The 115,343-nt window shown below is 38.9% G+C and carries 99 protein-coding genes, 15 tRNA genes and 2 pseudogenes (2 of these 116 running past the window's edge); 36 read left to right on the top strand and 80 right to left on the bottom strand.

Annotated features, from left to right (window positions below; all coding sequences use genetic code 11):
• From yajC to E2H97_RS06210, 4 genes are all read right to left on the bottom strand, one after another.
• Positions 1 to 34, bottom strand: partial view of a preprotein translocase subunit YajC gene (gene yajC, locus E2H97_RS06225; RefSeq protein WP_133406335.1) — the start only. Its footprint begins 299 nt before the window's first position; the window shows 34 of its 333 coding nt (coding positions 1-34); it begins with the start codon at positions 32 to 34; its stop codon lies off the left edge, out of view.
• Between the two features lie 99 nt (positions 35 to 133).
• The gene (gene tgt / locus E2H97_RS06220) at positions 134 to 1,258 is read right to left on the bottom strand and encodes a tRNA guanosine(34) transglycosylase Tgt (protein ID WP_121838867.1); all 1,125 of its coding nucleotides are present in this window, start codon (positions 1,256 to 1,258) and stop codon (positions 134 to 136) included.
• Positions 1,259 to 1,453: 195 nt separating this feature from the next.
• Positions 1,454 to 2,491, bottom strand: a complete 1,038-nt coding sequence (gene queA / locus E2H97_RS06215; protein WP_133406334.1) for a tRNA preQ1(34) S-adenosylmethionine ribosyltransferase-isomerase QueA — start codon at positions 2,489 to 2,491, stop codon at positions 1,454 to 1,456.
• A gap of 109 nt (positions 2,492 to 2,600) precedes the next feature.
• The gene (locus E2H97_RS06210) at positions 2,601 to 2,783 is read right to left on the bottom strand and encodes a hypothetical protein (protein WP_133406333.1); all 183 of its coding nucleotides are present in this window, start codon (positions 2,781 to 2,783) and stop codon (positions 2,601 to 2,603) included.
• A 187-nt stretch (positions 2,784 to 2,970) separates the two neighbouring features.
• Between E2H97_RS06210 and E2H97_RS06205 the strand changes: the two genes are divergently transcribed.
• Positions 2,971 to 3,495 (top strand): protein disulfide oxidoreductase, encoded by a 525-nt coding sequence (locus tag E2H97_RS06205; RefSeq protein WP_133406332.1) that lies wholly within the window; start codon positions 2,971 to 2,973, stop codon positions 3,493 to 3,495.
• On the opposite strand, the gene E2H97_RS06200 is transcribed toward E2H97_RS06205, so the two are convergent.
• The 6 genes from E2H97_RS06200 to E2H97_RS06175 all read right to left on the bottom strand — a co-directional run bounded on the left by E2H97_RS06200 (position 3,470) and on the right by E2H97_RS06175 (position 12,123).
• On the bottom strand, positions 3,470 to 4,681 hold the full coding sequence (locus E2H97_RS06200) for a sensor histidine kinase (protein ID WP_133406331.1): 1,212 nt from the start codon (positions 4,679 to 4,681) through the stop codon (positions 3,470 to 3,472). The genes E2H97_RS06205 and E2H97_RS06200 overlap by 26 nt on opposite strands.
• Complete coding sequence (locus E2H97_RS06195) at positions 4,678 to 5,997, bottom strand: sigma-54-dependent transcriptional regulator (protein ID WP_133406330.1); 1,320 nt, start codon at positions 5,995 to 5,997, stop codon at positions 4,678 to 4,680. Before E2H97_RS06195 ends, E2H97_RS06200 begins: the two co-directional genes overlap by 4 nt.
• A 204-nt stretch (positions 5,998 to 6,201) precedes the next feature.
• Positions 6,202 to 8,664 carry an ABC transporter permease gene (locus E2H97_RS06190; RefSeq protein ID WP_133406329.1) on the bottom strand — a complete coding sequence of 821 codons (2,463 nt, stop codon included), beginning with the start codon at positions 8,662 to 8,664 and terminating at the stop codon, positions 6,202 to 6,204.
• A complete protein-coding gene (locus E2H97_RS06185) occupies positions 8,661 to 9,353 on the bottom strand; it encodes an ABC transporter ATP-binding protein (protein WP_133406328.1) in 693 nt (230 codons plus the stop codon). The genes E2H97_RS06190 and E2H97_RS06185 overlap by 4 nt, the downstream gene beginning before the upstream one ends.
• Positions 9,354 to 9,365: 12 nt before the next feature.
• Positions 9,366 to 10,613, bottom strand: coding sequence for an efflux RND transporter periplasmic adaptor subunit (locus E2H97_RS06180; RefSeq protein WP_133406327.1), 1,248 nt, complete (start codon positions 10,611 to 10,613; stop codon positions 9,366 to 9,368).
• A 217-nt stretch (positions 10,614 to 10,830) separates the two neighbouring features.
• Positions 10,831 to 12,123, bottom strand: a complete 1,293-nt coding sequence (locus E2H97_RS06175; RefSeq protein ID WP_133406326.1) for an ankyrin repeat domain-containing protein — start codon at positions 12,121 to 12,123, stop codon at positions 10,831 to 10,833.
• A 169-nt stretch (positions 12,124 to 12,292) separates the two neighbouring features.
• Between E2H97_RS06175 and E2H97_RS06170 the strand changes: the two genes are divergently transcribed.
• Both E2H97_RS06170 and E2H97_RS06165 read left to right on the top strand, forming a co-directional pair.
• Positions 12,293 to 12,946, top strand: coding sequence for an RluA family pseudouridine synthase (locus E2H97_RS06170; protein WP_133406325.1), 654 nt, complete (start codon positions 12,293 to 12,295; stop codon positions 12,944 to 12,946).
• A gap of 57 nt (positions 12,947 to 13,003) precedes the next feature.
• Positions 13,004 to 13,672: a glutathione S-transferase family protein gene (locus E2H97_RS06165; protein WP_133406324.1), complete on the top strand. Its 669-nt coding sequence runs from the start codon at positions 13,004 to 13,006 to the stop codon at positions 13,670 to 13,672.
• A 22-nt stretch (positions 13,673 to 13,694) separates the two neighbouring features.
• Here E2H97_RS06165 and E2H97_RS06160 read toward each other — a convergent pair whose 3' ends face one another.
• Positions 13,695 to 14,303: a glutathione S-transferase family protein gene (locus E2H97_RS06160; RefSeq protein WP_133406323.1), complete on the bottom strand. Its 609-nt coding sequence runs from the start codon at positions 14,301 to 14,303 to the stop codon at positions 13,695 to 13,697.
• Between the two features lie 16 nt (positions 14,304 to 14,319).
• Positions 14,320 to 15,012, bottom strand: coding sequence for a type 1 glutamine amidotransferase domain-containing protein (locus tag E2H97_RS06155; protein WP_133406322.1), 693 nt, complete (start codon positions 15,010 to 15,012; stop codon positions 14,320 to 14,322).
• A gap of 125 nt (positions 15,013 to 15,137) precedes the next feature.
• Between E2H97_RS06155 and E2H97_RS06150 the strand changes: the two genes are divergently transcribed.
• On the top strand, positions 15,138 to 16,037 hold the full coding sequence (locus tag E2H97_RS06150) for a LysR family transcriptional regulator (RefSeq protein ID WP_133406321.1): 900 nt from the start codon (positions 15,138 to 15,140) through the stop codon (positions 16,035 to 16,037).
• A gap of 29 nt (positions 16,038 to 16,066) precedes the next feature.
• Here the strand turns inward: E2H97_RS06150 and E2H97_RS06145 are convergent, their stop codons facing one another.
• Positions 16,067 to 16,777, bottom strand: a complete 711-nt coding sequence (locus tag E2H97_RS06145) for a PepSY domain-containing protein (protein WP_133406320.1) — start codon at positions 16,775 to 16,777, stop codon at positions 16,067 to 16,069.
• The gene (locus E2H97_RS06140) at positions 16,774 to 17,487 is read right to left on the bottom strand and encodes a PepSY domain-containing protein (RefSeq protein ID WP_133406319.1); all 714 of its coding nucleotides are present in this window, start codon (positions 17,485 to 17,487) and stop codon (positions 16,774 to 16,776) included. The genes E2H97_RS06145 and E2H97_RS06140 overlap by 4 nt, the downstream gene beginning before the upstream one ends.
• Before the next feature lie 460 nt (positions 17,488 to 17,947).
• Between E2H97_RS06140 and E2H97_RS06135 the strand changes: the two genes are divergently transcribed.
• The 4 genes from E2H97_RS06135 (at position 17,948) to E2H97_RS06120 (ending at position 22,980) form a co-directional block, all read left to right on the top strand.
• Positions 17,948 to 19,333, top strand: coding sequence for an alanine/glycine:cation symporter family protein (locus E2H97_RS06135; protein ID WP_246029062.1), 1,386 nt, complete (start codon positions 17,948 to 17,950; stop codon positions 19,331 to 19,333).
• A 72-nt stretch (positions 19,334 to 19,405) separates the two neighbouring features.
• Positions 19,406 to 20,716 (top strand): RsmB/NOP family class I SAM-dependent RNA methyltransferase, encoded by a 1,311-nt coding sequence (locus tag E2H97_RS06130; protein ID WP_133406318.1) that lies wholly within the window; start codon positions 19,406 to 19,408, stop codon positions 20,714 to 20,716.
• Between the two features lie 133 nt (positions 20,717 to 20,849).
• Positions 20,850 to 22,436, top strand: coding sequence for a PKD domain-containing protein (locus E2H97_RS06125; RefSeq protein WP_170308253.1), 1,587 nt, complete (start codon positions 20,850 to 20,852; stop codon positions 22,434 to 22,436).
• A gap of 58 nt (positions 22,437 to 22,494) precedes the next feature.
• Positions 22,495 to 22,980, top strand: a complete 486-nt coding sequence (locus E2H97_RS06120; protein WP_133406316.1) for a glutathione peroxidase — start codon at positions 22,495 to 22,497, stop codon at positions 22,978 to 22,980.
• Between the two features lie 254 nt (positions 22,981 to 23,234).
• Here E2H97_RS06120 and E2H97_RS06115 read toward each other — a convergent pair whose 3' ends face one another.
• The 4 genes from E2H97_RS06115 to E2H97_RS06100 form a co-directional block, all read right to left on the bottom strand.
• Positions 23,235 to 24,203: a PstS family phosphate ABC transporter substrate-binding protein gene (locus tag E2H97_RS06115; RefSeq protein ID WP_133406315.1), complete on the bottom strand. Its 969-nt coding sequence runs from the start codon at positions 24,201 to 24,203 to the stop codon at positions 23,235 to 23,237.
• A 107-nt stretch (positions 24,204 to 24,310) separates the two neighbouring features.
• The gene (gene phoR, locus E2H97_RS06110) at positions 24,311 to 25,609 is read right to left on the bottom strand and encodes a phosphate regulon sensor histidine kinase PhoR (protein WP_133406314.1); all 1,299 of its coding nucleotides are present in this window, start codon (positions 25,607 to 25,609) and stop codon (positions 24,311 to 24,313) included.
• A gap of 140 nt (positions 25,610 to 25,749) precedes the next feature.
• Positions 25,750 to 26,439 (bottom strand): phosphate regulon transcriptional regulator PhoB, encoded by a 690-nt coding sequence (gene phoB, locus E2H97_RS06105; RefSeq protein ID WP_133406313.1) that lies wholly within the window; start codon positions 26,437 to 26,439, stop codon positions 25,750 to 25,752.
• 269 nt (positions 26,440 to 26,708) lie between these two features.
• Positions 26,709 to 27,674, bottom strand: coding sequence for a porin (locus tag E2H97_RS06100; protein WP_133406312.1), 966 nt, complete (start codon positions 27,672 to 27,674; stop codon positions 26,709 to 26,711).
• 271 nt (positions 27,675 to 27,945) lie between these two features.
• Here E2H97_RS06100 and rdgC point away from each other — a divergent pair, with 271 nt between their 5' ends.
• The 5 genes from rdgC (at position 27,946) to E2H97_RS06075 (ending at position 32,907) form a co-directional block, all read left to right on the top strand.
• Entirely contained in the window at positions 27,946 to 28,857 is a 912-nt protein-coding gene (rdgC, locus tag E2H97_RS06095; RefSeq protein ID WP_133406311.1) for a recombination-associated protein RdgC, read from the top strand.
• Positions 28,858 to 29,024: 167 nt separating this feature from the next.
• Positions 29,025 to 29,741, top strand: coding sequence for a hypothetical protein (locus tag E2H97_RS06090; RefSeq protein WP_133406310.1), 717 nt, complete (start codon positions 29,025 to 29,027; stop codon positions 29,739 to 29,741).
• A 134-nt stretch (positions 29,742 to 29,875) separates the two neighbouring features.
• Positions 29,876 to 30,364 (top strand): 5-(carboxyamino)imidazole ribonucleotide mutase, encoded by a 489-nt coding sequence (gene purE / locus E2H97_RS06085; protein WP_133406309.1) that lies wholly within the window; start codon positions 29,876 to 29,878, stop codon positions 30,362 to 30,364.
• A gap of 2 nt (positions 30,365 to 30,366) precedes the next feature.
• Positions 30,367 to 31,452 carry a 5-(carboxyamino)imidazole ribonucleotide synthase gene (purK, locus tag E2H97_RS06080; protein ID WP_133406308.1) on the top strand — a complete coding sequence of 362 codons (1,086 nt, stop codon included), beginning with the start codon at positions 30,367 to 30,369 and terminating at the stop codon, positions 31,450 to 31,452.
• A 225-nt stretch (positions 31,453 to 31,677) separates the two neighbouring features.
• Positions 31,678 to 32,907 carry a sensor domain-containing diguanylate cyclase gene (locus E2H97_RS06075; protein WP_133406307.1) on the top strand — a complete coding sequence of 410 codons (1,230 nt, stop codon included), beginning with the start codon at positions 31,678 to 31,680 and terminating at the stop codon, positions 32,905 to 32,907.
• On the opposite strand, the gene E2H97_RS06070 is transcribed toward E2H97_RS06075, so the two are convergent.
• From E2H97_RS06070 to gshA, 3 genes are all read right to left on the bottom strand, one after another.
• On the bottom strand, positions 32,904 to 33,515 hold the full coding sequence (locus E2H97_RS06070; RefSeq protein ID WP_133408581.1) for a transglycosylase SLT domain-containing protein: 612 nt from the start codon (positions 33,513 to 33,515) through the stop codon (positions 32,904 to 32,906). The genes E2H97_RS06075 and E2H97_RS06070 overlap by 4 nt on opposite strands.
• A complete protein-coding gene (locus E2H97_RS06065; RefSeq protein WP_133406306.1) occupies positions 33,508 to 33,816 on the bottom strand; it encodes a hypothetical protein in 309 nt (102 codons plus the stop codon). Before E2H97_RS06065 ends, E2H97_RS06070 begins: the two co-directional genes overlap by 8 nt.
• A 127-nt stretch (positions 33,817 to 33,943) precedes the next feature.
• Positions 33,944 to 35,521 (bottom strand): glutamate--cysteine ligase, encoded by a 1,578-nt coding sequence (gene gshA, locus E2H97_RS06060; protein WP_425466807.1) that lies wholly within the window; start codon positions 35,519 to 35,521, stop codon positions 33,944 to 33,946.
• A 336-nt stretch (positions 35,522 to 35,857) separates the two neighbouring features.
• Here gshA and E2H97_RS06055 point away from each other — a divergent pair, with 336 nt between their 5' ends.
• Both E2H97_RS06055 and E2H97_RS06050 read left to right on the top strand, forming a co-directional pair.
• On the top strand, positions 35,858 to 37,117 hold the full coding sequence (locus E2H97_RS06055; RefSeq protein WP_133406304.1) for a dicarboxylate/amino acid:cation symporter: 1,260 nt from the start codon (positions 35,858 to 35,860) through the stop codon (positions 37,115 to 37,117).
• 230 nt (positions 37,118 to 37,347) lie between these two features.
• Positions 37,348 to 38,154, top strand: coding sequence for a hypothetical protein (locus E2H97_RS06050; protein WP_133406303.1), 807 nt, complete (start codon positions 37,348 to 37,350; stop codon positions 38,152 to 38,154).
• A 65-nt stretch (positions 38,155 to 38,219) separates the two neighbouring features.
• Here the strand turns inward: E2H97_RS06050 and maiA are convergent, their stop codons facing one another.
• From maiA to phhA, 5 genes are all read right to left on the bottom strand, one after another.
• Positions 38,220 to 38,879, bottom strand: coding sequence for a maleylacetoacetate isomerase (maiA, locus tag E2H97_RS06045; protein ID WP_133406302.1), 660 nt, complete (start codon positions 38,877 to 38,879; stop codon positions 38,220 to 38,222).
• A 59-nt stretch (positions 38,880 to 38,938) separates the two neighbouring features.
• Positions 38,939 to 39,925: a fumarylacetoacetate hydrolase family protein gene (locus E2H97_RS06040; protein WP_133406301.1), complete on the bottom strand. Its 987-nt coding sequence runs from the start codon at positions 39,923 to 39,925 to the stop codon at positions 38,939 to 38,941.
• Between the two features lie 201 nt (positions 39,926 to 40,126).
• Complete coding sequence (gene tyrR, locus E2H97_RS06035; protein WP_133406300.1) at positions 40,127 to 41,674, bottom strand: transcriptional regulator TyrR; 1,548 nt, start codon at positions 41,672 to 41,674, stop codon at positions 40,127 to 40,129.
• 221 nt (positions 41,675 to 41,895) lie between these two features.
• Positions 41,896 to 42,234 carry a 4a-hydroxytetrahydrobiopterin dehydratase gene (locus E2H97_RS06030; RefSeq protein ID WP_133406299.1) on the bottom strand — a complete coding sequence of 113 codons (339 nt, stop codon included), beginning with the start codon at positions 42,232 to 42,234 and terminating at the stop codon, positions 41,896 to 41,898.
• 21 nt (positions 42,235 to 42,255) lie between these two features.
• A complete protein-coding gene (gene phhA / locus E2H97_RS06025) occupies positions 42,256 to 43,053 on the bottom strand; it encodes a phenylalanine 4-monooxygenase (RefSeq protein ID WP_133406298.1) in 798 nt (265 codons plus the stop codon).
• 204 nt (positions 43,054 to 43,257) lie between these two features.
• Between phhA and napF the strand changes: the two genes are divergently transcribed.
• The gene (gene napF, locus E2H97_RS06020; protein ID WP_133406297.1) at positions 43,258 to 43,740 is read left to right on the top strand and encodes a ferredoxin-type protein NapF; all 483 of its coding nucleotides are present in this window, start codon (positions 43,258 to 43,260) and stop codon (positions 43,738 to 43,740) included.
• Between the two features lie 114 nt (positions 43,741 to 43,854).
• Positions 43,855 to 44,241: a bactofilin family protein gene (locus E2H97_RS06015; protein WP_133406296.1), complete on the top strand. Its 387-nt coding sequence runs from the start codon at positions 43,855 to 43,857 to the stop codon at positions 44,239 to 44,241.
• A 9-nt stretch (positions 44,242 to 44,250) separates the two neighbouring features.
• Here E2H97_RS06015 and E2H97_RS06010 read toward each other — a convergent pair whose 3' ends face one another.
• The 7 genes from E2H97_RS06010 to rfbB all read right to left on the bottom strand — a co-directional run bounded on the left by E2H97_RS06010 (position 44,251) and on the right by rfbB (position 50,927).
• Positions 44,251 to 44,904: a DUF2982 domain-containing protein gene (locus tag E2H97_RS06010; protein WP_133406295.1), complete on the bottom strand. Its 654-nt coding sequence runs from the start codon at positions 44,902 to 44,904 to the stop codon at positions 44,251 to 44,253.
• 214 nt (positions 44,905 to 45,118) lie between these two features.
• Entirely contained in the window at positions 45,119 to 46,474 is a 1,356-nt protein-coding gene (glmM, locus tag E2H97_RS06005; RefSeq protein ID WP_133406294.1) for a phosphoglucosamine mutase, read from the bottom strand.
• Positions 46,475 to 46,522: 48 nt separating this feature from the next.
• The gene (galU, locus tag E2H97_RS06000; protein ID WP_133406293.1) at positions 46,523 to 47,407 is read right to left on the bottom strand and encodes a UTP--glucose-1-phosphate uridylyltransferase GalU; all 885 of its coding nucleotides are present in this window, start codon (positions 47,405 to 47,407) and stop codon (positions 46,523 to 46,525) included.
• A gap of 128 nt (positions 47,408 to 47,535) precedes the next feature.
• Entirely contained in the window at positions 47,536 to 48,087 is a 552-nt protein-coding gene (gene rfbC / locus E2H97_RS05995) for a dTDP-4-dehydrorhamnose 3,5-epimerase (protein ID WP_133406292.1), read from the bottom strand.
• Positions 48,074 to 48,976, bottom strand: a complete 903-nt coding sequence (rfbD, locus tag E2H97_RS05990; RefSeq protein ID WP_133406291.1) for a dTDP-4-dehydrorhamnose reductase — start codon at positions 48,974 to 48,976, stop codon at positions 48,074 to 48,076. Before rfbD ends, rfbC begins: the two co-directional genes overlap by 14 nt.
• The gene (gene rfbA / locus E2H97_RS05985) at positions 48,973 to 49,839 is read right to left on the bottom strand and encodes a glucose-1-phosphate thymidylyltransferase RfbA (RefSeq protein WP_133406290.1); all 867 of its coding nucleotides are present in this window, start codon (positions 49,837 to 49,839) and stop codon (positions 48,973 to 48,975) included. Before rfbA ends, rfbD begins: the two co-directional genes overlap by 4 nt.
• On the bottom strand, positions 49,836 to 50,927 hold the full coding sequence (gene rfbB / locus E2H97_RS05980; RefSeq protein WP_133406289.1) for a dTDP-glucose 4,6-dehydratase: 1,092 nt from the start codon (positions 50,925 to 50,927) through the stop codon (positions 49,836 to 49,838). Before rfbB ends, rfbA begins: the two co-directional genes overlap by 4 nt.
• Positions 50,928 to 51,279: 352 nt before the next feature.
• Here rfbB and E2H97_RS05975 point away from each other — a divergent pair, with 352 nt between their 5' ends.
• Complete coding sequence (locus tag E2H97_RS05975; protein WP_133406288.1) at positions 51,280 to 51,546, top strand: hypothetical protein; 267 nt, start codon at positions 51,280 to 51,282, stop codon at positions 51,544 to 51,546.
• Positions 51,547 to 51,629: 83 nt separating this feature from the next.
• Here the strand turns inward: E2H97_RS05975 and E2H97_RS05970 are convergent, their stop codons facing one another.
• Positions 51,630 to 52,334: a S1 family peptidase gene (locus E2H97_RS05970; protein ID WP_133406287.1), complete on the bottom strand. Its 705-nt coding sequence runs from the start codon at positions 52,332 to 52,334 to the stop codon at positions 51,630 to 51,632.
• Between the two features lie 448 nt (positions 52,335 to 52,782).
• Here E2H97_RS05970 and E2H97_RS05965 point away from each other — a divergent pair.
• The 6 genes from E2H97_RS05965 to E2H97_RS05940 all read left to right on the top strand — a co-directional run bounded on the left by E2H97_RS05965 (position 52,783) and on the right by E2H97_RS05940 (position 53,433).
• A tRNA-Val gene (locus tag E2H97_RS05965) sits at positions 52,783 to 52,858 on the top strand.
• A gap of 39 nt (positions 52,859 to 52,897) precedes the next feature.
• Positions 52,898 to 52,973 (top strand) — tRNA-Val (locus E2H97_RS05960).
• Positions 52,974 to 53,012: 39 nt separating this feature from the next.
• A tRNA-Val gene (locus tag E2H97_RS05955) sits at positions 53,013 to 53,088 on the top strand.
• A gap of 39 nt (positions 53,089 to 53,127) precedes the next feature.
• A tRNA-Val gene (locus E2H97_RS05950) sits at positions 53,128 to 53,203 on the top strand.
• Positions 53,204 to 53,242: 39 nt separating this feature from the next.
• Positions 53,243 to 53,318, top strand: a tRNA-Val gene (locus E2H97_RS05945).
• A gap of 39 nt (positions 53,319 to 53,357) precedes the next feature.
• Positions 53,358 to 53,433: transfer RNA gene (locus tag E2H97_RS05940), tRNA-Val, on the top strand.
• 1 nt (position 53,434) lies between these two features.
• On the opposite strand, the gene E2H97_RS05935 is transcribed toward E2H97_RS05940, so the two are convergent.
• The 3 genes from E2H97_RS05935 to E2H97_RS05925 all read right to left on the bottom strand — a co-directional run bounded on the left by E2H97_RS05935 (position 53,435) and on the right by E2H97_RS05925 (position 60,517).
• Positions 53,435 to 55,969 carry an immune inhibitor A domain-containing protein gene (locus E2H97_RS05935; RefSeq protein ID WP_133406286.1) on the bottom strand — a complete coding sequence of 845 codons (2,535 nt, stop codon included), beginning with the start codon at positions 55,967 to 55,969 and terminating at the stop codon, positions 53,435 to 53,437.
• 192 nt (positions 55,970 to 56,161) lie between these two features.
• A complete protein-coding gene (locus tag E2H97_RS05930) occupies positions 56,162 to 59,314 on the bottom strand; it encodes an efflux RND transporter permease subunit (protein WP_133406285.1) in 3,153 nt (1,050 codons plus the stop codon).
• Positions 59,315 to 59,329: 15 nt separating this feature from the next.
• Entirely contained in the window at positions 59,330 to 60,517 is a 1,188-nt protein-coding gene (locus E2H97_RS05925) for an efflux RND transporter periplasmic adaptor subunit (protein WP_133406284.1), read from the bottom strand.
• Between the two features lie 532 nt (positions 60,518 to 61,049).
• Here E2H97_RS05925 and E2H97_RS05920 point away from each other — a divergent pair.
• Positions 61,050 to 62,252: an MFS transporter gene (locus E2H97_RS05920; protein ID WP_133406283.1), complete on the top strand. Its 1,203-nt coding sequence runs from the start codon at positions 61,050 to 61,052 to the stop codon at positions 62,250 to 62,252.
• A 55-nt stretch (positions 62,253 to 62,307) separates the two neighbouring features.
• Here the strand turns inward: E2H97_RS05920 and E2H97_RS05915 are convergent, their stop codons facing one another.
• The 22 genes from E2H97_RS05915 to E2H97_RS05810 all read right to left on the bottom strand — a co-directional run bounded on the left by E2H97_RS05915 (position 62,308) and on the right by E2H97_RS05810 (position 76,386).
• Entirely contained in the window at positions 62,308 to 62,835 is a 528-nt protein-coding gene (locus tag E2H97_RS05915) for a fused DSP-PTPase phosphatase/NAD kinase-like protein (protein ID WP_170308252.1), read from the bottom strand.
• A 317-nt stretch (positions 62,836 to 63,152) separates the two neighbouring features.
• Positions 63,153 to 63,713 (bottom strand): hypothetical protein, encoded by a 561-nt coding sequence (locus E2H97_RS05910; protein WP_133406281.1) that lies wholly within the window; start codon positions 63,711 to 63,713, stop codon positions 63,153 to 63,155.
• 193 nt (positions 63,714 to 63,906) lie between these two features.
• Positions 63,907 to 63,982: transfer RNA gene (locus tag E2H97_RS05905), tRNA-Ala, on the bottom strand.
• Between the two features lie 181 nt (positions 63,983 to 64,163).
• Positions 64,164 to 64,239 (bottom strand) — tRNA-Glu (locus tag E2H97_RS05900).
• Positions 64,240 to 64,303: 64 nt separating this feature from the next.
• Positions 64,304 to 64,379: transfer RNA gene (locus E2H97_RS05895), tRNA-Glu, on the bottom strand.
• Between the two features lie 63 nt (positions 64,380 to 64,442).
• Positions 64,443 to 64,518: transfer RNA gene (locus tag E2H97_RS05890), tRNA-Glu, on the bottom strand.
• A 63-nt stretch (positions 64,519 to 64,581) separates the two neighbouring features.
• Positions 64,582 to 64,657 (bottom strand) — tRNA-Glu (locus E2H97_RS05885).
• Between the two features lie 63 nt (positions 64,658 to 64,720).
• A tRNA-Glu gene (locus E2H97_RS05880) sits at positions 64,721 to 64,796 on the bottom strand.
• A gap of 63 nt (positions 64,797 to 64,859) precedes the next feature.
• Positions 64,860 to 64,935: transfer RNA gene (locus tag E2H97_RS05875), tRNA-Glu, on the bottom strand.
• Positions 64,936 to 64,998: 63 nt separating this feature from the next.
• Positions 64,999 to 65,074, bottom strand: a tRNA-Glu gene (locus E2H97_RS05870).
• Between the two features lie 55 nt (positions 65,075 to 65,129).
• Positions 65,130 to 65,205 (bottom strand) — tRNA-Ala (locus tag E2H97_RS05865).
• 102 nt (positions 65,206 to 65,307) lie between these two features.
• Positions 65,308 to 66,717: a glutamate--tRNA ligase gene (gene gltX / locus E2H97_RS05860; RefSeq protein WP_133406280.1), complete on the bottom strand. Its 1,410-nt coding sequence runs from the start codon at positions 66,715 to 66,717 to the stop codon at positions 65,308 to 65,310.
• A 229-nt stretch (positions 66,718 to 66,946) separates the two neighbouring features.
• Positions 66,947 to 67,948 (bottom strand): NAD-dependent epimerase, encoded by a 1,002-nt coding sequence (locus tag E2H97_RS05855; protein ID WP_133406279.1) that lies wholly within the window; start codon positions 67,946 to 67,948, stop codon positions 66,947 to 66,949.
• A 158-nt stretch (positions 67,949 to 68,106) separates the two neighbouring features.
• Positions 68,107 to 69,273 carry a nucleotide sugar dehydrogenase gene (locus E2H97_RS05850; RefSeq protein WP_133406278.1) on the bottom strand — a complete coding sequence of 389 codons (1,167 nt, stop codon included), beginning with the start codon at positions 69,271 to 69,273 and terminating at the stop codon, positions 68,107 to 68,109.
• A gap of 74 nt (positions 69,274 to 69,347) precedes the next feature.
• The gene (locus E2H97_RS05845) at positions 69,348 to 69,665 is read right to left on the bottom strand and encodes a hypothetical protein (protein WP_133406277.1); all 318 of its coding nucleotides are present in this window, start codon (positions 69,663 to 69,665) and stop codon (positions 69,348 to 69,350) included.
• Between the two features lie 306 nt (positions 69,666 to 69,971).
• Positions 69,972 to 72,125 carry a YjbH domain-containing protein gene (locus E2H97_RS05840; protein ID WP_133406276.1) on the bottom strand — a complete coding sequence of 718 codons (2,154 nt, stop codon included), beginning with the start codon at positions 72,123 to 72,125 and terminating at the stop codon, positions 69,972 to 69,974.
• A gap of 44 nt (positions 72,126 to 72,169) precedes the next feature.
• Positions 72,170 to 72,913 (bottom strand): capsule biosynthesis GfcC family protein, encoded by a 744-nt coding sequence (locus E2H97_RS05835; RefSeq protein ID WP_133406275.1) that lies wholly within the window; start codon positions 72,911 to 72,913, stop codon positions 72,170 to 72,172.
• Between the two features lie 4 nt (positions 72,914 to 72,917).
• Complete coding sequence (locus tag E2H97_RS05830; protein WP_133406274.1) at positions 72,918 to 73,589, bottom strand: YjbF family lipoprotein; 672 nt, start codon at positions 73,587 to 73,589, stop codon at positions 72,918 to 72,920.
• A gap of 307 nt (positions 73,590 to 73,896) precedes the next feature.
• Positions 73,897 to 74,103: a type II toxin-antitoxin system RelE/ParE family toxin gene (locus E2H97_RS05825; protein WP_246029061.1), complete on the bottom strand. Its 207-nt coding sequence runs from the start codon at positions 74,101 to 74,103 to the stop codon at positions 73,897 to 73,899.
• A gap of 77 nt (positions 74,104 to 74,180) precedes the next feature.
• Entirely contained in the window at positions 74,181 to 74,402 is a 222-nt protein-coding gene (locus tag E2H97_RS05820; protein WP_133406272.1) for a TA system antitoxin ParD family protein, read from the bottom strand.
• Positions 74,403 to 75,793: 1,391 nt separating this feature from the next.
• Positions 75,794 to 76,135 (bottom strand): type II toxin-antitoxin system ChpB family toxin, encoded by a 342-nt coding sequence (locus E2H97_RS05815; protein ID WP_133406271.1) that lies wholly within the window; start codon positions 76,133 to 76,135, stop codon positions 75,794 to 75,796.
• The gene (locus tag E2H97_RS05810; protein WP_133406270.1) at positions 76,135 to 76,386 is read right to left on the bottom strand and encodes an AbrB/MazE/SpoVT family DNA-binding domain-containing protein; all 252 of its coding nucleotides are present in this window, start codon (positions 76,384 to 76,386) and stop codon (positions 76,135 to 76,137) included. Before E2H97_RS05810 ends, E2H97_RS05815 begins: the two co-directional genes overlap by 1 nt.
• Before the next feature lie 1,186 nt (positions 76,387 to 77,572).
• Between E2H97_RS05810 and E2H97_RS05805 the strand changes: the two genes are divergently transcribed.
• The 6 genes from E2H97_RS05805 (at position 77,573) to E2H97_RS05780 (ending at position 84,520) form a co-directional block, all read left to right on the top strand.
• A complete protein-coding gene (locus E2H97_RS05805) occupies positions 77,573 to 78,028 on the top strand; it encodes a hypothetical protein (RefSeq protein ID WP_133406269.1) in 456 nt (151 codons plus the stop codon).
• Positions 78,029 to 78,458: 430 nt separating this feature from the next.
• Complete coding sequence (locus E2H97_RS05800) at positions 78,459 to 78,944, top strand: hypothetical protein (RefSeq protein ID WP_133406268.1); 486 nt, start codon at positions 78,459 to 78,461, stop codon at positions 78,942 to 78,944.
• Between the two features lie 3 nt (positions 78,945 to 78,947).
• Positions 78,948 to 79,487: a hypothetical protein gene (locus E2H97_RS05795; RefSeq protein WP_133406267.1), complete on the top strand. Its 540-nt coding sequence runs from the start codon at positions 78,948 to 78,950 to the stop codon at positions 79,485 to 79,487.
• 169 nt (positions 79,488 to 79,656) lie between these two features.
• Complete coding sequence (locus tag E2H97_RS05790) at positions 79,657 to 80,112, top strand: hypothetical protein (protein ID WP_133406266.1); 456 nt, start codon at positions 79,657 to 79,659, stop codon at positions 80,110 to 80,112.
• Between the two features lie 15 nt (positions 80,113 to 80,127).
• Positions 80,128 to 81,711, top strand: coding sequence for a hypothetical protein (locus tag E2H97_RS05785; RefSeq protein WP_133406265.1), 1,584 nt, complete (start codon positions 80,128 to 80,130; stop codon positions 81,709 to 81,711).
• The gene (locus E2H97_RS05780; RefSeq protein ID WP_133406264.1) at positions 81,704 to 84,520 is read left to right on the top strand and encodes a site-specific integrase; all 2,817 of its coding nucleotides are present in this window, start codon (positions 81,704 to 81,706) and stop codon (positions 84,518 to 84,520) included. The genes E2H97_RS05785 and E2H97_RS05780 overlap by 8 nt, the downstream gene beginning before the upstream one ends.
• Before the next feature lie 319 nt (positions 84,521 to 84,839).
• Here E2H97_RS05780 and E2H97_RS05775 read toward each other — a convergent pair whose 3' ends face one another.
• A complete protein-coding gene (locus E2H97_RS05775; RefSeq protein ID WP_133406263.1) occupies positions 84,840 to 86,177 on the bottom strand; it encodes an AAA family ATPase in 1,338 nt (445 codons plus the stop codon).
• Positions 86,178 to 86,640: 463 nt separating this feature from the next.
• Between E2H97_RS05775 and E2H97_RS05770 the strand changes: the two genes are divergently transcribed.
• The 4 genes from E2H97_RS05770 (at position 86,641) to E2H97_RS05755 (ending at position 91,798) form a co-directional block, all read left to right on the top strand.
• Positions 86,641 to 87,945, top strand: coding sequence for a hypothetical protein (locus tag E2H97_RS05770; protein WP_133406262.1), 1,305 nt, complete (start codon positions 86,641 to 86,643; stop codon positions 87,943 to 87,945).
• Between the two features lie 494 nt (positions 87,946 to 88,439).
• The gene (locus E2H97_RS05765) at positions 88,440 to 89,621 is read left to right on the top strand and encodes an Arm DNA-binding domain-containing protein (RefSeq protein ID WP_246029060.1); all 1,182 of its coding nucleotides are present in this window, start codon (positions 88,440 to 88,442) and stop codon (positions 89,619 to 89,621) included.
• 174 nt (positions 89,622 to 89,795) lie between these two features.
• A complete protein-coding gene (locus tag E2H97_RS05760) occupies positions 89,796 to 90,545 on the top strand; it encodes an IS5 family transposase (RefSeq protein WP_133406261.1) in 750 nt (249 codons plus the stop codon).
• Between the two features lie 164 nt (positions 90,546 to 90,709).
• Positions 90,710 to 91,798, top strand: coding sequence for a GIY-YIG nuclease family protein (locus E2H97_RS05755; RefSeq protein WP_170308251.1), 1,089 nt, complete (start codon positions 90,710 to 90,712; stop codon positions 91,796 to 91,798).
• Positions 91,799 to 92,164: 366 nt separating this feature from the next.
• On the opposite strand, the pseudogene E2H97_RS05750 reads toward E2H97_RS05755, so the two are convergent.
• The 3 genes and pseudogenes from E2H97_RS05750 to E2H97_RS05740 form a co-directional block, all read right to left on the bottom strand.
• Positions 92,165 to 93,295: pseudogene (locus E2H97_RS05750) on the bottom strand (ISAs1 family transposase).
• A gap of 195 nt (positions 93,296 to 93,490) precedes the next feature.
• Positions 93,491 to 93,796, bottom strand: a complete 306-nt coding sequence (locus E2H97_RS05745; RefSeq protein ID WP_133406259.1) for a nucleotidyltransferase family protein — start codon at positions 93,794 to 93,796, stop codon at positions 93,491 to 93,493.
• A complete protein-coding gene (locus tag E2H97_RS05740; RefSeq protein WP_133406258.1) occupies positions 93,793 to 94,155 on the bottom strand; it encodes an HI0074 family nucleotidyltransferase substrate-binding subunit in 363 nt (120 codons plus the stop codon). Before E2H97_RS05740 ends, E2H97_RS05745 begins: the two co-directional genes overlap by 4 nt.
• Positions 94,156 to 94,195: 40 nt before the next feature.
• On the opposite strand from E2H97_RS05740, the pseudogene E2H97_RS05735 reads away from it, so the two are divergent.
• Positions 94,196 to 94,440: pseudogene (locus E2H97_RS05735) on the top strand (DUF6444 domain-containing protein); the annotation flags it as partial.
• 2 nt (positions 94,441 to 94,442) lie between these two features.
• Here E2H97_RS05735 and E2H97_RS05730 read toward each other — a convergent pair.
• The 17 genes from E2H97_RS05730 to E2H97_RS05650 form a co-directional block, all read right to left on the bottom strand.
• The gene (locus tag E2H97_RS05730; protein ID WP_133406257.1) at positions 94,443 to 95,573 is read right to left on the bottom strand and encodes an ISAs1 family transposase; all 1,131 of its coding nucleotides are present in this window, start codon (positions 95,571 to 95,573) and stop codon (positions 94,443 to 94,445) included.
• A gap of 188 nt (positions 95,574 to 95,761) precedes the next feature.
• Positions 95,762 to 96,640 carry a UTP--glucose-1-phosphate uridylyltransferase GalU gene (gene galU / locus E2H97_RS05725; RefSeq protein WP_133406256.1) on the bottom strand — a complete coding sequence of 293 codons (879 nt, stop codon included), beginning with the start codon at positions 96,638 to 96,640 and terminating at the stop codon, positions 95,762 to 95,764.
• Between the two features lie 184 nt (positions 96,641 to 96,824).
• Positions 96,825 to 98,744 carry a polysaccharide biosynthesis protein gene (locus E2H97_RS05720; RefSeq protein WP_133406255.1) on the bottom strand — a complete coding sequence of 640 codons (1,920 nt, stop codon included), beginning with the start codon at positions 98,742 to 98,744 and terminating at the stop codon, positions 96,825 to 96,827.
• Positions 98,745 to 98,889: 145 nt separating this feature from the next.
• Positions 98,890 to 99,897 carry an NAD-dependent epimerase gene (locus tag E2H97_RS05715; protein ID WP_133406254.1) on the bottom strand — a complete coding sequence of 336 codons (1,008 nt, stop codon included), beginning with the start codon at positions 99,895 to 99,897 and terminating at the stop codon, positions 98,890 to 98,892.
• Between the two features lie 278 nt (positions 99,898 to 100,175).
• Entirely contained in the window at positions 100,176 to 101,342 is a 1,167-nt protein-coding gene (locus E2H97_RS05710) for a nucleotide sugar dehydrogenase (protein WP_133406253.1), read from the bottom strand.
• 4 nt (positions 101,343 to 101,346) lie between these two features.
• Complete coding sequence (locus E2H97_RS05705; protein ID WP_133406252.1) at positions 101,347 to 101,940, bottom strand: sugar transferase; 594 nt, start codon at positions 101,938 to 101,940, stop codon at positions 101,347 to 101,349.
• Positions 101,933 to 103,096 carry a DegT/DnrJ/EryC1/StrS family aminotransferase gene (locus E2H97_RS05700; RefSeq protein WP_133406251.1) on the bottom strand — a complete coding sequence of 388 codons (1,164 nt, stop codon included), beginning with the start codon at positions 103,094 to 103,096 and terminating at the stop codon, positions 101,933 to 101,935. Before E2H97_RS05700 ends, E2H97_RS05705 begins: the two co-directional genes overlap by 8 nt.
• Positions 103,093 to 104,244: a glycosyltransferase family 4 protein gene (locus E2H97_RS05695; protein ID WP_133406250.1), complete on the bottom strand. Its 1,152-nt coding sequence runs from the start codon at positions 104,242 to 104,244 to the stop codon at positions 103,093 to 103,095. Before E2H97_RS05695 ends, E2H97_RS05700 begins: the two co-directional genes overlap by 4 nt.
• Before the next feature lie 16 nt (positions 104,245 to 104,260).
• The gene (gene asnB, locus E2H97_RS05690) at positions 104,261 to 106,195 is read right to left on the bottom strand and encodes an asparagine synthase (glutamine-hydrolyzing) (protein ID WP_133406249.1); all 1,935 of its coding nucleotides are present in this window, start codon (positions 106,193 to 106,195) and stop codon (positions 104,261 to 104,263) included.
• Positions 106,196 to 106,210: 15 nt separating this feature from the next.
• Positions 106,211 to 107,305 (bottom strand): glycosyltransferase, encoded by a 1,095-nt coding sequence (locus E2H97_RS05685; RefSeq protein ID WP_133406248.1) that lies wholly within the window; start codon positions 107,303 to 107,305, stop codon positions 106,211 to 106,213.
• Positions 107,306 to 107,311: 6 nt separating this feature from the next.
• Positions 107,312 to 108,403 carry a glycosyltransferase family 4 protein gene (locus E2H97_RS05680; protein WP_133406247.1) on the bottom strand — a complete coding sequence of 364 codons (1,092 nt, stop codon included), beginning with the start codon at positions 108,401 to 108,403 and terminating at the stop codon, positions 107,312 to 107,314.
• Positions 108,400 to 109,698 (bottom strand): O-antigen polysaccharide polymerase Wzy, encoded by a 1,299-nt coding sequence (wzy, locus tag E2H97_RS05675; RefSeq protein WP_133406246.1) that lies wholly within the window; start codon positions 109,696 to 109,698, stop codon positions 108,400 to 108,402. The genes E2H97_RS05680 and wzy overlap by 4 nt, the downstream gene beginning before the upstream one ends.
• Positions 109,699 to 109,707: 9 nt before the next feature.
• Positions 109,708 to 110,805 carry a non-hydrolyzing UDP-N-acetylglucosamine 2-epimerase gene (wecB, locus tag E2H97_RS05670; RefSeq protein ID WP_133406245.1) on the bottom strand — a complete coding sequence of 366 codons (1,098 nt, stop codon included), beginning with the start codon at positions 110,803 to 110,805 and terminating at the stop codon, positions 109,708 to 109,710.
• Positions 110,806 to 110,825: 20 nt separating this feature from the next.
• A complete protein-coding gene (locus E2H97_RS05665) occupies positions 110,826 to 112,619 on the bottom strand; it encodes an HAD-IIIC family phosphatase (RefSeq protein ID WP_133406244.1) in 1,794 nt (597 codons plus the stop codon).
• Entirely contained in the window at positions 112,616 to 113,878 is a 1,263-nt protein-coding gene (locus tag E2H97_RS05660; RefSeq protein ID WP_133406243.1) for a lipopolysaccharide biosynthesis protein, read from the bottom strand. Before E2H97_RS05660 ends, E2H97_RS05665 begins: the two co-directional genes overlap by 4 nt.
• Positions 113,875 to 114,957: a DegT/DnrJ/EryC1/StrS family aminotransferase gene (locus E2H97_RS05655; protein WP_133406242.1), complete on the bottom strand. Its 1,083-nt coding sequence runs from the start codon at positions 114,955 to 114,957 to the stop codon at positions 113,875 to 113,877. The genes E2H97_RS05660 and E2H97_RS05655 overlap by 4 nt, the downstream gene beginning before the upstream one ends.
• 3 nt (positions 114,958 to 114,960) lie before the next feature.
• Positions 114,961 to 115,343, bottom strand: partial view of an acyltransferase gene (locus E2H97_RS05650; protein WP_133406241.1) — the 3' portion only. The gene runs 199 nt beyond the window's last position; only the last 383 of its 582 coding nucleotides appear in the window; its start codon lies beyond the right edge, outside the window; its stop codon occupies positions 114,961 to 114,963.

Here is a 115,343-nt window from a genome sequence, read left to right as displayed (position 1 = left end):
GAGCACCAGCTGCATATGCATTTGAAATAAACATAGTTCTCTCTTTTAGTTATTTAATTAATTGCTAAAACAATAGCTTGCTAAATTTCGCCATATCTATCGCGATAAACATGGCGCTTAGCTCTATTTAATCTCAGTCTTTCAGCTCAGGCACTTCTTTGCCTTGAGCGGTATAGAACTCGTGAACGAAGTCATCTAATGTACCCGCATCAATAGCATCACGCAAACCTTCCATTAACATTTGATAGTAACGTAGGTTGTGAATGGTGTTTAAACGAGCACCTAGGATTTCTCCACACTTATCTAAATGATATAGATATGCCCTAGAATAATTTTTACAAGTGTAACAGTCACATTTTTCATCTAATGGCGACGTATCCTCACGATGTTTCGCGTTACGGATCTTAATTACACCCGTACTGGTGAACAAATGACCGTTACGTGCATTACGAGTTGGCATTACACAGTCGAACATATCTACACCACGACGAACACCTTCCACCAAATCTTCTGGCTTACCAACGCCCATTAGGTAACGTGGCTTGTCTTCTGGGATTTGTGGACAAACATGCTCAAGAATGCGGTGCATATCTGGCTTTGGCTCACCAACAGCTAGACCACCAATCGCGTAACCATCAAAACCAATATCGACTAAGCCTTTTAATGACTCATCACGCAGGTCTTCGTACACACTACCTTGAATGATACCAAATAAGTTATTTGGGTTTTCTAGACGGTCAAACTCATCACGTGAACGCTGCGCCCAACGCAGAGACATCTGCATCGACTTACGCGCTTCATCATGAGTGGCTGGATACGGCGTACATTCGTCAAAAATCATTACTACGTCAGAACCCAATGAATATTGGATCTGCATCGATTTTTCAGCATCCATAAAGATCTTGCTGCCATCGATAGGAGAACGGAAATGTACGCCCTCTTCAGTGATTTTACGAATATCACCCAAACTGAATACTTGGAAACCGCCTGAATCGGTAAGAATTGGACGCTGCCAGTTCATAAAGTCATGCAAGTCACCATGCTTACGCATGATTTCTTCACCCGGACGTAACCAAAGGTGGAAAGTATTACCTAGAAGAATATCCGCACCTGTCGCACGCACTTCTTCAGGTGTCATCCCTTTAACCGTACCGTAAGTACCTACTGGCATGAACGCTGGCGTTTCGACCGTACCACGTTCAAATTTCAAACGACCGCGACGTGCGCGACCAACTGTTTTATCTAATTCAAATTTCATTATTACCTCATGCCAGAAAAACAGTCTGGCGGTTTTAATTTGATAACTGCCTAATGCAGTTATCTGTTAATTCTTTTACAGCAAAACTTCTTCGAAGTTTAAAAAGTCGTGGTATGGCATACCACACCGCCAAAAGAGAAACGAAGTAACGACAGTTTTGTATGTCGGTCAGACCTTCAGCTTCCTCCGGCAAACCTATTTATTTTTTCTCGTAATAAACATCGCATCACCATAGCTAAAGAAGCGGTATTTTTCTTCGATGGCGTGTTGGTATGCGTTCATTACTGATTGTTTACCCGCAAACGCGCTGATCAACATGATTAATGTTGACTCAGGTAAGTGAAAGTTGGTGACCATAGCATCAACTACAGAGAACTCATATCCCGGATAGATGAAAATGTCGGTATCGGCACTAAATGGTGCAATTTCGCCACCATTGGCTTTTGCCGCGCTCTCAAGTGAACGAACCGATGTTGTACCAACTGCAATTACACGCTTGCCAGCGGCTTTGGTTTGCTTAATTTGTTCAACCACATCAGCAGGCACATTTGCCCACTCTGAATGCATCACATGATCTTCAATATCATCAACACGTACAGGCTGAAAGGTGCCTGCGCCAACATGCAAGGTCACAAATGCCGTATTTACGCCTTTGGCTTTTAGTTTTGCGAGAGTGTCATCATCGAAATGCAAACCCGCTGTCGGCGCTGCAACTGCACCCGGATTTTCGTTGTAAACTGTTTGATAGCGCTCTTTGTCTGAGTCTTCATCAGGTCTATCAATGTAAGGAGGAAGCGGCATGTGACCGATTTCTTCCAACACTTCTAACACAGTGCGATCAGACAAAAGCTCTAACTCAAATAAAGCATCGTGTCTTGCCAGCATTTTCATTTGATAATCGTTATCTAAATGAATAATGGCGTCCACTTTTGGAGACTTAGAACTACGAACATGAGCTAAGATTCGTTTGTTATCCAACATACGCTCAACCAAGATTTCTAGCTTGCCACCGGTAGCCTTTTGACCAAACAAACGCGCAGGGATAACTCGAGTATTGTTAAATACCATCAAGTCACCTGCTTCAATGAAGTCAATCAGATCAGTAAAGCATTTATCATGTACTTCACCTGAATTACCATCTAAGGTAAGCAGCCTAGAAGCAGTACGCTCTTTGGTTGGATAACGAGCAATCAGCTCATCTGGAAGATCAAAAGAAAAATCAGCTACACGCATCAAACAGCCTCTATAAAGCCAAGCCAAATAAGGGCGCGTATTATACGCTAACTGTGGTTAGAACTGAAACATCTATAGAAAATTTACATTAAGAAGATATAGTGTTTTTCTATTTCTTCTTACATTGATCATAGGGCTTTTGAATATGATCGCGAAAATTAGGGTTCACATTTAATTGAGAGTAATCAAAAGGCGCAAGTTTGATCTCTTCAATAGGGATTTCAACATACATTTTGATGCGTTCAGGCTGCTTTTCTTTCTTTTTAAATAGACGGGTAAACCAATTAAACATCTTACAAATCCCTTTTATTTTATTATTATGGGTCTACTGAGACAGCCAAAATCAGTAGATTATATTTAAGGTCGCTATGATACCGTCACATCACAATAATGCAACAATTTAGCAATGTAAATTTTGTTGAAAGAACCGTTACAATTAGCAGGTCTTTTAACCATTAACCAAATTTCCATAAATTGTTATGAATCTTAAACGCATTTCTTTGATATTCGCCCGTTCATTTTCTTGGAAGAAAGCCATTCGAGATGTTTTATTGTTATCAGCTGTACTCATTGGAGTCAGTTACTACTTACATTCAGATATGGCTTCAGGTGAAGCGCCTATACTCTCAGGTATCACCACTCAAGGAAAAACCATTGCATTACCCAATAAACCTAAAGAACCAACACTGGTTTATTTTTGGGGAACTTGGTGTGGCTACTGCTCTTTCACCTCTCCTATGGTTGAAAGTGTTGCCAAAAATCATCCTGTAATCTCTATCGCCATAGCATCTGGCACTAATTCTGAAATTAATCAACATATGCAAAATAAGGAGTTAGAATTTCCAGTAATCAATGATTCCACAAGTCGTATTAGCAACCGATGGGGAGTATCCGGTGTCCCTGCTATTTTTATCATTGATAGCCAAGGCAATATTGCAGCAAAAACCACAGGACCAACGTCAGAGTGGGGGCTAAGGCTCAGATTGTGGTGGGCAGGGTTATAGTCACTTTTGCTCCATTAGTAGAATTCGAAAAATCAAGCTTTCCATTATGAAGTTCAATAACTTGTCGACAAAAAAACAGTCCTAATCCTTGGCCATCTTTTTTAGTTGTATACAGAGGGACGCTTAAATTATCTATATTGCTAAAGCCGATACCATCATCAGCTAATTCGATTACCTGCAAAGCACCTTGGTTCAGAATGTTAATTCGGATCTTTTGAGCTTGAGCCTGTTTCGCGTTTTTTATCAGATTCTCTAACACTTGCTCAAGTAAAATTGGATCGGCAAAAATACTGGTGCTTCCAGCTACATTAGATTCAATCCCCTGCTCTATTGATAATTGCTGACAAACTTTCTGAAAATCAAACCAAGAGGGATTGATCCGCTGAGTTTTATTTAAACGAGTGTAAGTGCCTATAAAGTCTAATAAACTCTCGCTTCTACTTTTAATTCTTTGCAATACCTCTCTCGCAAGAGATTCAGTAAATGAATCACTACTCAGCAAAGTGTCAGCCATTGAAGCCATTGGTGTCAGCGAATTATTAAGTTCATGGGATAAGATTCGAATGGTGTCTATTTGAGTTTTAAGCTTTTGATTTTTTAATGACAGTTCAATATCGTGAAATAGAATCAAATTTTGTTGCTTTAAACACACGTTTTGCAGTGACCAATTATCTGTCAATTGCTCATTGATGTACTGGCCTTGAAGCTTATCAAAACTCAAGTCACTGATATTCATTCCTATCAGTATTGGAGTAGAAAATAACTGTAATAATGCCTGATTAAAAAAAACGATTTTTTCCTGTTTATCAACCATCAGCACAGGATATTGCCATTCACTCAGAATACTTTGTAAAACATCTCCTTCTGGCGTTTGAGAAGAACAAAGATCTTGTTGCAATAACTGAGAAACTTCAGAGAAAGGCGAATTTGGATTATCAAAATTCAGAGTAATATTGTGTTTTTCTTGTTTTCTCAATTGAATAAATGACTTCAATTGCTCGAAAGGTACAATGTGTTTCTGATAAAGGTGAAAGCTCAAATAGGCACAAACAAAGCTTGCCGCCATTGCGGTTGTTAAGGTCAGCAATAAATCTTGTTTGAGTAAGTAAATCGACCAACAAAGTAGCCCTGTTGTCAAAGATGAGATTAACAATAGCCCCAACTTCCACTGTTGCTGATACTTCATTCTATTCCCGCCAAGTCATGCTTTTCTAAACGGCGATATAACGCGTTTCTGGAGATCCCCAATGATTTGGCTGCCACAGAGATTTGACCTTGATGCTGATCTAGCGCATCAATGATCCTCCGTTTTTCTAGTTCATCAAGAGATAAATTAGGGACTTCTTCTGTACTTTGCTTCCTAACTTTAACTAGTTGCAAATGTTCAGGGGTAATATCAGCCTCCATTGATAACAATAGTGCTCTTTCCATTGCATGGCTTAACTCCCTCACATTGCCTTGCCAATCATGTTCGAGCAGTGTTCGTTTGGCTGAAGGAGAAAGCAAAGGTACTTCTTTTTGATACTTTTTTGCAAATTTAACTAACAGGCTATTCGCCAAAGGTAATATATCGGCTTTTCTGTCTCTTAAGGGTGGGATCGTAATGGTGAAGGTATTAATTCGATAATACAGATCTTGTCTAAACAGTCCTTGCTCTATAGCTTCCGCTAAATCTTGATTAGTGGCTGATATCAAGCGAACATTCGCTTGTAAGTTTTGCTCTGCGCCTAATGGTGAGAAGCTGCCATCTTCTAGAACCCGCAACAGCTTAGGTTGTAAATGAAAAGGTAGAGTACCAATTTCATCTAGAAACAAAGTGCCCTTTTCTGCGCGTAAAAAAGCCCCTTTTCTATCTTGTTTTGCGTCGGTAAACGCCCCTTTTACATGTCCGAAAAGCTCACTTTCAAATAAGGTTTCTGGGATTGCTGCCATATTTAAAGCTTCAAAAGTTTGGGTATTTCTTTGGCTTTGCATATGTATTCGTTTCGCTAGTAATGACTTACCTGTTCCGTTTTCCCCAAGAATTAAAATATTAGCGTCAGTCATTGCTAAGTTTTGAATAAGGTGCTCGATATGTTGCATTGACTCCGATTCTGCAACCCAATCTAACGATTGCGAATTATCGGACTGAACAGAAATATGCTGATTGATCTTGCTAAGTAATCCAGCTTTTTTCCAAGGCTTCTCGATAAAATTCAGCGCTCCAGCTTGTAATCCTTGAACCACCAGCTCAGTATTCGCCCAAGCAGTCATTAATATCACTTTTTGACCAAGTGGAATTAACTGCTTGAGTAAAGCAATGCCTTCTTTACCCGAAGTAGTGTCTTGAGTGAAATTTAGATCGAGCAAAATTAAATCTGGACTAATACGCTCAAGTAACTGTAAGCATTGTTTTGGCGACTCAGCTTCAAAAACTTGATAATCCTCTTGTGAAAGTAATAGTGATAATGCAAATCGAATATCAGCATCATCATCAACAATTAATATTTTCTTTTGCGTCATGCGATAAACCACTCTTGTCGTATTACTACGCCAATAACTTCCTAGTTTTTATAAATAATTAGATGAAGGTTCATTAGCCATAGCGGAACAATGGTGTGATAAGACAACCGTCCGTGACAGGACGTCACGGTCGTAAGCACATGGATGTGCGCTTCTGTTGTCGTTCATATCATTGTTCCGAGCAACCTCAAAACTTATGGTGACTTACAATTCCCTTAATGCCTGCATAGGCTCAGCGTTAACAACACGCCAAACAACCCAGCATACGGCAGTCATCACAATACTAACTAAAATCATTGAAAAGAACACTAAGGCATCCCAAGAAAACTCTGGCAATACATTCACTTGTTGTTGGATCAGAAAATAAATCAACGCAGAAACAATAATGGAAAATGAGAATGTCACAATAAGTAAGCCACTGAACTGTGAAAGTGTCTTTTGAAGTAAGCTCTTTCTAGTTGCTCCCGTCGCCATCCGTATTGCCAACTCAAATCGTTTGATTTCGGCAAAGCTGAACGCCATACCAGAGCTGCCAAATGCAGCTAACGCCAGAGTTAAACAAGATAGTGCAATAATGAAATAATATTGGAGACGCTTATCTAGTGTTGCCTTGTAATATTCTTGTTGAACATCAAAAGACTTAACTTTCTCAATATCCGGATGACCATTTTTGATGATTTTTTCGAGTTCAGATACATCAAATGTTTTTCCCTGTGGCAACCTCATAACAAAACTAATATTTGTATGTTCAAATTGGTTAACTGAGTACAGAACCCCAAATTCACCATTAGGTGCATCTCTGGAATAAGTGTTAGCCACCACACCAACGACGATATTACTATTCACTCTGCGACCTAATACCGAATCTAAAGGTTTGCCCTTAGCCAATAATCTTGCAGCCGTTTCATTGATAATTGCAGCGTTCGCTTGGGTATTATATTCATCTTCGGTAATGCTTCGCCCAGCCAAAAGAGGTATCTTAAAATCATTAAAATATGTATCAGAAAAATCCAACCGTTTAAAAGAGTGACTTTGGTTCGACTCTCTATCCATTGAAATTACATACGAATAACTTTGAAAACTATAAGGTGTACTATTAGTTTTTAAGACTTTAATCTCTGGGTATTTTGCATGAACTTGATTAGATAGTTCTCGCCAAATCTGACGATTTTCCTCTACATAATTTTTAACATTTTCATAGTTGTTAATTTCAGGCACTACTCTACTGCTATCATGGAACGTAGCACGTACTATTAATACATTTCCGGCTTCAAAACCTAAATCTCGATACAAATCTTGGTAAGCCGCTTTAGCCAACATGGCCGATGCCGTAAGCACGATTGCCGCTGAGGCTAACTGTAAGACAAAGCTCGCTTTATTTAGCCAAGTTAATTTTGCAGCAGCGACACCTTTATTGCCTGATTTTAAATATTCATAAAAGTTCTTTGCCTTGAAGTGGCTAATCGAAATAACAGAAAACACGAAATTGATAGCCAGAACACTTATCACTGCAACTACAATTGTTTGCCAGTCAATATGAATAAGATGCAGCATTTCAATATTGTTACCACTTATATCTGGCAATAATCGAATTAGCCAAGCAGCACTGATTAAACCAATAATTGCAGAAAGCAAAAAGAGTGGAGTATTTTCACAAAATGCCATTGCCATCAGTTTTACTTTGCTGCTTCCAAGGCTAACTTGAGTCGCCAACTCTTGAGTTCGCTGTTGGTAATGACTAACAAACAGATTCAATAAATTCAAACTAGCCATAAACAGTAAAATTATTACTGTAGCCAACAAAAACAACAGCATATTTTTTTGTTCAAGTAACAGAGTGTTACGGTAATTATCAATACCCTGCACTCGTTGCATTGTCTTGATCATTGCCTCAGGAAAAGTAGTTTCTTCATTTTGCTTTCTAACCTTAAAATACTCATCCCAAAAGGCATTCATATCTGCATCAGTGAACATCTTATTTTGCTTTACAAATAAGGTCTTCCATTCATTCATAAAAGAATTATCTTCAACTCGATGAATGTGATCGGCTAGATGAAAGAATTGCCATACCTGTTGCTGGTGCCTTTTATGTTGTTTAAAGCTAGAAAAATTACTGATCACACCTTTAATCAAAAATGATTGTTTGTCTTTCCCTAGCTTTATACTCTCTCCAATAACACTTTTGCGCCCGTTCAATACGCCCTGCCATAAGCGCTGCGAGATCCATACACCATCAGCACTATTATCTTTATTCGGCAGTTCGCCAAGCAATAATTGCCCACCAACATCTGTGATGAAGTTATCTGTGGCTTCAAGATGAGTCACAGGATAATCAGTGCCTAATACACTGACATTCGAATCTTCTGCTTTAAAGGAGGCAAAGCTACCGTAGCTTTGATATTTCTCAGCCAAATTAGCAAAAGCCACATTACTCATAAAATTAAGTGAAAACCCTGCATTCGCTTTTAATCGAAAATGTAATTTGTACGTGTCTTTTTCATTATGAAGATCGGGCAGCGGTTTAAATATCAAGTTAGTACTTATCGCTACCACAGTTAGCATTGCCGCCAAGGTAAGACTTAATGTAAGTAGCACTGGCAGAGTTAATCTTGGCATGCTAAATAATCTCATCACACCAAGACGCATAGCTCTTAGGTAAAAACTCATGCTACCGCCTCCTGATGTTCGACAATGATTTCACCATCGAATAAACGGACTTGGCGTTTTGCCATACGGCTGTAGCGTTCGTCGTGAGTCACCATCACAATAGTGACACCTTGGTTATTCAGTTCAATTAACTCCTGCATTACCAAATCGCCGTTGTGACTATCTAAGTTTCCTGTTGGTTCGTCGACGAGTAATAACTGTGGTTCACCCACTAAAGCACGAGCAATGGCAACTCTTTGCTGTTGCCCACCAGATAATTGGTTCGGTTTGTGATGCATGTAGTTGTGCATATTGACCGCTGTAAGTTGCTTTTCAACCTCAGCCTTAATGTTTTTGGCTGAAGTCCCTCTATGCTCTAAAGGCAACGCCACATTTTCAAATACGGTAAGGTGATCGATAAGATTAAATGACTGAAAAACATAGCCCACATATTGATTACGAACTTTAGATCGTTGATCAACGTTTAAACTACCAGCATCAATATTCGCTAGTTGATAATGACCTGAAGTTGGCGCATCAAGTAACCCCAATATACTCAAAAGCGTCGATTTACCACAGCCTGATGGACCTGAAATAGAAACGAACTCTCCCTCGTTGATCTTCAAATCGATATTTTTAAGTGCATGAGTTTGAATTTGACCTTGAGTATGGGTTTTGTTTAATTCCCTTAATTCAACTAATGTTTTCATCTTTTATCCTTTTTATTTGATGATTATTTTAGAAAATTCTTGCGCTTGAGATAAGTCGTTAATGGCAATTCGATCACCTTTTTTTACGCCTGATTTGATGATCAATTGATTTTTTGAAAGCTCCCCAAAATGAATCTTGCTTTTTATTAACTCTGACTGTTTGTCACCCATAAAAAACATAGATTGAGTACTAAGTGGGATCATTCCAGGCTGCTGCTTTACAAAAAGTACATTAGATAGCTTTTCAACAAACACATAGCCATCTACGGCTTGTGCGGGACGAATGTTATTAGGTAATGAGGAAGTGATTATGGCTTCGGCTTCAATAAAGCCATTTTTAACAATGGCGCTCAGCTGGCTAATTTCAGCTTTGATTAACTCTGATGAATGACGCATTTCAACGCCAGCACCTAAGTTTACTTTTCCAGATAATCGTTGTGGGATTTTAAGGCTCACCATCAATTCTTTATTCGAACCCACTTTAGCAATGTTTTCACTTTGAGTAAGTTGCTGTCCCAGTTCGATATACAAATGCTGTAATTTGCCTGATATTCCAGCTTTAATTTGTAATTGATTAATTTTATCTTTCAGTAGAGAAATATTTTGTTGCTGTAATTTCACTAGAGCTAATTTTTGTTCAAGCTCCTTTTTATTAATTTCTCTTTGTTTATTCACTCGATAAATATGAAACTGCTTTTGATTCAACAGTTGCTCATGTTTAAGCTGACTTTTTTCTAAATCAATTTTTGCAACAATGCCATGTTGAGCGAGACGATTGTTAGCACTGAGTTCAAGCTCAGCCGCCTTTATCTGATTTTCAATTTCAGATAATCGGGCTTCATTTTCTAATTGTTTATTTTGCTGATTGAGGTCGAAAATTTGATATTCCGATTGAACACGCTGTAAATCAGATTCGGATTGAAGTAACTCTTGTTGTAAATCTGGATTTTCTAATCGGGCAATGACGCTGTTAGGCTCAACATCAGCTCCAGCTTTCAGCAACACTTCAACGACTTTACCACTCGAAGGCGCACTGATAAGTCTTTCATAACGAGAAACAAACTCTCCATGAATCGGCACCATTAATTGGACATCACCTTTCTCAACTTTAACCGTCTTTAATTCTTGCTGTGGAATTGAGGCTTGAGGTTGGTAAACCAACAACAATAAAACGGCTAATAAAGCGAAAGCAAGAACTGTTGTTTGTTTCCAATAACGTTTTAGAAAAAAGGGTTTTGATGATTCAACGTCGATTTTCATGGCTTCTCAATTTTTTAACTTTGAAGCCATATAGAAAGAAGTATGCCAAAAGATAAAATAAAACCATATCAGCCACTTACATCAACACCAAAGAAAACTATATATGATTCCATTCAAATCCGAACAATGGTTGTTCGATTTTGAAACTGAATGAACCAAAAGGAATCATATAAAAAAGCCCAGCTTTTATTACTGGGCTTTGTACTCGCCTTAGGAATTACAGATCATCATCATTAATTCCAAAGTTTCCACAAACTACAACGTCACCTTCTTTTTCACCTTCTAGCTGTTGTTCTATCCCTTTTTTAATTTGTTTGACAGTATTCTTATTAGGGCCTCTTCTTTCAGCTCTAAGTTCTTCAAGCTCTTGTCTCTTTCTTTCAAGCTCTTCTTCTGCTTTTCTAGCTTTCTCTTCCGCTCTTTCAGCATCTTGCATTGATAAGGCAAGCTCATTGGCATCCGGCTCTTGGATATCTTCTAAAATTTGCGAGAAACCTATTTTTACTTCCGACCTTAATTCTTCAACTGTCGGAGGGTTATCCAGTAATGACTTAATAAAATCATTGTTAGGTGTATTATCTAAAAAGCTCTTTATTGAATACCAGCGAGCAAAAGGCCCAACTCCCCATGGGATTTCTATTTTTGGATTTGCACCATATTGAAGTAGTAAATCACATATCTCAACAAACCCTTTTCTAGCTGCTAGGTATAGCGGTAATTTATTAGAGCCCCAATTAGCATTCGGATTTGCACCGTGATTTAATAACGACTCGACCAAGGCTTTATTACCATGCATACAAGCAAGACTTAAAGGAGTATGGTTATCTTTACCTTTGGTATTTATCGCATCCTTTCGGGCTTGCAAAGTTGATTCAGAGTAAACCGCCGCTCCAATACATCGTATAGTAGCATCCAACATTTGCAGGGCGAGTTCTGTTCGATTAGAACGACAAGCACAAGATAATGCTGAATCTCCTTGTTTGTTAACAATAAAGGGATTTGCACTATGGCGTCGCATCATTGTTTTCAAATATTGCTCTTTTATTTTATTTCCTTTTACCGCAAGGCTAAATACAGTATCCCCATTTTTATCTTGCCACGTGAGATCTATGCCTTGCTCAACAAGCATCTCTAGTTGTTCCTGTTGACCTTTTAACGCTGGTGTAAATGCTTGCTTCGTTCGTTGATATCCATAATCTATTGATTTGGTTAATGCTTGCACCCACTCATATCCTGCTGTATGAGGACTTGGCGCTTTCATTAAATCTTCTTTGGGATTATCCTCACTCAAAAACTCTTGAGTTTTATGTTCTTGCGACACCTTAAGCATATACTCAAGTGCTTTAGGCACTTCCCCCTCTTTGGTGGGAGGAATAAAAGTCACAATCACACACTGTCCATTAGTATCATGCAACCTAGAAAGAGTAGAAGTATTAATATCTCCGGCTTTTAAATCAATCCGTTCTATTGTCCCTACTTCTATTTCTACAGGGCCCATTGCAGCAGCCATAACGTGCTCCAGATATAAAAAATCAATTAGTTAAAGGTTAGACCAGCTGGATACTAAATATCGCATACATGGAAAACCTTTAATTTATTGATAATGTTTGAAGAATATTTATTGGTTTTTACACTCAAGATTCAATACACTGCGCACGATTCAACTCTAGAGAAGCTTTATGAAGATTTTCACCTACCAACCACCAGCCGTTCCTTGGCTGGATATTCGCTATCAAGATAATTCGATTGTAGTCATTAACAAACCGTCAGGTTTATTATCTAACCCCGGAAAGGCTACGCATACTTTTGATAGTGCGATTACTCGTCTTCAACAGCTCTTTCCAAGTGCGATTTTGGTTCATCGACTGGATTGTGATACTTCCGGAGTCATGGTCTTTGCTTTAACTAAGCAAGCTGAATCTCATTTGAAAACTCAATTTCAAAATAAAACCACAGAAAAAGAATATATTGCTGAAATTACTGGAAAGTTGACAAAAAAATCAGGCGTTATTGATGCAAAATTAGTTGCTGATAAAAGCAACCCACCTTATCAAAAAATCAGTAAGGACGGTAAAACTGCGGTTACTCACTATGAAATTTTATTTGAACAAGGAAGGTCTTCTTTGATCAAACTGAAACCCGAAACAGGACGAACCCATCAACTGAGAGTTCATATGCTGGCAATCGGTCACCCTATTTTAGGCGACGAATTTTATGCTGACGATAAAGTAAAATCTGAAAGAAACCGTTTAAGCCTACATGCTCAGCGGTTAACCTTTACTCACCCTGTTTCAAATAAAGTGATGAGCTTTTACAGTAAACATCCGTTCTAGGAACTTATGTTTGTATCGCTCGGAACGGGTCATCTTTTATAAAAAGGTCACTATAACATGATAGATCTATACACAGCTGCAACACCAAACGGTTTTAAAATTTCTATTGCTTTAGAGGAAATGGGCTTAGATTATCAGGTACATCACCTTGATTTAATGGCTAACGAACAAAAGCAACCTGAGTTTTTAGCGATTAACCCTAATGGACGGATCCCTGCCATTATTGACCGAGATAATGATAATTTTACGGTATTTGAATCAGGCGCAATCTTAATTTACCTAGCCGAAAAGACGGGTAAGTTTTACCCTGAAGATCCTAAAAGGCGTTCTCAAGTATTACAGTGGCTAATGTTTCAAATGGGCGGAGTGGGACCAATGATGGGACAAGCCAATGTGTTCCACCGTTACTTCCCTGAAAAAATTCCAGCCGCTATTGAGCGCTATCAAAACGAAGGTCGACGTTTATTTGAAGTCATGAATACTCAACTGGCAACCAATCAATATCTAGCTGGTGATGAATATACCATTGCAGATATAGCAACCTGGCCTTGGGTTCGTATTCATGAGTGGAGTGGTGTACAAATCGAAGGCTTGAAACATTTACAACGCTGGGTTGACGAGTTAGCGGAGCGACCAGCTTGCCAAAAAGGGATTGTCACTCCTCCGCCATCAGAGCTTTCAGATGAAGAGCGAGCCAAGCAAATCCAAAAGATGGTAACAAAATAGCGACCATCTTTTGTTGATTTACCTAACCTGCTTGTAGCGCTTTGATATAAGCAGGTCGACTTTGAACCCTTTCTAAATAAGCCAGTGTGTGTGACTTGTCACTTAAAAGCCCAATTTTCTTAGCGACACTTAAAACAAAAGTCATCATTATGTCTGCCGCAGTGAATTCATTACCCGCAAAGTAAGGTGAAGCTTTTAATGTATCTTCGATATAAGAAAAATCTAACCCTACTTCTTTGGCAATATAACCATCCATTGGCTGATTTCCATCACGTGTTTCCATTTGCATAAATAGCGTCGAAATTACAGGTAAACTCAACGAGCCTTCTGCAAAATGCAACCATTCCAGATAACGATAGTATTCGCAGAATCCAGTCGCTGGACGAAGCCTATCCTCTACATCCTTATTTAAAATGTACTCCATGATCGCTCCTGATTCACATAGCGTGATATCACCGTCGATAATAACTGGAGCTTTAGCAAGAGGATGAACTTTTTTCAGGCTTTCTGGTGCCAATCGGGTTTGTGGATCACGCTGATGCTTAACTAACTCATAAGGCATATTGAGTTCTTCTAATAACCAAATAACTCGGCTAGAGCGAGATTCGTTAAGGTGATGAACAGTAATCATAATTGTATTTCCCTAACTACTCTGAAATATGCTTTATTAATTTTTGAGCAACAAGCTCTGAACTCGCTGGGTTTTGGCCAGATATAATCAAACCATCTTGGACAGCCAAAGGATGCCAGTCGTCCACTTTTTGATAGTCTGCACCACGCTTAACAAGTTCATCTTCTAATAAAAAAGGTACAATTTCAGTTAATTGTACTGCTGCTTCTTCTGTATTGGTGAAACCTGATACCGCCTTACCTGTAATGATATATTCACCAGAAGAATCTTTTACGTTTAACAGTGCTGCGGTTGCATGGCATACTGCTGCCACAGGCTTGTTGCCACTTAAAAACTGCTCGATTAATACAATGGAATCTGTATTTTCAGTTAAATCCCATAAAGGACCATGGCCTCCCGGATAAAACACAGCGTCAAAATCCGCTGCTTTTATTTCATTCAACTTACAGGTGTTGGCAACGGCTTGCTTAGCAAGGTCATCTTTTTCAAAGCGACGTGTTGAATCTGTTTGAAAATCCTCGAGCTCACTTTTGGGATCAATTGGGGATTGTCCACCTTTTGGAGACGCTAAAACCACATCGAAACCAGCGTCGAGAAATTGATAATATGGTGCTGCAAACTCCTCTACCCAGAACCCTGTTTTTTCTCCTGACTTTCCTAACTTAGAATGAGAAGTTAAGACCATTAGAATACGTTTAGTGTTGACCATTGTTAGATACCGTTAAGTGGTTTACAAAATCGAATAACAACGAGTTTATATCAACATATTGAATTGCATAATGCAGAGTTATTGAGTTACTTTGTATCAAAAATTAATACAATGGCAGATAAACCATGAACGTTTCATTTGAGCAATTAAAAAGTATGGTGGTTTTTGCTCAGGTGGTTGAGCAAGGTACATTAAGTGCCGCCGCTAAACAGTTGGGACTATCTAGAGCGGTAGTGAGTTACCATATAAAAAAGCTGGAATCGCATTTAGGGCTGAAATTACTTAACCGTTCTACACGCACCATTTCCCAGACTGACGCGGGTAAAGAATATTTTCAGCATTGCAAAATCATTTCTACTCAAGCATCGACTGCCAACCAGCATATGGAAAACCTAAAGCAAGAACCTATTGGCCTGATAAAAATCACCTGCCCCGTCAATATCGGGCTTCAAGTCATTGTTCCGGCTTTGAGTCAATTTAGAAATTTATATCCTAAGATTGAATTGGATGTAAGGCTATCAGATAAAGTAGAAAATATTATCAAGGAAGGGTTTGATTTAGCCATCAGAGGAGCGCCTCTGATTGACTCATCTTTGCAAGCAACAAAACTTTCCACATTAGAAACCTGTTTATGTGCATCGCCTGAATATCTATCGAAGCATAGTAAGCCTAGCCACCCAACCGAATTAAACCAACATCAATGGGTTATATATAATCAGAGTTCGAATACGTTAGAAATATCTAAAGGCAGTCGCTCCTATAGTATTCAAATAAAAGGAAGTATTCAGACCAACAATGCTTCAGCCAGAACAGCATTTGTAGAAGGTGGGCACGGGCTTGCTAAAATTCCTATCTATGACGCTAAAGAAAAGATAGCCAATGGCACCTTAGTACAAGTATTAGACGACTATAAAATGAAACCGATACATGTTTATGGAGTATTCCCTCCTGGGAATGCGAATGCTAAAAAACTCAGGTTATTAATTGATTTTTTAAAGCGTTACTTTGCAAATCATGTCAGGTAGCTCGATTGCCTATAATTGGTTGAACGTATTTATAAGAACTTCCTCTTTCTCACAATATCACTCAGCCAAATAGCACCAGTGAACGAAAATAGTAGGACAGTGAGTCCGAAAAGTATGATCAGCCAATGGTTAAAACCTCCAGAATTGGCATAATCCATAAAGTGCAACTTAAACATTAGATCTCTTAAGCGTCGATCATCATTAACATGTGCGATGACTTGCCCTGTCACTGAGTTCACATACACATTGGTACTATTCGGGTCATTTAACTGAACTTGCCATACAGAATTTTGTTGTTTAGGTAATTCAGAAATGGGTGGTTTAAGAAGCTCTGAATGTTGAATCGCAACTTGTCCCTGATAGGACTTTAACGCTATCACTCTGACCTTTGCTTCAGACAGTGTATAAGGCTTACCTGTTTTCGCATTAAGCAGTGATAGACGCTGCTTTTGATAAGCGTGTGGTTGGCTATGATGAACAATTAAATAATAAGGCTGCTGCAAAATTCCTATCAATTTTATGGTTTCTGCATCTTTTATTTTTAACTTGGAAATCGGAAATAGTTTTTGTTCTTTTATAGAGAAACCTTGTTGCACTTGCTGACGATGTTCATTTCCACTGGCTTTAGTTGAGTCCATCAGATTGAAATATAAACCTGTACCCAACCAGATGATCAGCTGTAAACCAACGACTAAAGATAGCCATTTATGCCACTTTTTACTTAAACGGCTTAAATTCATAATCTTACCTTTTTGGATTTAAGCAGCCTATGATATGTCAATACTGCTCCCGTCAAAGCAGCTAACATACCTAAAGTCGTCACCAATAACAGAAACCAATTACTGACATTCCCACCATCGTCATAGTCCATGATGTGAAAGCGCCACATCCAATCAAATATACGCCAGTAACTATGACGCTTAGTCACGATTTTTCCTGTTTGTTGGCTAATATAAAAGGTCGGTGATGAAAAATGATCAAATTTAATTTGCCAAACGGGAAGGTACCGAGGTGAAAGTTCAGAAGGAATTTGTGAACGCTCTGATAGTAATTTAACGTCTTTTATAGGATGAGAATACCGATAGGCCGATTCAGCAATATTGATTGCTTGTTGCTGATCAACTTTGGATAGTATCTTTCCAGTTTCGGCGTCAACTAAAATACTATGTCTAGTTGGTGCCAATAAGGTTAACTGATAGACGAGCTTTCCTAGTACAGGGCGTAATTCTATTTCTTTAGCTTTTGGATATTGGCGTAAAAGATCGTTGATGGAATATCTAACATCTTGAGTTTGAATGTCATAGGGCTCAGTTTCTTGTAATGATTCCCCATGAATATAATGAATATCCAAACTCACCATATACACGCCTGTAATTGACCATATCACAAATTGAATACCAACCAGTATCATTAACCATTTATGGTAGCGCCGAGCTATTTTTGTTTTCATTCCTTATTCTCGTCAAAGTATAAATGCATCTAACTTTCAACCACACCTACTTTCCTTTTGCAATAAAGCTCCTAAATGCTCTCCTTGCTTCATCGTTATTGTCAAGGGTGTAATAGCTAAACCCTAAAAAGCTATACCTGTAAACAAAAGGATCTTCAAAGTTTGAATACGTCGTCCTTACTTTTCCCTTGGTAACGTTAAGAGAATGAGTGTCAGACCGGTTAAGAGCACCGATAAAGTCTCTTAACTGTCCCTGAGAAGGATTAAGATTCACGCTCACTATTTATACTCCTACATTGTTGTCTAAATACTCTATTATGCTTACATAACCCACTCCAATTTGTATATTTTTATTCTATTTTTTTAGGCTTTTATTCAGAAATGGAACGCTATATGATTATCTTACGAGGCAGAGTATCTCAGAACGGAATATGTAACTAATAAAATACGGAACAATATAGTGCTACTCATAGAAGAATTATTAAAACGTTTTAGCTCATTCATGTGGGGAACGCCCCTTCTTACCCTACTTTTAGGTGGCGGCCTTTTCTTTATGATCTACTCAAGATTTCTGCCTTATCGACTATTCCCTCATGCCATTAGTATATTGCTAGGAAAGTACGATAAGCCTGATGATAAAGGAGAAATAAACCACTATGAAGCACTTTCGTCTTCTATTGCAGCAACAGTAGGTATGGGCAATATTGGTGGCGTCGCTATTGCTATTGCTACCGGAGGGCCCGGCGCCATCTTCTGGATGTGGGTTTGTGCTTTCCTCGGAATTGCCACCAAGTTTTTTACCTGCACGCTCTCTGTAATGTATAGGCGTACCCTTCCCAATGGGCATGTTGAGGGTGGCCCCATGTATATCATTACTGAAGGGCTAGGGAAAAAATGGAAACCGCTAGCTTTACTATTTGCGGTAGCTGGGCTTATGGGTACTTGGCCAATTTATCAATCTAATCAGCTAACTCAATTAATTAGAGACTTGGTGATTTTACCCAACGGCTCCTTTGCTCAGGATGAATTGCTGTATATCAACTTAGGCATTGGCTTGATGATAGCCACAATGGCTGCAACAGTGATTTTGGGTGGACTGGAAAGAATCGCCAAAGTTGCTGGCAAGCTGGTTCCGTTTATGGTCTTGCTTTACCTCTGCTTGGGCCTGATGGTATTGATTGAAAACTACAACTTAGTTGGCAGTACATTTTCTTTGATTTTCAAAGATGCCTTCGATGCTGAGGCGGTATTGGGTGGATCTCTTGGAGCGATTATCATTATCGGTGCTCAACGAGCGGCGTTTTCTAATGAAGCAGGTATAGGAACAGCACCAATGATGCATGGCGATGCAAAAACCAATGAGCCTCTCCAAGAAGGTTTAGTGGCTATGATTGGGCCGTTTATTGATACTATCGTCATTTGCACTATTACTGCACTCATCATAATTATCACTGGAGTTTGGTCAGAATCTTCTGCTAACGGTGTGACATTAACGGCGCATGCCTTTAATAAAGCTTTTCCAGTTATGGGTTCAGCTGCCCTTATTATTTGTGTTTTGGTATTTTCCCTGTCGACTATTTTCACTTTTTCCTATTATGGCACTAAATGTTTTGCTTTTATTTTTGGTGATAAATATAAACACTATTACAACTACTTTTACCTTGTGGCGATTGTCTTAGGTTCGGTATTTTCATTGGGAGCTGTTATTAATCTTATTGATGGTTCATATGCACTAATGGCTATTCCTACCATTATTTCATCAGTATTATTAGCACCAAAAGTTAAAGCTCACATGCTGGATTATTATCATAGGTACAAATCAGGTGAGATAAAGAAACATACATGATCTCCTTGATTGTAGAACGGGCGGCTTGTTTGTTAGAATCCGCCCTCCAATTATATTGACCTGTGACTTGCTATGACCTCCTCTGCTCTAATTGCTGACTCTGGTATTCAAAAACGTGCCTTAAGTTATGCTATGACCATCCACCGACTGTTTTTTGAAGTCATGGAAAGCAAGCAACCTGCTGATAATATTCTTGCCAACTATTTTCGCGAACATAAAAAGCATGGCTCTAAAGATCGCCGTATCATTCGCGAGACATTTTTTGGGCTGTTTCGTTGGTGGGGTTGGATAAATCAACTGCAACCGACCTCTCAACAAGAGGTTGATTCTGATTGGCTAAAAGCATTAGTGCAAACAGCATCATTTGAACAACATACTTGGCTACCTATTATTAATGCTTGGACTGAAATGGCAGGCATTCCTGAATCAATGCTAGAAAAAGCTCGAGCACAAGATTCAGCATTAAACTGTGCTCGTATTTTTGAGCCCCAAATAACATTAAGCTTAACTCAGCTGCTTCCAGAATCATTTTGGCAGAACCTTAAGGGCAATGCCGACCAAAGTGAATTATTGGCGGAGGTGATGCAAACACGACCTCCGATTTGGGCTCGTTCTCAGGGTATTAACCACCAGCAAGTTGTTGATTCACTTATTGCTGAAAACGTGGATGTTGTTGATAGTCAATACTTTGCGAGTGCACTTAGTTTGGGAGAGAAAAGCCTTAACTTAAGCCAGTTAACATTATATAAACAAGGAAAGCTTGAAATCCAAGATCTTGCCTCTCAAGTGATCGGAGAGGTTTGTCAACCTAAGCCCAACGAACAATGGTGGGATGCATGCTCAGGCGCTGGCGGTAAGGCACTTCAATTACAATCACTTCGTAACGATCAAGGTCAATTAATCGCTTCTGATATTCGCTTAAATGCTCTTTCAGAATTAAGAAAGCGTGCAACTAAAGCTAAGTTCAAAAACATAAAAGTTAAGCCTTGGGTAAGTGAAACTTTACCGGTTTCAGTACAAACGTTTGATGGTGTGCTCGTTGATGCTCCATGTTCTTGTACGGGTACTTGGCGCCGTAACCCAGATATGCGTTGGACGGATGATTTATCAAATTTAAAGACGATTAGCAGTCTGCAATTGGATATCCTTACTCGCAGCGCAGAAGCCGTAAAGATAGGTGGAAAACTAGTATATGCAACGTGTTCATTGCTTCCTCAAGAAAATGAACAAGTAGTAAGAGCCTTCCTTGAACAAAGCCCTGAATTTGAACTTACTCCTATCGTTCATCCATTTACTCAGGTTCAACAAGATATGCTGACAATCATGCCTTACGAAGCCAACTCTGACGGAATGTTTGTCGCGGTAATGAAACGCCCTAAATAAAGCGTGATCAATGTCACGCTAAACTTCCCTCTAACCTTTATGCTTAAACAGCAATAATCAAAACTAAGGGAAAAACAAACTTAACATGATGTGAGTGATTATACAGACCAGTCAAAATTAGAGGGGAATGTATATGATTTCGATGGGCAAAAAAAACCTTGCCAAGCTTCTTATTTCGCTTGGCTTTTTATCAGCATCAGCTTGGGCAAGCTCAAGCACTCTACAATCAGACATAATTCAATCTGGGGATGGATATCAACTTAAGTCCATTACCTTTGAAGCACCTTTTCAAAGCCAAGCTCAAACCAACGAGTATTACTTTATCACTTCACCCCAAGGTGCTTTAAACGCAAGCAATGACGCTGGGCTACCAGCCAAAGAACGGGATGAAGTGATACAGGAATTGAAGCAAGGAGCATTAGCACTGTGCAATGCTAAACAGAACTGCCAATCACAAACAAAAGATGCTTACCCACTCATTGTTATTGATAAAGGGTTAGCTCAATTTGATGATAATGCGTCCAACCAGCAAATTAATCAGTATTTACAACAACGAGGGTTACTCCAATTCCGCCAGCAAGCTTTGGCCATTGGTGGAGATCAATATAGTTGCAATCATACAACCCATGATCATAAATCCTTTGGTAAGCACTTGTACTTTCCTATCAGTCATTCAGATTCAATAAACAAAGGCCCCTTCACTTTTGGCTACAACATTGACGGTAATGCGGATGTAAATGCATCAGCTACAGTGGGTTATGACTTTAAAAGCAAGCTCTGCGTCCCTTACAAGGTAGAAATCACCAACCTTGATGCCAACGCTGACTTTTTAGTCAACGGGAATATTCAATTAATTGGACAAGCTGGAGGCTCAATTCCAAGCCGAGATATAACCCTTTTTGATGGTTCTATCGCCAATGGAGTGTTTGCAGTGGGCCCTATCCCTGTTCAATATGACTTTCATCTACCTTTTACCGCAGGCACTGGAGATATTAATTACAACTTAACTGGAAAAGTCAGCTTTAAAAAAGACCTCAACATTACTGGCAGTTACGAATTTACATGTACCAATTCATCCTGCAAAAAAATTAAAGGTGAATTTTCTGACAACGGTACATTCACGTCTAACAGTATTGCCTACGAGTTAAAAGCCACTGCAAGCGCTGAACCTAATTTAGCAATATCGGTAAAAGCAGGCGTTTATGCTGATGCTATTTGGGCAAAAGTCGGGGCTAAAGGAAAAACACCTTTAGGGTTTGAGGGATATATAGGCAACAATTGCGGTAAAGATGCTAACTCTAATTTTGCCCATAAACTTGGTGACTCACAATTGACTAAGCTCGCAATCATAGATGCAAAAGCCAAAGCTAGCGCTTATGCTGAAGGTCATGGGTTTAACCATATGGATTGGTCACTACTTGATACTCCCACTCATTACATCGACTTGTTAAACCCTAGCAATGCATTTTCACCATTACTAACGGTAACGTCATCATCTAAAGACGCAACGGTTGATGTAGGCATTCGCTCATGTGTTTCTGATATTGACAGTACTTATCAGAACTTCACTTATAACTGGGGCGATGGCACAACGGGCAATATCAGTAACGTGCAACAAGGTGAAATGATCAAACATACATACGATCAACCGGGAACCTACACGGTAACAGTTACCCATCAAAATGGCGCAGCAAGCAGTTCTCAGATAGACATTAAGTAATCGTATTTTGTTATCACAGCGTATAAACTAGCCCTAAATACATTCAAAGGGCTAGTTTATGAAACCTTCCATTTATCAATTTTCAGCGTTAGATATCACAGGTAAAGAGGTTGCTCTTTCTGACTACTCAGAACAAGTTGTATTGATTGTAAATACTGCGAGTAAATGTGGATTCACTCCCCAATATAAGGGTTTGGAAGCATTGTACAACAGTTATAAAGAGCAAGGTTTTACAGTCCTTGGTTTCCCTTGCAATCAATTTGGACAACAAGAAAAAGGTTCTGAATCTGAAATTGCAGAATTTTGTGAACTCAACTTTGGCGTGACTTTTCCACTGTTTTCAAAAATTGATGTCAATGGTGATAACACTCACCCTCTCTATCAATTTCTGAAGAAAGAGGCCAAAGGGGTGCTTGGTACACAGAAAATCAAATGGAATTTCACTAAATTTTTAGTCAATAAAAAAGGGCAAGTTGTTCAACGTTATAGCCCTACAACTAAACCAGAACAGATTGAGAATGACATCAAAAAGTTATTAAGCTGAAGAAATTTGAAAAATTTTTTATTTTTTTAAATTTTTTGGGAACCTTTTTAAAAAGGTCCGGTCTTATCTAGTGAACAGATTATTTATACTGGTTAAATGCATTGTTTGTTCATCATCATTCTCCCTTTATTGATATGTATTATCAAAATCCAAATTTGGATAGGCGACCTAAATAGGTCGCTTTTTTTATGCTTAAAAAAGACAATAAAAAGCCTCACAAGGAGGCTTTTCAGAATCAGTAAAAAGTGTCTAATTTACTTAATACCTAACTTCTTGAAATCTTGCATAACAACAGCATTTGGTACAGAAACATATCCGTCTTTATCAACCACTTTCTGACCTTGCTTCGAAAGAATGTAACGTAAGAATTCACGCTGCATTGGCTCTAATGGCTTGTTAGGATGCTTGTTCACGTAAAGGTATAGGTAACGTGATAGTGGGTAAGTACCATTACCAGCATTTTCAGAAGTCGCTGCAACATAACGCTTGCCACGCTTAGAAATCGCTACAGCTTTTACGCCAGCAGTCTTATAGCCTATGCCAGAATAACCCACAGCATTTAGTGATTGTGAGACAGACTGAACAACAGAAGCAGAACCAGGTTGCTCGTTCACGTTTGGCTTAAAGTCACCACGGCACAATGCTTTCTTCTTAAAGTAGCCGTAGGTACCTGATACTGAGTTACGACCGTATAACTGGATGTCTTTACCAGCCCACGAACCTTTTAATCCTAAGTCGCCCCAACGTTTAACATCAGAGCCACCACAACGGTGTGTACTAGAAAAAATGCCGTCAAGCTGCTCGATACTCAAACCCTTAATTGGGTTATCTTTATGAACAAATACCGCTAGAGCATCAATTGCAACACGAACAGGGGTTGGTTTGTAACCGTATTTTTTCTCGAATGATTCTTCTTCATTCGGACGCATCTTACGACTCATTGGTCCAAACTGTGAAGTACCTTCTGTTAATGCTGGTGGTGCCGTTGAAGAACCTGCAGCCTGAATTTGAATATTTACATTAGGATATAAATCTTGGAACTCTTCAGCCCACAATGTCATCATGTTGGCCAATGTGTCAGAACCAACTGAAGATAGGTTGCCTGATACACCACTGGTTTTTTCATACTTAGGTAGCTTTGGATCTACCGCTGCGGTAGCCGCTACAGAGAATAGTCCAGCGGCGGTTAAAGTCATTGCGCCGACAAGCCTTGTCAGTTTCATGTTATGCTCCAATTGTAATCTAGCTTGTTGTTGAAAACAGTGTCAGTATCTGCTGAAAGCATGACAAATATATTACCCATTTGTTACAGCCGCATGACAATCTTACATTATTGTTTCACGTCAATAAGATGTTGAGGGATCACAAAACTAAATCGACTCCCCTTTCCTTTTTCACTTTCAATTTTCAACTCACTGTGGTGATGACTTAAGGCATGTTTTACAATCGACAACCCTAGTCCTGTTCCACCGGTATTTCTTGAGCGAGCATCATCTACGCGATAAAAACGTTCTGTTAGCCGCGCGATATGTTGTGGTTCGATACCGAATCCTGTATCCGTAACGCTGAATTCAGCACCTGTCGGAACTTTCTTCCAGCTAACATGCACTCGACCACCAGGCTCAGTGTATCTAATGGCATTTGAAATCAAGTTTGTGCAAGCGCTTCTGAGTTGCAGTTCATTACCATGAGGTTCAACGTTGTGATCACTGTCAAAAGTAACTAGGTACTCACCTCTAGCAAGTGCTTTTGCCTCTTCTTCTAGCGTGGTCATCAAGCCTTTTATATTCACAGTTTTTTGTAAATCTATGTCTGTCGCATCTTCTATTTTAGATAACACTAATAACTGCTCAACCATAGACTTCATACGTTCTGACTGTTGTCTCATCAAGCCCAAACTTCGCTGATTAAAGTCATCATTAGGCATGGTTTCTTGCATCATTTCTAAGTAGCCTTGAATAACAGTGAGCGGTGTTTTTAATTCATGTGAGACATTGGCAACAAACTCTTTTCTCATGCCTTCTAGGTTTCTGATCCGAGTGATATCTCGAGCAATTAACAGTAATTGCCTATCTCCGTAGCTTATCAATCGTATTTCGAGTAATCGTTGTTCAGATACGGGTGATGCCAACTCAAGTGGCTCATCGAAATTAGCTTTTTGTAAATAAGCAATAAAATCGGGGTGACGGATCAAGTTATCGATGCGTTGACCGTTATCTTGTGGCCATACTAGCCCTAAGTTAAGCTGAGCTAACTTATTACACCAAAGAATACTGAGCTCAGAATCGAGTACAACTGCCGCATCAGGTAATGCCTCAGCTCCTTGTCTGAACCTTGCTAACAGAGCAGCCAGTTGCCCTACTCGACGGCGGTTTTTCCCCTGTAAACGATAAATACCATTAAATACCCCCTCCCAAGTTCCACTTCCTTGAGGAGGCGTCAATCTACGATCTATCCAGAGCCAATAATTCAATCGGCTGAGTTGACGGTAATTCCAGACAATGATGCCGACAGCACCAATAAATAAGAAAATGATGATCTCTTGGAATAATACTCCAATGAGCGCAAAAATAAGAAAATAGACAATTAAGCGGGTTAATAACCGATATCCTGAATAAGACTCGTACATTCCTTCATCCGTTTATTGTTTTTTTATACACAAAAAAGCTGTTTCCTTGACCGCTAAATCATAGAAAACAGCTTTGGTACACCTGACTATTCAGGTTTTTGACCACTTTATACTCGAATTAAACTCGAGTCACTAGAATTTTACATTCTCGCAGAAAAACGATATCCCGCACCGCGAACCGTTTGGATAAGTCTATCGTGCCCTGAAGGTTCTACGGCTTTTCTTAAACGTCGAATATGCACATCAACGGTTCTGTCCTCAACATAGACGTTAGTGCCCCAAACGTTATCAAGTAGTTGCTCACGACTGTATACTCGCTCTGGGTGAGTCATAAAGAAATGCAGTAGACGAAACTCTGTTGGCCCCATATCTAACACCTGCTCACCAACCGTCACACGGTGGCTGATTGGGTCTAAAGACAAACCTTGAACATCAATGGTTTCTTCAAGTCGAGTAGGAGCTGTTCTTCTTAATACGGCTTTAATACGAGCTGTTAACTCTTTAGGTGAAAAGGGCTTGGTCATATAGTCATCAGCACCAACTTCAAGGCCTTTAACCATATCTTCTTCTTCACCGCGAGCCGTAAGCATAATAATGGGGATTTGACGAGTAAACTCATCTTGTCTCATATGCTTGGCAAATTGAATACCGTTTCCACCTGGGAACATCCAATCGAGCAATACGAGATCTGGGAAAGGCTCTTGTAACGCAGACACTGCAGAGTCATAGTCGGCTGCTGACACTGTACTGAACCCATGTTGCTCAAGTACAAAGGTCAACATTTCCCTGATGGCCAATTCATCTTCTACGATCAAAATCCTTGCTGTCATAACCGAATCTCTATTTTGTAGTGTGCTGTCCTCTTACTCACAGAAATGTAGGATTTCAGAGGTTTAGAGTAGAGGTACTAAATATGTGGCTATATTAAATGTAATTTATATTACAGAATTATGAACAATGCATACAAGCGTGTTGTAAATGATAATTTTATCTGATGAACAGTACTGTTAATCCTATTTTTCTGCTCCTCTCAAAACAAAGAACTCCGACACCATTTCTGGTATCGGAGCTATAGATATGAAACTCGTTTTACTGTGGTTTAGAACTTGTGTTCAAGCCCAAGACCAACATACTGATCGTCATGCTTTAAAGAATCAAATTTACGACTTGTAAAGAAAGCAAAGACTTTAGTCGGTTTTGCTAACTTATAATCCGCACCCGCTGACCAAGATTTACCTTTTTTATCCATATCTTGAGCTTGTGCTTTAAGAGTAATGGCATCCATAGAGTATGCAGCACTCACTAAATAACCATTTGTACTCTTACTGCCTTGGTCAGTAGATTCTTGTTGTTGGTACATACCACCAACTTTTAAATTCCCAAATTTAGTTTGAGCGGAAACACGAAGCACGTCATAACCCGCTACGTCTTTGTCATAAGCGACTGCAGCATAGAAATTTGATTTCTTCAGTTTGGCATCGCCATACATGGCCGCTAAAGAAACGCCATTTTTGTCAACTTGTTTATCGGCAGCCTCTGCAACATAGGTGGCACCGAATGTAAATCCTGAAAGCGATGGTGAAACATAGCTTACCGTTTGAGAAGGACGGTTATCGCCTTTGAAAAGGTTTTTAATATCACCATCTAAATCGTTGAATAGGTCAACTTTACCCTGTGATTTCTTCGTAATAGTGTCGTTACGACCTATCGCAACCGAACCAAAACCACCACGAATACCTAAAAACTGATTGCGGGCAGTAAAGGTATCTTTGTCATCTGAATCGATGTTTGCTTGATACTCAAGGGTATAAAACGCTTCTAAACCATTATCTAACTTAAAAGTACCTTTAACACCTAAACGAGAAGCGTTACTTTTAACTTTAGTTTCATCAGTATTATTGATTGCATTACCTTGCTTAGTCGCAAAGTCACTTTTTTGTACAGAAAGATTAACCTTACCGTATATCTTTAAAGCATCACCAACAAGAGCTGTGTCGGCAAAAGCAGTGCCCGTTGTTGCAGCAAGAATAGTGGTAGCCAAAAGTGTCTTATTGAGCATCTTCATTTTATTTTCCTAGTGATGAATGGGTCATCGGGGTTAATCAGAATCGCGGCAAATTGTGACAATATTATATTTCACTTTTATTTCAATTCAGAAATATATTTGCCTTAAAATTGCAATACAGCGTTCAACAAATTGAAATAATCATGTAGTTCATAAAATTACAGCTATATCTCCTCAATGAAGTAAGCAGAACAAATAAACGTTAATCAATGAACCCGTTTTACGTTACACTGAGCCAACTCTATTTTATACCTACAAAGGTTCAGCTTTTATGTGGTTTAAAAACCTTACTCTTTATCGATTTAACAAACCTTTTTCCATTGACACAGAGCAACTTGAACAAGCTCTTTCTTCTTTTTCATTTACGCCTTGTTCAAGCCAAGATGTCAGTAAACTTGGATTTTCAAAAGCTCTAGGAAAGCTTGGGCAAACCTTAGTTCACAGTGCCAATGGCATTCACTTAATTAGCATGACAAAAGAAGAAAAGCTTTTGCCAGCTCAAGTGGTAAAAGAAGCGGTAGATGAAAAGGTTTCAGTAATTGAAGATCAAGAAAACCGTAAAGTTACTAAAAAAGAAAAAGATGCCTTTAAAGAAGATGTCATCGCGACCCTTTTACCACGAGCATTTTCACGCCGAAGCCAAATTAAAGCTTTAATTATGCCTGAGCAGCAACTGGTTGTTGTAGATAGCTCAAGCGCAACAAAAGCAGAAGAAATGTTGTCGCTGTTAAGAAAAGCTATCGGCAGTTTGCCAATTGTTCCCGTTAGCTTTTCTGCACCAATTGAAAACACGCTTACCGCTTGGCTTGAAACCAGTGAAATCCCTGCAAGCTTTGAAGTTCAAGATGAAGCTGAACTTAAGTCTGTTTCAGAAGAAGGCGGTATTGTTCGTTTTAAGCAACAAGAATTATTTGAAGAAGAAGTACTAGCGCATATTGCCAGTGGCAAGCAAGTTCATAAGTTAGCCTTACACTTCGGACAATCGATTGCTTTTGTTGTGCAATCTGATGCTAGCTTAAAGCGCTTAAAGTTCTCTGAAGAATTTAGGGCGATTAATGATGAGGTAGGTAATGAAGATCCTATGGCAAGAATGGATGCGGATTACGCTCTAATGTGTGGTGAACTAAAAGCACTGTTTGAGTCGCTATTCAAAGCACTTGGTGGGCTAGAGTCTGAAAATTAAGACTGACTCTGTCAGCAACAGAACAGCCTTGATCAGTTAGCATATTTAAAAATTCTGATTGTGAAAGGCTATTGAAAAAAGCTTCTGCGACTCATTCTCCTCAAACAAGCTACCAGACAAAATCTAGTAATACCCACCTTCCTCCCTTAGTTATTAAAGGGCGATCAGTGGCATTTAACGAAGTTAAATTTGCAACAAAAACCCTATCTGAAACAAGGCAGGCCAACATCCATAAGCTATTTTTTTCAGCGATAAACTCTAAAAATGCATCGCACTTACAAGGTAAAGTCGATGAGTTTAATGCTGCATTAAAAGTAAAAATGGTACGATTAGTTAAACTCACCCATTTAAATGAAAAAAGGGAGCTAAGGACTTGCATACACATTTTTCATCCGGGTCAAAGCTGTAGTCAATGTTTGTGTTCATTACCTATCGAACGCCATGCCACAGCGGAAATGAGCACTGACACGTTCGATCTGACGCCTCATCAAATAGAAGCTGCAACACAAACTGAACACGTAAAAGTACATAATAGAAGCATAGCCACCGATACTGTTACCTATGTTGACGCTGCGGTTCAAACTGAGGCGCCGCCCCCTTGTTTGCCTGAACCACCAATCATAAATTCACCATTAGAAATCAGTTTGCCCTCACCTTCTTGTGGAAGTCCTGATTTTCAAGAAGGTAAACTTCCACCAATCAGAGTACGAACTCAACCTGTAGCACTAAATTATATACCTAATAAGAGTTCTAATTTACGGGAAAAATTGCACCTTAAATCTGGCAGTATACCTGCATATAGAAGCTTTTCATCAGCTAAATTACCACCGTTAAAAACGGTATCTCAATTTAAGGTCATAACCAAAAAAGATCCTCTGTCATGAGTATGAATCGCTGAATTCAGTTTTCAAATAATGAAATTGATTTCAGACTGCTGAACCAACACAAACATGTTATGATCGCAGTGTGACAGAGTTCACAATTTTACCCTACAAAAATAAGTCGTTAAGGAGTCTCAATGCAAGCGCAAGTTGCTGTCGTTATGGGATCTAAAAGTGATTGGCCGACGATGGAAGCGGCTACCGAAATCATGGATCTGTTACAAGTTCCGTATCATGTTGAAGTGGTTTCCGCTCACAGAACCCCAGATAAATTAATGCAGTTTGCCGAAACCGCGGCAGATAAAGGTTTTCAGATTATTATAGGTGGCGCAGGTGGTGCAGCTCATCTACCAGGCATGATTGCTTCTAAAACTCGTTTACCTGTGCTTGGTGTTCCTGTTCAAAGTAAAGCACTTTCAGGAATGGACAGCTTGCTATCCATTGTTCAAATGCCAAAAGGTGTAGCTGTTGGAACTCTAGCCATTGGAACTGCTGGAGCATTTAACGCGGGACTCTTAGCTTGTCAAATACTAGCAAATCACGACAAAGCACTTGCCCAGAGATTAGAAGCATTTCGCCATAAACAAACGTCAACTGTTTTAGAGAATTCCGATCCTAGGGACTAAATATGAAAAGTAGACCAAAATTATGGGTGCTTGGAAATGGTCAGCTTGGTGCTATGTTACAACAAGCGGCCAACCCGTTAGCCGTCAATGTTGAAACCATTGACATCGTTAACCCAAGTAACGAACTACTTCCCATCGAAGCAAATGACATCATTACAGCTGAAAGAGAAATGTGGCCCATTTCCAAAACCAGCAAACAGCTAAGCGACCATCCCAACTTTATCAATCATGATATTTTTGCATTACTGGCGGATCGCTACCCGCAAAAAAGTATCTTAGATCGCTTAAACATTGCTACAGCGCCATGGCAATTAGTTACTGATGAAACCACCGAAGCCGAATTGCAGCAATCATTAGGCGATAATGTTTTGCTTAAACGCAGAACAGGCGGTTATGACGGTAAAGGCCAGCACTGGTTGAGAGCAAACGAAAACCCTCAAATTCCTGATGATTGGAGTAATGAAGCCATTGCAGAACAAGGAATTCCATTCGATGAGGAAGTCTCCTTAGTCGGTGCCCGTTTAAAAGATGGTCGCTGTGTATTTTACCCTCTGACTTTAAACCTTCATCAAAATGGTATTTTGATGGCATCGGTATCCCCCTTATCTAGACTTGAGCATCTTCAATCACAAGCTGAAGAGATGCTTTCTGCCATAATGAATGATCTTGATTATGTTGGGGTCATGGCTATGGAGTGTTTCCGAGTTGGAGATAAGCTATTGGTAAATGAACTTGCCCCGCGAGTGCATAATTCAGGACATTGGACTCAAGCTGGTAGTACCATTAGTCAATTTGAATTACACGTTCGTGCAATGCTGGGATTACCCGTACCTAGGCTAAATGTTAATTTCAAAACCGCTATGGTTAATCTCATTGGTGTTGAATACGACGATAGCTGGTTGCAAGCCGCTAATGCCGAATTATATTGGTACCGTAAGGAAGTAAGAGCTGGTCGTAAAGTCGGGCATATTAACCTTTCAGTAACTGATACTTCGCTATGCACTCAGTCTCTTGAACAGTTAAAAACGCTATTACCCGAACATTATCAAGCTCCTATTGACTGGTTAACGGCTGAAATTAATACATAGCACACTCTTTTCTAACGCTAAAAATATCGATTTAATTAGAAAAATAGATAAAATGCGCTCTTTGACGTGGATCATAAAGAGCGCAGCATTTCAGGCTCTGCTATAGAGCTTTAGCTCACTTCCAAGTAAAATTCGAATATAATCGTTTTTAAAAACGAATTGTGATTTCATATTCCGGTGTAGGATACAAGTATCGTTTGAGATACTGACCATGGATACTCAGTAGTGAAGCAAAAAGATAATCTAAAATCTAAACAAATTGACCGTATCGATATTCGGTACCACATCTTACTTTTAGTTTGCCCGTTACTATTAATTATTTTTTGCTTTCAACTATTGAATCCTTTAGGCACCAATAACTTTCTGAGCATTACTTTTATTTATCTTATCTATGCACTTGGCTATAGCCTAAGTTATTACCTACACCAAAGCCGATTACATCGATTATGGCAACATCTAGAACATGTAGTGACGATTAACGAAACGACTTACGATCTCGTTAAACTGTCGAACCAATACCATGAGCAACATGATTTTTTAAATGCTCTTCTAAAAAAATCTATCAGCGCTATCAATGGAGCTGAAATGGGGAGTATCGTGGTACTCGATCACATCAATAACAAACTCACTTATGAGTCCGTTATAGGTGTGGATCATACCAAGCTCAACCGGGTTGATTTCTTTTTAGAAGATTCCTTTCAATATCAACTGACACAAGGTAAATGCGACCGCGTTGTGGTTATCAATGACATTAATGAAATTGGAACTAACAAAGAGTTATCATTACAAGCTCAAACCATTTTTAAAGAAGCTTGCTCACAGCCCATTCGCTCTACACTTTCAACACCAATTTATATCGATGATAAGCTATTTGGCATGCTGAACTTAGACAGTAGTCAGTACGAAGCCTTTAACGACTATGACAGTAATTTGGTTAGTATTTTGACTCAAGAGGCCTGTAACGCTCTAAGTCTTTATCAAAAAAATCAACAGATCCATAAGCTAGCCAACTTTGATCCTTTGACACAATTATTCAATCGACAGGCTTTTGAGCAAAAATTAAAAGCTTGGAATCTCAAACCTCACCTAGGAAGTTTTTTGATCATTATCGACATGGATAATTTGAAGCAATTCAATGACAATCTTGGTCATCAAGTTGGAGACACTGCCATCAAGTCGTTATCTGATGTATTAAGGCAAAACTGGTCAGAAGACGCTTTATTAGGTCGATTTGGTGGCGATGAATTTATCGTCGTAACTCACGGTCCTTTAAGTCTATTGAAGCAGAAAATAGAAAAGATACAACAGCAATTAATGCATCAATCAGGGATCGAGTTTAGCTATGGCATCGCTAAATATGACAATGGATGGCAAAAGTCGTTTAAGAAGGCTGACTCAGAGATGTATTTACAAAAGCGGGCGAAAAAGAACACCCGCAGACAAGATGCAAGTTAGCCGAAAAACAAACGCCATAACCAAGAACGATCTAAGTCTTTTTTACAAGAGCGATACTGTTTCGCGTATTTTAGAGAACGACTATTGACCTTATTGGCGACTCGTAATAACCATTTCTTTTTATTGTGAGAACCGCGGCGATAACCACCCCACCCTTCATGGTAATTGAGGTATTGGCGTTTCGCATCCCACTTAGAAACACCATTTATTTTATGGGTTTTATAAATAAACCACCCCATAAAATCCATAGCGTCATCAAAATTACTTCGATCCGACCAAGAGTTCCCAGTTTCTTTAACATAGTCATCCCACGTCATGGTCTTGGCTTGTGCGTAACCATAGGCGGAACTAGCTCTTCCTATAGGGATAAAGCCCAAGAAATACTCCATAGGAGGCGCGGCATTATGTCGAAATGAACTTTCTTGGTACATCATTGCAATTGGAACATGCACCGGAACGCCCCATTTATCTCGGGTATCTTTAGCGGCATCATACCAACTACGATGTTCTTTAAAGATTTCACAAATATTATCAGGATTCTGTGGTGGCGGCGTGGCACATCCACCTAAGACAAGTAAACCAACAGATACAAGGATTCCATTAGCCAGACGTTTTGTTGTTTTTTCCCTGTTGTTCACACGAAACCTCTTGTTTTTTCCATGATACGACTTGCCAATAATCTGTATTCAACACAGGCTGAGGCAATGGTTGTTTTATTTTAGCCGCTAAATGATAACGATAACCGGGTTTAAAGGACAGCATACGCGTTTTTGGAGTGCGATATTTGAGGGCAACATCAAGCTCAGGGGCATGAATAAGTGCAGCAACCTTAATTGTGTGTGTTCCCGCTGGTAATTCATAAACGGGCTGAGGAGGTACGGGGATACCATCTATGTCAAGGATCATCACTGAGTACAATCCTTGATTGGGATCTGGCACTAAATAGCTTGAAACTTGGCTACAATTTTGTGGGATTCGACTCGTGCAGCCCAAAAGTGTAAATGTTAAAATTGCTACTAGTGCCAACCTCACCAAATTAATCCCTCAAATAATGAAAATAATCTTGTAGATAGTCATCAAAAAGTTGAACTGACTCGATCTCCAATTGTTGCTGCTGTTTCAAAGAAACCTCAGCTTGTTGTCGATAATCCGCAACTTCATCATCAGATAATTGAGTTTGAGACAACTCTTGCTGATATTGGTGAGCAAGAGACATTACCCAAGGCCCATGATCTTCATTATTACTGACAAACTCATTCAGTACCTTGCCAGATAACGTTGAATCAGGATCGTCAATGCCTTTTTGCCATAAAGCTAAAGCTTCATGGTAACTAGCTGTTTTTTCATCGTCCATTAAATCAGCAATTGGCTTTAATTGTTCAAAAATGTCTGACAACCACTGAGTGACCTCTATCGTTTCACCATGGTGACTTAGCTGTAGATTAGGCTGACGACCTTGCAAAATGATTTTTTCCAAGTTATCAGACATTTCTTTTTCATCTTCATCAGAGATGTGTTTCGATGGTGTCAGCAAACAATATAGTAAAAACAAGTCTAAAAATCGTACCTGATCTTCACTGATGCCGAATGGAGAGTATGGGTTAACATCTAATGCCCTTACTTCTATATATTCAACACCACCACGCGCTAAAGCATCAGAAGGTTTTTCACCCGCTTGCGCAACACGTTTAGGACGAATAGGAGCATAAAATTCATTTTCAATCTGCAGAATATTGGCATTTAACTGGCGATAATCATCACCCACTTTCACACCAATATCTGCAAATTTTGCAGAGGGAAGACGGATAGCGCGCTTCATACCTTCAAGATATTCAGCTAATGAATTATAGCTGATGCCTAAGGTATCTTGTTCTTTATTGGTATAACCTAGATCACTCATTCGCAAAGACGTAGCATAAGGTAAATATAAAGTACCTAAACCTGACTTTTTAAAAGGTAGATCGGTATCCAAACCTTTTAAGAATGAACCGCAAAGCGCAGGCGAAGCACCAAATAAATACGGCAATATCCACATTTGTCTGCGATAGTTACGGATCAAACCAAAGTAAGACTCTGAAATAAACTCTTCAAGAGTTAAATCAGAATTGGATTGTTTATACAAGAGTTCCCATAACTCTTGGCTCACCGAGAAGTTAAAATGCACGCCAGATATAATTTGCATTTGAGCGCCATAACGATGAGTTAAACCTACTCGGTACAAGGTCTTTAGCTGACCAACATTTGATGTACCATATTGAGCAACTGGGATCTTGTTCGGTTCTTTGACAAAGCATGGCATGCTCACAGGCCATAAGACCTCAGAATCAATATTGTTTATGGCATAAACATGCGTTTTTTTAAGATCATTGAATAAGCTAGGAATATCATCAAAAACTGGGGTAATGAACTCTAGTAACGATTCACTATAATCAGTTGTAATTCGAGAGTGGGTCAGTGCAGAACCAAGCGCTTTAGAGTGAGGTTTTGATGAAAGTTGTCCATCACTTTTTACTCTTAACGCTTCACGTTCTATACCTCTACGAATACCGCTTAACGCTCTTTTGCCACTTGGGTTATCTAAAGCGGCGAGGTTTTGACCAAATGTCTTCAAAATAGACTTCTCTCGTTAACTAATACAGAGTCAAAGATGGGGATTATACTCTCTGACTTCAAGACCACAATATAGCTCATTGATAAATTACAATATCATAAGTACCTAACCATAAGTTTCAAAGAACTGATCGAACTGCTACGTAATGTAGTTAATCGACTGCTTAAAATAACAACAAAGAATAAAAAAGTTAATTTTATTACTATATGTTATATAAAAATGGCATTTGTCATTATATTCATACTCCAGCTAGAATGGGTGAAAATAATTAAAAGTTAGAGATCTAGCTGTACCGCTCGCTTTCTTTTTATAGTCTTGCAATTAAATCTTGGACAATTCATGTTTCTACAAAAACTAAAACAGATCCCTTTCTGGCAAAAAGTGATTGCTGGTTTCATTCTTGGAGCTACTGTTGGCCTCATTCTTGGGGAGCAAGCTACAGCACTAAAACCATTAGGCGACTTATTTATCAGTGCCATCAAAATGCTAGTAGCACCACTGATTTTTTGCGCTATCGTTACCAGCATCACCTCACATAATTCATCAGATGGTAGCTTAAAGTGGTTAACCGCGAAAACACTTACCATGTTTATGGTCACAGGTGCTTTAGCCTCTTTAATCGGATTAACCATTGGAAGCGTAATTGACATGGGCGGTACAATGCAGCTCGCTACATCTGAGGTTCGCGAGCGTAACATCCCGGGCTTTGCTCAAGTCTTGTTAGACATGATCCCTGTTAACCCATTTGCAGCACTAGCTGAAGGTAAAGTGCTTCAAATTATCGTCTTTGCTGCATTAATTGGCATTTCAATTAATAAAGTTGGTGAAAAAGCTCAGCCTTTAAAACAAGCGATTGATGCTGGCGCTGAGGTTATGTACAGCTTAACTAGCTTAGTACTTAAACTGACTCCAATTGGTGTATTTGGCTTAATGGCTTGGGTTGTGGGTAAATATGGCCTATCAACCATGTTGCCTTTAGCTAAGTTTATTGGCGCCATCTATCTAGCAGCATTCATTCATATCATTTTTGTTTACGGTGGATTTGTCACCTTTATTGCTAAGCTAAACCCAATTCAGTTTTTCCGTAAAGCACTGCCTGCGCAACTGGTGGCTTTTACAACTGCCTCTAGCTTCGGAACTCTACCAGCTAGTACTCGCAGTACAGAATCAATGGGAGTATCTAAAGGTTACCGCTCATTTGTACTACCACTGGGTGCGACTATGAATATGGATGGGTGTGGTGGTATTTATCCTGCGATTGCAGCCATCTTTATCGCCCAAATTTTTGGTGTTCCACTGGAAGCTAAAGATTATCTACTGATTGCAGCTACTGCAACCATTGCGTCTATCGGAACAGCAGGTGTTCCTGGTAGTGCTATGGTAATGCTGACGGTTACTTTAGGCGTTGTTGGGTTACCACTTGAAGGTATCGCATTTATTGCAGCCATAGATCGAGTTATTGATATGATCCGCACCGCTACAAATGTAACAGGAGATATGATGACAGCCGTTGTTGTCGGTAAGTCTGAAGGACAACTGGATGAAGAGCAGTTCTATTCAAACGAACCATTACCTGAAGATCATAAGCAAGTCGCTTAAATCAAATTGGGGGCTGGATAGAGGTATCTAGCCCTGTTTATTGTTCATTTTTTTCGAGAATTCTACCTATTAACCCTCTGAAATCACCTGTTATTCAGCCTTTATTAGGTTAACAAAGTTTAAGCTGCATTTTAGACCCTCAACGATATACTTTAACGTATGTAAGCCATGGGTTCATTCATAACCTATATACTTCTCATGGCTAATCACTCTAATTTCAAGGTGGTGTTATGGCAGCTCCAGCAGGCTCTACTCAACGACTCGATACAAGTATTGCTCCAGAAGTCAGTGCAACTACAACGGTAAGCATCTATTCTCGAGGTCAAGAATCCGTTTTTGAACAATTTATTGGTATCTTAAATAGTCAACCTCAAGAACGTTGCTATCCAGATACTCGCAGTGATGACGCTACGCTCGCTATACGGCATGTGATTCAAGGTTCAAACCACAGAAGTATATTTGAAGCTTTGAGCTTCATGGCAGCATTGAGTGCAACAATTGATACTCCAACAACTCCAGATACTCCGGCAGCGACAGAGACTAAACCTCAATGGGTTATCAATAAGCCTAAAAATCAGACCAATGCAGATCCTAGTTCTCAGACTGTTGTCTTCGGATACCAGTTTTCAGACGGTACTTATGCCGATTTAAACCGTTTGGACAATGTGCCTGAAAGTGAATTAACAGCATTTCAAACAAAACATAACTTCAAAACGTTAGAGTACTCTGATGATGACGAAGTTATTTTTCGTGACGGCTTTGATGGTTCCTTACGTGGAGCAGAAAACCCAATTCAACACCAAGAATACGCCCTACTTCCTTTACCAGCACTTGCAGGAGATACTTTAAAGGTCAATGATACAAAGGGTGAAGATGTTGGTAAGCAATCAGAAGCGGCAGCCCAACAGCTGAAGAAAGAATTAGATAGTGCTGAGCAATCTTTTGAGACTGTTAGGCAATCAACCGATAACCAGTTGGCTGACAGTAAAAAAGCCTCAAGTGAGCATCAGCGAAAAGCTGAAGAACAAAAGCAGTAGTTAAAGCTGGTCGTTAAAAACAATAAAGGGCAAACATATGGTTTGCCCTTTTTGTTTTCGATTTATTAAACTACAGCATCATCTTGATTCTCAGGTAATGCTTTTTCAAAAGCGGCTAACTTATGGCAATTATCCCAAATTCGAATGATATTAGGATAGCTATCTAACGGCACGTTAAATCGCTTAGCGTTATACACTTGCGGAATCAAACATACATCAGCCAAGGTTACAGAGTCCCCAAAGCAATACTCACCACAGTGCTGCTCTAATAATACCTCTAACGCTTTAAACCCTTTATGGATCCAATGGTGATACCAAGCCGATTTTTGCTCGTCAGTCACTTCAAGATCATTAGATAAGTATTGTAAGATACCAAGGTTATTAAGCGGATGGACATCGCAAGCCACTAGCAACGCCATACTATTTACAATTGCACGTTCAGCGGCAGATTCAGGCAGTAATTTAACTGACTTAGACGTTTGCTCAAGATAATCAATAATCGCAAGTGATTGAGTAAGCTTTAGATCAGTTCCTGAAGCCGCATCTTTAACTACCAATGTTGGTACTAACTCTTGGGGATTAAGGTCAATATATTCAGGCTTATGTTGCTGACCACCGTCTTTAACAAGGTGAACTGAAATATGTTCTGCTTCCAACCCTTTAAGGTTCAGAGCAATTCGAACACGATATGCGGCACTTGAGCGCCAATAACCATATAGTTTCATAGTATATTCGTCCTAACGTAAAACGGGGCGTAAAGCCCCGTTTAAGTGTCTAATGAAGGTTAAGCTTTATACTCAACCACTTTTTGGTCTATCGAGCCAAAAATGTTGTTGCCTTGATCATCAAACATTTCAATACGAACGCGATCACCAAACTTCATAAACGAAGTGCTTGGCTTACCATCGGCAATAGTCTCAAGCATACGCTTTTCAGCTAAACAACTCGAACCAGCGCTGCGGTCATAGTTAGAGATAGTCCCTGAACCGACAATAGCACCTGCACCCATTGGGCGAGTTTTAGCAACGTGAGAAACTAATGTTGCAAAGTCAAACGTCATGTCTACACCCGCATTTGGACGACCAAATAACTCATCATTCAAGTGAGTGACTAGAGGTAAGTGAACCTTGCTTTCTTGCCACTTATCGCCTAACTCGTCAGGCGTAATGGCAACTGGAGAAAAGCTGCTTGATGGCTTTGACTGGAAGAAACCAAAACCTTTAGCAAGCTCAGCAGGGATCAAACCACGTAAAGAGACATCATTAACTAACATAAGTAGCTTGATATGATCTGCTGCATTCTCAGCAGAAATACCCATTGGTACATCGTCAGTCACAACCGCAATTTCAGATTCAAAATCAATGCCCCACTCTTCACTGCCTAGCTCAATGTTTGCTCTAGGAGCAATAAAACAATCTGAACCACCTTGATAAACTAATGGGTCAGTCCAAAACGTTTCTGGCATTTCAGCATTACGAGCCTTACGAACTAATTCAACATGGTTTACGTATGCACTACCATCAGCCCACTGATAAGCACGAGGGAAAGGAGAAAGGCATTGGCTTTCATCAAAATCAACTGTGTTATCTAATTGGCCATCATTTAATGCGTCATATAACTCTTTTAACTGAGGTTCTAACAAATCCCAAGAGTCCATTAACTGCTGCATAGTATGAGCAATAGCAGGTACTGCAACAGCTTTAGTTAGATCTCGACTTACCAGCATTAATTGACCATCACGACGGCCATTATTGTATGTAGCTAATTTCATGAATACTCCTAAGTAGGGTCGCTGAAGCCTGATTTTTCAGAGGGAGTCTGAAAGGCTCTAGCTTTATTTAAATTATTTGGTCTATATGAATACAGTAATTTTTAATAAAAGAAAACAGCGTGAACTAAATCACACTGTTTTTTTTATCAAACTGCTTTAAACGTAAATAACGAGAACGTTTACAGTAATTTTTTTGTACAATTACTTCTTCTTTGAAATTTGATAATCTCTCAGTTTGTTTGCAATCGCTGTATGAGAAACACCCAGCTTTTTTGCTAGTTGTCGCGTACTTGGGTAAGCCGGATACAAACGTCTTAGTAAACTGGCCTCAAATTGCTTCATTGCTTCGTCTAAGCTGCCTTCAAAATCATTATCGAAATAGCCAAAACCTTCTGCATAAGACGGCAATTTCAATTGTTCAGGCGTCAGCTCGACTCCTCCACTGTGCATGGATACTGCTCTAAAGATGGCATTTTTCAATTGGCGAACATTGCCCGGCCACGCGTAATTCAATAATAAGTCTTTACAAGCCCCAGAGATTCGACGAGTAGGACTTGAAAGTTGCTGGCTATAATGCTCTAAAAACATTTCAGTAAGAGGAATAATGTCTTGCTTACGTTCTCTAAGTGCAGGAATGTGGTAACTCAAAACATTAATTCGATAATAGAGCGCTTCTCTAAATTGGCCAAGTTGACATAATTCCGCCAAATTTTTCTGTGTAGAGCAAATGATACGAACGTCAGCACGAATTTCAGTAGTACCGCCCACTCGACGATATGACCCATCTTGTAATAGACGCAGTAATTTAGCCTGAGCTCCTGAGCACATTTCAGCAACTTCATCGAAGAAAATGGTTCCGCCTTTGGCTTCATCCACCAAACCACGTTTCACCACTTCACCATCTTCGAAGACACCGAATAAAGACTCTTCCGCAATGCTGTCTGGCAAAGCGGCACAGTTAATGGCAATAAAGGGCTTTTCACGACGTAAACTGGCTTCATGGCTGGCTTTAGCCATCAACTCTTTACCTGTGCCTGTTTCGCCTGTAATAAGCAATGGAGCATCGAGCTGGGACATCCGTGTTGCCGTCGTTAGTACTTTTTTCATCTGCTCACTAACGGCTAATACAGTTTCAAAACCCACTATTTGACGTTGCAAGGCATTAAATTGCTTACCTACTCGAGCTGGGGATTTAAGTGAAACCACAGCACCAACAAGTACAGGCTCACTATTGTCTTCTGCTTCGTCAGGTAAATAGATGGGGAGAACTTCTGCTAAATACTCATTTGAGCCAATATGAACTCTGCTCGCTTGTGATAAACTTTCTGGCTCCGTTAACCAACGGCTAAAGCTAAATCCATTAATCCACAAGCTTAAAGGTTGCCCGATAACTTGTTCTTCTTCGAGCTCTAATGCAAGTAAAGCCGATTCATTAACAATTCGAACATTTGATTTGATATCGATTGAGAATACTAAATCAGGAAGCGTTTTTAAAAGTGTTTTTAATGCGTAATGCTTTTGCTCTGAAGGCATGAAAGAAACGGTTCGAACATCTGTAACGCTTTCAATTTTTCTTAATTGCGGCATTAACTCACTGAGAGTATCAAAACCGATTTCTGCGAATTGTAAGTATATGAATCCAAAATTACTGGCATCGATTGCCAACAAGTTAATGCCATACTGCTCTAGCACTTCTAAAATATCTTTTGCCAAACCAACACGATCATGACAGCTAATTTCCAGGCGCATAATACACTATATCCTTTGTCGCTTCTGGGCCACATCGTCCACAACTTGGTCACTTATACTTATGAAAAGTCTGTGGAGAAAAAGTGGCTATAAGTTATTAGGTTATTACGCTTCTGGCAAGTCTTGTTTACACGTTTTTTATAAAACATAAAAAAATCAGCATGCTATGGAGTTAACATGCTGATTACATTTTTGGCTTTATTTCAATTTGACGTTAACGACTAACTTAGTAGTTTGTCCGTTTTTGCAGCCATAATAAAATCATTTTTATGAAGGCCTTTAATGGAATGAGACCACCAAGTAACGGTCACTTTGCCCCACTCTGTAAGAATACCTGGGTGATGAAAATCTTCTTCTGCAAGTTCACCCAATTTATTGGTAAAAGCTAGTGCTTCTTTAAAGTTTTTAAACTTAAAAACACGCTCCAGCTGCATAATGCCTTCGCGTACTTCTACACACCAATCAGGAACCATACGAACCAACTCAGCTAATTCTTCATCAGTAACTTTTGGGGCATCACCATGACACGACACACACTTCATTTGTGATAATTCACTCATTATTCTTCTCCTAAGTAGCGTTTAACTCGCTTTAGCTTTTGGTTCAAATTTTGGTTCAAATAATCCAAGTTGACGGGCTTGTTTTACCGCCCCCATGATATCCATTTTTACAATTTCATCTAAGTAATCCATGCTCTCTATTAAGTAATAGATCGGCTGCATGATATCAATGCGATATGGCGTTCTTAGAACACTTAATAAATCGAAGGGCTGCAATTCTGGCTCTGACCCTGTTGCATACATGGTTTCACCCGGAGAGCTTAATATCCCACCACCATAGATACTTAAATCTCCTGAGTTAGACTTCATCAAGCCAAACTCAACAGTAAACCAATACAGTCTTGCTAAAAATACACGCTCTTCTTTTGTCGCCGCCAAGCCTAGCTTCCCGTAAGTATGAGAGAAATTAGCAAAAGACGGGTTAGTCAATAACGGACAGTGACCGAAAATTTCGTGAAAGATGTCTGGTTCTTGCAAATAATCAAATTCATCTTTGCTGCGAATAAACGTCGCAACAGGGAATTGCTTAGTGGCTAATAATTCAAAAAAACGCCCAAAAGAAATCAATGCTGGAACTGGAGCCGTTTTCCATCCAGTAGTTTCTTGCAACACCTTATCAATTTCTGACAACTGAGGAATTCGATCTTTAGGCATTTTCAGTTTTTCAATGCCTTCTAGATATTCTTTACAAGCTCGACCTGGTAAGTTGACTTCCTGACGCGCATAAAGCTGCTTCCAAGTGTCATGTTCATCATCGCTGTAATGGATAAAACCGTTTTCATCTGGCTCTTTGGCCAAATACTTCGTTCCTTTACTCATGCTTTTATATCTTTTTATATTGAACTCTTACTTACATAGTGTTCTAAAGGACTTATTTTGTTAACCAGATCAAGTGTAAAATTGACAGCGATCAAGGTTTCATTTGTAAAGAGAAGATTACAATAACCATTAAGCTTATGATTTGAAGCCAAATATCCATGGTAACTTTTTGGATACCTAAAACATAAAAATAAGTGCATAAATATGACTAGCAGAGTAAATCTGGGCCGTAGACGATTATTTAGCCGCAAAAAAAGTGATGCTATCCGTCCACCTTGGGTAAAACAGGGTATTGAATTCACGGATCTTTGTAGTCGCTGTGATGCTTGTATTGATGTTTGCGAAACTCACATTATCTTTAGAGGCGATGGTGGATTCCCTGAAGTTGATTTCAACAAAGGTGAATGTACCTTCTGTGAAAAGTGTGTCAGCGCCTGCAATGAACCCATATTCGATAGAACGCAATCACAACCTTGGAGTATCAAGGCACAGATTCAGCAAACTTGCCTTGCATTAAATGGCGTATGGTGTCAGAGCTGCCAAGATATGTGCGAACCTGAAGCGATACGTTTTGAATACCGTCTAAACCAAACGCCCTCACCGATTATAGATACAGAAGCCTGCACGGGTTGTGGTGCTTGCGTAGAACCCTGCCCTAGCAATGCAATAAAAATCTCAAAGCTTTAACCAACTTACAATCAACTCGCTTCATTTAGCTCATAAAGTGTCAACTTTTTGGCTTGAACATTCTTTTTCGGCAAGATACCATCATCATGACTTGAATAAAAAGAGTGCAATCTTATGTTAAGTAAAAAACAAAAAACTTCAGGCTTAACCTATATTGCCAGCGACACTCAGATAACCGGAGATACTGAGTTTTCTGGTGATGCACTAATTGGTGGACATTTGAATGGCTCCATTAGTTCTCAATCCAGTGTCACTATTGAGCAGGGGGGAACCGTTGAAGGCGAGCTAACATGTAAAGAAGTCAGTATTTCTGGAAACTTTAAAGGCAAGTTAGTTTGCGACCGTTTAGTGATCACCTCCTCAGGACATTTTGATGGTGAAGTAACAAGCGACAGTATTGAAATTTATGAAGGAGGCCAATTTATTGGTTCTCGATTCTCAAACGCGGCTGTTGATGTTCAAGAATCCAACAATGTCACTCCCATTGAGCAAGCACAATAATATTCTGTATTACGGCTGCTGATGTTCATGCTGTTGTTCGCGCAGCAGCTGAACAAAATCTGGTAAGTCTCTATCTAATGTATCAGCAGGTATATACAAATGGTACCCAAGATGCTCGCCAAGCATTAAACATCGCCTGCCAAACATAGCCAACACTCCACGGTATCTTTCCTCATTTACAGTTAAAGGCATGAACTCGTGGTTTAAATAAACCTCTAAACTTTCATCACCTGCTTCAGCCCCAGCTGTCATTAATAATGGTCTTTGCTCAGTCAATAATCCTGTAGCTAATCGAGGGGAAATAGAATCTAAAATGCCGTTGATGCATTTCACTTTAATGCCGATGTAAGGCAGCTGAACATGCCCCATACCTTTATAAACACTAGGTATATCGAAACGCTGCACGTTATCCCATGAAACTGTAACCTGCCCTCTTACATGGTGATACGTTAATCCTTCCTCAGTGAATTTAATGGTGACTAGAGGCTGGCGAAGCTTAGCAATACCTAATATGGTACAAATTGCTCCTGTAGCAAAAGCGATGAGAGCAAAAGCAAACCAAGTACTGATGGTGAACAATACGAGCCCAGAAAATAATCCTAGCGCTCCGATAAAAGTTAAACTAACACCATTTCGTTTGGAACTAGGACTTATCTCTGTCATTTAATCTCACATTTTTTATCATTTCCAAGATGCGCTAAAGGGAAGGCATCACTTGGGCATTAAAACTTATATAACCAGTAAATTACCATAAACTTCATCAAGTATGGCGGGTTGGCATCGGACGATAAATTATTTCGCGGACTCAGAAAAATAGAGTGTGGAATAGAAAGCACCACATCATAGACTTGGGTGGTGCTTATTAAAAATAAACAGCTTATGCAGCCTGCTCTACAGCACTCGCAATAAATTCTGCTTGAGACTGGGTCAGGTTAAAATTAGTCGATTCCACCATCACTCGGATCAAAGGCTCAGTACCTGATTTTCTCAGTAATACTCGACCTTCATCACCCAAGGTAGCTTCGGCTTGCTCAACAGCCGCTCGCACAGCATCAGATGCCATCACTTCATTAGCGTTATCAGCTTTAAGTCGAACATTAATGAGCACTTGAGGCAGTTTAGTCATGCCAGATTTCAATTCGGCTAGTGTTTTATTTGCTAACATCATGGCTTCAAGTACTTGAAGCGAAGCCACAATACCATCGCCAGTCGTCGTTTCTTCAAGGCAAAGAATATGACCAGAACCTTCACCACCAAGTCCCCAGCCTGTTTCTTTTAATTGCTCAACAACATAACGGTCACCAACTTTAGCGCGTCTAAATGGAATACCCATCTCTTTTAAGGCTAACTCTAAACCCAGGTTTGACATTAATGTGCCAACGACACCACCATCTAAAGTACCATTCTGATGAGCCGCTTGCGCAAGAATAAACAGGATTTCGTCACCATCGACCACTTCACCTTGATGATCGACAAACATGACTCGGTCAGCATCACCATCAAGAGCAATACCAACATCAGCTTCATGTTCCAATACCGCTTTTTGTAAGCTATCTAGATGGGTAGCGCCGCACTTTTCATTAATATTGAAACCATCAGGTTGGTCATTAATGCTAAACACATTAGCCCCAAGCTCTGCATACACTTTATGAGCGATTTGATAAGCTGCACCGTTAGCTGAATCAACAACAACTTTAAGCCCATTTAACGACAGATGTTTTGGGAATGTGCCCTTACAAAATTCAATATAACGGCCTGCAGCATCACTGATCCGGCGCACTTTTCCGATTTGATTGGCCTCAGCACATGGCATTTCACCACGTTCAATTGCTTGCTCTAATAAGGCTTCGATTTCTAACTCTTGCTCATCGGTTAACTTGATTCCGGCATTAGAGAAGAATTTGATACCGTTATCATAAAAAGGGTTGTGAGAAGCACTGATCACCACGCCAGCGTCGGCACGGAATGTAGAAGCTAAGTAAGCCACTGCTGGTGTTGGCATGGGGCCAACTAATGCCACGTTTATACCCGCTGCCGTAAAACCTGCTTCCATTGCAGATTCCAGCATATAACCACTGATCCGCGTGTCTTTACCCACTAATACCTCTTTAGTACCGCTTGAAGCCAATACAGTGCCTGCCGCCCATCCTAGCTGCATGGCAAATGTTGGGGTAATTGGAAAGCTACCAACACGACCTCTAACGCCGTCGGTACCAAAATATTTACGAGACATTGTGTATCCTTAACTGTCTAAAACGAATCGCAAAGTCTAACATAAACTTTATTGCTCAAGTAAGCGCTTAAGCTCTGATTTGAAGGCTGGACCTAACTTTGCGTCATTTAATGTATATTCAACAAAGGCGGTTACGTATCCCAGTTTATCACCACAATCATGGGATTTTCCTGACATGTGAAAGGCTTCGACGCTTTCTTGTTCAATGAGCATATCAATGGCATCTGTCAGCTGAATTTCATCGCCTGCACCCACTGGCGTTTTTTCAAGTAGAGGCCAAATTTTTTGCGACAGCACATAACGGCCGACTACAGCGAGATTTGAAGGCGCTTGCTCAACTTCAGGTTTTTCGACCATATTTACAATTTTTGTGGATTCAGATGAACTCAATGACACACCTGCACAATCAGCAATACCGTATTTACTCACATCTTCATTGGGAACTGGCGCTACCATAATTTGACTCGCACCTGACTCTTTGAACCTAGCTTTCATCGCCGCTAAATTTTCGATTTTTTGATCTGCAGAATACTCATCTAAAATAACATCAGGCAAAGCCACCATAAATGGGTTATCACCGATACAAGGCTTGGCACATAAAATGGCATGCCCCAAACCTTTAGCTTCACCTTGACGAACCTGCATGATGGTCACATCTTTCGGACAAATAGATTGGATCTCTTCTAATAACTGTCGCTTTACTCGTTTTTCTAGCGTGGATTCCAGTTCATAAGATTTGTCAAAGTGGTTTTCGATTGCATTTTTACTGGCATGAGTAACCAAAACAATCTCCGTCACTCCAGCCGCAACACATTCATTTACTATGTATTGAATTAACGGTTTATCCACCAATGGCAACATTTCTTTTGGGATAGCTTTAGTAGCTGGCAGCATACGAGTGCCTAAACCAGCAACGGGGATCACTGCTTTCATTTATCTTCCTAGATTTACAGATAGCTTAATTTTGCAATAGCTTTGCAGTATATAAGCCTCTGATTATAATTTCTTTACATTGAGCAGATTATAACGCAAGCGTATATGCTTTACATCGCTCAATATTATCAAAAACTACCGTTGCACCATTCCTCAAAAGATAACCCTTGTTGGTCTTTATCAGACAAAATAGGCGGCCTAACTAAAGGCCAATCAATCGCTAGCTGAGGATCATCCCATTTTAAGGTTACTTCAGTTTCTGGGTGATAATAATCAGTACATTTGTAGGCAAACTCTGCGGTTTCACTCAATACATAAAAACCATGAGCAAAGCCTTCAGGAATCCAAATTTGGCGACGGTTTTCTGCAGTAATGATTGTACCAACCCACTTACCAAAGGTTTTAGAATCCGGTCTAACATCAACGGCAACATCAAAAATTTTCCCTTTAAGTACCCTAATCAGCTTTCCTTGACTATAAGGAGACTGAAAGTGAAGCCCTCGCAATGTCCCCTGTACCGATTTTGAGTGATTATCTTGAACAAAAGTCGTCGATGTACCAGTAACCATCTCTTCAAACTTCTGTTGCTGCCAAGTTTCCATAAAGAAACCGCGTTCATCAGAAAATATTCGAGGCTCAATGAGCTTCACATCTGGAATATCGGTTTCAATAACCTTCATTTGATATCTTTTCCTTTGGGGATAACACTGAATCCAATCCCGCTTGCCAATCTCTCGATAAACTGCTCTTTTCAGTAAAGAACCTTGATGTTTGCAAACATGAGTTTTTAGGGCGTCTCGCTGCAGATGAATAGTCTTCACTGGCTATTGGTACGACTTCAGGCAATTGGTGAATTAAATCTAATTGTTCACTTTTTTCAAATATGACTTTTGCAAATTCAAACCAACTAACAAAAGGCTGACCACAAAAATGATAGATACCAAAATGGAACTTTGGAGCTAAAAAACTCACTTCAGCAATGTTAATAATTGCCTCAGCCAAATGCTTTGCATAAGTTGGGGCCCCCATTTGATCATCGACTATAGACAGCCTCTTACGTGACTTCGATAGCCGAAGCATAGTGGCTACAAAATTATTATCCGATTCGCAAAATACCCAAGAAGTTCGTATCAAAATTGGTTTACGGGCTTTTTCAAGAAGGATCTGTTCACCTTGCCATTTTGTTGTGCCGTAAATATTTAACGGATTCTGCTGTGACAGCTCTTGATAAGGCTGCGAACTTTTCCCATCAAATACATAATCAGTCGATATATGAATCAATATTGCATCAACCGCATTTGCCACTTCGGATAGATACTCGACTGCTTGTGCATTTATGCAGTAAGCGAGTTCAGGTTCTTCCTCTGCCTTATCTACCTGCGTATAAGCGGCAGCATTAATGATAATATTTGGCCGAAAGGATTCGGTTTGTTCAAACACATCATTACGCTCAGTAATATTCAGATCATTCCTAGAAAGTGCTAAGACATTAATGTTCGTCTCTTGAATACAGGCTTCCACAAGGTGACGTCCAACTTGTCCATTGGCACCACAAATCATCAGTTTCATTTCGACACCAATCGAAGTAAATACTGACCATAATCGTTGTTATCCATTAAGCTTCCTTTTTCAAACAAATCATGGTCACTTAACCAGCCATTTCTCCATGCGATTTCTTCTAAACAAGCCACTTTTAGACCTTGGATACTTTCTATGGTTTTTACATATGAAGAGGCTTGATGAAGGCTATCGTGGGTACCGGTATCTAGCCAAGCAAATCCTCTTCCAAGGATTTGCACTTTTAGTTGTTGTGCTTGTAAGTAGGACTGATTGATATCGGTGATTTCCAGTTCGCCCCTTTGGGATGGTTTTAATGCTTTAGCAAATTCGAGAACTTGGTTATCGTAAAAATACAAACCTGTGATTGCGTATTCAGATTTAGGGACCGTTGGTTTTTCTTCTATGGAGATAGCATTTCCTGCCTTATCAAGCTCCAGCACACCAAACCGCTGTGGATCTTTTACCTGATATCCAAAAACAGTTGCGCCTTCCCTTCTTGAAGCTGCTTGCCTTAATATTTGAGTGAATGACTGACCGTAAAAAATGTTATCTCCTAGCACAAGACAAACGCCATCATTGCCGATAAAAGGTTCGGCGATCAAAAATGCCTGTGCGATTCCTTCTGGTTGATGTTGAACGGCATAACTCAGGTTAATACCAAAATCAGTACCATCCCCTAAAAGTCGCTGAAACAAAAACTGCTCTTCAGGAGTGGTAATGATCAGAATATCTTTTATCCCTGCCAGCATCAGTGTAGAAAGCGGATAATAAATCATCGGCTTGTCATAAACCGGAAGTAACTGCTTAGATACTCCTCGTGTAATGGGGTAAAGCCGTGTTCCAGAGCCCCCAGCTAGTACGATCCCTTTCATTCTTTTCTCTGGGCTTCTAGTGGAATGATATCTTCACTAATTTGATACTCTCTATAACTCCCTTCAGCAACATGTTGACACCATGTTTGATTCGCCAAATACCAACGAATCGTTTTCTTGAGCCCACTAGAAAAGGTTTCAGAAGGTTGCCAATTAAGCTGATTTGAAATTTTGCTCGCATTGATTGCATAACGCACATCATGCCCAGGCCTATCCTCAACAAAAGTGATCAACCCTTCAAACCCCGTTAATCCATTTAGATGTTGTGGACATTCTTGATTTAAGTAATCGCAGATAGCCGTTACTACCTCAATATTTGCTTTCTCGTTGTTACCACCAATAAGGTAGGTTTCTCCAATTTGCCCAGCCTCAAGAACACGCAATAATGCCTTAATATGATCATCTACATACAACCAATCTCGGATTTGTTGGCCATCTCCATATATAGGAATGGCTTTTCCCGATAAAGCATTCTGGATAGTCAATGGAATGAGTTTTTCAGGAAATTGAAATGGACCATAATTATTAGAGCAATTGGTAATCAATACAGGTAACCCATAAGTCCGACACCAAGCTCGAACTAAGTGGTCACTTGCCGCTTTAGAAGCAGAATATGGGCTACTCGGTGAATAAGCAGTGCTTTCATCAAAAGCAGCATCTGTTGATGCTAAATCACCAAAGACTTCATCGGTGGATACATGTAAAAACCTAAACATAGCTTTGTGCTGTTCTGATAATTGCATCCAGTAACGCTTAGCCGTTTCCAATAAAGAATATGTACCAAGAATATTCGTATCGATAAAATCGGATGAGGAGTGAATAGAACGATCAACATGACTTTCAGCCGCCAAATGGATTACGGCATCAGGTTGAAATTGTGAAAATAATGATTGCATGCCTGCCGAATCATTAATGTCTACTTTGGCAAATTGATAATTTGGTTGATTTTCGATACTGGCTAATGATTCAAGGTTTCCAGCATAGGTCAACTTGTCAACATTTAATACTTGATGTTCAGTGTGGGTCAGTAAGTAACGTACTAACGCGGAGCCAATGAACCCTGCCCCACCTGTCACTAGGATTTTCAATTAACCATTTCCTCTTATTTATTTTTTCAATGTAGTATTTTAACTACACCAATACCTCGCTTACTATCAGCCTACTAAAGTCACCCAGAGAATAATAAAACTTCGGTTGGTGCAGGGGCATCTGTCGGTAAGAAAGGAGAGTCCTCAGTGATAAAAAACACTCATCGTGTACCTGAATAATACTTATTGCTTACAATTATGAGCAATTGCTCATCAAACTTATGAAATTTTTACTTTTATCACACTTTCGTATTGCTTTATATTGGATAATCTATATTATTTTGTTTTGTTGACTATACTGTTTTTTTAAATAGTATATCGCGAAGGAATCCTTTTTTTAATGGAGTTTACAATGAAAAAATCTGCTATTGCTGTAATTGCTGCTATGACTTTTAGTGGTGCTGCGTTAGCTACTGGTGGTGCTACTACCGCTGGAACAACTACAACTACAACAACAGCAGGTACTGCTGCTGGTAGCGCTGCTGCGACAACTACTGCTGTTGGCACAATCTCAGCTACGTCTATCGCTGTAGGTGCTGCTGTTGTTGCTGGTGTTGCTGTTGCTGCTAACAACTCTGATTCAAGCACTTCTACTTCTACTTCTACGACTTCTAACTAAGAGTCACAGAAATATAAGTATGCTTGAAATAAAAACAACCGCATTTGCGGTTGTTTTTTTTGTATTTTAAAAAATCTTCACTGTCAATTAGCAGTATTAGTTTGTGCTTCCAACCAAGGGTGATCTTTCTGATATTTCTGCAGCTTTTTTAGCATCCAGTCATGCACAAACATAATTGGAACAAATAGGCTTACTCGCTTGTATGGGAGTCGTTCACCATTTTCAATTTTACTTTTTTTATCTGCGATTGCGGCAATAATACCAATTAGCTCACCTTTTTCGTTCAATACTGCACCACCGCTCATACCACCTTGAATAGGAGCATCAGTAATGCTTGCTGGACATTTATCGAAATACCGACTGCCTACAAATTTTACGTCTTGATGATAAACACCTTCACTCTTCATGGTCTTACCTAAGATATCTCGACCATATGTTACCGTTTTCTCTCCAGGGTAAATTAGCCCAAGATCAAAATTTGTAAAACGTTTGTTTTTGGTACGAATTATAGCGAAATCGCAATGTGGGTGAATGGCAACTACACGTGCATAATTTTGTTTAGCTACATGAGCAGCTGTAAGGCTTAATCTGGAACTTATAGGTACACTAGAACCGTGACCTTGGAGTAATAAAGGTACTCCGATAAACTCAAAGTTAATTCTTGGATGACCTTTGGCTCTCGTCACCTTACCATTATTATGAGCACACCCTGTCACACCTATGGCAAGTAATGTGACAATTGCACATAACTGCATTACTTTTTTCAAACCATCCTTGGTAAATAGCATGTTTACCTCCTGATCCAACACCTTAATAGATCTAACCTGCCACTCGTGAGCATTTTGCCCCTAAATCACAAATCACAAAATTCTTTGCACAATTAGCAATTGGGCTAAACACTTTTAGCGCCATTACTAAGCCGTATTTCTGCATTTAAGCTAACAAGCAATTAACCTAGTTAGATTTTCTCAAACGAGATATACAGTATAGATACGGTCTATATTAGGCTTAGTTATGCAAAGCTGAAATTAAGTATAGTCAGGAATTAAATTTTTGTTCGAACTTGTTCTTAATATGTACTTTACACGATAAAACCATACATAAATGTCCAAATCAGCCAACTCTGAACAATTTTAAAGCGGACAATTATTTTTTTAATAAAAACCGTTGACTCTGATTTCCCCCTCCCTATAATACGCTCCACACAACGACGACGGTTGTCGAGTTGTTATCCCAGGTCGCTTAGCTCAGCTGGGAGAGCACCTCCCTTACAAGGAGGGGGTCACTGGTTCGAGCCCAGTAGCGACCACCATTCTTCTACTAAAGAATTAAAACATTAGTAATTATCCCAGGTCGCTTAGCTCAGCTGGGAGAGCACCTCCCTTACAAGGAGGGGGTCACTGGTTCGAGCCCAGTAGCGACCACCATTCTTCTACTAAAGAATTAAAACATTAGTAATTATCCCAGGTCGCTTAGCTCAGCTGGGAGAGCACCTCCCTTACAAGGAGGGGGTCACTGGTTCGAGCCCAGTAGCGACCACCATTCTTCTACTAAAGAATTAAAACATTAGTAATTATCCCAGGTCGCTTAGCTCAGCTGGGAGAGCACCTCCCTTACAAGGAGGGGGTCACTGGTTCGAGCCCAGTAGCGACCACCATTCTTCTACTAAAGAATTAAAACATTAGTAATTATCCCAGGTCGCTTAGCTCAGCTGGGAGAGCACCTCCCTTACAAGGAGGGGGTCACTGGTTCGAGCCCAGTAGCGACCACCATTCTTCTACTAAAGAATTAAAATATTAGTAGTTATCCCAGGTCGCTTAGCTCAGCTGGGAGAGCACCTCCCTTACAAGGAGGGGGTCACTGGTTCGAGCCCAGTAGCGACCACCATCTATTTATATAATTTCACTCTTCTAAATAAAGCCAATACAAGCAATAACCAAGCTACGCCCAAACTTCCTGATTTCTCTTCTTCATCACCAGGGATACTGATCGAGACGCGTTTTTTAGCAATAGCCGTTGTTCCATCACTATCTTTTACCGTCAGGCTAACATTATAAACTCCAGACTTTGTGTAAGTATGAAGTGGCGATTGTTCTTCACTACTCTTTCCATTACCAAAATCCCATGAATGACTATAGTCACCACTTCCACCACTGATACTCGATGAAAACGAAACCTGCCCTTGACTGACTTGGGTATTAATACCCACTGATAATCCATTAACACTTCCGTTGTCAATTCTGCTCAATCTTAATGAGGCCGTTTGGCTATTTTCATCTTGCTGTGTTATATCAATCCTCAATCCAATCTTAGGTAAAACTATACCACTTTCAGGTTGATTAGGTGCAGAGTAGTCATCAGCATCACTAAAATTAGAATTTGAGATTAAATGGTTATCACCACTGTATGAGGATTGATCAAATAAGCTAAAGGCAGCATCTCGGATCTGAACATTGGTATTTCTACTACCTATCATGACTTGATCGGCATCCACAACACCAATCAAACTAGCACCTGGATGCTCCTTTACTCTGTTGTTACTTTGGTTTTCATTGTGCAACCAAATCAACACTCCAGGATCATAACCCTCATCTTCTAAACCTTGATCAATGCCTTGATGACTACGTAACTGGATCAAATAACGCATATCCTTACCTGGTACAGAATTCGTGATACGTGTAAAACCATCCAAATCGACTTTATTTGGCGCTTCAACATCATCACTATAAATTAAGTTGTCGTCTTCTAAAATTCTGATGTCATCCAATACAAAACCATAGCCATAAGTAGAAGAATCCGTTGTATAAAGAAATTCAAAATTAGCCTGTTTACCTGCAAAGAAACTAATATCAAACTCTAACTCAACCCAAGCATCAGGGCCTTCCGCGCCTGATATTTCTGAAGAACGCCCTGTAATAATATTGGTAGCCTGATTGGTAGAATTATTTTCTACAGTATGATTACCTGGTATTGAGAGGCCATTAATACCAAACTGGACATAATCATAGTTTTGTTCAATATTCCAATGTGCTTTTGCCCTTAGTGTAAGATTTGACGCTGGAGGTAAGTTGAGACTAAACGACAATTTATTCTGTAAATTATTCCCTTCACCTGAATAATATTGATATTGTCCAGAATACGCAGATTTAAATGAAATCGGGGCGTTCGGAATTAATATCGACAGTTGATTAACTTCATCGTGATTGACTGCCTCATGTAACAAAGCATCAATTTGGTTACCCGTTATTTGTTGTAAACTAATATCTTTTTGCTTAACCCAATTACCACCAAACTTTTCTTGTAAATATGAACGAGCGTAAGGACTAAAGCCACTTGGCTGAGAACCTGGTAACCCACCAGCCCAAGAACCTGAAGCCATTATTGACCAAAAACCAACAGGCGAACCAGGAAGATTACTGCCGGTATCATACTCATCGGGTAACCCGAGATCATGACCAAATTCATGGGCAGTAACCCCTAGTGCGGCATCAATGGGCTGCACTGTGTAACCATACAGTTTCTTATTTGTTCCTGGTAATTTGTAACCGCGTGTTGATTGATCGACGACAAAGCGATGAGACCAAATTGCATTGGCCCCCAATACACCTCCCCCAGCCTCTTCACCAATGCTAGAGTGAAATACCATCACATGATCAATCACTCCATCAGGTTCATCAAAATTGTTGTCGTTATCTATATCATTGGGATCTTCTATGTCGTATTCAGCTAACTCTGCAGCAGACATAGTGGCAACCGCATCTGACACAGCCTCTTTTATCAACTCTGGAGCATTAGCGTCATTGCCACTACTACCAGTGTTTTGACCATAATATGCCGCATTTTGATTGGCGGTATACCAACCTTTAACTTCACCAGTAAAGAAGAAGGTTCCACCTGATACAGCTTGGTAGTATTGATGAACTGAACGCAGGGTTTGACCACTTGGTCCTGGGTAACCAGTGGTGCTAAAGAGTAGACCCGTATAATGAGATACTGGGTAACTGGAGTAATACATGGCAGTATCGCCACGACTTAAGCGGTTATTGTTATAGGGCAAATCTGGGAAATCAATTAATACAGCTAACACCTTAACCGTTTTATTGCTCCCTGCTCCTTGGATTTTTTGTATGCCTTTAAGTGACTTTCTATATTCACGGCGTTTTTTCTCAGACTCAAGCTCTAACTCTGAAAAAGGAGAATGGTTGTGATGAAGAGACTTAGAAATAAAACGTTTTAACGCAGCCTGCTTTTCTTCTTTTGTAGACTGAACGGATAGCTCACCTCTTTTTTCTAGCCAATAAAGAATTTGAGCTTCATTGATAATACCGGCATCGGATAATGCGGGTTCCAACGGCTTTGATAAAACCTGTGAAGATAACAGTACGGATAGGCCAATTAAGCCCCTAACAACATCCTTGTTCATAATAAGCACTCTTTCAATCAGAACTTCAACCTGTCATCCATGACAAGCAACTGACGTATTCGAAATCCTTTAGCTAAAAAGTAAGCTACAACATTTTCTTACTCAAGATTTCGAAATAGCTTATTAACTATAGTCACAACAAAAAGGGGAAGCAAAGCTTCCCCGATAGATAAACTGGATATCACCTATTCATTAACTCACTTGTAGTGAATCAATGCCTCGACGAACTAATCCTTTAATATCCTCAATAAACAAATAAATACAAGGTACAAGCACTAGAGTAACAACAGTAGCAAATAACACCCCATAGCCTAGTGATACCGCCATAGGGATCACCATTTTAGCCTGCATACTACTCGCGCTCATTATTGGTAATAGACCAATGAAAGTCGTTAATGAGGTAAGCAAAATAGGTCTGAAACGCTTTTTACCTGCATTCATTACCGCTTCCCGCATAGGTATGCCCTGCTGCCTCGTTTTGTTGATGTAATCAACCATAACTAAGGAGTCATTCACAACTACACCAGCCGCAGCGATAATACCAAACAAGGATAAAGCACTTAAATCAATCCCCATGATCATATGCCCAAGCACAGAACCAATGATCCCAAACGGAATAACCGACATGATCATAAATGGCTGAACATAAGATTTTAGCGGTATTGCAAGCAAGGTATAAATTACTAACAGAGATATCGCAAAATCACGAAGCTGAGTATTAGTACTGTCTATTTGTTCTTGAATATTACCAGCAAGCTCACTTTTAACACCTGGATATTTTTTTAGTAAGTTCGGTAAGAAGTTGTCACGAATATCCTTTGCAACTTTAAACGGTTCAACCACATCAGCATTAACAGCAGCCCATACACTTAGCGTACGGTTACCATTCTCGCGTCGAATACGGTTAACGCCATCCACCAGCTTAATTTCAGCGACTTCTGAAAGTGGTACTTCAGCACCTACAGGTGTTTTGATCAGAGTATCACCGACTTGAGCAATCGAATTACGTTGCTCTTCTGGATAGCGAATCATCACCTTGATCTCTTGCCCATTACGCAAGATACGTTGAGCTTCAAAGCCATAAAAACTGTAGCCAACTTGAGACGCAATCTCTCTCAAGGTCAACCCTAAAGCATAAGCTTGTGGTTTGAGTTCGAACTGGATTTCACGTGTACCTGATTGAGCACTGTCACCAACGTCACCTACACCTTCTAAACTGCGAAGTTTATCTGAAAGTTCATTAGCAGCCGCTCGTAACTGAGCTTCATCTTTTCCTTCTAGTCGGAAAGACACATCACCATCATCTCGACCTCCACCAAACAGGCTATCTCGAACTTTAAGTTCATCGACACTCGGAAGAACAGGGAAAGCATTACGCCATAAATCCGCTAACTCAAATGTGTCAATTGGACGCAACTCAGGGTCAACTAACTTAGCCATGATTCGAGCCTCAGTACGACCATTAAGTCTTACCTGAATATCTGAAATCATGCCTTGTCCATATTTGGCAACTAAATCACGTTCTACCTTCATTACCGCATCTTGAATCTTAAATGCGCCATCTAAAGTCGCTCTGTCTGATGCATCTTCATTCAGCTCTAAAGTGATTTCAGGGAAATCATGTGGCACTTTAGGTGTACCAATAAATCGAACAAATCCACCTTGAAACAAGCCAGCACAAATAATCATTACGCCTACGAAGCCAATAATGACACTATAACGATATTTTAGTGCGACTTTTAAACTTGGTTGATACACAGTACCAATGAACCATTTAAGGCCTGTGTTCACTTTATTTTGTAAGTAACCAATAATGTTACGTAACCAGTCAAGCGGATTTTTAGAGCCTGGCTGAACAACTTTAGGCGGTTTCATACCCGCTAAGTGAGCAGGCAAAATCAGCTTAGATTCCACCAAAGAGAACAACAAACACAGAATAACGACAAAGCCTATCGCTTGTCCGAAAGCGGAAGACGGCCCGTCATCAAGTGTAATCGGTAAAAAGGCGGCAATAGTCGTTAATACACCAAAGGTTGCAGGCATTGCTACGCGTTTTACACCACGAATAACGTTATCAAGTGACTGCCCTTTATCTTCACACTCTGCGTGCGCACTTTCACCCATTACAATGGCATCATCAACAACAATACCCAGCACCAGAATAAAGGCGAACAAACTAATAATATTAATAGTCACATCTATCATGCCCAATGGCATGAATAGTAATGTACCGAGGAAACAGACCGGCAAGCCCATCATTACCCAAAACGCTAACCGCACACGCAAAAATAATGCAAGGAGAAGGAATACTAAAATTGCCCCGCTTTTCATACTATCGAGCATGAGATTTAAGCGGCCTTCTAAGTAATAGGTCATATCAACCCAAGGTTCGAACTTCACTCCTTGAGGTAAGGATTTTTGCTTGTTATCAATGTACTGGTTAACGACTTTCGCTACATCTGTAATGGATTGATCACGCGAGGCTTTGATCCCAAAGGTAACGGCGTTTTCACCATTAAATTTGTTGTATTGAATGCCCTCTTGAAAGCCATCTATCACAGTAGCAACATCACCAAGTCTAATGTTGGTTCCATCAGCAAGCGTGATTAGTGGAATCTTCTCAAACTCATAACCCACATAGGCCTGATTTTCTACCCTTAAATTAATGTAACCATTAGATGTACGGATTTGACCCGCTGACATATTACGTGAATAGTTACGAATCGCATTTCCTACTTTTTCGAAGCTTAAGCCATATTCACGTAATTTATCTTTACTGACTTCAATCGAAACTTCATAACCAAGACCACTATGAAAATTAGCAATATTCACCAAAGGCAATGCCAATAGTTCATCATGGATCTTCTCACCTACTTCTTTGAGTTGACGGTGAGATAAGTCACCATACAAACTAATGTACATGACTTCTTGGGTGTATTTTTCACGGCTAATTTGTGGCTTTTCCATTGTTGCAGGAAAGCTAGAAATGGAATCTACTGCAGATTTTACTTCCTCAAGAACTTGCTGAGGATCGTAATCTTCTTCAAGCTGAATCCAGCCATTTGAACCACCACGACGTGAGTAGGTAATTACTCGCTTTAACCCTTGAACTGTCTCCAAAGCCTCTTCGACTTTAATGGTTATCCCCTCTTCTACTTCTTGAGGGGCAGCACCTGGATATGAGGCATTAAATGAGATCCAGTTACTTTCAACAGCTGGGAAAAACTGCTTACGAATGGTTCCTGCTGTTAGCAGGCCACCAATCAAAATAATGATCATCAGCAGATTTGCAGCCACACTATTTCGGGCAAACCAAGCAATGATGCCCTTATTGGTATCTATCATTGTGTATCCCTACCTTTATTGTTTTTCTGCTAATTGTGTATCTAATTCCAAGTCTTCATCTTGGCTTTTATTTTGATTGTCTTCAGGTAGTGCTAATTCCATACCTTCAAGTGGATACTCTAGTGACGAAGTAATTAATTTATCACCTGCATTCAAGCCTGTTGAAATAATGGCATTAGATCCAGACTCTCTTAATATCGTCACAGGAGCCAGCTTGAGTAGGCGGTTTTCACCTAATAATGCGACCTTACCTTCATCCACTAAATGGCGAGGTATAATGCTGACTTGACCGGCATTATCTCCAACGATATTGGCCGTTACATAAGAACCAAATTTTAGGGGAGCTTGTTGCGAGTTCAATCCGTAAGGATCGATAATTTGAGCAACCAAATAAGTCATGCGACTGTTTTTGTCTACCACACCTTCTGAGCGAATAATTTTTCCCTGCCAACTACGTGTTTCTCCAGCCAGCTGAGTATTAATTTGTACTTCAGCGTTTTGGCCTTGATTACTTAAAAAACGCAGCTCTTTATCTGCTACAGGTAAGCGAATTTCAGCGGTTTCGACGCTGATAATTTTACCTAGTGGTGTTCCTGAATTAACAAATGAACCTAAACCAATATTGCGCCCTTCAATTAAAGCGTCATATGGCGCACGAATAACCGTTCTTTCGAAGTTACGCTTTGCACGCTTCAATTTAGCTTGGGCTGACTTTAATCTTGCTAGCTCTTGGGCTAATTGTGGCTTACGCAAACTCAGCTCTGTTGGTGTGCCATTGGTAATACGTGCCCACTCACGCTCTGCTACTTTTCCTTGGGCTTTTTCTTGGATCAATGCAGACTGAGCATTAGCCACAGAAGCTTGAGCTTCAATGAGTGAAGCCTCGTAATCAATAGGATCAACTTTAGCCAGTACGTCACCTTTACGAACAAAACCACCACGTACAAAAGCATCTGATATATACAAAACCTCACCAGAAACTTGAGCGACTAGTTCAGTTTCATACTTTCCAGTTACCACACCATACGAGTTTACGTTATGGGTATAACTTACAGGCTCAATGACTTCGATAGCGACAATTGGTCGTGTATCAATTTCTTCTTTTTCTTTCGGTGGTTTTTTCATTGCGGAAAAACCAACGGCCGCAGCAACAGCGCCGACTAATACGACAATAGGTAAAATAATTTGTTTTGGGCTCGCCACTCTACAATCCTCTCACAATTAGTCCTTCTTATCTCATTGAGCAATCACTTGCCTTAATGAGCCTGAATTTCCCTAACTTAATACTGATATACTCGTGATACTTGAAGATGCAACTTTCAGGGCTTGTTCAGCGTTGCATTATTCTAGGCGTGAAAGTGCAGAACTAGCGGGCTAATTTAAGCTTTCACAACAAAGAAGAATCAATGCTGAAAAGCCCACGTAGTGCGAGCTTACTTGCCATTTATACTGCGTTACTTCCCCTTGTAATAGAATAACTATTACTACAAGTAAGTGCCTTGCCTAAATGGCAATTAATTCTCGCTGAAATCCTGCATCTTCAAGTATCACGAGTATAGTTTTTATTATGGACATTATAATAAGCAATAAAGTACTACATGAGTGTGATAAAGTGTTACGACCTGTTTCAAGTATTACAAATACTACCCCTTAATTAATAAACAATTTAATTTACATATTTACACTTCCGTGCCATAGTACGTTTCCTCATCAATTCTATATTCATAAAGTATCAATGGACAAAGAACTACAAGCCAAATCTATTTTAGGTGTGACATTATTCGTTACTCTACTTAGTGTGTCGGGTATTGCCTTGCCTTACCCTGTCCTTGCTCCCCTGTTTAATGAAGGCACAAGTCCATTAACACACTTTATGTCGCTTCCAAAAGAAATCTTATTTGGAGTCGTAATCGGCATTTATCCTCTTGGTGTCATTATTGGCTCCAGCGTTATCGGTGCCTATTCAGATAGATATGGTCGCAAGAAAGTGTTAACCCTCACTATGCTTGGCTGTAGCCTTAGTTATATGCTCACAGCTATAGCAGCGATATCTGGAAGTTTTGTACTGTTTGCTTTATCAAGGCTTCTCACGGGTTTATTTGAAGGCAATATCGCTATTGCACGAGCTATTGCCATTGATTTGCACCCAACGATAAACAAAACCAAAAGCTTGTCTTGGATAAGTGCAATGGGATTTGGAGGCTATTTAATTGGTCCACTAGCTGGAGGGCATTTAGCGCCATTTGGTATCGATGTATTGTTTCTTATCGCAGGGCTAGTTTGTTTTATTGCAACACTCTGCTGTCAATTACTACTGCCTAACTCTACCAATCAAGCGGTTGAACAAGAAGATAAAGGTTCAAGTTTAGTACTTTTAAAAGACAGTTCTTTACGTCAATTTTTTATTTTATATCTGTTCTTGATGCTTGGAATTAATATTTATTACGAGTTTTATCCTCTTTGGTTAGTAGAAAAATTTGCTTACAACCCAGCTCAGATTGGCTGGGCCACGGTATTAATTACCAGCTGCATGATCTTCAGCAGCACAATGTTGAATAGTCGAATCGAAAAGCGCATGACAACGGCTCAAGCTGGATTGATAGGTATGCTTTTAGTTACTACAGCTCTATTTTTAGTTCCTGTTACTTCTCAACAAAGCTATTGGATCACGTTCGCGTTAGTTGGCTTTGGTGTGGGAATTTATAACGGATTTTTGACCAGTTATATTTCTACAGCCTATGAACATAAGGCTCAGGGACAATTGATGGGAATGCTAGTTACTATTTTTTGCGTCGGTAACTTAATTGCGGCTGGAATAGGAAGCGTGATCTCATTAATTCAAGTTAGCTATTCAATATGGGCCGCAGCATTCTGCATAGGTGCGGCATCACTACTTTTCTTTAGAGGTCACTTTAAGCTGTCGCTTTGGGAAAAGTAACGAAACAGCCACTAGCTTATCCAACCCTAAACTAGTGGCTTTATGTTTTAAAAAGTTATTTATTCATTGTTGAAAACTTACTTCTTACCAAAGGTTCTAATCGAGTTAATCCCCATTGCTTTCCTTTTGAAATAGCCGCCTCAGAGTTATGACCATTACTTTGGTATGACTCTATGGCTTTTAAAGCTCCAACACGGTTACCAGAAGCACAATGGACATACACGCCTTTACTAGATAGTTTTAATAGCTTTTGAGATAACTCTTGAGCTTTCTCTACCGAGATATCTTTAGCGCCCGCAACAGGGATTGAAATATAATTCAAACCGATAGACTCTACAAACTGCTTTTCATCCCAGCTTTGTTCTGAGATAGGTCGTAAATTAATGATATTCATTATACCTGCCGCTTTTAAGCCTTTTAACTGAGCCTTAGTCGGTTGGCCTCCGGTATATATTTTTTCTTGAGGATGTTTCAGCTTTTTTAAACCTAATTGTGCAACATTGGCATTATTGATATTTGCACTACACGCTGTAGTAAGAACAACAAAAAAGAGTGCCAATGTTTTTATGCAAGCTTTAATCATATTAAGCGTCCTTTTTAAATTAGATTTTACTAATATAAACTGTCTAAATAGAAAATAGCAGCTAATAATCAAATTAAAATTCGATTTGGGTGCCTGAGATATTGGACAGCTTAGGGGCCACTTAACCATGCCCTTGTGAAGTTACCTTTCCATCAATGTTCACCAATTCCACCTCTTCGTATTTACAAAAAGCCCGTACCTAGTTGCGTCTCAAGACTTTTTTAATTCAGGAATGCGCATAAAAAGCTGTATTAGGCTAAAACAGTTAAATTCAATTACAGTTTAAAACGAATTTTCAACATACTGTTCTATCGCAACTAAAAACGGCGATCTTCGACTAAGTTCCACTTAGGAGCATAATGACGAAGGTATTCATTGGTTCGGCCTCTAATTTTAGCCGATGAAAAATCAGGATTGCCAAGTTCTGAGAACCCTTCGTTATTTGCCTGAAAATCCAACTTGTTTAATTCACCTGTGTATTTTTGTAAAAACTGCTGAAACAATTCACAGACTAATTCTTGACTGAGTACATTTTCAATTGCCTGTTCAGTTTTTTTATTTCTAGATAGGCAATACCGCCCCCTAACTTGTAATTTATAACCCGACATGGGATCACCATCAGTTTCATAAGCTACTTTATCTGCATAAAAATACTGATATTCAGGTGTATCATTTGCACCATTGATAGAATTGCACTTGAGCGTCACTCGAAAAGGTATGTTTCTTACCTCAATTAAGCATACCGATTTAGGGTCTTGGTAGTCTTTAGCACAACTTAAATACTTAACTGTCGATACCGCATCTTCCGCTGCGGTTGGACTTGATAAAAAGCAACAAACCGCAGGTTCCAAGTAACCATATTCAATAACAGTACTCATAATCCAAAAACACTTTCAAAAAATATTGAATCTAACAATTACAGTGAGTTAGCTGGAATTTCAAACTTATTTTTGTTTTTGTCAGTTTTGTTAAAGATGTAAATTGAAATTTTATGTTCGACCCAATAAAAGACTGGGCTGATAAATGTGTTATTAAATTCAGATACAAAAAAACCACCTTAATGGTGGTTATTGGTGGAGCTAGACGGGATCGAACCGTCGACCTCTTGCATGCCATGCAAGCGCTCTCCCAGCTGAGCTATAGCCCCATATAAGAGAAGCAATAATACTTAACTTGGCGAGTAATAACAACAACTTGCTATTATCATAGACTCATTTGGAATTTTCCAAATAAATTGATATCTGTTTCCAGATTTTAACTTATAATCTCACGATTATAGGAATGGGTATCTGTTCCAGATTCCATTTTACAACCAGAGTTATAAAAGGTGGTATCCCATAGGGGATTCGAACCCCTGTTACCGCCGTGAAAGGGCGGTGTCCTAGGCCTCTAGACGAATGGGACACAATAGGACTTAATAATTTTATTTAAACTCAAGATCATCAAATGAGCATCTAATTAAAGATAGTGGTATCCCATAGGGGATTCGAACCCCTGTTACCGCCGTGAAAGGGCGGTGTCCTAGGCCTCTAGACGAATGGGACACAATAGGACTAATAATTTTATTTAAACTCAAAATCATCAAATGAGCATCTAATTAAAGATAGTGGTATCCCATAGGGGATTCGAACCCCTGTTACCGCCGTGAAAGGGCGGTGTCCTAGGCCTCTAGACGAATGGGACACAATAGGACTAATAATTTTATTTAAACTCAAAACCATTAAATGAGCATCTAATTAAAGATAGTGGTATCCCATAGGGGATTCGAACCCCTGTTACCGCCGTGAAAGGGCGGTGTCCTAGGCCTCTAGACGAATGGGACACAATAGGACTAATAATTTTATTTAAACTCAAAATCATCAAATGAGCATCTAATTAAAGATAGTGGTATCCCATAGGGGATTCGAACCCCTGTTACCGCCGTGAAAGGGCGGTGTCCTAGGCCTCTAGACGAATGGGACACAATAGGACTAATAATTTTATTTAAACTCAAAACCATTAAATGAGCATCTAATTAAAGATAGTGGTATCCCATAGGGGATTCGAACCCCTGTTACCGCCGTGAAAGGGCGGTGTCCTAGGCCTCTAGACGAATGGGACACAATAGGACTAATAATTTTATTTAAACTCAAAACCATTAAATGAGCATCTAGTTAAAGATAGTGGTATCCCATAGGGGATTCGAACCCCTGTTACCGCCGTGAAAGGGCGGTGTCCTAGGCCTCTAGACGAATGGGACACAATAGGACTTTGCTTTTGTCGTTCATGCTAGGCATTAGGACAAGATTAAGAATTGGTGGAGCTAGACGGGATCGAACCGTCGACCTCTTGCATGCCATGCAAGCGCTCTCCCAGCTGAGCTATAGCCCCGAAATCCTTAATTACATTTAAGTACACTGCGACTTAGGTCACCCTGTGTCTCAACTGCGAGGCGCATTCTATGCAGCGTACCCAAATGTGTCAACACGTTTTTTAGGAATTAAGCCTGTTTGCTATAAATTCAACCGCTTTATCGATTCGTTGACCACAACGCTCTTGACCAATCAGGTATAAAGTAACGTCTAATGATGGGGACTGCCCCGCTCCGGTCACGGCTACACGCAATGGCATCCCTACTTTGCCCATACCCACTTCTAGCTCTGCTGCCGTATCTTGAATGGCTTGGTGAATCGCTTCTGGCGTCCATTCAGTTAAAGCTGCTACTTTTTCTTTCACAAGCTTTAGTGGCTCAAGTGCAACACCACGTAAATGTTTCTTCGCCGCAGCTTCATCAAAGCTTTCATAATCTTCGTAAAAATAACGGCTAGACTCAGCAAGCTCTTTTAATGTCTTTGCACGTTCAGATAAAGCGGTAACCACTTTAGACAGCTCAGGACCATTCGACATATCAATGTTTTGATCCATCATGTGCCAAGTAAGGTGCTCAGCCACATATTCAGGCGCTAAGGACTTGATGTAGTGTTGGTTCAACCACTGAAGCTTTTCAGTGTTAAATGCCGAAGCCGCTTTATTAATGGCGTCTAAAGAGAACAACTCTTTCATTTCATCAATAGAGAACACTTCTTGATCACCATGAGACCAACCTAAACGAACTAGGTAATTCAGTAGCGCTTCAGGCAAGTAACCGTCATCACGATATTGCATTACGCTAACCGCACCATGACGCTTTGAAAGCTTGGCACCATCATCACCAAGAATCATTGCAACGTGTGCATACTCAGGAATGGGCGCATTTAGCGCTTTTAATACGTTAATTTGCTTAGGTGTGTTGTTGATGTGATCTTCACCACGTACAACACAAGTGATCCCCATATCCCAATCATCGACAACAACACAGAAGTTATAAGTTGGTGTGCCATCACTACGAGCAATAATAAAATCATCCAGTTCTTCATTAGAGATTTCGATACGACCACGAACATGATCATCAAACACTACATTGCCTGATTGAGGATTTTTGAAGCGAATAACAAACTCTTCATCGGTATCACGAGGCGCTTGATCACGACAATGACCATCGTAACCTTGGCGCTCACCTTTTTCCGCTTGCTCTTCTCTGAGCTTTTCAACACGTTCGCGTGAGCAATAACATTTATAAGCATTGCCCTCTTTTAACATTTGTTCGATGACTTCGTTATAACGGTCAAAACGCTTGGTTTGATAGTGCGGCCCTTCATCCCAATTCAAACCAAGCCAATCCATACCTAATAAGATGGCATCGCAAGCTTCTTGGGTTGAACGTTCAATATCGGTATCTTCAATACGCAGAACAAACTCACCCTTGTTCGCTTTCGCATATAGCCATGAATATAACGCGGTACGAGCACCACCTACATGAAGAAAGCCTGTAGGACTTGGCGCAAAACGTGTCTTAACTGTCATAATGGACACTAACCTTAAAATCTAATTGATAAAAGTGGCGTTATTCTATACCTGAGAGTATTGAGGTGCAATTTAGATAGAGGATTTCAAAAGGAGTTTAATTCATTGCAAACACAATAAATCGTATAAACTTGACTCATCGGCTGTTTGGCACTCAATGTGAACGGATTTATGATTCGCTCACACTAAGCACTGAGTCAGATAAAGAGGCTTAACTATCGCTACAACCTTATTTGTAAAACTCTTTATACCAACTCACTAAATCAGCGATCCCTTCTTTAAGGGAAACTTGTGGGCGGTAGCCCGTGACTTCAAATAGGTCCTGCGTATCAGCAAAAGTACGGTACACATCACCGGGTTGCATTGTTCTAAAGTTCTTTTTCGCTTCAACGCCAAGCTCTTGTTCAAGTGTTTCTATAAATTCCATTAGATTCACAGGCGAGCCGTGACCAATATTATAAATGGCATAAGGCGCAGAACTTGATGCTGGCGTCCCCTCTTCTACTGTCCAGTTGTTATTTCGACTTGGAATAACATCAGCAATACGAACAACACCTTCGACAATATCTTTAACATGGGTAAAGTCGCGCCACATGTCACCATTATTATTGATATCAATTGTCTCACCATTAAGGATTTTTTTGGTAAAGATATAAGGTGCCATATCTGGCCTTCCCCACGCACCATAGACAGTGAAGAAGCGTAAACCGGTCGTTGGTATATCATAAAGGTGAGAGTAACTGTGCGCCATCAGCTCATTCGATTTTTTGGTTGCTGCGTATAATGAGATAGGATGATCGACAGAATCTGAAGTTTGAAATGGAACTTTATTATTCAATCCGTAAACTGAACTTGAAGAAGCGTACACCAAATGCTCAACCTTGGTATTACGACAACCTTCTAATATCGATAAATACCCCGTTAAATTAGATTCTGAATAAGCAAAAGGGTTTTCTAAAGAGTATCTCACTCCCGCTTGTGCGGCCAAGTGGATTACACGATTAAAGTTCTCTTGGATAAACAAAGAAGCAATGGCTTCTTTATCTGCAATATCAAGTTTCATGAATCTAAAGTTTTCATGTTTGATATTTTCTAGACGAGCCAACTTTAAATCAACATCATAATAATCATTAAGATTATCGATACCTACGACTTGATGTCCTAAATCAGTTAGCTTTGCAACAACAGCGCTACCGATAAAACCTGCTGCGCCCGTTACTAAATATTTCATAAATCTATCTCAATCAAAACGATGAGGTGATCTTAAGCGCATACCTAAAATTCCACAAGTTCGTATATTAGATTGAAAATATTATCTTGATGTTGTCTTCCCGATAGCAACTATCGGGGAAGTGGAGAGCGTAAAGAAATCAATCTTGCTTCAGATATTTAGTCTGCACCAAACAAGTCTCGTGTATACACTTTGTCTTCGACATCTATAAGATCGTCGACCATTCGATTGGCAACGATGACATCGCACTCTTGCTTAAATGTAATTAAATCTTTTACAACTTCAGAGTTAAAAAAGTGCTTTTCTTCTAATACAGGCTCATAAACGACAACTTCAATTCCCTTCGCCTTTAATCTTTTCATAATGCCTTGAATTGATGACGCTCTAAAGTTATCCGAGCCCGTTTTCATGATTAATCGATAAATTCCGACCTTTTTGGGGTTTCTTTTAATAATTGAGTCGGCAATAAAGTCTTTGCGAGTGCGATTTGCATCAACAATGGCACCAATAATATTGTTTGGCACTTCTTTATAGTTAGCGAGTAATTGCTTGGTGTCCTTAGGTAAGCAATATCCGCCATACCCAAAAGAAGGATTGTTGTAATGTGAACCAATACGGGGATCTAACCCTACACCTTCGATTATCTGACGACTGTCTAGACCATGAGCTTCAGCATAAGAATCTAACTCATTAAAATATGCCACTCGCATCGCCAGATAAGTATTCGAGAACAATTTAACGGCTTCAGCTTCAGTAGAGTCTGTGAACAAAACAGGAATATCGTTTTTTTCTGCTCCATCCACTAACAACTGTGCAAATACTCGTGCCCTCTCGGAATCTTCACCGACAATAATTCTTGAAGGATGTAAATTATCGTATAGCGCTTTACCTTCACGTAAAAACTCAGGGGAAAAAAGTACGTTATCAGTGTGATACTTTTGCTTTATACGCTGAGTATAACCAACAGGAACGGTTGATTTAATTACCATCATTGCGTTGGGGTTAAGAGCTATAACGGATTCAATCACAGCTTCAACAGAGCGAGTATTGAAATAATTCGTATCAGGGTCATAATCGGTAGGCGTAGCAATAATCACGACCTCTGCACCAATGAAGGCTTGTTGCTCATCTATGGTAGCAACTAAATTTAGCGACTTATTGGTTAAAAAATCTTGTATATCTTTATCTAAAATCGGTGATTGTTTTCGGTTTACTTTATCTACTTTGTTAGCATCGATATCTAACGCAATCACTTCATTGTCTTGAGCAAGCAATACCGCATTTGATAAGCCGACATACCCAATTCCCACAACACATATTTTCATAGACGCAGCTTCATAATGTTGAAAAGGCCGAGTATAAACTAAAAATACTGCAATGCTGTTGCAATTTAACGAATTTAGTTGGCAACTGGTGATGAAATTGTCGTAGTGGTATTTGTATCACTATTATCAACCGCTACAGCAACACCAACAAACACCGCAGTGGTAATCGCAACTGTTGATATTGTGATGCTGCCTACAGCCGCTGAAGATGCAACAGAAGCTGAGCCCGTAGTTGACCCCGTTTGGGCAGGAATAGAAACCTGACTTACTAATGAAGGAGCAATATTTTTGTTGCTTAATGGAATATTATTTTGTGTGGTCGTGGCGAATAAATCTTTTGAGGTAAGCAGTACAAAGAAAAGCAATACAATTTGAATAATGATTTTTTTCATTTTTAATAACTCCTTTTAAGCACTGTTTTTGGTGTAAAAAAAAGCGCTAATGAACTGTAAATACACAGTATAGAGTTAAGCTTAATTTAGAAATAAATCAAAAAACTGCGAAATAAACAAAGTCCTAAATTCATACTGTCCAGTGAGTTAAGGTGCTAAAAATAGGAAATGAGTAAGGCGTATCAAAGGTATTACTACTGAACGATATTGAATAAGAAACTTGCAGAACACAAGATTCTAAGAAAGGCTTGTCTAAAGTTTTAGGTTACAAAATCAAAATTCTGCAACCTAAGACTTGATATTTGTTTATTTAGTAAACCACGGCGATCGAGCATCGGTCATTTTATACAAAGAGTATTTACGACTTAGCATACTGCCACCATCTCGTTGTAGCGGTAACCACGAAATGCCGACTCGCTCAGTGCTAGGCTTCACAGTCATTAAATCAAACGGAATTGAGATATAAAAGCCTTTGGTAAAACTTCCTTCACCAAACTCTTGAGCTGATAGATTGGTTTTAGTCGCAAACGCCCCTGCAATCACACCATTGTCAAAGCGCTTTGAAAAGTCGACCGTAAATCCATGATCTTCAGTTAAGTAACGACCATAGCTTACTTTAAGTAACGTATTATCAATTAACGACCAAAACTTAGGTTGATAATAAAAGGTTGCATTCCCTGTCACAGAACCAGTTTGAACTCGGTAATTACGACCTACCTGTTTATCAAAATGCACTTCTTTATCAAACAAACCTAAAATCGCATTAGGATCTCGTTGTTTAACATAGTTAGCATCGATACCAAACGCCCAGTTTTTATTGAGAGGACGATATAACACTTCAGTGCCCGCACCTGCAAACTGACTTTCTAAGTAACCACCATAAGCTTGAGCATAAAAGTTATCGGATAACTTATCAAAATACGTTAACTGTAAATTACTTAGCCAAACACGGTTCTCAATATATTGTCTTGTTAAAGTACGAACTCTTTTAAGATCCGTGCCATCGGGTGGCACAGTGTATTTAAATTTATCGTAGTTATTGAAAATATTACCGTATAAGCTACCTGACACTAACCAGTTATCACCCAGTTTATAGCTGGCATCTGCACTTACCCCAAGGGCAAACATATAAAAGCCTTCAGAGCCACCAAACGATTGTTGAAGTACGGGAGCTAAGCCAACGCTCCAAGGTTTTCCACTTTTGGCTTTTAATTCACCTGTTACTGGCTCAGGGTTCTGCTCAGACGTCGCATCGTCAAAGTAAGCTCCGAGGTAATCATTGGTAGCCACTTTGGCAAATGATTTAGAATTTACTTTAGTTTCGGTCAATGGCTGACCTTTATTCGTCTCAACTAAGCGATATTGCTTAGCTTTTAACCCAGTATTGGCAATTAAAATCGCCGCACGCTCTTCGGCCTCAGCACGATTTCGATATTTCTTTTGTTCGCCAACAACAACGACTTCATCCTTGCCTTTATAGACTTTGGCATTGTAATAGCCAGCATTTTCTGCAAGTTCACTGGTGAGGTTTTGCCACTGTTTATCAGATAGATTTGAAACAGGTTTCTTTGGCTTGTATTTAGGCTTAGGCTTATCTACCCATGTAGGAGAAAGTTTGGCAACATTGGTACCAATCGTAATACCGGCGGTAATGGTATTTCCACGTTCGTAGCTGACACGTAAATCGGCCCAGTCAGTCAATGAATATACGAAACCGATGTTCCATGGGGTTGATACTGTCATCGGGGTATCACCACGAACACGAGGGAAATCACTTCGATAATCATTGCCATCATATTCAAGTTTTAAGCGTAATGGCTTATAGGGAGTTTGGTATTCAATACCACCGTAGAGGGAAGCACAACCACGGAACATACGGTCAAATTGGACTTCACCGCCTTTACCCGATGTTGCCGTATTTCGGCCACAGTCAACGCCTAAATTTTTATCACCAATGATGTTGCCACGGTTACCCATATAACCCCAAGCAACCCCAAGGGTAAAATCAAGCGGACCATAGCGTTTATTGGCAGCAATAAACTCACCATCAAAAAGTCCTGTACCACCAATATCTCTAAAACCGACTGAAACTTGCGGCAACCAATAGCTTTCTTCCCACAATCGAAATTTGGCATCAATGGATTTATCAGTATATTTTGTGCGACCACTAAAATTTGGGTCACCACTGTAAAGTAGCTCATGAACTTGCGTGTATCTTAGCGTTGTCTCAAACCACGGGAACAACTGCAAGGTTGCCGCATATTGAATATAATCATGGTTATTGGTGATCCCAAAGCGCAAGTCACCTTCTTTCATCATTCTGGCGGTAGGCATTTGCATTAAGCCAACACCACCAAAATCCGTTTGCGAATGGGTTAACTGAGGGTATGAATATTCATCAGCCAGCGCAGTAACCGAAGTTAAAGCCAATAAAGGGAAATACCATTTAAGTTTCATCATAATTCTTTTGTATCTAAGCTGTTACTTTAATTTCAGGGTGGCTGTTAAATTCTATTTTTCAGGAGTTCTATTACTGCTTTGTCTAGAGCAGAATCTGCTGACACAAAAGGCACGTAAATTATCGCACCAGGTGCCACTTCCTGAAAATCACTATTCCAATACGCTACCTGGTGTTTCTGTATAACGCCATCAGGTTGAATAACAATCACCGAAGAAGTATTTGTATTCAATAAATTGGCTTGATGAATGTATGACAAGGCATCAGTTCTTGATTGCCATTCAACATTCTTATTGTGATTAACCGCACCAACCACCAAGACTTTTTGAGGTGTATGTTTTACAGAAAGTAACCACTTACCATCAATTTTGGGGTTTCCCTTTTCTGACAAACGAATAAAGTCTGGATCTAAGTCAATAAATTCACGCTTGGCAAAATTCATCTCTTTAAGTTTCGCCACGAGTGCTAGCACCGCTTTATGTTCTTTATCAGAGGAGTTAACTGCACTAAACTCAAGATCCGATATAACTTTATCTTTACTGACAAAGGGCTTAGAGAGATCAAAAAAGCCAGAAGCTCCCCAATCCACATTTATCATGGACTGCTTGCTGAACTTCAAAGAATTGATCACCAAACTATCGAGCCTAGGACGCTCATTAAACGATAAGGATTGAACCGGCTTACCATTAACATTGACTTGAACTACTGCAATCGAATTAGCGACAGCGCCATAACTCGCGAACAAACAAGCCACCAGTAACCAATAACATTTTTTCAATTGATATTTCATATTGTTAACCACCAAACGACTTGCCTATTGTCAATTCAAACCTCTGCATACCCGGTGCGGGTATTTGCGAACTTGCAATCACTTCACCAGTTTTAGGGGCTATCCAATAATCGTTGTTATAACTCAAAGATAATTTAGGCACCGAGACTTTCTCGATAACGTGCAAGGTTTCTTTCAAACCAGAAGGCAATTGTTTAATCACTTTGCCTTTTAAAATAAAGCGAGATTCAGCCTGATAAGCGAAATGATAACCAGGTTGCCAACTGATCTGATATCGCCAGAAACGAGGAGTAGAGTCTAAGTGAAGTCCCAAAGAAAGCGGATCGGGCTTATTCGAATGAACTGAAACAAGGTTTTCATTCGGTAATTTGAGGGTTTTGGTAATACGACCTGATTCGGTCATCAGCATTTCTTTTGAAGAAGACAACCATTTCAAGGCGGGATGCCCTTTGGTATGCCCCTCTTCGGCCCAAGCCAATACCATTAATGCAGCAGGGTTTTCGCCTTGCTTGACGTAAAGGCTCGCATACGGAGATGCCACTACTTTCGCATGATCAATTTTAGTCTGCTCTTTGCCAAAAACAGCCAATTTGAAGGTATCAGTAAAATGTTGAGTATTGTTAGAACAACCAGATAAAAACAGAGTTGATAAAACAAGCACAGAAAGAAAACGCATTATCAATGCCTTTTGTTGAGTTCATCCATAATTGATGGCGAACACTTTATAAGATTAACAATATGAAGTCATTAAGTTTTACTATATGTGAGCCTTAATTTTATACGCTTAAACTTATACAAAAGTTTCCATAACACGTATATTTGCATGAGAGATGCTAACTTAAGATGTAGCTAAATGCCAATAGACATAAATTATCTGACTAGATGTATCGCAGAAATATTTAGAGTAGATATCCTTTAAAAGATACTGAACCTTTGATCGTCAGCCGCCTGATTTAATGTCAATGGTTAACAGGCTCAGTAAATTAGAATCGTTGTTTTAAATCTCGATTAAAGTTTTCATGAGAACCAAGAGCAATAAGTTCCAGCACCAAGGCACTATCTTGGTAGCTATAACCTAGTAAAGTTAACTGACTTACCATTTTAAATTTATAAACTCTTAAAAATGATAAATTTCCTTTTTTCAATTCACCTAGGCAAGGCGCATCCATCATGCTTCTTAATCGCCGCATCAAGATCTTGCTTTTGATTTTTATGCAGCTTTTTAACTGTTTTTTTAAACGACGCTGTCTGCAGTACCGTTGTGATTTTAACCAAAGCTATAGCTCTCTAATTTTCCGGCTTCTGTTTCCGCTTGAGCAATAATGGCTTGTTTTATAAACTCATAGGGTAAATCAGGATTATCTTCCATCATTTGTCCAATTTTAGCCCAGTGTTCAATTTGTTTAGGCGTCGTACGATGAAAAGCTTTTGCCATTATCGTTGCACTTTCAATCAGACTTTGATCAAGCCTTACGCTTGCTGTTGGCATAATATTCTCCGTTAGATAAATACACTACCACAGTGTGGCATCACGCTACAATTGATGCAAAAAGCTACAATCAACATTTGTAGTCAATAAGTTAATAACGTTGGGAAATCTGTCATTTTACTTTAATTCGATCCTAACAACACTGAGCAAAAATTTTTGGTTACCTGAAACTTTTTTCTTATAGGTCGGCCTATTAGTCGCTTTTCGCTGGGGATATCTATAAGCCTGCATAAACGCTATCATCGAAGCGCTTACCTCTTTAATTGATGAGACAGAATATGATGCTCAATATTGTCATTGAGACACAATGGCAAAATAGATGATTGAGCGGTCATGACAATCTAAGTACGGTGATGCTGTTAAGGTAAATTTATTATTAAAGAATAAAGACGGAAACTCTGGAGAGCCGAAAGATTGGTTTACTCGTTCGCGTAAATATCATAGAGCCTGAGATAGCTTCTCGATTAGAGCTCGTACACAAGTATGCATTGAATCTCGGAAGCAATTTATTGTTGATACATGGGGAGCCTACATAAGTATCATACCGAACGAAACACGTTACTGGACATTTTAAAGCTTGGATTTTTGATGGTGATTCTGACAGTCTATTTTTAGATCCATTAATTTTATACTGCATGTAAATCACGTGGAAAAAGGTACTAAGAAATGGTCATATGAGGATGTTAGTCACCTATAGTAAGTAAGTCATTTTTACTCTGTAACAATCTATCTATGTCAAAGTATCACATTTGGTGCACTGATATATTGATCGACACATTTCTGATAATCCTTTTTAAAAAGAGTGAGATTATTTGAAAAAGCTTTTTGCAATGGTTGAAACTCTTGTGTAATCCAATTTTTTGTCATAGGGGTGTTCAAGAAAGTTATTCAGTCATAATATGTTGGGTTCATCATCGATATCCCTCATTTTTTTCATTTAGGCCGTTATTAAGCCTTTTACTACACCCTTCATTTGAAAGATATTCTTTTTCTTGCACCTCTTTTTTGGCAACAGTCTCGGGCTTTGAAGCCCAACGATACGAAAACCTATGCTAAGGAAAAAAGTTTGTAAAAATTGTACTTACTTTCCAATCAGTTACGACACAATTACAGTAAGTTGTTGATTTATATTCTGTCGTTTGGATCTAGTGAATAAAGAACAATCTTATTGAACGTATTAAATCTTTGAAAAATTCATATTTACGGTAAGAGGATCTGATTTCTACTTAAGGGGGCAATCCCCCTCTATGGATAAATTAGTGTTTAGTTGTATTCTCTGAAGACTCGAGAATAAACTTTTCAGCTTCTCTCAACGATTGTCAGTCTGAATTGACTAGCTCAAAGAGAACTCTATTAATTCAATTTCATCTTGCATTATTAACTAACTTTAATTATTCAAGAATCGCTGCCAATATCGCCAACGCTTCATCAACTACTTCTGAAGGTGCAACTTCTATTTTTTTTGCTCTTCTAGCCTGAAGGTCAACCATACGAACCCCATTAACCAGTATCACTCCTTGAGTCTCAGTACCAGTTCCCATTAATGAGATCGTAAAACCTTCAAAACGAGCAAAATTACCACCTTGTGTAATAGGCGCAATGAGCGTCAAGCCTAAGCGGTTGTATTTCTTGGGTGATAATACCAAGCAAGGGCGAAAATCACCTTGGAGCTCTTTACCTACAGTTGGGTTTAAACAAGCTCTAACAATATCCCCTCTCTCAAATACAGCCATTAGATTTCTTCACCTACAGCTCTAGAGCCATCCCAATCAACAAGTTCTTGAGGCATCGGTGCACTGTCGTCACATTTAGCGAGTAAATCATCAAGAGAATATTTCTTTTGCTTTTTAGGTGTGATCACTAAACGACCATTCTCTGTAATCGCTTCAAGCTTATCACCAACTTTTAATCCTAATTCTTTTAAGAGCTGAACGGGAATAACCGCACCTTTTGAGTTACCGATTGTTCTTAATGTAGTTTCCATGAGTATAACCATTTGGATCAACATAGTTATAACTGTATCAAAAACAGCTCAAGTGTCAACAATGTTACCACTACAATATAGATACTAAATGAAACTGTTCGGACGGCTTAAGCCACTAGTGCTTGATCGTTCGTTTTTAATTTCGGGTACTGTGGTCGAAGATCAACAGCCCCTAGTTTTATGGTTTTTCATTTTAGGCTTAAAACCATTTTTTTTCTTAGTTGCTTGATGAGGTTAAGGCATACAGGCACCATCTAAAATTCATAATACACATAACTGATTACACCTTTTTCAGTGAACAAAAATGGAACTTTTGCTAATTGATTAGTTTGAGGCTTCTAAGGGGAAATCAAAGGCAAGCAGTGAAGATATTAAAGCACAAACAAACATCACTGCCTGTCCATAACCAGAGAATGTAAAAGTTACACACAACCTTTACTTAACAAAGCGAGTGCTGAACAATTACAGCTCATTTGTCAAAATACGGAGGCGACGCACATTGATTTTTATCTTGATGATAAGCGAGCGATATTTAGTGATGGCTCGTAAGTTCTCTCAAGTTCATTAGCATCAATACCAAAGTAATAGTTAAAAAACGACTTATGAAGTCGTATTGAGCAAAATCATCAACACTTTTTTTCTTATCTTCGCAAGTGTTTGTCCAACTTGTTGACGATTTGCCATGAACGCTTCCATGTTTGATATATAGCGAATTCAATCTAAATTAGCGCACTTAGTTTGCCATAAAGCGAATACCAGAGTGCTTCTTTAGCCATATGGTTTGCTATCCAAGTTAAAAGCACAAAATTTGTGACAAACTGACGCGCTATGTGACTGGAAAAGATTCTTTTCTTTGCCGCTAAAGGAGAAGTCTTAAAAAGTATCACGTTGTTTACGAAAAACGCTGTTTGTTGTATTACGTTAATGATCCTGTCACGTAAATGAAGAGGGCACTGACGACCAGCTCTGTCATTGAACATAGTAAACGCAAACGGTTATTTAGTGCTATTTCCGCTTAGGAAAGCCGCTCACAGCAAAACGTTGAATTTATATTCATCTATTTTTTCAAGCCTCTTTATCTGCTACTATTTGAGGGCAAAAAGTGAACATATCCCTATTCTAGAGCTCATACGGAAAGAGGCACACGACAGGGATGGTGTTTCATCACTTTACCTTGGAGTCTCAAATGACTAATGAGGAACGTTACGCTCAACTGCAGATACATCATTTATCCCAAGAATATCAAATACTATTCTCTGCATGGTGTAAACAACAAGAAATGCGCTGGGAAAACCAGTGCAAACACGCTCTTTTCATGCAAGAGCAAGCTTTCCTTGAGTTTCAAAAGTCACCCAACTTGCGCTTTGACAAATTAGAGGATCGGTTGGCATTATTAACCGCACAAGTTGAACATTCTTCAATGACCATTACTCACCGCCTTGACGCTTTTAAAGTAAACGAGGAGATGAAGTTTTACCACTTTGAGTCCCCCAGTAACAAAATAGACTGTCATTTTGATCGTATTGAGTCGAGTTTAAAGAGGCTGGATAACAAGCTGTGGGGGTTAGCCCATCTGAGCACTGGCTTGGCATTTAAATCAGAAATCATCAGTCTTTTTCACCACTTTATTACCATTATCTGAGCCAGACGATACGAATGCCGTTTCGATGATGCATTTGCTCACTTGACACTTCAAACGTATTTGATTGCCCACTAACATCACTTTCATTCGTGGACGTTGGCGCATTGTGTGATGTTTCTCACCTCTCATAACTCAACAATCAGCTCCCTGCGCAAGCCGAATGCTTTACCTCATAAGACTTTTCAATCCTTTCAGAAACCCAAGCTCAACTTGATATGATGGTTCAACATCTCAACAACACAGAACGATAACACTCCCATTAAGCTAGACCACCAATCTGGTTTGTTTTTTACGCTCTAGCCAATTTGACTAACACCATAACACCTAACCAATTGAATTTAATGTATTTAAAAATTATTTACCTTTCTGCGTTGATAATTCAAAAAATCCGCTAATATCACTTCACAAAGTAATTACATGCATTAGATTGATGAAAATAAAACGGATTTTATTAAGTGAATTGCGACTCAACATGCATCCAACCGTTGCTGAGTTATCCAAGGGTGACTGCGTCAAATGTCAGGCGCCACCAGCGGTGGATTTTCTGTCAGAGCAAGAGCTTCAAATTTTATTGTCCAAACTGCCATTATCCGTTTTAACCGATTCAGAGGAAAACACTTATATTTTGTTGGAAAAATCACTTCCCTTTGAATTACTCAAGCAACATCCACGCAGCCATTTATGCCGTGTTTATCTTCATATTTTTAATGAAGACGAAGCTGACGCGGTTATCAAAACACTATTACTCCAACATGCCGCTTTGCACTATCAGCAGTTCGACTCTATCGCGAGTAACCTTTTCTATAGACATAAGAATGCAAAGAACGTGGGCTTAAAGACGCCGACGATAAGAAAGCTATCCGCACTTAGCAATTTGTCCACGTCCGCTATTCGACCCAAGAAAAGGAGAACATAAGTTATGGCAAAATGGGAACAGATAAAGAAAGATAACAGATCAAAAAATAGTGGAGGCGTTTATCCAAATCCGCTACAAATTTTGTATTCATTGAGCCTTGTATTTCAACAGGTAATAGATAATAAACTTCTTGTTGCATGGTTATATCTATGGATCCGTAACCAATTAGACTCAGTGCGCTGCATTGAAGATATACCCGACTTGATCAGAATACGAAGTTATGAGCATTGTGAAAAGAATGCAATCAGACTTTACTACGACAATAGTGAAACATCTTGCGAATACGCTATTGAATACCAATGCCAGCAACAAACGTTCATTTTATGGCAACCCATCCCGCAATTACTGAATACGCTTTTTTGTCATGTATTTCGCTCCATTGCGTATGGCTCAGCCCTGTTATCACATAACCAAAAACAAGCACTGCTTGACGTTATTTTAAAAAAACAAAGAAGAACGACCAATTTGGCCACCGTGCCACTTGCGTGCAAGAAGGTGTTAAGTGAGCTTTTTACAGGCTGTTTTTTTGTGCTAAGAGAGTAGAGGCAGACTCAATACATTATTATAAAAACATGGATTAAACTACTAATTATAAAGAGAAAAAGCACCTTTACACCATAAAATCAAAAAGTAGATATAGATAGATAAGCCAATAGGTGCTAATGATTAAAGAGCTACCGAACGCATTACCAGTAATATTAAGGGATTTAACATGGCAAATTATAAAAAGATCGCTTTTAAAGACTTTTCAATTCAGTATCATCCTGTTTTAAAAAGCATTATCCCATCATCCCGATTTTTTCCCAAAGAGCCAGTACCGATTGACATACTGACAACACAGCAACTGCAGCTCATTTTAGATTCGATGCCGGTGCCGGTATGCAAACACAGCCACGAATTACTGATCGATATGCCATTATTAACTCTACTCAAACATCACCCTAAGCATCACGAATTATTCATCCACCTGCTGCTTATCGATGATCCTGAATCCACCGTTGAGACATTAGCTATCACTAAATTGGCGTTACAGTCCCCAGAATTTAAACACACAGGCCATAAACTCCACCAGCGCCACCGCCATGCTAAGTCGGAAAACCGCCACACACTATCGAAAAAGCAGTTAAGTCAGCTTGCACAGCTATCACCGTCTGCATTAAGAACATAGCTGGGAGTCTATCGCATGGGTCGCAATACTAGAGAGCAAAAACGCAATCGACAATCAAATACTGGAGGCGTTTATCCTGATGCATTAGAAACTGCCATCGCCTTGAAGCGACTGTTTTATCAATTTGAACGAAATGCATTAAAAGAGGTTGATACTGAGCCGTTAATCATGGTCACTCTCTTTTTGTGGTTAACCCAACGCCTAAATCATTTAGAGCGATTGGACGGCGAAGAGCAGGTTCAACTGTCCATTCCGAATTTCAAACGAATATCTGGCACTGAAGACTGTGAAGAAAATGCATTTCGTAATACCCGTCATGGGCAATATTCATGGGCTGAATACGCATTAGCCTATGACACAGATCAAGGTATTCAATACCTATGGCAACCCATACCAACAGCCCTGAATCACCTGTTCCAACCTTTCATCGCAGCACAAAAAATAGGCCATCAATGGCTCGACGCCGAACAAAAGCAACGGTTAAGTGTTGTACTTACCAGAAAATGGACCACCCCTTCGCACTTAACGGCATTACATTTTTCGACAAAACAAACTTTTTTTAATTATTTCAGCCAGTGCAGCCGTGTTGATACTGAGCTGTCGAGTATCACAAAGTCGATATTATTACCCTCGAATCTACTTCACCATCACCGCAATGCCAAGGACTATCAACGTCAAGACTCGGATCATATACGCTATCAAATTTTCCACGCCCAACATCGTCATTTAGAACGGGTGCTGACGATTTATCGACAGCAACATTGGAATGAATCGATTTCCCAAACAAATCAAAAACAACTCAAATTGATTGATAAAAACTCAAGTCCCAAAATTCCTGAGCTATTCACTCGAGAAAATAAAATCAGTCAACGAACACTGAGCATCAAAAACAGAACCCAAACATACAACAATGATGCACCAATTGTATTGGGTAGCCAAAGACAGGTATCTCAATCTGATATTGTTCGCCTATTTAGAATGATAGAGGGTGAAATCAACCAAAGTCGACCCCAGCCGGGTAGCGCACTTTCTGTCTATATCAAATTTTATAATTTGTGTACCTATCATATTGCCCTACTGTTTATTTTATTAACCTCAACCAGACCAACGCATGCCATCAGTATTGAGCGTCAACGCTGCTTTAGCCAATTGGCGACCATTTATGATAAGGGTCAATGGCGAGAAATTTTATTATGTGAATTTTTGGAGAAACAGATCAAACACTATCTGAAGTTTCAACATAATTTAGCGCAAAGGTTGCCAAATATCGCCTCTGAGCCATCACCTTATTTGTGGTTTTTGATTGATGAAAAACAGTGTGCAACACCACTGAACCACAGAAGTCTTCAACAATTCTTGACCCCTTTTTCGCCCAACATCGAGCCTTATGTATTACGCCATGCCTTCGCTCAAGCCGCGCTCACCAGTTCTCCATTCAACAAATTGACCACTCAACAGATAGATCGACTGATGGGGCATTCTGAGCAAGGGGAACATTTCGGTCAAGATCATTGGTTGCCAGAAACCTATGACACATTAATGCGTTTTTTAAATTCATTGCCACCTCACTTTGGCTTAAAGGAGGTTGAGTATGTCTGAATTACCTCGACATCTTTTTCCTAAAGAGATCATGGCATTTTTCGATCGCCAGTCTTTACCCTGTGCCAATAAAGCCTCCTTATCATGGGTACTACAGCACTGGCCTGCGCTCGAAGAAAATGTGCGCACCGTTTCAACGTCGCAAATTAGGGAAGTCACCACGCAAATGCGTCCGCTGCCAGCGGGACAGCGTCGACAATATAAACAGGCACTTGAGAATATTCTCGTCTATCTAAATCAAGCCCGGAACTGGCATGTCCCCCAAACGGTTCATCAAAAGGCGAATGATGTAATGATACAACGATTTGAGCAGATCAGCCGATTTGCTCATCATGCCGAACGATTGGTTGAGGTTTATTATCATCAAAGGCAGCGTTTTCTCAAACAAAGAGCAACTCCCTGTACAGCGTTTACGACACTAGCCGTAGCCATGGAAGTAGCACCACTGTCCATCAGCCATCTCACTCATCTCATTAACGCACGCTTTCAGCACGTCAGCAACTCACAACGACTCACGATAAACATTAAGCATCAACGTACTGCCCCACACGATGAAGCGCCACTGTTCTCCCGTTATTCTCTCCCTCTGTTTGTTTATCGAGTGTTGAGTGATTATGACAAGAGTAAACCGAGAACAGTCACTGAAAAACAATTGCTCGATCAATTAAATGACTTAATATCTCAGTCAAATACGACACTGCTGCCCATGTCAAAAGCGGGTTGGCAAGTCACGTTTCTTGCCGTCTGGAAATATCGCGACCAAGTCCCACCCACTTTCCTTTTGGACATTGCCACACCAGAGCGACACGCCAGCTATGAGAATGCTCCCCCCTCACAAACACAAATCACGGCAAAACTTCGTCACATCTATCGTCAAGATTGGGACGTTAACTGGTTCACCCAATTAGGTGAGCAACGAAAAAAGGTTGAACAGCACTGGCCGCATAAACAGTTAATTAAGGCACTGTGCAAAAAACAACATACTCAGTCCGTTGCTCCTGAGTGGCAACAACACAATATCCTCCCCAAAATGCTCTACCTCTATACAGAGGAATTATTCATTTATGGCGGCATGCAAAAAGAAACGCTGGCAAACAGTACCATCAAAAAATACGTCAATATCATTCACCTTCTGGAAGATAAGCCGCTCTCTTATTCCGATGCTTGCGATCCAACCTTGATGCAGCAATGGGGGCAACAGGTGTTTAATGCGCTCAACAGCGATGCTCACCGACAAGTCATTCGCTATTTTTTCCGATTTTTGCAACGCCAACCATTAACCGACCATTTTGATGCGTCGCTTTATACCCGCCCGTTTTCAACACCAAGTGTCGACCCATTACGACTATCGTTAGCTCAGCTTTATCAACTTGTTGATGCCCTCTTTACTCAACCGAATGGACATCCAATGCAACGGTTGTTCTGCGCGGCTATGGCAATACTGTCGTATTTTGCCATGTTAAGACGAGGCGAGATCCTGCGTTTACGCAAAGGCGATCTTATTGTTTCAGCGTTCGATAATAATCTGTTCACCTTGTATGTGACTCGTACTCAAGAAGGCTCGACAAAATCTCGAAAAAGCCGTCGAATACACCTTTATTTACCGGAGTATTTGTCAGCGATCATTCATGAATTGTTGAAAATCAAAGAGCAAAGTGACAACCGTGAACCCTTGATTGGTTTTTGTAATGAACAATGGTTTTCTCGTCAACTGTATTACCTACTGCCTGTGACAAGAGCCATTAAAGCCATTTGCGGAACGCAGGCTAAATTTCATCACTTACGCCATAGTGGCGTCCATCTATTCACTCTTCAAGCCTTGCATTTAGCCTACTCCTTAACGCCTGAGCAAACGACTGACGATCCATACTTACAGCCATTACTATCTAAAGAGGTGATCGAACGCCGTTTTCGCTACTGGCTAGAAGGACGAGCTTTTAAAAAGGTCAACGACAATCTGTTATTGGATGAATTGACTCGGCAAATTGGACATGGACATTATGCAACAACGCGTTGGTCCTATCTGCATGACATTGATTGGTTGTATCCGTTTTATCGGTGTGGTTATGGTCCGTTTCAAGAGCGGCAAGTTGACTATCTTGAATTAAGGTATCTTTTGGGGCTTTCTGCCACCTCGAATGATGTTTATCGTCAGGGCAAACGCCTTAGCATCACTCCAGAGAGCGATAACACTTGTCGTAACAAAAGCGGCATTACAACCACGGAGCACCGAATTTGTCAGCAATTATTTTCTAAACGCTATGCCTCAGAACCCACCACTAAATCGTACACCTCACTTGCTCCTGATCATTGGCATAACCAGTGGTTAAAGTCTATTTCAAATCAACATTCCGATTTTTTAAGCTTAGCCACTCAATGTTTACTCGAACAAGGAAAGGTAAATTGGGCAGCATTCAGCCAACTTTGGCATACATCTGGTAGACATCAACAGCAAACGTTTAGCCCTGCCGACAGAAAACATCTGAAAATGATGCTCGCCCACATGACATCAAAGCAAAGCCTCTCTGTGTCTTGTTCACGAAAATCGCTTAAGGCTATCAGCACACTGTTTGCAAAACCATATCTACGCTGGCTTACATTCACACTTAAATTGTCATTGAATCGTAAAAGTCGAAAATATGATAAAATAGCCCTTATAGAGCGATATTTTCCGAACCATGACGTTGAGTTCAAATCACGACCATCAGGCGCTACAAGATTGGAAATTACGCTCACCCAGCTAGGTGAAATTCCTTCGACGTACCTAGAGCTCCTGCCATACATCGCTACAAAATCTGACGAAGGCTGATATGCACAAACATACTCTAACAATCACAGGCCAATTCATTGAGGGCATTCAAGCACCTTGTAGTATCACTCGATCCAAAAGCTACTGATGATTATTGCATCAGTGTCATCATCGATGCCAAATACTTTTTATATCTTAGTGAGAGCTGAGAAACGAATTTGTACTGACTTTGAGTATATCAGTTTGTGGATAAATAATGGGAATGTGACAGGAGGTCGCATTCCGTGATCAACGAATCAATCCTGATCACCAAGTAACTCAGAAAGATTAGTGCAAATATCAATGTGATCACTGTTTATCACTTTCTCCTCAGCACCATTTACATTGATGATCGCAGTACGAATGCTTTTATTACTCGGACAGTTAAATTTTTCAATTTTTGCTTCATACTTTGAATGACTTCCGAGGATAATTTTTTGTGCTGAAACTTCATTTCAACAATATAAAAGTAACGTCGAGTCTCAATGAGCAAATCAATCTGCAATCCCTTGGTCTGATATGGGGCTGCACGGATCACATCTTCAGGGTTCATGGATAACGCTCTGTATACCAAAGCTAGGTTTTCACGCATGACATATTCAAACTGGTATCCCAGTAAGGAATCGAGGTTTTCCGGCAATTGAGCGGTATCAAGCTTGATGGCTTGCTCCCTAGGCGCGATAGCTTTATAGAAAAAACGAAGATAAGGATCTGAAATATAATATTGTGCATCACGTTGTTCAAAAGTGCCGTTCGATAAATCCCAAGGCTTTACACTACGAATAAATGCACTTTGCTCCATCATGTCTAGATCAAGATACAGGTGACCGTTAGGTTTATCCAAATCAAGCTTCTTAGCTAACTCAACAGCAGAGTGTTTACCCGATGACAATATATTTAGAATAGACTTAACTCGTTCACCTTTAGTTCTGAACAAATCCTTCATCAAAATGTCGAATTCACGATATAAATAGCCACTTTGAGAAAAGGCTGTTCGTTTTAGATTATCTTCAAGGCTTTTTGAAAAGTTAAATACTTCTAGATAACTTGGGATCCCACCGGAAATCATTAAATAGCGCAGTTGCTCATTCATGGCCATACGTTGTTTGATTGGCGCAGGGATAATTTTAAGGGCATCAATTAAAGGCAAAGGTTGTAATACCTTCTCCCAAGATAGCCTTCCATACCAGCCTTCTGATTCGGTGATGAACTTTTTGATCCAACTGGCGAGAGACCCCGTTAAAATTAAGGTAAACCCCTTAATATGTTTTAGCTTATTTTCCCACAGTGTAAAGAGAATATTAGTAATATCACCGTGGGATTTACCAAACCAATTGATTTCATCAATCATCAACACACAATTGCCACGCTCAACATATTTTGCCATCGCCCATAGCGCTTCATCCCAATCAGATAGATTTGGTTTTGGGACATCAAACGTGTCTTTCATTTGAACAGCTAGGTTAGCAAGTTCAACCTTGGTCCGATTGACTTTTTGTGCCGGCATACCAAGAAGTTTATAAAAAGGAATATCAAGACAGTTACGACAAAAGTGTTCGATTAAGGCACTTTTACCAACCCTTCTTCGACCTGTTAAAACGACGACTTTTGCCAATCCATCTGGAGAAGCTATCGCTTCATGCAACTCTCGAATTTCTTTTTCTCTGCCAATAAACATGACAACCCCTATACATAATATGGGCGACTTTATGTATGTTGATGCATGCTGTCGCCTTAGTTATGGAAGCACAAATAGGGCGACAGCTAATTAAATTTTTGGTTATTTCGCCGATCTTTGTAAAATCACATTAGTGGTGCAGACGATCCTCGTTCACATTAAGTCAAAGCAATCCACCTCTATGTCTTGTTCACGACAATCACTTGAAGCTATCAGCATATTGCTTGCAAAACCGTCTCTAAGTTGGCTGACATTCACACTTAAATTGTCATTGAATCGCAAAAATCGAAAATATGATAAAATAGCCCTATAGAGCGATATTTTTCAAACCATGACGTTGAGTTCAAATCACGACTATCAGGCTCCACAAGATTGGAAATTACGCTCTCCCAACTAGGTGAAATTCCTTCGTCGTACCTAGAGATCCTGCTATACATCGCTACAAAGTGTGACGGAGGCTGATATGCACAAACATACTCTGACAATCCCAAGCCAATTCATTGATGCATTCAAGCATCTCGTATCATCACTCGATCCAAAAGCCATTGATGATTATTGCATCAGTGTCATCATCGATGCCGAGAAAAAATCCATTCTGTTTGTGGGAGGGGTGTCTCCCAATTACACACAGCTCACGATTCCCATGAATGACAGCCCGCCATTGCGAAGCTGTCAATTTGCATTCCCTGGCGAATTTTGCCGATTGGCGATCACTGTGCTTGAGCTTAAAGAGACAGAGCCTACTCTTCAGCGGTACGCACCAATCCTGTTAAACCTGACACTGAGTAAGGGTAAGTACACACAAGTGCAGCAAACCCCCACCTTTTTACCCAATCATCCAGACGAAAAACAGAGCGATTATCCAGCATTTCGTCGTTTTGCTCTGTCTGCGGTACAAGAGGCTCATACAAGCTATGTTAATAACAATGATAATAAGGCCTTTCACCCTATATCGAAAACGATGCTGCAACACATGATCCAAGAGGCAAACGGTCACCTTCCATTTGATTACATTGAGATGAACTCTGAGACTTCAGAGCTGAAAATTCAACGCAATGGTCAACTACAACACACAGCCCTAGCCAAACACATCAAACCTCCTATTTCAACCGTCATTAATCCCCAAGCACTTGATAACATCAAAATGATAAGTGAGTGCGACAGCAACAATATAGAGATCAACTTAGAAGGTGAGGTACTCACTATTCGCAACGATGAGCAGACCATCAGTCAATCACTGGGGGATGTTGCAGCTTTTTATGAACTTGCCCCGCCACAAAAAAGCACGCTTCTCGTTGGTTTTATTGATTTTTTCTATTTCAAGAAAGAATTAACCGATCACAAGAAATATCCATCACTTAAAAAAGAAAACTTATGTCATTTGCTCATTGATGAGGGAGAAATGTTTATGCTGTCTATCTGTAAAGGACACGAATTTGCACAGCAAATCCCAGTGCAGCATCTCAAGCAAACATACCAAGGCCTTTTCACGTTTCATCCCAAAGATCTTGAGCGTACGACGCTCAAAGGGTTGGCAGAAGCACACGAGATGAAAGTAGCGATTAGCCAATTCGAGAATGGTGAGTATGACTTGGAATTTTTCAGTGAGCATCAGCAAGACTTGCCCTACACCAGCATTCCTCTTACCAATAAACAAGATGACATCGAACAATATCTCAAACTCAAAGCCACTTGTTTATCGCAAAAAACCGTCACGATTGAGGTTCCAGAAACTCAACTCGGTTTGTTTTTACACATTGAGGATTGACACCTTTATCTTATCTCTTAGCAATGAGTTAAATACACCCGGCGAATTACGTAGAGCGTATTTTCTCTACTCGCGGCGGGGATAATGAAGGTTGCATTCATCCCAAATAGGTAACCGATGCGATTTCAATTTAATGTCTCATTCAAAGTCAAGCGCATCGATGTACCTTTTGAGCATAGCTAATGGCCCCATACTTCAACGGCAACGCACCGATTTTCATCATCCATAAACAAAAATTAATTGAAAAAATCAGCTTTTTTTCGCCAATGTACTGGACAGAACAACAGTATCGGTTATGGTTAAAAAGCAACCAACTCATAAGCGGAAGTATTCTCAGTTTAGTGGGGATAAGCAATAGAGTAGATAAGCAGTTGGGATAGAGCGGCGGCCACCGCCCTATCCCGTACCGGCTGCACCGTGTTTAACAGACTCCAGCCGATGGATAAAGTGTAACGAATTCCATCGGATAGAGATAGTACTATTTGATGGAGGCCATGATGGCTCATATCCGCATTCGTCCTAATGGGCGCATTCAGTTTGATCTTCATATCTATGGTCAGCGTTTTCGTGAAGGCACGAAAATGCTGGCGACTCCAAAAAATCTGGCTATTGCCAAGTCGATGCTGAAAACCATCAATGCTGAAATTGACTTGGGCACCTTTAAGTATCGTGAACATTTTCCCGACAGTAAAAAAGTTCCGCTGTTCGAGCAACTGCAACGAGACAAGCATCCCGATCATCAATATCCTTTTTTTGATCATTTTGCCGAGCAGTGGTTTTCACGCCAAAAGGGCAAATGGAAAACCAGTTATCAAAATGCTGTCCAAAACAACCTTGATAAATATCTGCTTCCTCATTTTGGTAATACCTTGGTCAATGAGATAAGCTTGGCGCAAGTGGAGCACTATCGTCAACGTCTGATGGAAACCACCAAAGCGGATGGGGCACGACGGTTATCCAATCGTCGCATCAACAATATCCTGTGGCCACTGGTCGCCATTGTCAGTCTGGCGGCAGAAGAGCATAAATTTGATTATCCGCTCAGACGATATCGTGCATTAAAAGAAGAAAAGGCGGAGTCATCTCCATTGACGCTGGAAGAAGTGAAGCGGTATTTGGGTGCGGTTGACCCACAATGGAAAGATTACTTTTTGATACGATTTTGGACAGGGCTTCGTAGCTGTGAGCTCCACGCCCTGCAATGGCAACACATCGACTTTGACCACCACTTGATCCACATCCGTCAAAATTGGGTAAATGGAGAAGTCTGTGACGTCAAAACACCCAAGTCACGACGCTCGCTCAAACTGTGCGACACCTTGTTTGATGCCTTTAAACGTATTCAGGCTACGCAATTACTCATAAACGATACCAACTTTGTGTTTACTGGTGAGGACGGGCTACCACTGGATACTCATTTTGTGAGTAAGAGCCTTTGGTACCCTACCCTCAAAAAAGCAGGACTCAAGCGCCGACGCCCCTACGAAACCCGTCATACTGCTGCGGTACTTCACATCGCCGCTCATGAAAATCCACTCTATGTGTCGCAAATGCTGGGGCACAGTGATACCAAACTATTATTCGAAATTTACGCCCCCTACGTGGCAAATGCATCACGTACGGATGGGACGGCTTTTAGTGAATTAATGAAAAGTGAAGGGGTAACGGGGAAATGACCATTATCACCTTCAAGAGGCAGACATATAAGACGTTAATAGACCCTTATATGCCGATTGTGATGCGCTGCGTTACCTGTCGCCCTAGGGGCTGTTGATCTTTGTTTGAATTTTGGTCGTTGATGGCAATCTCGTATAATTTATTTCGCCAAAAACATACTAAACGAGATTGCCGTGCCCCGATTAATGCTCACAGACGAGATGTGGTCGAAGCTGAAAGCTATTTTGCTTGAAGATAGAATCTATAACAAGCCAGAACACCGACAAACTATGGAAGGAATTCTTTATCGCCTTCGAGTTGGATGTCCTTGGAGAGACTTGCCTGAGTGTTTCGGTAAATGGAATACTGTTTACCGTCGATTTCTTCTTTGGTCTCGAAAAGGTATTTTAAAACGACTATTCAAAACTCTTGCTCAAGACACCGATACTGAATGGGAGTTCATCGACGGAAGTTATGTAAAAGCTCACCAACACAGTACGGGCGCAGCTTCAGACGAAGAACAGGCAATAGCATTAAGTCGTGGCGGTAACACAAGTAAAATCCATCTAGCTGTAGATAGTTACGGTCTACCAATAGAGTTTATTATTACTGGCGGTGATATTCACGACAGTGCGGCAACCAATGATTTAATAGAGCTTCTCCCTTATGCTGATTATATCGTTGCAGATAAAGGTTATGACAGTGAAAAGATAAGAAGCAAAGCTCGTGAGCAAGGTGCAACGCCAGTAATTCCAAGAAGGTGTAATTCAAAGACTGGAAATGCCGATATTGATTGGTGTTTGTACAAATATCGGCATTTAGTTGAAAATGCTTTCGCAAGATTGAAGCATTTTCGCTCGATAGCAACTCGATATGATAAATTAAAGATCCACTTTGAAAGTATGTTATCACTGGCTTGTGCGATGATTTGGCTGCCGATGTGAAAGATCAACAGCCCCTAGTTGAGAAAACGAGGAGCCACTATTTATTCAATCACAGGACGAGCGACATACCGCACGGACAAGACTTTGTGTTTTGGCTTTATAGACATGACGGAAAGATGTTAAAAGCCCACCACACTGTGTGAAATACCGTTATGGAGAGAAATATGACTAAGCCAAAACAGATTGAAAGATTTCTGCAATTGTTCATTATCAAGCATGGTCTTGAATTTGCGACCTTGGTAATGAGGCTAACCAGAGTACCGGCACATGCGCCCACCTTAAGCCGAGTATTCAATGTGTTCTACCGCAGACTTTACCCTGGCTATGCCACTCAAAAAATCCCATCAAAGGTTAGCACTGCCATCAAGCATTTATCGGATAGAAAGCATGATTTTGAGTCTTACGCTCAAAGCCATTGGCGTATTCCAACCATCCGCGAGTTGCCTACTGGGTTGATATTTGACGAACAGCAGTATTGCTACATACCAGAGTCCAATAAATCCTTCAAGAGATTGCAATTCCTAAAGAGCTTAAAAGGAGACACCTTGCTTGATGAACTGGTTAATTTATCTGACAGGGAGGTATATACGGATAAAATTGCCAATGCTAAAGCTCAGTTAGCCAAGTATACTGGCTTGCCTCTTGATGTTGCGGCACAGCTCGTCAAACACATGGATTTTCAACAATTCCCGGTGTGGTTTAAACGAGAGGATTGTCATTATCTTTGTCAGCAATTAGCGCAAGGTATGCATTTTGATGACGCCTGTAAACAGGTGTGCAACGATAAGTATCAGATAGAAGAATTCAACCTATCGCCGTGTACTCAGGATGAGAGAAGGCGCATCGTCCACCAACTGGACGATATGTTTGAAGCCATCAAAAATGAAATCGACAAGAGTACAGCTAATACGGTGATTAAGCCCTCACAATATGTCTATTTTGTCGTTTTAGCGGATAATTTGATAAAAATAGGTGGGACAAAAAGTAACGAGAATCTAGAGACTCGACTCAAGCAGCATCACAGTACTTATCCGAAAATCAGCACAGTACAGCACGCAGCGGTAAAAGATTATAAAGTGGTAGAGAGAGCAATAAAAGCCGCATTTTGTGCAAAATTTAAAGTCTTCACCTCTCAATATCAAGATCCAAAGAAGACTCAAGAGCTGGGACAAGGCGAATATTTTGCGATCAAAAAAGATTCGCATCAGGATGCAGCGGAACTTTTCGAAGATCTATTGCGGTTATTAAAGTAGTTGGTGGCGCAGGATGATGCAGTGAGTTTGTCGTGTTTGCAATGTATGTTAGCTCGGCAGAAGTAGCTAATTCATTGACTAACCTGGAAAAGCATGGCGCGAGACTCTGCCTTCGCAGGAGTGACACCAAAGTCAGCAGAACTTTGTCGGTATTCAGGTGATCTTTACCTAGAGCCTAGCTCCTGTGACCTAGCCCCTTTTTCTAAATTCTGCTTTAAACGCTGCTCCAAAGGTACATCGGGGCTATCTTCATCTTGTGTTCTACCCGAGTCCTAAGCCTTGAAAAAGTCTATAAAGTGGAAGTTGAACGACAGGTTCGTGTGTCGATAGACTTGGAACCTTATTAGCCTTTAAACCACGGAAAGATTACGAAAGCTCTTGCCCTGCAAGGACTTGAGCTAGGTAACTTGTACTCATTGCTGCTTTCTTTTGCTTTCTCTTTAAACCGGCTTTAAAGGTTGTTTCTTTATTGAGTAAATTCAGCGCTACATGACGTATGTTTGAAAACACTTCTGGTGCTTCACCTCGTCGTATACGACAGTCATCCTCTCGCATCGCAACATCCAATTTCCAGTGAAGCTTATTTTCTATATGCCAATGCGACCTTACAGCTTCAGCAAACTTCTTCGGCGTTAATTTAGCTGAGCTAATGAAGTATCGAATTGTAGCGTCTGTGGGAACTTCACCTTCGTTATTTCTAAAGGAAATACTGATTCCCAATGTTTGTAGCCCTGGCCATTCAAAGCCTAAATCAACAAACTCTCCAAAAGTTTCACAGGTTATGTGCATTCGAGTTTCTTCACGCCCGTGTGCCTTTTCGTTTGTTGTAAAATATTCACCATTCCATTTCTGTAGCTTATCCATCGAGAAATGTTTGATAAAGGCTTCTTCTAAGCGCTTATGATTACCTTTTACTGCAAGCAAGTAGTCAGCATCTTTATCTAAGATTGTTTGAGCTATTTGCTTCTGACAGCCCATTGCATCAATGGTTACAATGCAACCTCTAATGTCTAACAGTTTTAGTAATTCTGGAATTTCGGTAATTTCATTGGATTTTTCAGCCGTTTTTATTTGCCCTAACACAACATTATTGGCTGTAGAAAAAGCACTCACCATATGAATTGGACCAAGTCGTTTTGCTTTGTTATATGAACGGCGAACTGTTTTACCATCAATAGCCACAACATCGCCTTTAGTCACTTCATGACAAGCTTACATCCAATCAATAAAGCATTGTTGGAAATGCTTTGCACTAATGCTCCTTACCACTCTAGCAATGGTATCATGAGCGGGAATACCATTATCAAAATCTCTCTAATTCTGAAGCCAGTCAAGGTGTTCATGGCCAAAATCTTCGACTTCTTCCCAGCCTTCAGCTCCTGCAATAACATCAAAGGTGGTAAGTAATAAAATATCTGTTAGCTTGTGGTCAACCTTCCAGTCCTGTCGTGGGTCTCTGATTGTAGAAAGTTGTTGAATCAAATCATGGCCGTTCATAAGAAATCTCATACTCTAAAAAGAAGTATAAGATCACAGTGAGATATAAAAGAAAAGCTAAATTTCTAAATCTGCGGAAAACTAGCTGTGACGGGGTGTTTCATGATCTTTCCCTAGCCTTTAAACCAATTCAATTTATGTAATGAATAAATCATACATTCATACCTTAAGCTGTGCCATCAATCACTAAAGTCTTCAATTTGATAACACCTTAATTCCCTCTTTCTCGATTTGAGCAAGAAGTTTTTCATTAGTAATTTTTTCTTTAATCACAATGTCAACTCGGTAAGGAAACGTGCTAAGTTCAAAAATTTCCTGTAGACGACAAACATTTTGTTCAGATAAATTTGAACCTGAAATCGCAATATCGAGATCTGAACCATCCTTAAATGAATGAGTAGCACGAGAACCAAAAATCCATGCAGATTCAATGTTTGAATTATCACTTAAAGAGGAAATAACGAAATTCAATTGAGAATGAGTAAGACCGAAATCGTTCATGATGCTCTTCTAGACAAGGTTTCGACAACACTTTCAAGCACCGAAAAATATTCTTTTTTGATCATTTTCAAAGATTTTTCGGCTAGTTGCTTATCATCTGTATGGGTAAGTAAGTTTCGATTATTTAAGGCACTGAGCAAACATTCACAATCAGAAAATGAAATAAGGCCAGCTTGAAGAGCTGTACGGATGACGCTTCTTGGGCTTGATTCAGTATAGCCTTCATATTCCAACAAGTCTTTTAACGTCTTCCATGTTAATTCAAAAGTCATTTCGAAAGTTTTAATAACACCTGTCAACTCGTAAGCATTCACCAAGCCTCTCTTGATATCTGTGAAACAAGTCACTTGATCTAACATTGTTACTTGCTCAATCTTTTTACGGTGCTTTTATGTTCATATGAAAAAGAAAAAGCTATATGAGAAAGATGCACCCCAGCCTTCAAATTTGATAGAAGCTAATTTACTCATCCAAGAACTTTGGCAGAAGCTTAGAGAGTATGAAGACAGGTTAAAGCAATCTTCCAGAAACTCATCAAAGTCACCCTCTTCAGATACGCCTGAAGCTAAGGCGGAGCGAAAAAAGCTCAAATGCCTCGTAGCCGAAATAAGGTGGGCGCTCAGCCAGGCCACACGGCACGGCAAGATTACGAAACCTCTTGTCCAGCAAGGACTTGAGCTAGATAACTTGTACTCATAGCCGCCTTCTTTTGCTTTCTTTTTAAACCTGCTTTAAAACTTTTCTCATTATTGAGTAAATTAATAGCCACATGCCGTAAGTTTGAGAACACCTCTGGAGCTTCACCTCGACGTACTCTGCAATCATCTTCACGCATCGCTACATCAAGTTTCCAGTGGAGTTTATTTTCAATATGCCAATGCTCCCTGACCGCTTTTGCAAACGCTTGAGGCGTAAGTTTCGCTGAGCTAATGAAATAACGAATAGTAGCATCTGTTGGGATTTCACCTTCGTTACTTCTAAATGAAATACTCACGCCCAGTGTTTGCAAACCTGGCCATTCAAAACCCAAATCAACGAACTCATCGAAGGTCTCAGTGGTGATGTGCATTCTTGTTTCTTCACGACCATGACCTTTCTCTTTGGTTGTGAAATATTCTCCATTCCACTTTTGTAGCTTATCCATAGAGAAGTGTTCAATAAACGCTTCTTCAAGCCGCTTCTGGTTACTTTTTACTGCCAATAAATAATCTGCGTCTTTATCTAAGATTGTTTGTGCGATTTTCTTCTGGCAGCCCATAGCATCAATAGTAACGATGCAGCCCCTAATATCTAAAAGCTTTAAGAGTTCAGGGATTGCCGTAATTTCATTCGATTTCTCTGCTGTTTTTATTTGTCCTAGAACGACATTATTCGCTGTAGAAAATGCACTGACCATATGGATAGGCCCAAGTCGTTTGGCTTTGTTATAGGAGCGACGGACCGTCTTACCATCTATAGCAACAACATTACCTTCGGTCACTTCATGACAGGCTTGCATCCAGTCAATAAAACATTGCTGAAACTGCTTTGCACTAATACTACTAACGACTCTAGCAATGGTATCGTGAGCAGGAATACCGTTATCAAAACCACCATAACTTTTAAGCCAATCGAGTCGTTCGTGCCCGAAATCTTCAACTTCCTCCCAACCTTCAGCTCCTGCGATAACACCACAAATAGTGAGTAACAAAATATCTGTTAGTTTGTGGTCAATCTTCCATTCTTGTCGTGGATCACGGATTGTCGAAAGTTGTTGGATCAAATCATGGCCATTCATAAGGAATCTCATATTCTAAAAAGAAGTATAAGATCACAGACTGTTATAAAAGAAAAGCTAAATTTCTAAATCGTTGTAAAGCTAGTCGTGATGGGCTGTTTCATGATCTTTCCCTGGGGATCCCTCAGAGCCCTGATTTAAATGCTTTACCACGGAGCCACAGCACCGCTCTTCCCATAGTGTCGCTTTTACAACAACTCTTTAAGCGCAGCTTTAAAATCAGCTCCCAACTTATGATCATTCAACGCATACTCAGCAAACGCTAGTGCATAGCCTAACTTATCACCACAATCGTGTGATTTGCCTGACATATGAAAAGCTTCGACAGTTTCTTGTTCAATCAGCATATCAATAGCATCGGTTAACTGAATTTCATCACCAGCGCCTACCGGTGTTTTTTCAAGTAATGACCAGATATTAGCTGATAGCACATAACGACCGACAACTGCTAAATTAGATGGTGCATCTTCAACCGATGGTTTTTCAACCATACTCTTTATTTGAGTAGATTCACCTTCGCAAAGACCTATACCATTACAATCTGCAATACCATATTTATTTACCTCTTGTTCTGATACTGGTGCAACCATAATTTGGCTCGCTTGAGTTTCTACAAAACGAGCTTTCATTGCCGCCAAGTTTTCACTTTTTTGGTTAGCGCTGTATTCATCCAAAATTACATCAGGAAGCACCACCATAAATGGATTGTTACCGATACAAGGCTTGGCACATAAAACGGCATGACCTAAGCCTTTAGCTTCACCCTGACGAACATGCATAATAGTTACATCTTTAGGGCAAATAGAACGTACTTCTTCCAGTAACTGCCTTTTAACGCGTTTCTCTAACGTAGATTCAAGCTCATAAGATGTATCAAAATGATTTTCAATGGCGTTTTTACTTGAGTGAGTAACCAATACAATTTCTTTTACGCCAGCAGCAATACATTCATTTACAATGTATTGAATGAGTGGCTTATCCACCAGAGGTAACATCTCCTTTGGAATCGCCTTGGTCGCAGGTAACATTCTTGTCCCTAAACCAGCAACGGGGATAACAGCTTTCATTTTTAATCCTTTTATAAACTTTTAAAACAACAAAGCCAATGGAAAACCACTGGCTTAGAATAAAACTTCGCACTCTGCGTCACAGCGGGCACGATGCTTTTATCTCTTCCTAGACAAAAGCGTAGTTTGCGTTGAACGACAGTTGTGTATGTCGGTAGCCTAGCACCTTAGCCCTGTAACCTTATCAGCTTTCAGCTTCAACTACTTCAACTTTACTTTCGCACCACACCAAATCACATATTCCATCAGTAGGCTTAAACCCTGTAGGAGCATTGAGAAGAATATAACGGATATCCTCTTGGCGGTAATCGTGGCAAGCACTATCTAGCGAGTCTAAAATTTTCTCTAATTCTGACCACTCCAAAAATACTTCGTTAGCAGTCATGATGCGTTCATGATCGGTGTCGATAACGTTATCACCTATCAGCAACTCTTCGTAAAGCTTTTCACCTGGTCTTAAACCACTGAATTTAACTTCGACATCACCACTAGGTGTTTGCTCATCCTTCACGCTCAAACCACTAAGTCGGATCATCTTGTAAGCAAGATCAACAATCTTAACAGGCTGCCCCATATCAAGTACAAAAACATCACCGCCTTTCCCCATAGCGCCTGCTTGGATAACAAGCTGTGATGCTTCAGGAATAGTCATAAAGAAACGAGTAATATCTGGGTGTGTAACGGTAACTGGTCCACCCTTAGCAATTTGCTTTCTAAAGAGTGGCACTACCGAACCTGATGAACCTAAAACGTTACCAAACCGAACCATACAAAATCGAGTAGAATGATTGGTTTGCTTAGCTAGAGCCTGTAACACCAGTTCAGCCATGCGCTTGGTAGTACCCATGATATTGGTAGGGCGAACAGCTTTATCCGTCGAAATCAAAACAAAGGTTTCAACTTCAGCTCTAATTGCAGCCCTTGCGGTATACAAAGTACCGAAAACATTGTTACGAACACCCTCAACAACATTATGCTCAACTAAGGGAACATGCTTATAGGCTGCTGCGTGATAAACCGTTTCAACATTGAACGCCACCATCACTTTATGCACTCGATTCTCTCTTTGAACCGAACCCATAATAGGGATTATCTCTACATCAGTACCTAGCTCTTTTGCGGTAAGCATCAACTCACGTTCAATTGAGTAAAGACCAAATTCAGATAATTCAAAAAGAACTAATTTAGATGGCTTTTGCCTTAAAATTTGGCGGCATAATTCAGAGCCGATTGAGCCTCCAGCACCTGTAACCATCACCACTTTATCTTTGATGTTAGCAGACATTAAATCGACACGAGGGGTAACAGGATCCCGACCAAGCAAATCATCAATCTCAACTTCTTTAACATCACTGTATTGCTTATCACCATTCACTAATTCAGCCATTGCAGGAATGGTTAATACTTTTGCAGCTAATGGCTCAAGTTGCTGGAGAATTTCTTGCCTTCGAGAACGTGACGCACTTGGTAAAGCTAATAGAATTTTTGTGGCCGTTTTTTGTTCAACCAGTTTTTTGATAATTGAAGGTGAATGAACATGGATACCTTGAATGACCACACCATGCAATGACTCATCATCATCAACAAATGCATAAGGAGTATACTCATGGCTTTGGCGCAATGCCATCACTAATTGACGACCACTAACACCTGCGCCATAAATGATTACAGGCTCACCTTCTCGGTTAGTACGAGAACCAATGACAGATCGAACTAAACCACGACTTCCGCCAATTAAAATAAACGAGAATGCAGCATAAACAATCGCAGAGTTTAATGAAAACTCATGACCAAAAATAACGCCAATAACAAACAGCAAAAAGGAAGATGAAAGCACACCACCAGTGATAGCTAAAACGGCTTGGCTGCCCATATAACGAAGTACTGCACGATATAGTCCAAACTTAGTAAAACATAAAATACTGAATGGCAATACAACAGCAAAGCCGTACCAATAAGTCACATCAGTAAAAGATGAAAACTGATTATTAGTTAAAAAAGTCGACAGCCAATAGGTAAAAAATAAAAAGCTACTATCGATAGCAACACTAATTATTCTTTTATAGCGGCGACGAAGACCAAAAATATTTTGTAAAAGATCCATTTTTCAGCTCAATGAAAAGTAATGTAAAAGTAGCTAGAAAATAAAGGTTATATAAACGAAAATACTATCTCATACAGTTATGCCAATTTGACATTCACTCTTCGATTTTGCTCAGTAAGAGGAGGAATGTAAATTTAACCCTCTTTTACTCTTTACAATAAAATGTTTTAAACCAACTCACAAATTCAGCAACACCTTCTGTAACTGAAACTTGAGGCTTATACCCTGTAGCTTCAAACAAATCCTGAGTATCTGCATAAGTTTGATATACATCTCCAGGCTGCATCTCACAGAAACTCTTTTTAGCTTCTATACCTAGCTCAGACTCAATAGCTTTAACAAAGTCCATAAGGTTAATTGGTGAGCCATGTCCGATGTTATAAACGGAATAAGGTGCAGAACTTGAAGCTGGCGTACCGCCTTCAACTTTCCAGCCATCATCACGAACCGGGATCACATCTGCGATACGAACAATGCCTTCTACAATATCATTAACATGCGTGAAATCACGCCACATATCGCCGTTGTTATTAATGTCGATAGTCTCACCATTTAATATTTTCTTAGTGAAAATAAACGGCGCCATGTCAGGGCGCCCCCATGAGCCGTAAACAGTAAAGAAACGAAGACCAGTTGTAGGAATATCATATAAATGGGAATAACTATGCGACATCAACTCATTAGCTTTCTTAGTTGCTGCATAGAGTGATACAGGATGATCAACTGAATCAGAAGTTTCAAAAGGTACTTTGCTATTTAAACCATAAACAGAACTTGATGATGCATAAACCAAATGCTTCACATCATTATGGCGGCAACCTTCTAGAATATTTAAATGCCCAGTTAAATTGGAATCGGCATAAGCATGCGGATTTTGAAGTGAGTAACGAACACCAGCTTGGGCAGCAAGATGAATCACAACCTCAAATTTTTCATTAGTAAATAATTTTTCAATACCTGAACGGTCGGCAAGATCCAGCTTAATAAAGCGAAAACAATTATGTTCAATTCGCTTTAAACGCGCTTCTTTAAGGCTCACTTCGTAGTAATCATTTAAGTTATCAATACCTACTACTTCATGACCTTGAGCAGTCAATTTTTCAACAACGGCACTACCAATAAAACCAGCAGCGCCTGTCACTAAATACTTCATTATTTTTCCTTTGCTTTTGAAGAAAGCAGGAGCTAGGTGATTACTTCATCAATATGAAATGACGCCAAATCCAATGTCACTCCTGCGAAGGCAGGAGTCTAGCGTCTTTACCTATTTTAAAGCAGGTCACTAGATTCCTGACAACAATATTCGGGAGTGACGAAAAGAATGCAATATATTTCGTCAAGACCCATCTGCACCAACATATTCACTATGACCATCATGCCCAGATAGTCAGGCATTCAGTTTTTAATTTCCCTATAGCCTGAGATCTTTTTCTAGTCTGAGCCAAACAAATCTCTGGTATAAACCTTATCTTGAACATCACGGATTTCATCAACCATTCGGTTAGCAACAATGACATCACAAGATGATTTAAATTCATTTAGATCTTTCAGCACCTTAGAATTAAAGAACTCTTCTTCATTTAAAACTGGCTCGTAGACAACAACTTCAATCCCTTTGGCTTTGATACGCTTCATAATACCTTGAATAGAAGAAGCTCTAAAATTGTCTGAACCTGATTTCATTATCAGACGATAAACACCGACACGTTTTGGATTTCGATTAATGATTGAATCTGCAACAAAGTCTTTACGGGTGGTATTGGCATCTACAATAGCGCTAATAATGTTATTAGGAACATCACGGTAATTAGCACGAAGCTGCTTGGTATCTTTTGGTAAACAGTAGCCACCATAGCCGAAAGAAGGGTTATTGTAGTGTCTTCCAATACGAGGGTCTAAACCAACACCTTCAATTATTTGGCGCGCATTTAAACCATGTGATTCAGCATAAGAATCTAATTCATTAAAATAAGACACACGCATTGCAAGGTAAGTATTAGAAAAAAGCTTTACTGCTTCCGCTTCAGTAGAGTCAGTAAATAATACAGGGATATCTTCTTTTTCTGCACCTTGAGCTAGTAAATCTGCAAATATTTTTGCTCTTTCACTCTTCTCACCAACAATAATACGCGAAGGGTGTAAATTATCGTATAGCGCCTTACCCTCTCGTAAAAACTCAGGTGAAAAAATAATGTTGTTGCAATTAAACTTTTCTTTTACTTCTTTGGTATAACCAACTGGAACAGTTGACTTGACAACCATCACTGCATCTGGATTAAACACTAAAACATCTCTAATTACAGACTCTACTGAGCTGGTATTAAAATAATTAGTTTCAGGATCATAATCCGTAGGCGTTGCGATAACAACAAAATCAGCCCCGTCAAAAGCAAGAGACTTATCAGTCGTAGCACGAAGGTTTAAAGGCTTATTTTTTAAATAATCAGAAATTTCAGCATCAACAATGGGAGAAATTTTATCATTTAAAAGATCTACCTTCTCTTGGATGATATCAAGAGCTACTACTTCGTTATGTTGTGCTAAAAGAACTGCGTTGGATAAGCCAACATAGCCAGTTCCGGCAATAGTAATTTTCATAAGCCTACTTAAATATAATATATATTGTTTTTAAAATTAATTTCAAATCAACCAAAAATGATTTCTGCTCTATATACTTCAAATAATATTTTTGTTTTATTGGTAATATGTCTTCAACATAAGTCTTTTGAGGGTCATTTGAGTGGCTGAGAAGTTCATTTTCGTCTTTGAATTCAATCGAAGCAAAGTCTGTTATCCCTGGACGAACCGAAAGCACTTTGTCTCTTATATCTTCATGATAACAATTTATATACTCACGAACTTCGGGTCTAGGACCTACAAAGCTCATGCTACCATTAAGTACATTAAATAATTGTGCAAGTTCATCCAATTTATAACGTCTTAAAAAATGACCTACTGAAGTTATTCTAGAGTCTACGCCCACTGTAATTTTAGGCCCCAAAGACTCAGCGTTTACAACCATAGTTCTAAATTTATAAACACCAATATCAACCCCCTTTAGACCTACTCTTTTCTGAACAAAAATTGCTGGACCTTTACTGTTGATTTTTATAATTATATATATCAACAACAAGATTGGTGAAAGAACTATAATACCTAATAAAGAAAAAAATAAGTCAAAACTTCTTTTAATCATAAGATAACACCTGTTTCACTGCTTTTACTACACGTTCAGCGTCTTCCAAAGACATTCTTGTATATAGTGGAATTGATACCTCGTTCTCAAATAAATGCTGAGCAACTGGAAACATCTCAGGTGATAAGTTAAATGTATCTCGCCAATATGGATGTAAGTGCAGGGGAATAAAATGAACAGAACAACCAACACCTAATTCCGACATCCTTGAAATAAATTGATCACGGGTTATACCTTTATAATTAGATAATTGAATCGGAAAAATGTGCCAAGCATGGGAGGAGTCTTCCTGAGGTAACTTTGCTAGACCAATATGCATATCTTTGAAAGCTTCAAAATAGTACTTAGCTAATTGCTCCCTTTTGACTTTAAATTCTGGTAATCGCTTTAGCTGGTGTATTCCAATGGCAGCAGAGATATCTGGCATATTATATTTGTATCCTGGAGCTACAACCTCGTATGACCAAGCTGGCTTTGTTGATGAGTATCTATCAAAAGCATCTTTACTGATTCCATGTAGCCGCATTACCTTACAGCGCTTTGCAATATCCAAATTGGTTGTGACTACCATTCCGCCCTCTCCAGTTGTCATGGTTTTATTTGCATAAAAGCTAAAAACTGTGGCATCAGAATCTAAGGTACCAATCAACCGCCCTTTATAATAGGTAGGAAGGGCATGAGCAGCATCTTCAATGACTTTAATATTAAATTCTTTGGCTATAGCTAGAATTGAATCCATATCACATGCTAAGCCAGCGAAATGTACTGGGACTACTGCTTTAGTTTTTGGAGTTATTGCAGCACGAAACGAAGAAGCTGTCATATTATATGACTCAAAATCAACATCAACAAAAACAGGTGTGGCACCCAGATAGCGAACGATTTCTGCAGTGGCTGTAAATGTATAGGTTGGAACAATTACTTCATCGCCAGGTTGAACACCCACTGCTTCAAGAGCAAGGTGTAATCCAGACGTAGCTGAATTTACTGCAATACTTTCAATATCTTCTCTTCCAAGAAAAGAGCTAAAAGCTAATTCGAATTTTTTTGCTTTGGGTCCAGTTGTAATCCATCCTGATTTTAGCGAGGATACAACTTCATTGATTTCTGCGTCACCAATTTCAGGTAACGCATAAGGTAGAAAACTATAACTCATTTATTTATCATCATATTTTGGTAGATTGAGGAATATTGCTTAACAACTTTTGACAAACTAAACTCAGAAGTTACGTGTGATAAACTGCGTTCGCCCATAAGTTTTCTTTCTTCATCAGTTAATTTGAGAGAATTTAAAATCTTATCTTCAAGATCTTCAACAGATCGAGGTTTTACTAGCCAACCATTCCATTTGTCAATAACCACCTCTTTACATCCGGGCATATTAGTAGTAATTAAAGGAAGAGAAGCGCCACCCGCTTCTAATAAAACCCTAGGTACTCCCTCACGATAGTAACTAGGTAAAACAAAAACATCAGATAACTTAAGCAATAAATTTATGTCTTTACGCTTGCCTAAATACGTAACATAGTCTGAGTATTCTTGAATTTGGTTAATACTAATTGCTTCCTTACCTTCTCCAGAAGAAGGACCTACTAAAAAAAAGCGTACATTTTTTGACTTGTTTTTCACTCTTTTTGCAGCTTCTAAAAATTGCAAAACACCTTTATCCTTGACTAATCGGGCTACCATAATAATGACCAACTCATTTTTAATAGACAGATTATTTTTAAGATCTCTTATTGCAACATTATTTTCATCTAATTTTGGTAAACTTGATAAATCGATTCCAGAGCTTCGAACTAGCTCTATCTTACCTTCCTCGACTAATTTTTTGTTTTGAAAATAAACAAGATCATCATTATTTTGAAAAACAGTTTTACTTGCATTTCTAGACGCCAGTTTTTGTAAAATACTGTAAACTGGTTTAAGTAATAAAGCCAAAAAAGAATCAGAAGAGAAAATAAATCCCATACCTGTTATGGTTCTAATTGATTTTATATGACTATAACTTCGAGAGGCAAGAGGCACTAAAATTGCAGGTTTAGTGTCGAAACCATGTATTATATCTACATCAATTTTGGAAAAGATCTTAGAAAGTTGCGAATACGATTTTAAATCTGAAAAAGGACCAACCCAACGATTTAAAGAGTATTGGATATATGGTATGTTTTCTACTTCGAATGGGTCAGGGGACTCTGTACCTATCACACCGATCTCATATCCTAACTTTCTTAATTCTAACAATAAAGGAATGCGCATTCGCACATCTTCCCCACCTACAAACCAAATTTTTATTTTTTTCATAATAATAATCTAAAAGTTACTGCTCATTCAACCAAGCTTGGAACATCAAAATATGCCATAAAATTTGATCATTATTTTTAATACCAAATAAATGCTCAGACCAAAGTTTTTTAACTTGAGTTGAATCGAAATACCCAGCACTTTGTAGTCTTTGCTCATCCAGCAAGTCTTCTACCCATTCTTTCAAAGGTCCTTTAAGCCATTCGGACAAAGGAATTGTGAATCCCATTTTAGGTCTCTCAATTAGATTTTGTGGGACATATTTATATAAAATATCGCGAAGAATTGATTTACTTCTATTATTTTCAATCTTCATAGACAAAGGTATCCTCCATGAAAGTTCGAATATATCATGATTTAATAGGGGGACACGAACTTCCAAGCTTGACGCCATTGATGCACGATCAACTTTAGCTAAAATACAATCCGGCAAATAACTGACCTGATCCATTAGCATCATTTTATTTATTGAATTAATTTGGTGAAATGAAGAGTCTAAAGATAAGTTTTCAAAACTTGTATCATATTCGTTACCTCTTAATAATAAGGTATCAGGCGAACTACATGCAGATACAATATTTTTATGCATATCAAAGACTGAATCAGAGTTTAATACTTTAGAAAATTTATACAAGCTTTTGCCAATTAACCTTTCATTACCCTTTGTAGATAAAAAGTTATATATGGAGTTCCAACTTTCAGGTTGTCTAGCATTTATTAAGTTTGAGATAAATTTATTTACACAAATTGGAAGTTTGTTTTTAAAGTCAAACAAGCGACCACCTTTTGTATATCTATCGTAGCCCGAAAAAAGCTCATCTCCTCCGTCACCAGATAAAGAGACTGTAACTTTTTCTCTGGTTAATTTTGAGAGTAGATATGTTGGTATTTGAGACTCATCGGCAAAAGGCTCGTCATAAATAGTAGGAAGATTAGGTATGACATTTAGAGCATCATTCGCAGATACATATAATTCATGATGATTAGTTTGAAGATGCTTAGCAACCAAATTTGCATGTTCAGCTTCATTATAACCTTTCTCATCAAAGCCTATAGAGAAAGTATTAACAGAATTTTCTTGCTCTTTCATTAATGAAACAATAAGCGAGGAGTCAACTCCCCCTGATAAAAAAGCACCAACTGGAACATCTGCATCCATCATTAATTTTACAGAATCTTGTAACGAGGAGTGAAGAAGGCTCGTGGCATCGACTTTACAAGTTAGGGAGTTATTAAGGCCGCTTTTTGCAGCATCTTTAGCGGACCAATAAACACATTCTGTTTCAATTAACTCTTGATGATGTATCTGAAACTTCTTAAATGTACCTGGAAGCAATTTATAAATATCTCGATAAATAGAATACGGAGCCGGGACATATCCAAACCTCAAATATGTTGATAACGCATTTCTATCTACTCCCCCCTTCCAGTCAGGATGGCCTTTAAGTGCCTTTAACTCAGAACCAAACAGTAGACTTCTATTATGAAAACCATAATACAACGGTTTTTCACCTAATCTATCACGGACAAGATATAATGATTTTTCCTTAGAGTCCCATAAAGCGAATGCGAACATCCCCTTAAACTCTTTTAGAGCTAGCTCTAAGCCCCAATATTCAATTGATTTGAGAAGAACTTCTGTATCAGAATCACCCTGAAATTTAGCACCCAATGCACTCAATTTTGATTTAAGACTTCCGTAATTATAAATTTCACCATTAAAAGCAATAACATATCTACCACAACTAGAAATCATTGGTTGATGCCCAGATTCAGATAGATCATGAATAGAAAGGCGACTATGAGCTAAAGCAATGCCTATGTTACGATCAAACCATATACCATTTGAATCAGGCCCCCTATGATTGAGGGGTATAAGCATCGAATTAAGAAGATTTGAATAACTTTGTTTTACAGGTGATAAATTTATAAAGCCAGAAAAACCACACATACTTACACTTTCCTTTTATAGCTTTTTTATTCCTAACAAAAATAGTTCCCTATGCTTTTTTTCACAAAATACTTGTAGAACTAAATTTTTTGTTTTACATCTTTTCATTGCTTTTGACTCTGAAATCAATTCTGATAATTTCGAGATGTTATGCTTATTATATAGTTTTAGCATACCTATAGAAATAAATTCTGAAAAAGCTTCTTTAATACCGCCAACATTACTAGATATTACAGGTTTATCAAAATACAAGCCTTCTAAAATCACCCTCGGAATACCTTCATCTATAGATGTCAATAGCAAAACATCAACCTTTGAATATAAAGAATAAATTGATGAGTAATTTTCTAAAACAAAAACTTTATCAAACAAAGATAGTTCATCAATATATGTAACAATTGAATTGAAATAGTATTCAAAGCCCGAAACCTTAGGACCAACTATTATTAGTACCGAATCATTTAAGTCAGCACTAACAAAGCCATCTATAGCTTCTATGATATTTTTTCTGGGGACAATAGCACCGAACACACCAAAGCAAAGTTTATCTTTAAATACAAACTTATCAGCTAACAATTGTTCTTCATTCATGTTTATTGGAGGTGTAAAAACAGAACTTAATATTGAAACTTTACTACTATCAAGCCTAGTAAATCTTTCCTCTAACATAGACTTTGTCATAGAAAAAACATGAGAGGAAGAATAAAACATGAAGTTGTCCATAAAACCAAGTTTGTCAGATGACCTCACATACCATATTACTTTCGCTAAAAATAGCCTTAATGGTAAAAGTGACAAAAAACCTAATTCTTCGTTTCCAATGAAAATAGTATTTTTATTTTTTTGTTTAAAAAAGAAACAAAAAGAAAATAAAACACTAAATAAAATATTTAAAATACGAGGCTTAGCAATTTTGTAAAAAAATTGTGGAAGGTAACATCTTGTAATTGAAGGTTCTAAGTGTAAATCAATATTAGAACCCATAACTGTCATACATGAAACGTTTTCGCCAGAACGAGAAAGAGAGTTAGCTAATAAAACCATAGATTTTTGAGCACCAGCATAATCGCAGTGATAAGCATCATAGAAAAAATAATTGATATTTGGCATATTCGTTTATTTCCATACCCTTCTAATATATTCCAAATAAATCAAGTCAAAGGCCTTGGTGATAGAAAAATCATCTCTTGCTTTAATAGATGCTGCCTTACTTATATTGATTAATTCATCTTTATTTGAAACAGCATCTATGATGATATCAGCGAGCCCATTAACAGATCTGGAAGTGATAAAACCACTGTGCTTATGCTCTAAAATTTTATGGGCGCCATCAACATCAGCAATTATACATGGAATTGATTGTGCCATAGCCTCTAAAAGAGAGTTGTTTAGCCATACAATATCAGCAGGTAGAACATAAAGTAAAACATCAGAAAAATTTAACCAAGGTTCAGGCTGAAAAGGTATGAAATGTACTCTATCTTTCAAATTTAGATCATTTACCAAAGATATTAATCTTTTTTCGTAATCATTCGAGCTTGGAGAATAATTATTATCATTTAAGGTAGAGCCCATTAAATACAGCTCAAGATTTGATTCAACTTCTAAAACCCTACTGAATGAGCTTATTAATAAATCTATATTTCTCCATTCTTTAAAAGAGTTGATAAAAACTATATTCTTAGAGTCCGGATTAAATAAGTTAGTATTGAAAAAATCATCAGAAACGGCATTGTGGATATCGACTAGCTTTGAAGAATCACAAATGTTATGACGTTCGATAACCTTTCTCATATATAACTCTTTAATAAACACAGCTTTTGAAGTTTTGAGGCAAAACTTCATAATTATTTTTCTGATATTCTTATGTGTTTTCCATTCAAGTATTTCAGTCCCTCTGCATACAGAAACAACAGGGATAGAAAATAAATTACAAAAAAAAGCAACAAAAAAAGCAATTAAAACATGGTCATAAAAAAGTTCAATGTGACTCGGTCTTTTGAAAATTAAAAAATACAATATTTTAAAAAAGTATATAAACTTATTTTTCAAAAAAACGATATCACCATCAAAAGAGAAGTTTTCACTAATTTTTGAATTATCAGTTGTAAAATAGGTGGTTTTAACCCCCTTAAACTTAGCAAAGTCATAAAAATATTTCAATTTACCAATAACATGGTCCACCCCAAAAACATATATTTTTCTCATCGCTTACTACCATAAAATGAAACTAATAAAAAATTGACCATATAAAATAAAAACAATAAAGAGATTAGCAATATAGTTCCTTGTAAAAACGAAGCTAAATCCATAAAAAAAACACTGATATATGGCCAAAAAATAACATAAATTGAAATTTTATATCGATTACTGGATGACTTATAGACAAACAAATACCAAAAAATCGCACCAAAAAAACCCGAAAAAAATGCAAACAAAGGTACAAATTCTAGGCCCCAAAATGCTGTAACAGAGCTTAGTAATGTTGGAGTAATAGCATAATTTTGAATACCATAAAGGTCTAGTGCTAAGTCACTTGCAACGATATTTGATTTATTCGGGTAGACACTACGTGGTATAATAGTAGAAATACCAAGTATATACTTACCAGCATAAGAAAGATCCTTATTCAAATATGAATACAAGAAAGCAGTATCATAATCAAAGCCTCTATTGATTTTTGACGCTATTAATAACTTATCTTTAATTGATTCATTAATACTTGATGATGAAATTTCATCAGTTCCATTTAAACTATCTCGAAACTGCCCTACAGCACCTAAAAAAGGAACCGTTATTAAGAAAATCAAAAAAAGTCTCTTTAACTTTATTTTTTTATATATGTAATGGCTCAAAATCAAGCCACCCAAAATAAAAGAAAATGAAAACCCTCTTCCACCAAATGAGGCTGAAAATAAGAACAAGAACAAAATAACAAACCATGCTGACTTTATCCTTTTTTCTATAAAATAAAATGTTATTAAATAAAAGCCACCTATGATTAAAAAAGATTTAGCAAGGCTTACTAAAAAAAAACTTCCGTCAGATATAAACAACTCATTACGCAAAGAGAGTGAACTTAAAACTTTGTACAGCCCTCCAGCTTGAAATATTAGATAGCATTGTGTAATAACACCAAACAAGATGAAAATTTTAGCTGTCAGAGAAAATGAATTATCTTCGCTTTTTTTATAACCTACACTATCAAAATTATTGAAATTAAATTTCAATTTCTTCTTGAAAGTTGCATAACCCAGCATAACAAACAAATATGAACACAAAGCCAATATATATGTCAAAAACATATAACTCTCTGAATCCTCAATAAAATATGTATAAGGGCTATTAAAATCATTGATGTATACGAGTGCAACAGGTCGTATAAAAAGATAAAAGAAAAATCCTATATTTAACAAATTAAAATATGAAAAAACATCTGCTTTTTCAAGAAACAAATAACTAAAAGCGTATAAAGACAAAAAGATTACAATCAAGATAAACACTGGGCATGCCTACTTAACATTAAACTTATTCACTATAACATTTAATATTTTTTCAGCCGAATTGCCATCACCGTAAAGTCTTTTAGAAAAAAATGAACCCTTATCTTTTTCTATGAAAATTTGGACATTATTCAAAATATCGTTCGATTGAGGTCTTACTAATACATTTACTTTGCTATCGATTAGTTCAACCCACTCTGTTTCACCACGTACAGTGATACACCATTTTTTTAGAAAATACGCTTCTTTTTGTAAACCACCACTATCAGTTAGAACTAAATCAGATTTATTTAATAACCACAACATTTCTAAATACCCAAAAGGCTCATAAGTTTCAAAGTCTAAACTTAGGTTATATTGATTTATGAATTTTAGAGTACGAGGGTGAATAGGGAAGATAACTTCATATATTTTATTTAGTTCATTGAGAGCATTGACTATCTCACTTAACTTTTCCAAATCATCTGTATTCTCCGCTCTATGTATTGTTACTAGTATTTTTTTTCTTAAAGTAGGTTTGTAATTTAAAGGCATAGTAGCTCGAGACATGTAAAATTGACATGCATCATTCATTACGTCTCCTATATTTTCAATATATATATTATTATTATATTTCTTTAAACTTCTAACATTATCAACAGCGACATCAGTTGGACAAAATAAAAAATCACTTATTTGATCTGTCAATATTCTATTGACTTCTTCTGGCATAGCTTTATTAAAACTTCTTAAGCCAGACTCCACATGAATTACAGGGATCTGCATCTTACAAGCAGAAAGAGCTCCAGCTAAAGTAGAGTTTGTATCTCCATATACAAGTACATAATCGGGGGACTCATTCATTAAAATTTTTTCAATTTCTATTAACTGTTCACCGGTCATAGCTCCATGAGTCTTTCCACCTGATTGTAAAATATAATTTGGGCGTGGTATTTCCATTTGCTCAAAAAAAATATCACTCATATTTTCATCGTAATGTTGACCTGTATGAATAATAATTTCTGTTATTTTGTTTTTTCTTTTTTGATTTATTTTTTTTATTTGCCGGCTAAGAGTAGCTGCTTTAACAAATTGCGGTCTAGCACCCAAAACTGTCACAATCTTCATAAGAATATAAACTCCAAAATTTATTTCAACAATAGCTTACGATAAAAATATCTTAAAAGACGGTATAGATACTTATAGTTTTTTAACTTTAACAATGTTTGCGCCTTAAGTTTTACACACTTGTAATAAATTTCTTTTTTCAGTCTATCCTCATTGACAATAGATAAAATTTCATCATCGAAGCTATTTTTAACCGTTTCTGAAGAGTGTTCTTTATCTAAAATAATTTCTGATAATTTATAGTATCCTTTCCTGTCAAGATGAATCCCATCTCCATAATCATTATTAACTAATAGAGACTTCATATTTATCACATGCAACCTATTAGAAGAATAACTTTTAATTTTATATGAAAATATAAGTCTGTTTAACATTAATTCACGGGGAGTATTACTATTGAATACGGAATCGAGTAAATAAATATCAGAATCTTCTTTTGTTTCACATAGTACACGTTTTATTATTTCATCAATGTACTGTAACTTATCCTTACTACTAGCCTTTCTGGAGTTGAATATTGAAGCTAAATCACCTGAATCACACCTAAACATAAGACCATCTTCTTCAATTATCCAATAATCATTAAGTAGATCATCTAAAGATAAAACTAGAATATCTGTATTTCTAATTTGTTCATGAAAATCATTAAAATCACTTTTTGTCCAAAAAAGCTCTTTATCCATTATAGGAGCTGTTTCTACTTTTTCTTTTTTATTTAAGAAAAAACCTGGACAGTCATACTTAACAATGTGTGTGCCATTATGATAATGAACATAATCTATTGAGTCATGTATAAAGTTACTCGCTTGCAACAAGTGGCATGGTCCGACCAGAATGACACTTTTCGATTTTTTGTTTAGTAAATCAGAATTTGAAAAACTTTCAACCAATGACACCCAATTAGCATCTTCGTAGGTATTTATTTCATAAGAAACAGGCTCAACTGTTTCTATTTTAGGTTTGCCAAGGTAATTAAATAAAAAAGATTCAATACCCATATTCATAGTTCTACATGAAAAAACAAAATGTTCTAAGCTTTTCCCCTTTATAGTATCAGTAATAAGCATATAGAACCCAATTATTCCATAATCTCCATATTTGTCTTTACATTTAATTACAGCTGCGCTTGTCCTATAATCATCTAATTGTGATTGAAATTTTGATTTATCAAAATCAGTAAGAATCCGTTTTTTTGTATAATTTAGTTGATTCGATCTGTTAACAAGCTCCACGATTCTATCCATATGCTCTTCACATTTATAGTCAATGCATACTTTTATTTCACTTTCCATTAAAAATTCAATATTTGAAAGCTTATTGTCAGCCTTAACACTTGTCTTTTTTTCAAGAATTTTATATTGATTTAATCGAGTATGTTTTCGGTCGTCTTTTCCTTTCAATACATCTAAATCCAATAACTCTGATAAAATATCATCCGGGTGAGAAGTTTGAATCCCCGGACAAAAGTCTTCTACTTCTCTGAGATTCATACTGTTATCATCCAAAAACAGACAATTTACACTTCTTAATCCCATCTCAGTTATAGTATCTTTTACTACCTGTCCCTTTGGTTGCCAGGAAATTTTAGGAAAGACAAAGTAATCCCATACCCCAATTTCCTGTAGTTTTTTCTTTGTAATTTGAAAATCATTTTTAGATGATATCGAGTTCACAACTCCACGATCAGTAAGCTCTTTCAAAATTGCTATATTTTGTTCAATGACCTCGATACCCTCTTCTGATAATGTTCCTTTCCAAAAAGTTTCATCTAAATCCCAAATGATTAATTTAATTTTTTCGCCACTTAAACTCACCTTAGCTCCCTGATAAAACGATAATTAACAACTAGAATTAAACAATAAAAGAATGATGTAACGATTGAGTATGCCAACAAACTATTTTTAAATTGCCCTGGGTAATCTAAAGCAAAATACCTGAGAACAAGAAAAACACAGAGTAATATTGCAACAACTTCTTGCTTGTTTGTTATATTTGCTGTCTGGCTAAGAGGACTGGTTAAAATCTGAAAGGATTTAGACAATGCAACACAAATTAAAACAAAACCAATACCGTCTATATTTGAACCATAAATATATTCTAAAAAAAATTCAGAAATAATATAAAACGTAACAAAAAAAATCAAAGCTATACCGCTCAAGGCTATTGCCGATTTAATGTAAACACTTTGCAAATTTTTTATTGACTTATGGTACTCTTCAGCAGCGAATTTAGTATAAACAGTATTTATCGTTGAAGTTATAAATCCAGCAGGTAATTCAACCAATCTGTTTGCTAACATATAAACACCAACCACCTCATAATTATATTTTTTTGACAAAACTAACACAGGCAATTGCATAGACAAGTTATTTATAAATACATTAGCTACATTTATTGTTGGAAATTTATAATATTTTTTTACATATCTAAAATATAATGTTTTACACCTATTAAAATCTTTAACAAAAAACATTAATCCAGCTCTTTTAAACATCAAGAGCATTAACAGTATAGAAATCAAAAAAGAGCTGCAATAGGCTGTAAGAAGGGTAAATAATGATGGCGATAACATTCCTCCCAAGGCAGAACCACCATTATATACCGAAGATTGAAAAACTTTATATTTAGAAAAGTGATTAAAACCCATTAATTTAACTGTTTTAATTTGCATTATTTGAAAAACACTAACAGAAAAAATCCCTATAGGAATAATCCACAACGCCTCACTAAAATAGCTCAGTTTAAAAAATATCAAAATTTCATTTAAAAAAAGGATCAAAAGTACTGACATTAGAATGGAGGAAGTAATCGCTGATAAGATTGCCATTTGAAACAAAACTTTTGATTGATACTTTCTTTTTGTTAAAAGAACCACCTCTTCAAACTTAAATGATGCAATGCTAGAAAAAATTAATATAACACTTAAGATTAGTTGAAACTCACCTAATATTTCAGGTTTAAAAATGCGTGCTAAAATTGGATATGTTAATGCTGCAATTATTCCCACAACAATATTTGCCGTAAAGACATATTTCAATTGTTTTTTTATTGTAGATGAAATACTAAGTTTCACTTTTTTACCTGATTATGAAAATAACCGTGCATTGGCAAACTAAATACTTTGTTAGCAAGACGCTCAGCAATTGGAAAATCACCAAATTTATAACCTAAACTCTCAAAAGCAGTTTGTTTATGCATACATGTTCCGTAATACACCATAGTAGGAATACCTTGCTCTTTATACTTTAGCATTTCGGTATTTCTATCTTCAGCAACTAGAGTATATTGCGCCCAAGAGCTTAAATAACCTTCAGGTACAACTGGAGTTTTGTATATTTTTTTTAAGTCTTCTGTATATCGATTGGCAGCAATATTTCTGTTAACTAACTCTGTAGGAAATTCAGCGAGCTTTTCTATAAGTATTGCCGCCTGAATAGTATCTAACCTACTGTTCATGCCGATACGGATGTTATCGTATTTGTCGGTTCCTTTACCATGAACTCGATATGATTTTAAAAGCTCTGCATACTCATCATTATTAGTAAAAACAGCACCACCATCACCATAACAGCCTAGCGGCTTAGCTGGGAAGAAACTAGTTGTTGCAATATCACCAAAACCACCAGCTTTTTTGCCATTAATTTCGCCACCAAACCCTTGTGCAGCATCTTCTACCAATTTTAAATTGTATTTTTTGGCAATTTTTTCTAACTCAGGATAGTTGGCTGGCAGCCCAAATAAGTCAACTGCAATAATTGCTTTAGGTGTTAATTTCCCTTCGGTAATGACTTTCTGAATTCTTTTCTCTAGATCAATTGGACAAATATTGAAAGTATCCGGATCCGAATCAACAAACACGGGGGTTGCTCCTTCAAAAGCAATCACTTCTGCAGTAGCAAAAAATGTAAAAGTTGGGCAAAAGACTGCGTCACCTTCTTTTATACCTAGTACCATCATTGAAAGTGTAAGCGCATCAGTCCCATTTGCACATGTCACAACATGTTTTACGCCCACATACTCCGCTAGCTTTTGTTCAAGCTCTTGAACTTCAGGCCCCATGATGTATTTACCATGATTAAGTACATCTTGAATTCTTTTATCAATCTTTGTTTTCAAGTGTTGATACTGAGCTGCTAAATCAATAAATTGCATGATTTACCCTTCAATTAGTTTAACGTTATCTTCTTCAAGTACATATATGTCATTAGTATTTGGGCACTTAACTGTCTTGGTACCAGTTAAAGGTAAATCTAATTGCTCACCATATTTACTCATCCAACCAATTTGTTTCGCTGGTACACCTACCATTAGAGCAAAAGGCTTAACGTTTTTATTGATCACAGCTCCTGCGCCAACTAAGGAAAACTCACCGATTTCAACACCACAAACAATGGTGCAATTCGCACCTAATGTTGCACCTTTCCGGACTATCGTATCTTTATATTCTGTTTTTCGTTCAATAAAAGATCTTGGATTATAAACGTTTGTAAACACCATGCTCGGCCCACAAAAAGCGTCATCTTCTATATGAACATTAT

Origin of the sequence: Parashewanella tropica, assembly GCF_004358445.1 — a bacterium.
In the GTDB taxonomy this organism is placed as follows: domain Bacteria; phylum Pseudomonadota; class Gammaproteobacteria; order Enterobacterales; family Shewanellaceae; genus Parashewanella; species Parashewanella tropica.
Note: the sequence above shows the minus strand (reverse complement) of the source record. Positions and strands in the feature narration are given on the sequence as shown.

Coding starts and splice junctions, on each gene's coding strand:
- tgt (WP_121838867.1), bottom strand. CDS start 1,258: ATGAAATTTGAATTAGATAAAACAGTTGGTCGCGCACGTCGCGGTCGT.
- queA (WP_133406334.1), bottom strand. CDS start 2,491: ATGCGTGTAGCTGATTTTTCTTTTGATCTTCCAGATGAGCTGATTGCT.
- E2H97_RS06210 (WP_133406333.1), bottom strand. CDS start 2,783: ATGTTTAATTGGTTTACCCGTCTATTTAAAAAGAAAGAAAAGCAGCCT.
- E2H97_RS06205 (WP_133406332.1), top strand. CDS start 2,971: ATGAATCTTAAACGCATTTCTTTGATATTCGCCCGTTCATTTTCTTGG.
- E2H97_RS06200 (WP_133406331.1), bottom strand. CDS start 4,681: ATGAAGTATCAGCAACAGTGGAAGTTGGGGCTATTGTTAATCTCATCT.
- E2H97_RS06195 (WP_133406330.1), bottom strand. CDS start 5,997: ATGACGCAAAAGAAAATATTAATTGTTGATGATGATGCTGATATTCGA.
- E2H97_RS06190 (WP_133406329.1), bottom strand. CDS start 8,664: ATGAGTTTTTACCTAAGAGCTATGCGTCTTGGTGTGATGAGATTATTT.
- E2H97_RS06185 (WP_133406328.1), bottom strand. CDS start 9,353: ATGAAAACATTAGTTGAATTAAGGGAATTAAACAAAACCCATACTCAA.
- E2H97_RS06180 (WP_133406327.1), bottom strand. CDS start 10,613: ATGAAAATCGACGTTGAATCATCAAAACCCTTTTTTCTAAAACGTTAT.
- E2H97_RS06175 (WP_133406326.1), bottom strand. CDS start 12,123: ATGGCTGCTGCAATGGGCCCTGTAGAAATAGAAGTAGGGACAATAGAA.
- E2H97_RS06170 (WP_133406325.1), top strand. CDS start 12,293: ATGAAGATTTTCACCTACCAACCACCAGCCGTTCCTTGGCTGGATATT.
- E2H97_RS06165 (WP_133406324.1), top strand. CDS start 13,004: ATGATAGATCTATACACAGCTGCAACACCAAACGGTTTTAAAATTTCT.
- E2H97_RS06160 (WP_133406323.1), bottom strand. CDS start 14,303: ATGATTACTGTTCATCACCTTAACGAATCTCGCTCTAGCCGAGTTATT.
- E2H97_RS06155 (WP_133406322.1), bottom strand. CDS start 15,012: ATGGTCAACACTAAACGTATTCTAATGGTCTTAACTTCTCATTCTAAG.
- E2H97_RS06150 (WP_133406321.1), top strand. CDS start 15,138: ATGAACGTTTCATTTGAGCAATTAAAAAGTATGGTGGTTTTTGCTCAG.
- E2H97_RS06145 (WP_133406320.1), bottom strand. CDS start 16,777: ATGAATTTAAGCCGTTTAAGTAAAAAGTGGCATAAATGGCTATCTTTA.
- E2H97_RS06140 (WP_133406319.1), bottom strand. CDS start 17,487: ATGAAAACAAAAATAGCTCGGCGCTACCATAAATGGTTAATGATACTG.
- E2H97_RS06130 (WP_133406318.1), top strand. CDS start 19,406: ATGACCTCCTCTGCTCTAATTGCTGACTCTGGTATTCAAAAACGTGCC.
- E2H97_RS06125 (WP_170308253.1), top strand. CDS start 20,850: ATGATTTCGATGGGCAAAAAAAACCTTGCCAAGCTTCTTATTTCGCTT.
- E2H97_RS06120 (WP_133406316.1), top strand. CDS start 22,495: ATGAAACCTTCCATTTATCAATTTTCAGCGTTAGATATCACAGGTAAA.
- E2H97_RS06115 (WP_133406315.1), bottom strand. CDS start 24,203: ATGAAACTGACAAGGCTTGTCGGCGCAATGACTTTAACCGCCGCTGGA.
- phoR (WP_133406314.1), bottom strand. CDS start 25,609: ATGTACGAGTCTTATTCAGGATATCGGTTATTAACCCGCTTAATTGTC.
- phoB (WP_133406313.1), bottom strand. CDS start 26,439: ATGACAGCAAGGATTTTGATCGTAGAAGATGAATTGGCCATCAGGGAA.
- E2H97_RS06100 (WP_133406312.1), bottom strand. CDS start 27,674: ATGAAGATGCTCAATAAGACACTTTTGGCTACCACTATTCTTGCTGCA.
- rdgC (WP_133406311.1), top strand. CDS start 27,946: ATGTGGTTTAAAAACCTTACTCTTTATCGATTTAACAAACCTTTTTCC.
- purE (WP_133406309.1), top strand. CDS start 29,876: ATGCAAGCGCAAGTTGCTGTCGTTATGGGATCTAAAAGTGATTGGCCG.
- purK (WP_133406308.1), top strand. CDS start 30,367: ATGAAAAGTAGACCAAAATTATGGGTGCTTGGAAATGGTCAGCTTGGT.
- E2H97_RS06055 (WP_133406304.1), top strand. CDS start 35,858: ATGTTTCTACAAAAACTAAAACAGATCCCTTTCTGGCAAAAAGTGATT.
- E2H97_RS06050 (WP_133406303.1), top strand. CDS start 37,348: ATGGCAGCTCCAGCAGGCTCTACTCAACGACTCGATACAAGTATTGCT.
- maiA (WP_133406302.1), bottom strand. CDS start 38,879: ATGAAACTATATGGTTATTGGCGCTCAAGTGCCGCATATCGTGTTCGA.
- E2H97_RS06040 (WP_133406301.1), bottom strand. CDS start 39,925: ATGAAATTAGCTACATACAATAATGGCCGTCGTGATGGTCAATTAATG.
- tyrR (WP_133406300.1), bottom strand. CDS start 41,674: ATGCGCCTGGAAATTAGCTGTCATGATCGTGTTGGTTTGGCAAAAGAT.
- E2H97_RS06030 (WP_133406299.1), bottom strand. CDS start 42,234: ATGAGTGAATTATCACAAATGAAGTGTGTGTCGTGTCATGGTGATGCC.
- phhA (WP_133406298.1), bottom strand. CDS start 43,053: ATGAGTAAAGGAACGAAGTATTTGGCCAAAGAGCCAGATGAAAACGGT.
- napF (WP_133406297.1), top strand. CDS start 43,258: ATGACTAGCAGAGTAAATCTGGGCCGTAGACGATTATTTAGCCGCAAA.
- E2H97_RS06015 (WP_133406296.1), top strand. CDS start 43,855: ATGTTAAGTAAAAAACAAAAAACTTCAGGCTTAACCTATATTGCCAGC.
- E2H97_RS06010 (WP_133406295.1), bottom strand. CDS start 44,904: ATGACAGAGATAAGTCCTAGTTCCAAACGAAATGGTGTTAGTTTAACT.
- glmM (WP_133406294.1), bottom strand. CDS start 46,474: ATGTCTCGTAAATATTTTGGTACCGACGGCGTTAGAGGTCGTGTTGGT.
- galU (WP_133406293.1), bottom strand. CDS start 47,407: ATGAAAGCAGTGATCCCCGTTGCTGGTTTAGGCACTCGTATGCTGCCA.
- rfbC (WP_133406292.1), bottom strand. CDS start 48,087: ATGAAGGTTATTGAAACCGATATTCCAGATGTGAAGCTCATTGAGCCT.
- rfbD (WP_133406291.1), bottom strand. CDS start 48,976: ATGAAACTGATGATTTGTGGTGCCAATGGACAAGTTGGACGTCACCTT.
- rfbA (WP_133406290.1), bottom strand. CDS start 49,839: ATGAAAGGGATCGTACTAGCTGGGGGCTCTGGAACACGGCTTTACCCC.
- E2H97_RS05975 (WP_133406288.1), top strand. CDS start 51,280: ATGAAAAAATCTGCTATTGCTGTAATTGCTGCTATGACTTTTAGTGGT.
- E2H97_RS05970 (WP_133406287.1), bottom strand. CDS start 52,334: ATGCTATTTACCAAGGATGGTTTGAAAAAAGTAATGCAGTTATGTGCA.
- E2H97_RS05935 (WP_133406286.1), bottom strand. CDS start 55,969: ATGAACAAGGATGTTGTTAGGGGCTTAATTGGCCTATCCGTACTGTTA.
- E2H97_RS05930 (WP_133406285.1), bottom strand. CDS start 59,314: ATGATAGATACCAATAAGGGCATCATTGCTTGGTTTGCCCGAAATAGT.
- E2H97_RS05920 (WP_133406283.1), top strand. CDS start 61,050: ATGGACAAAGAACTACAAGCCAAATCTATTTTAGGTGTGACATTATTC.
- E2H97_RS05915 (WP_170308252.1), bottom strand. CDS start 62,835: ATGATTAAAGCTTGCATAAAAACATTGGCACTCTTTTTTGTTGTTCTT.
- E2H97_RS05910 (WP_133406281.1), bottom strand. CDS start 63,713: ATGAGTACTGTTATTGAATATGGTTACTTGGAACCTGCGGTTTGTTGC.
- gltX (WP_133406280.1), bottom strand. CDS start 66,717: ATGACAGTTAAGACACGTTTTGCGCCAAGTCCTACAGGCTTTCTTCAT.
- E2H97_RS05855 (WP_133406279.1), bottom strand. CDS start 67,948: ATGAAATATTTAGTAACGGGCGCAGCAGGTTTTATCGGTAGCGCTGTT.
- E2H97_RS05850 (WP_133406278.1), bottom strand. CDS start 69,273: ATGAAAATATGTGTTGTGGGAATTGGGTATGTCGGCTTATCAAATGCG.
- E2H97_RS05845 (WP_133406277.1), bottom strand. CDS start 69,665: ATGAAAAAAATCATTATTCAAATTGTATTGCTTTTCTTTGTACTGCTT.
- E2H97_RS05840 (WP_133406276.1), bottom strand. CDS start 72,125: ATGATGAAACTTAAATGGTATTTCCCTTTATTGGCTTTAACTTCGGTT.
- E2H97_RS05835 (WP_133406275.1), bottom strand. CDS start 72,913: ATGAAATATCAATTGAAAAAATGTTATTGGTTACTGGTGGCTTGTTTG.
- E2H97_RS05830 (WP_133406274.1), bottom strand. CDS start 73,589: ATGCGTTTTCTTTCTGTGCTTGTTTTATCAACTCTGTTTTTATCTGGT.
- E2H97_RS05825 (WP_246029061.1), bottom strand. CDS start 74,103: ATGCGGCGATTAAGAAGCATGATGGATGCGCCTTGCCTAGGTGAATTG.
- E2H97_RS05820 (WP_133406272.1), bottom strand. CDS start 74,402: ATGCCAACAGCAAGCGTAAGGCTTGATCAAAGTCTGATTGAAAGTGCA.
- E2H97_RS05815 (WP_133406271.1), bottom strand. CDS start 76,135: ATGGCTGTATTTGAGAGAGGGGATATTGTTAGAGCTTGTTTAAACCCA.
- E2H97_RS05810 (WP_133406270.1), bottom strand. CDS start 76,386: ATGGAAACTACATTAAGAACAATCGGTAACTCAAAAGGTGCGGTTATT.
- E2H97_RS05805 (WP_133406269.1), top strand. CDS start 77,573: ATGACTAATGAGGAACGTTACGCTCAACTGCAGATACATCATTTATCC.
- E2H97_RS05800 (WP_133406268.1), top strand. CDS start 78,459: ATGAAAATAAAACGGATTTTATTAAGTGAATTGCGACTCAACATGCAT.
- E2H97_RS05795 (WP_133406267.1), top strand. CDS start 78,948: ATGGCAAAATGGGAACAGATAAAGAAAGATAACAGATCAAAAAATAGT.
- E2H97_RS05790 (WP_133406266.1), top strand. CDS start 79,657: ATGGCAAATTATAAAAAGATCGCTTTTAAAGACTTTTCAATTCAGTAT.
- E2H97_RS05785 (WP_133406265.1), top strand. CDS start 80,128: ATGGGTCGCAATACTAGAGAGCAAAAACGCAATCGACAATCAAATACT.
- E2H97_RS05780 (WP_133406264.1), top strand. CDS start 81,704: ATGTCTGAATTACCTCGACATCTTTTTCCTAAAGAGATCATGGCATTT.
- E2H97_RS05775 (WP_133406263.1), bottom strand. CDS start 86,177: ATGTTTATTGGCAGAGAAAAAGAAATTCGAGAGTTGCATGAAGCGATA.
- E2H97_RS05770 (WP_133406262.1), top strand. CDS start 86,641: ATGCACAAACATACTCTGACAATCCCAAGCCAATTCATTGATGCATTC.
- E2H97_RS05765 (WP_246029060.1), top strand. CDS start 88,440: ATGATGGCTCATATCCGCATTCGTCCTAATGGGCGCATTCAGTTTGAT.
- E2H97_RS05755 (WP_170308251.1), top strand. CDS start 90,710: ATGACTAAGCCAAAACAGATTGAAAGATTTCTGCAATTGTTCATTATC.
- E2H97_RS05745 (WP_133406259.1), bottom strand. CDS start 93,796: ATGAACGATTTCGGTCTTACTCATTCTCAATTGAATTTCGTTATTTCC.
- E2H97_RS05740 (WP_133406258.1), bottom strand. CDS start 94,155: ATGTTAGATCAAGTGACTTGTTTCACAGATATCAAGAGAGGCTTGGTG.
- E2H97_RS05730 (WP_133406257.1), bottom strand. CDS start 95,573: ATGAATGGCCATGATTTGATCCAACAACTTTCGACAATCCGTGATCCA.
- galU (WP_133406256.1), bottom strand. CDS start 96,640: ATGAAAGCTGTTATCCCCGTTGCTGGTTTAGGGACAAGAATGTTACCT.
- E2H97_RS05720 (WP_133406255.1), bottom strand. CDS start 98,744: ATGGATCTTTTACAAAATATTTTTGGTCTTCGTCGCCGCTATAAAAGA.
- E2H97_RS05715 (WP_133406254.1), bottom strand. CDS start 99,897: ATGAAGTATTTAGTGACAGGCGCTGCTGGTTTTATTGGTAGTGCCGTT.
- E2H97_RS05710 (WP_133406253.1), bottom strand. CDS start 101,342: ATGAAAATTACTATTGCCGGAACTGGCTATGTTGGCTTATCCAACGCA.
- E2H97_RS05705 (WP_133406252.1), bottom strand. CDS start 101,940: ATGATTAAAAGAAGTTTTGACTTATTTTTTTCTTTATTAGGTATTATA.
- E2H97_RS05700 (WP_133406251.1), bottom strand. CDS start 103,096: ATGAGTTATAGTTTTCTACCTTATGCGTTACCTGAAATTGGTGACGCA.
- E2H97_RS05695 (WP_133406250.1), bottom strand. CDS start 104,244: ATGAAAAAAATAAAAATTTGGTTTGTAGGTGGGGAAGATGTGCGAATG.
- asnB (WP_133406249.1), bottom strand. CDS start 106,195: ATGTGTGGTTTTTCTGGCTTTATAAATTTATCACCTGTAAAACAAAGT.
- E2H97_RS05685 (WP_133406248.1), bottom strand. CDS start 107,305: ATGCCAAATATCAATTATTTTTTCTATGATGCTTATCACTGCGATTAT.
- E2H97_RS05680 (WP_133406247.1), bottom strand. CDS start 108,403: ATGAGAAAAATATATGTTTTTGGGGTGGACCATGTTATTGGTAAATTG.
- wecB (WP_133406245.1), bottom strand. CDS start 110,805: ATGAAGATTGTGACAGTTTTGGGTGCTAGACCGCAATTTGTTAAAGCA.
- E2H97_RS05655 (WP_133406242.1), bottom strand. CDS start 114,957: ATGCAATTTATTGATTTAGCAGCTCAGTATCAACACTTGAAAACAAAG.